The organism is Variovorax sp. PAMC26660 (assembly GCF_014302995.1).
Taxonomy (GTDB): domain Bacteria; phylum Pseudomonadota; class Gammaproteobacteria; order Burkholderiales; family Burkholderiaceae_C; genus Variovorax.
This window is the reverse complement of record NZ_CP060295.1, coordinates 2,940,306-3,054,222: the sequence shown is the minus strand read 5'-3', so window position 1 is coordinate 3,054,222 and position 113,917 is coordinate 2,940,306. Positions and strand designations below refer to the sequence as shown.

Below are 113,917 nucleotides of genomic sequence, written 5' to 3'. Positions count from 1 at the left end.
GTCGGCAATGCGCTGTACTGGCTGGAGCGCTATGGCGTGGACGGCCTGCGGGTGGATGCGGTGGCATCGATGCTGTACCGCGACTACAGCCGCAAGGCAGGCGAGTGGATACCGAATTCGATCGGCGGGCGCGAGAACCTGGAAGCGATTGAATTCCTGCGCCGCATGAACCGCGTGGTGGGCACGGAGCGACCGGGCGCGGTGACGCTGGCCGAAGAGTCGACGAGTTTTCCGGGCGTGACGCGGCCGCCGGAAGACGGCGGTCTGGGCTTTCACTACAAGTGGAACATGGGCTGGATGAACGACACGCTGGCGTATGCGGGCACCGACCCGGTGTATCGCAAGCACCATCACCAGCAGATCACGTTCGGCCTGATGTACGCGCACACCGAGAACTTCGTGCTGCCGCTGTCGCACGACGAGGTGGTGCACGGCAAGGGCTCGATGATCGGGCGCATGCCGGGCGACGAGTGGCAGAAGTTCGCGGGCCTGCGCAACCTGTATGGCTATCTCTGGGCGTATCCGGGGAAGAAGCTGTTGTTCATGGGCGGCGAGTTCGCGCAGTTTTCCGAGTGGGATGCGGACCGTGGGCTGGACTGGCATCTGCTGGAACATGCACCGCATCAAGGGGTTCGGCGGCTGGTGCGCGACCTGAACAACGTGTACCGGCACTTTCCCGCGCTGCACGAGCTGGACAACGAGGCTGCGGGGTTCGAGTGGATCGTGCATGACGATGCGGACCAGTCGGTGTTTGCCTTTGTCCGGCGGGCGCGCGACGGGTCGTTCGTGATTGCGGTGTGCAACTTCACGCCTTTGCCTCGGCATTCGTATCGGCTGGGGGTTCCTGTGGCGGGGGCTTATCGCGAGATCATCAATACGGATAACGCTGTGTATGGCGGGAGCGGTGTCGGCAACGGGATCGTCGAGAGTTCTGCTGTGCCTTGGCATGGGAAGACGGACTCTGTGTCCGTGAGCGTGCCGCCGTTGGGGACTGTGATGTGGGTGTTGGTTTGAATTCGGGCGGCCCTTTTGTTCGGTCGACGGGGGCGCGGCGACGGGTGCTGCATGCCCGGTCGACCGACGTCACCGGCCCTTCGGGCTGCCCTGCGCTGCTCACGACAGGCGGGGTCTCGCCCAAACTCGCTTCGCTCAAACAAGGGCGAGCCCTGATCCGCCTGTCGCTGCGCTGCTCGGCGGTGCCTCAACGGCCGACCAGGCATGCAGCACCCGCCGCCGTGGGCACGGTGGTGTTCTGTTCCTCCGCGTTTGGGTCATGCTGAGTATTGGGACGCCCTTTCCGCTGGGGGCGTCGCCTTCGTCGAGCGGCGTCAACTTTGCGCTGGTTGCGCCTGGTGCGGAGGCTGTTGAACTCTGCCTCTTCGATGGGACGGGGGCGCATGAACAACAACGCCTGCGGCTGCCCGCGTGCACCGATGGGGTCTGGCATGGGCTGTTGCCCAGTGGGCGGGCGGGGCTGGTCTATGGCTATCGCGTTCAGGGTCCGTGGGCACCGCATGAGGGGCAACGCTTCAACCCTGCGAAGCTGCTGCTCGATCCGTATGCGCGGGAGATCGTGGGGCGCTATGACGGGAGCGCGCTGTTTCTGGGGCATGACCCTGCCCGGCCGGATCAGCGGGATGCGCGGGACAACGGAAGCGTCGCGCTCAAGGGGCGCGTGGTGGCGGCCACGGGCACGACGACGACACCACCGGGACACGCGCGCATCGCCGCCGGCGAGCGCGTGCTTTACGAGTTGCACGTTCGCGGCCAGACGCGGTTGCATCCGGGCGTGCCGGCTGCGCTGCGCGGCACCTATGCCGGCCTCGGCGAGCCTGCGGTGCTCGACCACCTGCAGCGCCTTGGCGTCACCACGCTGAGCCTCATGCCCGTGCAGCACCGCGCCGACGAGCAGCGGCTGCTGGCGATGGGCCTGAGCAACTACTGGGGCTACAACACCATCGGCTGGTTCGCGCCCGAGGTGCGCTACTGGAGCGGGCGCCCCGGCACCACGCCCGCGAGCGAATTCCGCGCGATGGCCGATGCGATGCATGCGCGCGGCATGGAGCTGGTGATCGACGTGGTCTACAACCACAGCGCCGAGAGCGACGAGGTCGGCCCCACACTCTCAATGCGTGGCATCGACAACGCCTTGTACTACCACCTGCGCGAAGACGACCGCGCGCTCTACGAAAACTGGGCCGGCACCGGCAACTGCCTGAACCTTGGCGAGCCCCGCGTGCTGCAGCTCGTGATGGACAGCCTGCGCTACTGGGCTTGCGAGATGGGCGTCGATGGCTTTCGCTTCGACCTTGCGCCGGTGCTGGGGCGCGGCGCGGCCACCGGCTTCGATCCGCGTGCGCCGTTCTTCGCGGCGATCGCGCAAGACCCGGTGTTGTCGCGCACGCTGCTGATCGCGGAGCCGTGGGACATCGGCCCCGGTGGCTATCGCCTCGGTGAATTCCCGCCGGGCTGGCTCGAATGGAACGACCGCTTCCGCGACACGCAGCGCGGCTTCTGGCTGCGGCAGGAGCATGACGACAAGGCAGACCTTGGCGACTTCGCGCACCGCTTCACGGCTTCGAGCGCGCAGTTCGCGCACCACGGCCGCGCGCCGACTGCCAGCATCAACTTCATCACCGCGCACGATGGCTTCACGCTGCGCGACCTCGTGAGTTTTGAAGAACGCCACAACCTCGCCAACGGCGAGAACAACCGCGATGGGCATGCCCACAACCTGAGCAACAACTGCGGCGTCGAAGGCGCAAGCGACGGCCCTGCGGTGCTCGCATTGCGTCTTCGTCTGCGGCGCGCGCTGCTGGCCACGCTGATGCTCTCGCAGGGCACGCCCATGCTGCTGGCGGGCGACGAACTGGGGCACAGCCAGCAGGGCAACAACAACGCCTATTGCCAGGACAACGAGACCACCTGGCTGGCATGGGTCGGCGCATCCGACCCGTCCGGCGACGCGGCACAGATGAGCGCCTTCGTGGCCCGGCTCGCGGCCCTGCGCCGTGAAGCGCCCGCCTTGCGCAGCACGCATTGGTGGCCCGCCGAACCACCGCCGGGAACAGCGCCCGGCATCCGCTGGCTTCGCCCCGATGGCGAGCCGATGACACCGGACGACTGGCGCCTGGGCACGACCCTTGCAATCCTCTTCGGGAATGCTGCAACGAGCGAGGGCGACAACGACAAACAGGGCGCATGGCTGGTGATGCTGAATGCGGGTGCGGAGACGGTGTCCTTCAACCTGCCGGCGGGTGCGTGGCACGGCTGCCTTGCCACCGATCCCGGGCTCGATGCGGGCGGCGCGCCACAGGCGCTCGATGGCACGGCACAAGTCCCCTTTTCGAGCCTCTTGATTGCAAGAACGTAGGAGCCAGCCTCACGCCGCGGTGCTAGTCTCGATGCAGAAACTCTGACGACGGATTCCAACGAACGAACGGAGACACAGGATGGACAAGCAGCACACCACGCAGGAACCCCTGCAGGCTCATCAACTGGTCCGCCGCACCATCGCCCTGGTGCTGGCCGGCGGCAGGGGCTCCCGCCTCAAGCAGCTGACCGACCGGCGCGCCAAGCCGGCCGTGTACTTCGGCGGCAAGTTCCGCATCATCGATTTCGCGCTGTCGAACTGCCTGAACTCCGGCATCCGGCGCATGGCGGTGGTCACGCAGTACAAGTCGCATTCGCTCATGCGCCATCTGCAGCGCGGCTGGAGCTTCCTGCGGGCCGAACTGAACGAAATGGTCGACGTGCTGCCCGCGCAACAGCGCGTGGGCGACGAGCACTGGTACCGCGGCACGGCCGACGCGGTGTTCCAGAACCTGGACATCATCCAGACCCGCTCCACCAAGCACGACTACGTGGTGGTGCTGGCCGGCGACCACATCTACAAGATGGACTACTCGATCATGGTGAAAGACCATGCCGAGCGCGGCCTGGGCTGCACGGTCGGCTGCATCGAGGTGCCGCGCATGGAAGCCACGGCCTTCGGCGTGATGGCCGTCGACGACGGGCGCCAGATCACGGCCTTCCTCGAAAAGCCGGCCGACCCGCCCGCCATGCCCGGCCACCCCGACCTGGCGCTGGCGAGCATGGGCATCTACGTGTTCGACTCCGAATACCTCTACCAGCTGCTGGAGGAAGACAGCGTCAACCCCGATTCGAGCCACGACTTCGGCAAGGACATCATTCCGCGGGCCGTGGCGCAGGGGCGTGCGCTGGCCCATCCCTTCACCATGTCGTGCGTCACGCGGGCTTCCCGCGGGCCGGGCGCCAAGGCCTACTGGCGGGACGTGGGCACGATTGATGCATTCTGGGCGGCCAACCTCGACCTGGCCTCGATCACCCCGGAGCTCGACATCTATGACACCGACTGGCCCATCTGGACCTACCAGCGGCAACTGCCACCGGCCAAGTTCGTGCTCGACCGCGAGGGCAAGCACGGCATGACGGTCAACACCATCGTGTCGGGCGGCTGCATCGTCTCGGGCTCCAAGGTCAGCAGCTCGGTGCTGTTCTCGGGCGTGCGCATCCATTCCTTCTGCGAGATCAACGAAGCCGTGCTGCTGCCCGACGTGGAAGTCGGCCGAGGCGCCCGGCTCAGCAAGGTGGTGATCGACCGCGCCTGTGTCATACCGGACGACATGGTGATCGGCGAGGACGCCGCAGCCGATGCCGCGCGCTTCGAGCGCACCGAAAACGGCGTGGTGCTGGTCACGCGCGAAATGCTCAAACGATTGGCAGCCTGAGGCCGCGACGACCCACGATGCGAATCCTCCAGGTCAGCGCCGAAATCTTTCCCCTGCTCAAGACCGGCGGCCTGGCGGACATCGCCGGCGCCCTGCCCATCGCGCTCATGGCCCAAGGGCAGGACGCGCGCGTGCTGCTGCCGGGCTTTCCGGCCATCGTGGCCGGCGTGCGCGATCTGGTCCCGCTGGCCGAATTCACGGCGCCGTGGGGCGATCGCTTTGGCTTGCGCGTCGGCCACATCGCCATCGACGGCGCGCCGCCGATCCCGGCCTATGTGATCGATGCACCGGCGCTCTATGACCGCCCCGGCAACCCCTACGAGGAAACGACGCGCCAGCCCTACAACGACAACCACCGCCGCTTCGCCCTGCTCGGCTGGGCTGCGGCACAACTCGCGCAGGGCCTGGACCCCGACTGGCAGCCCGAGGTGGTGCACGCCCACGACTGGCATGCGGCGTTGGCCCCCGCGTACCTTGCCTTCGCGCGGCAGGCCGGCCGGCCGCATGTGGGCAGCGTGTTCACCGTGCACAACTTGGCCTACCAGGGCGTGTTCGCGCCCTGGCACTTCGCCGAGCTGGGCCTGCCCGGTCCCGCTTTCCACATGAACGGACTCGAGTACCACGGGCAGGTGTCGTTCATGAAGGGCGGGCTCTACTTCGCCGACCGGTTGACCACGGTGAGCCCGACGTACGCGCTGGAGATCCAGACGCCCGAACAGGGCGTCGGGCTCGACGGGCTGCTGCGCCAGCGCAGCAGCGTGCTCAGCGGCATCCTCAACGCGGTCGACGACCAGGTCTGGAACCCCGCAACCGACGCCGCGCTGGTGCAGGGCTATCACACGCCCGAAGGGCGCCACATGGCGGGCAAGGCGCGCTGCAAGTCGGTGCTGCAGCACCAGCTCGGGCTGGCCGAGCGGCCGGATGCGCCGCTGTTCATCGTCGTGAGCCGACTTACCGAGCAGAAGGGCCTGCATCTGGTGCTTGGCGGCATCGACGCGCTGCTGGCACAGGGCGGCCAGTTGGCGCTGCTTGGCAGCGGTGAAGCATGGCTCGAAGAAGCCTTTCGCCAGCGCGCGGCGGCTGCGCCGCAGTCGGTCAGCGTCACCATCGGCTACGACGAGGCTCTTGCGCATCAGCTCTTCGGTGCCGGCGACGTGACGCTGGTGCCGTCGCTCTTCGAGCCCTGCGGCCTCACGCAGATGTACGGCCTGAAGTACGGCAGCCTGCCGCTGGTGCGCCGCGTCGGCGGGCTGGCCGACACGGTGGTCGACAGCACGCTGGAAGACATGGCCAGCGGCGAGGCCACCGGCTTTGTGTTCGACCATTTCGACGATGCCGACTACGCACGCGCCCTGCGCCGCGCCTTCGCGCTGTATGACCGCGCGCCCGACTGGCGCCGCGTGCGAGGCAATGCCATGCGGCGGCCGGCCGACTGGGGCACTGCGGCGGCGCAGTACATCGACGTTTATCGGCAGGCACTGGGATGACCGGTTGCCTTTCTGTTCGTCGCATTGTGTTTGGCGTGCGCTCTTCAGGGCACTGCTGTTCAGGGCGTCGCTCACGCCGACACGGTGCTCTTTTTCGCGAATGTCCCCCGCTTCGCTCCTCCTTTATTTCGCGAAAAAGAGCCCCGTATCGACGTGAGCGTTGGACAGAGCAGTCGTTGATCAGCGGTACACCAGCAGCGTGTCCATGTGCGAATGACGCCGGGTGCTCCCCGCAGCGAAATAAAGGAGGAGCGAAGCGGGGGACATTCGCACAGGGGAGCTCCCGGTGTCATTCGCACTCGCCCCGAATGAACCCGTCTTGAACAGCAGCGCCTGAAAACCCAAGCAGCCAGCAAACACCACTCACCCCGAGAACGCCCACCATGACGATCAAAGACTTCGCCTACGACCACCCCGACCGCGACGTCGCGGCCTTCAAGCGCGCCGTGGCCAACAAGCTGATCTACGCGGTCGGCAAGGACCCCGTCGCGGCCAGCCAGGACGACTGGCTCAACGCCACCTCGCAGGCCGTGCGCGACCAGTTGGTCGAGCGCTGGATGATGACCACGCGCGCCAACTACGCGCAGGACCTCAAGCGCGTCTACTACCTCTCGATGGAGTTCCTGATCGGGCGCACCTTCACCAATGCGCTGCTGGCCGTGGACCTGTTCGACACCGTGCGCGAGGCGCTGGCCGACTTCGGCGTCGACATGGACGCGCTGGCCGAGCGTGAGCCCGACGCGGCGCTGGGCAATGGTGGCCTGGGTCGGCTCGCTGCGTGTTTTCTCGATTCGATGGCCACGCTCGGCGTGCCTGGCATGGGTTACGGCATCCGCTACGAATACGGCATGTTCCGCCAGCGCATCGTCGATGGCCAGCAGGTCGAGACACCCGACTACTGGCTCACGCGCGGCAACCCGTGGGAGTTCCAGCGGCCCGAGGTCAACTACCGCGTGCGCTTCGGCGGCCATGTGCAAAAGCGCGAAGGCATCAACGCACCGTACGGCGCGGCCGACTGGGTCGACACGCACGACGTGCTGGCCGTGGCCTACGACACCATCATTCCGGGCTACGGCACGCAGGCCACCAACACGCTGCGGCTGTGGTCGGCGCGCGCCACCGAAGAGATCGACCTGTCGGCCTTCAATCGCGGCAACTACATGGGCGCGGTGGAAAGCAAGAACCAGTCGGAGAACGTCTCGCGCGTGCTCTACCCCGACGACTCCACGCCCTCGGGTCGCGAGCTGCGGCTGCACCAAGAGTACTTTTTCTGCAGCGCGAGCGTGCAGGACCTGCTGCGGCGCTACCTGCGCAACCACAAGACCTTCGACCAGCTGTCGGAAAAGGTCAGCATTCACCTGAACGACACGCACCCGGTGCTCGCGGTGCCCGAGCTCATGCGCCTGCTGCTCGACGAGCACGGCCTCGACTGGGACATCGCGTGGGCGCACACGCAGAAGGTGTTCAGCTACACCAACCACACGCTGATGCACGAGGCGCTGGAGACCTGGCCGGTCGAGATGCTGGGGCGCATATTGCCGCGGCACTTGCAGATCATCTACGACATGAACGCGAAGTTCCTGGCCGCGGTGACGCAGAAGGTCGGCAACGACGTCGAGCTGATGCGCCGGCTGTCGCTGGTCGACGAAGCGGGCGAGCGGCGCGTGCGCATGGCCTACGTGGCGGTGCTGGCGAGCCATTCGATCAACGGCGTGTCGGGGCTGCATTCGGAGCTGATGAAGCAGTCGATCTTTGTCGACTTCGACAAGATCTTTCCCGAGCGCTTCAACAACAAGACCAACGGCGTCACCCCGCGTCGCTGGCTGGCGCAGGCCAACCCGCCGCTGGCCGCGCTGCTCGACCAGCGCATCGGCAAGGGCTGGCGACGCGACCTGTCGCAGCTCGAAGCGCTCAAGCCGATGGCCGCGCAGCCGGCCTTCGTGCGTGCGTTTCGCCATGCCAAGCGCGAGAACAAGCTGCGGCTGGCCAACTGGGTCGAGCAGCACCTGAAGATCGACATCGACACGGACGCGATGTTCGACGTGCAGGTCAAGCGCATCCACGAATACAAGCGGCAATTGCTCAACGTGCTGCATGTGGTGGCGCGGTATCACCGCATCCTCGATGCACAGGCCGCCGGCACGCCCATCGACATCGTGCCGCGCGTGGTGGTGTTCGCGGGCAAGGCGGCTTCGGCCTATGCCATGGCCAAGCTGGTGATCCGGCTCATCAATGACGTGGCGAGCACCATCAACGCCGACGCGCGGGTGGGCAAGCTGCTCAAGGTGGTGTTCTTGCCGAACTACAGCGTGAGCCTGGCCGAGATCATCATGCCGGCGGCCGACCTGTCGGAGCAGATTTCCACCGCGGGCACCGAGGCCTCGGGCACCGGCAACATGAAGTTCGCGCTCAACGGCGCGCTCACCATCGGCACGCTGGACGGGGCCAACGTGGAGATGCGCGAGAACGTGGGGCCGGAGAACATCTTCATCTTCGGCAACACGACGCCGGAGGTGGCGGACATCCGCGCACGGGGCTACCAGCCGCGCGACATCTACGAAGAGAACGCGGAACTCAAGCGTGTGCTCGATGCGATCCGCGACGGGGCGTTCTCTGCCGCCGAGCCTGCGCGCTACCAGGGCATCTACGACGCGCTGGTGAACTGGGGCGACCATTACCTGCTGCTGGCGGACTATGCGAGCTACGTCGCGAAGCAGGCCGAGGTGGATGCGCTGTACCGCGACTCGGATGCGTGGACGCGGATGGCCGTTCTGAATGTGGCGGGGATGGGGGCGTTTTCATCGGACCGCACGATTGCGCAGTACGCGCATGAGATCTGGCACACCAAGCCAGTGGTGCTGGGCTGAGTCTTTGGACTTCGGTATTTCTCCCTCCCCTCCCGGGGGAGGGCCGGGGTGGGGGCACGACGGCGTCAACGTCATTGCAGCATCAGATGCGGGGGCAGCCCCCATCCCAACCTTCCCCCGGAGGGGGAAGGGGCAAGACCAAGACAGGGTCAGCGGGGCTTTTCGGGGGCCGCTTCGGCCTCGGTCACAAAGCCGATGCGACTGAGCCCCGCCTTGTTCGCAATACCCATCAGCGTGACCACCTTGCCGTATGGCACGGTCTGGTCGGCGCGCAACTGCACCTCTGTGTCCTTGCTGTCGGTAGCGGCTTTTTCCAGGCGCGTCGCCAGTTCTTCGTCGGTCACAGCCTGGTCGTTGAGGAAAACCTTGCCCGAGGCATCGACGGAAAGGCTCACGAACTTCGGCGCGTCATTGGGCTGGCCCGCATCGGTCTGCGGCAGGTCGAGCTTGATCGAGCTGGCCATCAGCGGCGCGGTGATGATGAAGATCACCAGCAGCACCAGCATCACGTCGACCAGCGGCGTGACATTGATGTCGGACAGCGGCCGCTGCGCACCCGCGCCCATCGCACGCCCGCCGCCGCCAGCGCTACTGCCCAGTGAAGTGCGACCGAAGGCCATGGTTGGTGTGCTGCGCGTGTTGTGTGTCTTGCCGGCTCAGACCGGCATCGGCCGCGCTGGCGGCGGTGCGGCGGGCTTCGGGGCTTCGCCGAAGCTGCCGAGCAGGTCGTGCGCGAAGCCTTCGAGTTCGGCTTCGATGCGGCCGATGACGCGGCCGAACACGTTGTAGGCCAGCACGGCCGGAATGGCGACCGCCAGGCCGAAGGCCGTCATGACCAGCGCCTCGCCAACCGGCCCGGCCACCTTGTCGATGGTGAAGCCGCCGGTCTGCCCTGCGATGCCCGACAGCGCACGATAGATGCCCCAGACGGTGCCGAGCAAACCGACGAAGGGCGCGGTGGCGCCGACCGTGGCAAGAAGGATCTGCCCTGCCTGCAGGCGCCGCAGCGCGCCGTGCAAGGCGTCGCGCAGGACGCGGGTGAGTTGCTGGTTGCGGTCGCCCGTGGCGCCCAGAGTGCCGCCTGCCGAAGCGGTGGCTGCGCTCTTGATGGCAGACACGGTGGGCGAGACGAGCATCGCGCGGTCGAAGGTCTTGAGCTTCTGCTCGGCGTCGGCCAGCGTGGACGACTGCCAGAACGCGGCAATGCTGCGCAGCACGTCGCGCGTGCCGCCGCGCAGCAGCCAGGCTTTCCAGAGGATCACGACCCAGCTCGCGATCGACATCGCCAGCAGCAGCGCCGCCACCGCACGGCTGACGCCGTCGCCATGGGTCAGCAGTTCGAGCACGCTCATCGGCGGTCCTTTTTATCGGCGGATCAACGCAGGCCGAGCACGTCGAACATGTCGAACAGGCCCGCTTTCTGGCCGCCCAGGAAATGCACTGCGCGCAAGGCGCCCTGCGCATAGGTGACGCGGCTCGATGACTTGTGGGTGATCTCGATGCGCTCGCCGATGCCCGCGAACAGCACCGTGTGGTCGCCCACGATGTCGCCGCCGCGGATGGCCGAGAAGCCGATGGTCGAGGGGTCGCGCTCGCCCGTGATGCCTTCGCGGGCGTAGACGGCGCATTCCTTCAGGTCGCGGCCCAAAGCGTCGGCGATCACTTCGCCCATCTTGAGCGCGGTGCCCGAAGGCGCATCGACCTTGAAACGGTGATGCGCCTCGATGATCTCGATGTCGTAGCCGGTCGACATGGCCTTGGCCGCCATCTCGAGCAGCTTGAGGGTGACGTTGACGCCCACGCTCATGTTGGGTGCCATCATGATGGCGATGTCTTTCGCGATCTCGGCGATCTCGGCTTTTTGCGCATCGCTGAAGCCGGTGGTGCCGATCACCGCCTGCACACCCAGTTCGCGGCACACTGCGAGGTGCGCGAGCGTGCCTTCGGGGCGGGTGAAGTCGATGAGCACCTGCGCGTCTTTCAGGCCCGTGCGCAGGTCGGAGACGATGGGCACGCCGCTATCGAAACCCAGGAAGGCGCCGGCATCGGTGCCGAGGGCCGGGTTGCCAGCGATGTCGAGCGCGCCGGCGAGGCGGCAGTCCGGCGCATTGCGCACGGCTTCGATCAGCATGTGGCCCATGCGGCCCGAAGCCCCGGCGATCGCGACGCGGCGCGATGCGGGGGAAGAAGAAGAGGAAGAAATGGATTCAGTCACGCGGATTCAGTCTTCAGAATGGCCATGAGGCCACTGGCATTCATGGACACGGGACGGACGCCGCCTGACTCGGCGGGCGCCGCCCGCTGCTGGTGCGCTCAGCGCGCGGCTTCGAGCGGGGGGTAGGCTGCGGGCAACGGCGGCAGGCTGGCAGAAGCGGCGGCATCGGCCTTGTCGCTCTTGTCGTCCTTGGCGGGCGCGTATTTCTTCAGATCGTCTTCGGAGGCTTCGAGCGGCGGCACCTTGCCGGTTTTCTTGCGGGTGTCGAGCGTGGCGACGAAGTCTTCTTCGCTGGGCATTTCGTCGCCCTCGAAGCGGTCCATCAGTTCGCCGTTGAAGAACACGGTCAGGTGGCGCTCTTGCGGCTCGACGCCCTGGCGGCGGATGGTGAAGACGTAGTCCCAGCGATTGGTGTGGAACACGTCGCTCAGCAGCGAGGTGCCAAGGACTTCACGCACTTGCTGGCGGGACATGCCGGGCTTGAGCACCGCGACCTGTTCCTTCGACACGAAATTGCCCTGCACCACTTCGACTTTGTAAGGGGTGATGGACGACAGTGCGCCACGCGTGCGATCGCTGAAACTGCTGCAGGCACCCAGGAGGAGCGTCGCGGCGACGGCAGCAACCAGCAGCCAGGGACGGCGTTGGAGAATGGCAGGCATGGGAGGAAAGGGGGTAGCGATATGATCGGCCATTGTAGCGGCTGACCCTTTTCAGGGCCTTTGCCGCAGCCCAGGGCGCAGGAACCAACATGGCCAATATCGACGAACTCAAGAATACCGGCCTGAAGGCCACACTGCCACGCCTGAAGATTCTCGAAATCTTCCAGACCGGCAGCCAACGGCACATGACGGCCGAAGACGTGTTTCGCGTGCTGCTCAACGAACATTCGGACATCGGCCTGGCGACGGTGTACCGGGTGCTGACGCAGTTCGAGCAAGCCGGCATCCTGGAGCGCAGCCACTTCGAAAGCGGCAAGGCGGTCTACGAGCTGAATGAAGGCACGCACCACGACCACCTGATCTGCACCTCGTGCGGTAAGGTCGAGGAGTTCTACGACGCCGAGATCGAACGCCGCCAGCAGATGATCGCCAAAGACAAGGGCTGGATCCTGCAGGACCACGCCATGTCGCTCTATGGCCTCTGCGGCGACTGCGTCAAGAAGCGCTGAGCTGCCAGAAAGACGGCGTCAGTCGCCGTCGCGCCCGTTTTCCATCGCCTTGTGGTGGCGCGCCACAAAATCCGCATAGGTGTCGATGCCGCGCAGCTGCAGGATCGAGTTGCGCACGGCCGCCTCGACCAGCACGGCGATATTGCGCCCCGCCACCACCTGAATGATGACTTTGCGCACCGGGATGCCCAACACGTCTTGCGTGAGCGGCGCCGACGGCATGCGCTCGTAGTCGCGCTCGAAGCTGTCGCGCCGCACGAGGTGCACGATGAGCTTCAGGCGCATCTTCCGGCGCACCGCCGTCTCGCCGAAGATCGCGCGGATGTCCAGCAGGCCGATGCCTCGCACTTCCAGCAGGTTCAGCAGCAGGTCGGGGCAACGCCCTTCGATCGTGTTCTGGTTGATGCGGTAAAGATCGACCGCGTCGTCGGCCACGAGGCCGTTGCCGCGCGAGATCAGCTCCAGGCCCAGCTCGCTCTTGCCCAGGCCCGACTCGCCCGTGATCATCACGCCCATGCCCAGGATGTCCATGAACACGCCGTGCATCGAGGTGCGCTCGGCGAAGTGCTTGGACAGGTAGGCGCGCAGCAGGTCGATCACGAAGGCCGACGACTCGCGCGTGGCAAACAGCGGCAGTTGGGCGCGCTCGCAGATCGACAGCAGTTCGTCGGGCGGCGTCTGGCCGTCGGCCAGCACCAGCATCGGTGGCTCCAGCGTGACGATGCGGGCGATGCGGCGGGCGCAGTCTTCCTGGCTGCCGCGCGTCAGGTAGGCCACCTCGCGCGCGCCCAGGATCTGCACGCGGTACGGGTGGATGTAATTGAGGTAACCGACCAGATCGGCGGCCGACTGGGCACGGCTGATGACTTCGGGGTCGAACTGGCGCTCTGAAGCACCGAGCCCTGCGAGCCATTCCCAGCGGAGCGACCCGCGGAACTCCTCGAACATGGCATCGGCGCTGATGACGGTCGGCTTCATGCGTTCAGGAGACGGCACTCACGCGCCGGCATTTTCTTGTGATTGACGAAGGCAGCAGCAACGCAGCTTAGCAGCAGCTGCGTGTGCCAACGCATGCGCTCAGGCGACTTGGGTCGACTGCCAGCCGGCGATGAGGCCGTGCAGAACGGCCGCATCGGTGCTGGACTTGATCTGTTCGCGCAGGCTGGCGTCGCTCAGCAACTCGGCGATTTCAGAGAGGATTTCGAGGTGCTTCTGCGTGGCGGCTTCCGGCACCAGCAGGAAGATCAGCAGTGCCACCGGCTGTTCGTCCGGGGCATCGAAGCCGATCGGATTGGCCAGCTGGAACACCGCGGCCATCGGTGCCTTCAGGCCCTTGATGCGGCCATGCGGAATGGCAACACCATGGCCCAGACCGGTGGAGCCGAGGCGCTCGCGCGCAAACAGGCTGTCGGTGATGAGGGCACGGCCCAGGCCGTGAAGGCTTTCGAACAGCAAGCCGGCTTCTTCAAAAGCACGTTTTTTGCTGGTGGCGTCAACGCTCACGAGCACTTGAGCGGGCGGCAGGATGGACGCGAGGCGATTCATGGTGGGTGCAGAGCGGGCGCGATTATGCACCCGCTTGGTAAAAACCCCCAGTCCCCCTATCTACTTTTTGTTTACATGTTGCCTTGAGGCCTCGTACGCCTCGTAGGGACTTGCAAAGCCCCAGCACGACAGTCGGAAAACAAAAAGCCGCCCGAAGGCGGCTCGTGGCTTGAGCCCCCGGGGCTCTTACATCAGGCGCTTGGGCGCCGCGTGATGGTGATCCTGCAGGCGGTCCTTGTGACGCACCACCTGCCGGTCGAGCTTGTCGACCAGTTCATCGACCGCAGCGTAGAGATCAGCGTGGCTCGACTCCGCGAACATGTCATTGCCCTTGACGTGGATGTTGCATTCCGCCCTTTGGCGGCGTTCCTTTTCCTTCTGCTTTTCCACCGTGAGGATCACCTTCACATCGACCACCTGGTCGAAGTGCCGTGTGATCCGGTCCAGCTTGCTCGTGACGTAGGTGCGCAAGGCAGGTGTGACGTCGAGGTGATGACCGCTGATCGTCAAATTCATGAATGACCTCCTGGAATTAACGGTTGGGGAAATGACCCCGCTCCGGAATGGAGCGTGGCCGGCGAAACAGTGAATCGGGGGGAGAGGGAGAGGAAGGGAAGAAGAGGAAAGAAGGGTCGGTCGATTCACTATGCCCAAGCTGTCACGGTATTGCAATACCCGAGTTGCCCGGGGGTGCGGGGCGCGCAAAGCGCCGCATGATCCGCTATTCAATCCATAGCGGACAACGCCAGCAGGGCAGCCGCTGCGGCGCTTTGAAAGCAAGTGTTTGCGCTGGCGTGCGGCGGTGACCATGCAGCCCGAAGGGCCGGCTCGCTCAGCGCCAAGCGGCGCGCATGCGGTTGCGCAGGTCGATCACGGCGGCCGGCGGCGGCACCGCGGGAGGCAACACCGGCGCAGGCGGCCAGGCCTGCTGCTCGAAGCCCGCGAGATCGGCGTCGGGAATGAAGCGCGTGCGGTTCGCGTACAGATGCCGGTCACCGCGCGCCGCCTGCTGCGGGATGTAGAAGCGCTGCGGCACCAGCAGGTGCAGATGGTCACGCGCCCGCGTCATCGCCACGTAGAGCAGCCGGCGCTCTTCTTCGAGTTCGTGCGCGCCCTGCGCCACGTCGGCCGGCATGCAGCCGTCGACCACGTTGAGCACATGCACCGAACTCCATTCCTGCCCCTTGGCCGAATGGATGGTCGAGAGGATCAGGAAGTCCTCGTCGAGCAGCGGCGGCCCGGGGCGATCGCTGGTGGCTTCGGGCGGATCGAGCGTGAGTTCGGTGAGGAAGCTCTCGCGCGAACCATAGCCGGCGGCAAGCCGTGCAAGCTGCTCGACGTCGGCACGGCGCACGCCGGAGGTGTCCTCGTACAGCCGCTCCAGATGCGGCTGATACCAGTCCATCGCCAGTTCCACATCGGCCGGCCATGTCAGTGAAGGCGCACGCAGCGCGGCATAGGCTTTTACGAAGTCAGCCCATTGCGCGCGTGCTGCAGACGGCGGCACGAAATCGCGCACCGCTGCGACAGGATCGGCCGCCTGGTCCATCGCATCGAGCAGCCGCGTGCCGGTGACAGGCCCGATGCCCGGAATCAACTGCGTCACGCGAAAGCCCGCCATGCGCCCGCGCGGGTTCTGGGCAAAGCGCAGCACCGCGAGCAGGTCTTTCACATGCGAGGCCTCCAGGAACTTGAGGCCGCCATATTTCATGAAGGGGATGTTGCGCCGCGCCAGTTCGAGTTCGAGCCCCGCGCTGTGCGCCGAGGTGCGGAACAGCACCGCCTGCGACTTCAGCGCCAGCCCGCCCTCGCGATGCGCGAGCACCTTGTCGGCCACCCAGCGCGCCTGCCCCGCATCGTCGGGCACGAGCACCAGCAGCGGCTTGCCGGCCGAGGGCTTGTCGGTCCAGAGCGTCTTGGCGTGCCGCTCGGCCGCATGCGCGATCACACGGTTCGACACATCGAGGATCGGCTGCGTCGAACGGTAGTTGCGCTCCAGCGTGACCAAGCGCGCCGCCTGCGTGAACTGCGAGGGAAAGTCGAGGATGTTGCGCACCGTCGCGCCGCGAAACGAATAGATCGACTGCGCGTCGTCGCCCACCACCGTCACGCCACGGCCATCGGGCTTGAGCGCCAGCAGGATCGAGGCCTGCAGCAGGTTGGTGTCCTGGTATTCGTCGACCAGCACATGGTCGAAGCGCGCGCCGATCTGCGCGGCCAGCGTGGGCTCGGCGACCATCTCGGCCCAGTAGAGCAGCAGGTCGTCGTAGTCGAGCACGTTCTGCTGCTGCTTGGCCTCCACGTAGCCACCGAACAGTTTCTTGAGTTCGGCCTCCCATTCGTCGCACCAGGGAAAGGATTCCTTGAGCACCTCGGCCAGCGGCGCGCGGGTGTTGACGCAGCGCGAGTAGATCGACAGGCAGGTGCCCTTGCGCGGGAAACGATTGACGGTGGACGACAGGCCCAGCTCGTGCCGCACCAGCCCCATCAGGTCTTCGGCATCGCCCCGGTCGTGGATGGTGAAGTTCTCGTCCAGGCCGATCTGCGGTGCGTACTCGCGCAGCAGCCGCGCGCCGATGCCGTGAAAGGTGCCAGCCCATTGCAGCGCAGGCGGCACCGCCGATTGCAGGCCGAGCACCCGCCCCAGCACCTGGCCCGCACGGCGCCCCATTTCCTGCGCGGCACGGCGCGAGAAAGTCAGCAGCAGCAGTCGTTGCGGATCGACGCCACCCGCGATCAGATGCGCCACCCGATGCGCCAGCGTGCTGGTCTTGCCGGAGCCCGCGCCGGCAATCACGAGCAGCGGGCGATGGTCGCCACCCACGGCCGCGCCCACCCCATGCTCGACCGCCGCGCGCTGCGCTTCATTGAGCGTTGCCAGCGCCGCGGCAAGACGCTCGGACTGGGTCGTCGCGGTGGTGGAAAAAACGGGGAGCGCAGCAGTCTGCATGGGCGCGACTTTACTGTATGCCTGTCCAGTCCACCCTCGATGCCATCCAATGGCCAGTGACATAATCGCGCCTCGCTGCAACTGGAGACTGTCCCCATGGAAACCGCCCCGTCTCGGCAGCTTTCAACTCCCTTTCGGACGGCCTGATCGCTCACGTCGGGCCCGGGAATTGAAAGCGCCCCTCCCTCGCCCATCGTTCAGTCATCCCCGGGAGTGAGCCCATGCTCAATATCTTTACGCTCGCCAACGGCCGCCTCGTCCAGGAAGAGATCGAGGCGCTCGAAGAGCTCTCCAAGTTCCAGCCGATCTGGGTCGACCTCGAATCGCCCACGCTCGAAGAAAAGCGCTGGATCAAGCAGTACTACGGCCTCTCGATTCCCGAAGATGCGATGGACGAGGACATCGAGGAGTCCGCCCGCTTCTACGAGGAAGACAACGGCGAGCTGCACATCCGCTCCGACTTCCTGATCGACGACGACGAAGACCCGCGCACCGTGCGCGTCGCCTTCATCCTCAACCAGCACAACACCGACCTGCGCAGCCGCGGCGTGCTGTTCTCGATCCATGACGAAGACGTGCCCGTGTTCCGTCTGCTGCGCATGCGCGCACGCCGTGCACCGGGGCTGATCGAAGACGCCAAGGAAGTGATGCTCAAGCTGTTCGACGCGGACGCCGAATACTCGGCCGACACGCTGGAGAACATCTACGACGAACTCGAAGTGGCCGGCAAGAAAGTGCTCTCGGGCAACGTCACCGACGAGCTGGCCGGCGAGGTGCTCGGCCTCATCGCGCGGCAGGAAGACTTGAACGGCCGCATCCGCCGCAACGTGATGGACACGCGCCGCGCGGTCAGCTTCATGATGCGCAGCAAGATGCTCAATGCCGAGCAGTTCGAAGAAGCGCGGCAGATCCTGCGCGACATCGAGTCGCTGGACAACCACACGGCCTTCCTGTTCGACAAGATCAACTTCCTGATGGATGCGACCGTCGGTTTCATCAACATCAACCAGAACAAGACCATCAAGATCTTCTCGGTGGCCAGCGTGGCGCTGCTGCCGCCCACGCTGATCGCGAGCATCTACGGCATGAACTTCAAGTTCATGCCCGAGCTGGACTGGTCCATGGGCTATCCATACGCCCTCGTGCTGATGGCGGCGAGCGCGCTGGGGCCGATGTGGTACTTCCGCCGGCGCGGCTGGCTCAAGTAGCCGGGGTCTCGGCAGGCAGCGTGGCGAGCCACGCGCCGACCAGCGCGAGGCTGTAGCGGCTCGCCACCTCCACCACGAAGCGCGCGAAGTCGCCGTGCGCGGCATCGTCGGCACGGTCTGAAATCGTGCGCATCGCGGCGAACGGCACGCCGTAGTCGTGGCACACCTGTGCCATTGCCGCGCCTTCCATCTCGACCGCGAGCGCATCGGGCAGATCGCGCTGCAAGGCTGCGCTCTCTGCCGTGGTCGATACGAAACGGTCGCCACTCACCAGCAGGCCACGGTGCACCCTGGGCTGCCGAAGGCTGAACTCGTCGACGGCTTGCTGGCCGATCAAGGCCACCGGGTCGCGCAGCACATCGGCCGCCACGGCCGACAGCGCGTTGCCGATGGCCGCGTCGGCCACAAAGCGCGCCATGCCCATCAGCGGCACCTCGTGTTTGGGGAAAAGCGGCGAGGCGTCCATGTCGTGCTGCAGCAGCTCGGTTGCAACGACCACGTCGCCGACGTTCACACCGGGTGCCAGGCCACCCGCCACGCCGGTGAACACGATCGCGCGCACGCCGAAGCGCTCCAGCAGCACCGTGGCCGTCACCGCCGCAGCGACCTTGCCGATGCGCGACAGCACCGCGACCACGGGCTGGCCCTGCAGATGGCCCACCCAGAAGTCGCGCCCGGCCACACGAACACGCTGCTCGTCAGGCATCTGCGCGAGCAACGCTCTCAGTTCCTCGTGCATGGCCGCCACGATGGCGACGGGTGCGACACCACTCATGCGGCCACGTCCATCACTTCATGTCCACGCCGTAGAAGGTGTGACGGCCGAAGGGGCTCAGCTTGAAGTCGATCACTTCCTTGCGCACCGGCTTCAACTGCACTGCGTGAGCGATGGTGAACCACGGCGCCTGCTCCTTGAAAATGACTTGCGCCTTCTTGTAGAGCGCATCGCGGTCGGCTTGCTTGGTCGTGCTCTTGGCCTTCACCACGAGGTCTTCATACGGCTGGTAGCAGAACTTCGACACGTTGCTGCCGCTGGCCGACTTGGCCGAAGCGCAGCCCAGCAGCGTGTAGAGGAAGTTGTCCGGGTCGCCGTTGTCGCCGGTCCAGCCCATCATGCCCATCTGGTGCTCGCCGGCCTGCAGGCGCTTGCGGTACTCGCCCCACTCGAAGCTCTTGATCTCGGCCTTCACGTTGATCTTGGCCAGGTCGGCCTGCATCAGCTCGGCGATGCGCTTGGCGTTCGGGTTGTACGGACGCTGCACAGGCATGGCCCACAGGTCGGTCGTGAAACCGTCGGGGAAGCCGGCCTGCGCCAGCAGCTTCTTGGCGGCCTCGGGGTCGTACGGGTCGTCCTTCACCGCGTCGTTGTAGGACCACATGCTCGGCGGGATCGGGTTCTTCGCGGCCACGCCGGTCGTCAGGTACACGCCGTCGATGATGGCCTTCTTGTTGATCGCCATGCTGACGGCCTTGCGCACGCGCACGTCGTCGAACGGCTTCTTCGTGGTGTTGAACGACAGGTAGCCCACGTTCAGGCCGGGCTGCTCCAGCACCTGCACGTTCGGGTCCTTGCGGATCGCGTCGAGGTCGGCCGGGTTCGGGTAGGGCATCACATGGCACTCGCCCTTTTGCAGCTTGGCCCAGCGCACCGAGGCATCGGGCGTGATCGCGAACACGAGGTCGTCGATCTTGGCCTTGCCGCCCCAGTACTGCGGGAAGGCCTTGAAGCGGATGATCGCGTCCTTCTGGTACTGCACAAGATAGAAGGGGCCGGTGCCGATCGGGTCCTGGTCGACCTTCTCGGGCGTGCCGGCCTTGAGCATGGCAATGGCGTATTCCTTCGACTGGATGCCTGCGTATTGCATGGCCAGGTTCGCAAGGAACGGCGCCTCGGCCTGGTTCAGCGTGATCTTGACGGTGTAGTCATCGATGCGGTCCACCGACTTCAGCAGCTTGGGCATGCCCATGTCGTTGAAGTACGAGTGGTTCTGGCTCGTGACCTTGAAGAAGGGGTCGCTCTCCTTCCACTGCCGGTCGATCATGAAGATGAAGTCGTCGGCGTTGAAGTCGCGCGTGGGCTTGAAGCTCTTGCTGGTGGTGTGCCACTTCACGCCCTTGCGCAGGTGGAAGGTGTAGACCGTGCCGTCGGGCGAGATGTCCCATTTTTCGGCCAGGCCCGGCACGACCTTGGTGCCGCCGCGCTCGAACTCGACGATGGTGTTGTAGACCTGCGTGGTCACGTCGAACGAAGTGCCGGTGGTGTTCATGCCCGGATAGAAATTCTCCGGGCTGCCTTCTGCGCAATACACCAGCGTCTTGGCAGACACGACGCCACAGGCCAGGGTAAGGGCCGCAAGCGCTGTCGGTGCCAGAAGCGCCAGCTTTCGTGAGCGGCGCGAAACGGTGGGCTGGGTCTTCATGGGGACTCCTTGGGACACGGTTGAAAAAGCAGGTTGCTAGGGATTCGTCGCCATCGAGATGGCGGGCGAAGGGACATCGGCGCGCACCGGGGCCGCGCCGTCGAGGAACTGTTCCGAGAAGTGGCAGGCCACCAGCCGCTCGTCGAGCATGCGCGGCAACGGGCGCTCTTCGCGGCAGCGCGGCGCAACATGCGGACAGCGCGTGCTGAAGACACAGCCCGAGGGCGGATTCAGTGGCGACGGCAACTCGCCCTTGAGCACGATGCGCTGGCTGCTGAGCCCGGGCGTCGATGCCAGCAGCGCCTGCGTGTAGGGATGCAGTGGCCGCGCGAAGATGCGCGACTTGGGGCCCTGCTCCACCGCATGGCCGAGGTACATCACGAGCACGTCGTGCGCGATGTGGCGCACCACGCCGAGGTCGTGCGAGATGAAGAGGTAGGCCAGGCCCAACTCGGCCTGCAGGTCGGCCAGCAGGTTCAGCACCTGCGCCTGGATCGACACGTCGAGCGCCGACACCGGCTCGTCGGCCACCAGCAGGCGCGGCGACAGCATGAGCGCACGCGCAATTGCGATGCGCTGGCGCTGGCCGCCGGAGAACATGTGCGGATAGCGGTTGGCGTACTCGGGCCGCAGGCCCACGCGCGCGAGCATCTCGCGCGCCTTCGCGGCACGCTCCGGCTTGCTCAGCGTGGTGTTGATCGCCAGCGGGTCTTCGAGCACCGCCGAGATCTTCTTGCGCGGATTGAGCGAGCCATAGGGGTTCTGGAACACCAGTTGCACGGCCTGGCGCAGTTCGCGCTTCTGCGCCGACGCCTGGTTCACCGCATCGGCGCCGACCAGCGTGAGCTGCCCTGCCGTCGGCTTCTCGATCAGCGCCACCATGCGCGCCAGCGTCGACTTGCCGCAACCCGACTCGCCGACCACGGCCAGCGTGCGGCCGCGCTCGATGCGAAAGGAGATGTCACCCACGGCGCGCAGTTGCGAAGGCGCGCGGAACAGCCCGCGCCGGATTTCATAAGTGCGCTGGAGGTTGCTCGCCTCCACCACGACGTCATTCGGCACTGCGCTCATGGCAAGGCCTCTGCCACCGATTGCCGTGGCGGGTCTTTCTCGATGGCCGCCAGGCGCCCGGGCTCACCGAGCGGGAAGTGGCAACGCACCTCGGCCTCCTGCCATTCGCGCAACGCGGGCCGCACATGGCAGGCGCGCTCGGTGACGTAGGCACAGCGCGGCGCGAACAGGCAACCGGCGGGCCGGTCGTGCACGCCCGGCACCATGCCGCTGATGGTGGCGAGCCGCCCCTCGGGCGCGGCGCGTTCGGGCAACGCCGCGAGCAGCGCCTCGGTGTAGGGATGCTGCGGCGACGCGAAGAGGCGGTCGACGCGCTGGTGCTCCATCAGTTGCCCCGCGTACATCACGGCGATGCGCTGCGCCATTTCGCTGACCACACCCATGTTGTGCGTGATGAGCACGAGCGCCATGCCACGCTCTTTCTGCAGGTCGCGCAAGAGGTCGAGGATCTGCGCCTGGATGGTGACGTCGAGTGCGGTGGTCGGCTCGTCGGCGATCAGCAGGCGCGGGTTGCAGGCGATGGCCATGGCGATCATCACACGCTGGTTCATGCCGCCCGAGAGCTGATGCGGATAGCTGCCCAGGCGCGACGACGCAGCGGGAATGCCGACCTGCTCGAGCAGCTGGGTCGCGCGCCGCTTCGCATCGCGCCTGTCGAGCTTCAGGTGCAGCCGCAGCGTTTCCATCAACTGGAAGCCGATGGTGAAGCAGGGGTTGAGGCTGGTGGTCGGCTCCTGGAAGATCATCGCGACCTCCTTGCCGACCAGCGAGCGGCGCACCTTGTCGGAGACGCCGAGCAGCTCCTTGCCCGCGAAGCGCATGTGGTCCGCGCGCACGCGGCCGGGGTAGCCGACGAGGCCCATCAGCGCCATCATCGTGACGCTCTTGCCCGAGCCCGATTCGCCGACGATGCCGAGCACTTCGCCCTCGTCGAGCCTGAGGCTCACGCCATCGACCGCGTGCAGCACGCCGCCCTGCGTAGGGAACTCGACGTGCAGGTCTTTTATTTCAAGCAAAGGCATCTGTTCTTTCCTTTGCTTCAGCGCTTGAGCTTGGGGTCGAGCGCATCGCGCAGCCCGTCGCCCAGCAGATTGAAGGCCAGCACGGCCATGAGGATCGCGAGGCCCGGGAAGGTGACGACCCACCACGCGCGCAGCACGAACTCGCGCGCATCGGCCAGCATGGTTCCCCACTCGGGCGACGGTGGTTGCGCACCGAGGCCGAGAAAGCCGAGCGCGGCCGCATCGAGGATGGCCGTCGAGATGCCGAGCGAAGCCTGCACGATCAGCGGTGCGGCGCAGTTGGGCAGCACCTCGCGGAACATCAGGCGCAGCGTGCCGGCGCCGCTGACGCGCGCGGCGGTCACGTAGTCGCGCGAGACCTCGGCAATGACGGCGGCGCGCGTGATGCGCACATAGTGCGGCAGCACCACGATCGCCACCGCGAGCATCGCGTTGATCAGCCCCGGCCCGAGGATCGCGACGATCACGATGGCGAGCAGCAGGCTCGGCAGCGTGAGCACGATGTCCATCAGCCGCATGATCGCGATCTCGAGCATGCCGCGGAAAAAGCCTGCGATGAGCCCGAGCACCACGCCCACGATCACCGACAGCACCACCACCGCGACACCGATCGACAACGAGAGCCGCGCGCCATACATCAGGCGCGAAAGAATGTCGCGCCCGATCGCATCGGTGCCCAGCAGGTAGCTGAAGCTGCCGCCCTTCTGCCACGCCGGCGGCAGCAGGAAAACCGCGCTGTTGGTTTCGTTCGGCGCATGCGGCGCGATCCACGGCGCGAACAGCGCGACCAGCAGCAGCAAGGCGATGATGACGAGCCCGATGACCGCGCCGCGGTTGGCCGAGAAGGCCGTCCAGAACTCGCGCCAGGGGCCGGGAGGCGCAGGACTTGCGCTCGGGGAAATGGTGTGTGTCGTCGCCATGTGTTCAGCGCCGGATGCGCGGGTTGATGACGCCGTACATCACGTCGACGAGCAGGTTGACGATCATCACGATGGCCCCGAGCAGCAGCATGCCGCCCTGCAGCACCGGATAGTCGCGGCGGCCAATGGCCTCGATGAGCCACTTGCCGACACCGGGCCAGGAGAAGATGGTCTCGGTGAGGATCGCGCCGGTGAACAGCACGCCCACCTGCAGCCCGATGACAGTGACGACCGGGATCAGCGCATTGCGCAGCGCATGCAGCCCGACCACGCGAAAGCGCGACAGACCCTTGGCGCGCGCGGTGCGGATGTAGTCTTCGCCGAGCACTTCGAGCATGGCCGAGCGTGTCATGCGCGCAATGACGGCGAGCGGCACGGTGCCCAGCACGATGGCCGGAAGAATCAGGTGATGCAGCGCCGACCAGAAGGCATCGATGTCGCCCGCGCGCAGCGAATCGATCAGCAGGAAGCCGGTTTCGGGCTCGATGAAGTACTGCACCGCGATGCGCCCCGACACCGGCGTCCATCCGAGCTGCACCGAGAAGAACAGGATCAGCAGCAGCCCCCACCAGAAGATCGGCATCGAGTAGCCGGTCAGCGATGTGGCCATGACGCCGTGATCGAAGATGGAATTGCGCCGCACCGCCGCGAGGATGCCGGCCGGCAACCCGAGCAGCAGCGCGAAAAGAATGGCGCAGACCGCGAGCTCGACCGTGGCCGGGAAGAGCGCGAGGAACTCGCTCATCACCGTGTCCTGCGTGATCAGCGACTTGCCCAGGTCGCCATGCAGCACGCGGCCGATGTAGATGCCGTACTGCACGATCACCGGCTTGTCGAAGCCGTAGGCGGTGCGCAGCTCGGCATGGCGTGCGGGATCGATCCCGCGCTCGCCAGCCATGGTTTCAATGGGATCACCCGGCACGAGCCGGATGAGAAAGAAGGCGAGCAGTGTCATGCCGATGAAGGTCGGCACCAGCAAGCTCACACGGGTCAGAATGAATCGAAACATCGACCCGCGAATATGCAAGATCGATGCCGTGGCCCTACCCGGGCCGAACCCTTACTTCTTCGTGTCTCGCAGCTCGCGGCGAAGGATCTTGCCGACCGGTGTCTTCGGCATGTCGGTACGAAACTCTACGATTCGCGGCTGCTTGTAACCCGTAAGGTTTGCTCTGCAGTATTCGCGCACTTGTGCTTCGGTGAGCGAGGGATCTTTCTTGACGATCACGAGCTTCACGGCTTCGCCGGTCTTCTCGTCGGGTATGCCGACGGCCGCGCATTCGAGCACGCCCGGAATCAGTGCAACCACGTCTTCGATCTCGTTCGGGTACACGTTGAAGCCCGAGACCAGGATCATGTCCTTCTTGCGGTCGACCACCTTGAAGTAGCCGCGCTCGTCGACCACGCCGATGTCGCCGCTCTTGAAGTAGCCGTCGGGCGTCATGACCTTCGCGGTTTCGTCGGGGCGCTGCCAGTAGCCGGCCATCACCTGCGGACCCTTGATTGCGATTTCGCCGCGCTCGCCCATCGGCACTTCGTTGCCTTCGTCGTCGAGCAGCTTGAGCCAGGTGTTCGGCAGCGGCAGGCCGATGGTGCCGGTGTAGGCGGTGCTGTTGGTCGGGTTGCAGGTGGTCGACGGCGAGGTCTCCGACAGGCCATAGCCTTCGCAGATCGGGCAGCCGGTTTTCTCGAGCCAGAGCTTGGCCACCGCGGCCTGCACGGCCATGCCGCCACCCACCGAGATCTTCAGGTTCTTCCAGTTGACGGTGTTGAAGTCGGGGTGGTTCGCCAGCCCGTTGAACAGCGTGTTGACGGCCGGGAGGCTGTGGATCGTGTGCTTGGACAGCTCCTTGAGCACGCCTGCGATGTCGCGCGGATTCGGGATCAGGATCAGCTTGCCGCCCGTGCGCATGTTCAGCATCATGCCGACCGTGAACGCGAAGATGTGATACAGCGGCAGCGCGCACACGCTGGTGGGCTGTTCGTTGGCTGGCACCTTGTCCATGGCCGGGCCGTTCCAGGCTTCGGACTGCAGCACGTTAGCGATCACGTTGCGATGCAGCAGCACGGCGCCCTTCGACACGCCCGTGGTGCCGCCGGTGTACTGCAGCACGGCCACGTCGTCCGGGCCGATGACCACGGGCTGCGGCGTGCGGCTGGCGCCCTTGTCGAGCGCGTCGTTGAAGCGCACCGCGCCCGGCAGACTGAAGTGCGGCACGAGCTTCTTGACGTTGCGCACCACGTAGTTGACGAGCGCGCCCTTGAGGAAGCCGAGGCGGTCGCCCACGGAGGCCAGCACGATGTGCTTGATCGGCGTGGCCGCGATGCATTGCTGCAGCGTGGTGCCGAAGTTCTCCATGATGATGATGGCCTTGGCGCCCGAGTCCTTGAGCTGGTGCTCGAGTTCGCGCGGCGTGTACAGCGGGTTCACGTTGACCAGGATCAAACCGGCGCGCAGGATGCCCGCCACCGCGATCGGGTACTGCGGGCAGTTGGGCATCATCGCGGCGACGCGGTCGCCCTTGACCAGGCCGAGCCCCTGAAGATAGCCCGCGAAGGCCTTGCTCTGCTTGTCGGTCTCGGCGTAGCTGATGTCCTTGCCCATGAAGCTGTAGGCCGTGCGGTCGGCGTACTTCTTGAAGCTCTCTTCCATGAGCGCAACCAGCGAGGGGTACTGCGAGGCATCGATATCGGCGGGCACACCCTGCGGGTAGCTGCTGAGCCAGGGACGGTCGGTCATGGATTTGTCTCCTCCGGGAGTCGGACAGTTGAAAACGAAAACGGCGCACGAAGTGGCGCCGCCAGGAACTCGCCCGCATCGCGGGCACGCACCTTCGGCCTATTCGATGGCCTTGCCCATATCTTCTACTACTTTCTTGGCATCGCCAAAAACCATCATGGTCTTGTCCATGTAGAAGAGCTCGTTGTCCAGGCCGGCATAACCCGCGGCCATGGAGCGCTTGTTCACGATCACGGTCTTGGCCTTGTAGGCCTCCAGAATGGGCATGCCGTAGATCGGGCTGCCCTTGGTGTGGGCGGCCGGGTTCACCACGTCGTTGGCACCCAGGATGATGGCCACGTCGGCCTGGCCGAACTCGCCGTTGATGTCCTCCATCTCGAACACCTGGTCGTAGGGCACTTCGGCTTCGGCCAGCAGCACGTTCATGTGGCCAGGCATGCGGCCCGCCACCGGGTGAATCGCGTACTTGACGGTGATGCCCTTGTCGGTGAGCTTTTGCGCCAGCTCCTTCACCGCGTGCTGCGCGCGTGCCACGGCAAGGCCATAGCCCGGCACGATGATCACGGTCTCGGCATTGCCCAGCACGAAGGCCGCATCGTCGGCGCTGCCGGTCTTCACCGGGCGCTGCTCCTTGGCACCGCTGGTGGCCGTGGCCGCCTCGCCGCCGAAGCCGCCCAGGATCACATTGAAGAACGAGCGGTTCATCGCCTTGCACATGATGTAGCTCAGGATCGCACCCGAGCTGCCCACCAGCGAACCGGCCACGATCAGCATCGCATTGTTCAGGCTGAAGCCAATGCCCGCTGCCGCCCAACCCGAGTAGCTGTTGAGCATCGACACCACCACCGGCATGTCCGCGCCGCCGATCGGGATGATGATGAGCACGCCCATCACGAAGGCCAGCGCCAGCATCGCGAAGAAGGCGGTCCAGCTTTCGGTTGCAACGAACAGCAGGCCGAGTGCCACGGTCAGCAGGCCGAGCACCAGGTTCAGCATGTGCTGGCCCTTGAACTGCACCGGCGCGCCCTGGAACAAGCGGAACTTGTACTTGCCCGACAACTTGCCGAAGGCGATGACCGAGCCGCTGAAGGTGACAGCGCCAATGGCCGCGCCCAGGAACAGTTCGAGCCGGTTGCCGTAGGGAATGCCGTAGCGCACGAAGCCGTCCAGCAGGACGGCGCCATCGGGCGTGACGGCACCGATCAGCGCGGCCACCGGCTGGGCGGTGATGCCGAAGGCCCAGGGCTCGGCCACGGCGGCCACGCCGATGAACACCGCCGCCAGGCCGATCATGCTGTGCATGAAGGCGACCAGCTCGGGCATCTTGGTCATCTCGACCTTGTTGGCCATGAAGGCACCCAGGCCGCCACCGACCACCACGGCGGCCAGCACATAGGCGATGCCGGTGCCGAAGTCGACGTTGAGCGAACGCGTCAGTCCGTGGATCAGCGCGATGGTCGTCAGCACGGCGATCGCCATGCCGGTCATGCCGAAGAGGTTGCCGCGGATCGAGGTGGTGGGATGGCTCAGGCCCTTGAGGGCCTGGATGAAGCAGACGCTGGCAACGAGGTACAGCAGCGTGACGAGGTTCATGCTCACTTGGCGACTCCCTCTTCTGCCTTCGGTGCAGCCTTCTTTTCCTTCTTCTTGAACATCTCCAGCATCCGCCGGGTGACCAGGAAGCCGCCGAAGACGTTCACCGCCGCCAGCGCCACGGCCAGCACGCCCATGGTCTTGCCCAGCGGCGTGGTGGTGAGCGCGGCCGCCAGCATGGCACCCACGATGACGATGGCGGAGATCGCGTTGGTCACCGCCATCAGCGGCGTGTGCAGCGCGGGGGTGACGGTCCAGACCACGTGGTAGCCGACGTAGATGGCCAGCACGAAGATGATCAGGTTGATGACGGTATGGGAAACGGGATCCATGGCGCTTGTGCTCCTCGCGTTTTCGCTTGTTCGCTTATTTACGGGTGACCTGGCCGTCTTGCGTGACGCGGCAGGCAGCGACGATGTCGTCCTCGAGGTCGATCTTCAGCGCGCCCTCCTTGGTGACGATCAGCTTGAGGAAGTCGAGCACGTTGCGCGCATAGAGCGCCGAGGCATCGGCCGCCACGAGCGCCGCGAGATTCGTTTCGCCCACGATGGTCACACCATGCTTGACCACGGTCTTGTCGGCTTCCGACAGCGGGCAGTTGCCGCCCACGCCGTCGGGGCCCTTGCCAGCGGCAATGTCGACGATCACCGAGCCCGGCTTCATGGCCTTGACCATGTCCTCGGTGATGAGCGTCGGCGCGGCGCGGCCGGGAATGAGCGCGGTGCTGATGACGATGTCGGCCAGCGCCACGCGCTTGGCGACTTCGATCTGCTGGCGCGCGAGCCAGCTCGGAGGCATCGGCTTGGCATAGCCGCCGACGCCGACTGCGGCTTCTTTTTCCTCATCGGTGTCGTAGGACACCTCGATGAACTTGCCACCCAGCGATTCGATCTGTTCCTTGACGCTCGGGCGCACGTCGGAGGCTTCGATGACAGCGCCCAGGCGCTTGGCCGTTGCAATGGCCTGCAGGCCGGCGACACCGACGCCGAGGATGACGACGCGCGCAGCCTTCACGGTGCCGGCTGCGGTCATGAGCATCGGGAAGAAGCGCTGGTATTTGTCGGCCGCGATCATCACGGCCTTGTAGCCGGCGATGTTGGCTTGCGACGAGAGGACGTCCATGCTCTGGGCCCGCGTGGTGCGCGGCGCGGCTTCCAGAGCGAAGCCGGCGACGCCCGCGCCAGCCAGGCGTTGCAGGCCGGTGGCGTCAAAAGGATTGAGCATGCCGATGACGACGGCGCCCGATTTCAGGAGCGCAGCTTCGGCATCGGTGGGCGTGCGCACTTTGAGGACCATGTCGGCGGACAACGCCCCCGCCTGATCGGTGATCTCTGCACCCGCAGCCTGGTAAGCCGCATCGGTCACGCTGGCAGCGACGCCGGCGCCCGACTGCACACGAACGGTGTGCCCTGAGGCCAGGAGTTTTTTCACCGTTTCAGGTGTAACGGCCACTCGGGTTTCGCCAGCCAGTGTCTCGGCAGGCACGCCTATCAGCATAGAGATCTCCTCAGGGCAAGGGGGCACACGGAATGCGGGCAGAGCTTACAGCAAGATTACAGAGGCTTGCTGTCGCCGAAATGCCCACGCCCTCTGGCTCGGGAGCGCCGGTGGATGCTACGGATCTAGCTATCTAATTTGTAGCGAATTTGAAAATTTACGCCTCCTTCGGAGGAGGCCAGCGAGCCTGGGACATACCCGGCGAGACCGTGCGTGATGTCGCGTGTCCAGCACTCAATTGTTGATAACACTCCGCCAACGGCTGCCCAACAAAATCTTCATTTGTATCCAATTGACGCCAATTGTCCGCACTACTCGCGTGAAAAACTTGATTTGCGTGCATTAGTTGCAATTTACAATTCTTACGTCCGTCGCAGATAGATACACTTCACTTAGATCGCCAGCTCACTGAGGCTGGCGCGGGGAGGAAAAGGGGATGGAATGCGAATTGCCGTACTGGACGATGGCCCGGATCAGCTCCGGCTGATCAATCAAACCATGGTGGGGCTCGGGCACGAGTGCCACCTCTACACCGAAGGACGAGCGCTGTTGCAGGCGCTGCGCCGGCAGACCTTCGACCTGCTTATCCTGGACTGGAGCCTGCCCGACATGGCGGGGCCGGACGTGGTGAAGACCATCCGGCAGGAGCTCAAGAGCCGCCTTCCCATTCTTTTCGTGACGGACAGGCGCGACGAAGCCGACATGGTCGAAGGCCTCAATGCCGGCGCCGACGACTTCATGGCCAAGCCGATCCGTGCGGGCGAGCTCGAAGCGCGCGTCAGGGCCTTGCTGCGCCGGTCCTACCCCGCCCAGCACGAGTCCGAACTGGTCTTCGGCCCCTACCACTTCTATCCGCCCTCGCGCGTGCTGAAGGTCCGGGGCGCGCCGGTCGAGCTGAAGAACCGCGAGTACGAACTCGCGCTGTTCCTGTTCCAGAACCTCGGACGGCTGCTTTCGCGGGAGCATCTGCACGAGGCCGTCTGGGGGCTTGGCATCGAGGCACTGTCACGCTCGCTCGACACCCATATCTCACGCCTGAGAACCAAGCTCGATCTGCGGCCCGCCAACGGCTTCCTGCTGCTGGCCATCTATGGCCTGGGATACCGCCTGGAAACGATCGAGGCGGACGCACTCCCCAAGGCCGGCACGCGGTAGGCCTGCTGGGTGCCCCAAGCTTTGGGGAATCTCCTGCACGCTACAGTCTCCAACGGCTCTGCCGCCCGGAGACTGCTCTTCGGGCGTCCCCTGACCCTCAAAGGAATGAGACGAATGCCCCGCAAGATCAGGCTGCTGCTCGCCGTCGCGCTGCTTTGGAGTTGGTTCGGTCCGGCCGCCGCGCAGGACATCGAGGCCAGCGACATGGTCCGGGGCGGCATGCAGGCGATCCAGATGATCGACCAGGGCAAGGCTGGCGAACTCTGGGACGGCGCCACCGCCGCCGCCCGCAAGCGCGTGACGCGCGCCGACTTCACGGACAAGGTCGCCGGGAGCCGCGCACCACTCGGGGCGCCCCGGCAACGCACCTGGGTGGCCATCAATCGCCAGGTGGTGACCGACCCCGACGGCGACACGGCCGGCCAGTACGTCAGCATCGAATACGAAACCCGCTTCACCGGCAAACCCGAGCACACCCTGCGCGAACTCGTGAGCTTCCACCTCGACAGCGACCGCATCTGGCGCTTCAGCGGCTACGTGCTGCGATAGACAGGCTCCCAATCAATGGCTACTTCCAAATCCGCACGCTGGAAACCCAACGTCACCGTGGCCGCGGTGATCGAACGGGATGGACGCTTCCTGCTGGTCGAGGAGCATGCCGACGATGGCCTCAAGCTCAACACGCCTGCGGGGCACCTGGACCCCGGCGAATCCCCCGCCGAGGGCTGCGCACGCGAGACCCTGGAAGAAACCGCCCACCATTTCACGCCAACGGCACTCATCGGCGTCTATATGGCGCGCGCCCGGCCACAGGCCGAACGGGGCGAACGGGGCGAAGACATTACCTACATGCGCTTCGCCTTCACCGGCACGCTCGGCGCATTGGAAGAAGGCCGCGCGCTCGACGAAGGCATCGTGCGCACCGTGTGGATGACGCTGGCCGAGATTCGCGCCAGCGTCGCGCGGCATCGCAGCCCGCTGCTGCTGCAATGCATCGAGGATTACCTCGCCGGCAAGCGCTACCCGCTCGAACTGTTCCACATCGACGAATCGGTGCGGTCGGTCCCGCCGGTCAGACGATGACGCCGCCCCCGAGGCAGCGTTCGCCGTCGTAGAGCACCGCCGACTGCCCCGGCGTGACCGCCCATTGCGGCTCGCCGAAGCGCAGGCTGAACCCCGCGCCCGCCTCGCCGACGCCCATGTCGCAGGCCGCATCGGCCTGCCGGTAGCGCGCCTTCGATCCATAGCTGCCCGGCACGGGCGCTTCGTCCGCCACCCAGCTCGCATCGTCGGCCTTCAGCGCGGACGACAGCAGCCACGGATGGTCGTGTCCCTGCACCACCCAGAGCGTGTTTTTCTCGATGTCCTTGCGCGCCACGAACCAGGGCGAGTGGTCGCCCGAGCCGCGCTGCGCGCCCTTCTCCTTGACACCGCCGATGCCCAGCCCCTGCCGCTGGCCCAGCGTGTAGAAGCTCAGCCCCTGGTGCTCGCCCAGCTTGCGGCCCCGGTCGTCCTTGATCGGACCCGGTTCCTTGGAGATGTAGCGGTTCAGGAAATCGCGAAATGGCCGCTCGCCGATGAAGCAGATGCCGGTCGAGTCCTTCTTCTTCGCGTTGGGCAGGCCGATTTCTTCCGCGATGCGGCGTACCTCGCTCTTGTGCAGTTCGCCGACCGGGAACAGCGTCTTGGACAACTGCGCCTGGTTCAGGCGGTGCAGGAAGTAGCTCTGGTCCTTGGATGCATCGAGCCCCTTGAGCAGTTCGTGCTTGCCGGTGGCTTCGTTCAACCGAACGCGCGCGTAGTGCCCGGTGGCGATCTTCTCGGCACCCAGGCGCATCGCATGGTCGAGGAAGGCCTTGAACTTGATCTCGGCGTTGCACAGCACATCGGGGTTCGGCGTGCGGCCGGCCTTGTACTCGCGCAGGAACTCGGCGAACACGCGGTCCTTGTAGTCGGCCGCGAAGTTGACGTGCTCGATCTCGATGCCCAGCACGTCGGCCACGCTGGCGGCGTCCACGAAGTCGATGTTCGACGAGCAATATTCGCTGTCGTCGTCGTCTTCCCAGTTCTTCATGAAGATGCCGACCACCTCGTGCCCCTGCTGCTTGAGCAGGTGCGCGGTCACCGCGGAGTCCACTCCGCCGCTCAGTCCCACCACGATCCGTTGCTTTGCCATAAGCCCGCCATTGTCCCAGCCTCGGGGTAAGGGCTTCCCGCGTGTGGGAAATCGGGAAAACCCGTGTCGCCTGCATGTCAGGCAAGGGGCCACAGCGGAAAGACCCGGCGCTACAGTGCCCTCGAAGGGCGGCACAGACCCGCCCGCGCGATTTGCAACAGCACAGCGGAGACAACGCATGGCCACCTCTTCTTCCTCCGCCCCCTCTGGCGACAACACCCCCTGGACACGCGCCTACCCGCCAGGCATGCGCTGGGATGCCGAACTGCCCGTCAAGCCGGTGCAGCAGATGCTCGACGAAGCCGTCGCGCGCTGGCCCGATCACTCCGCCGTCGAGTTCATGGGCCAGGTCATCACCTACGCGCAGCTGGGCGCGGCGGTCGAGCGCGCCGCCAAGGCGCTGCAGGACCTGGGCGTGAAGCACGGTGTGCACGTCGGCCTGTACCTGCCGAACACGCCCCATTACCCGATCGCCTTCTTCGCCGTGCTCAAGGCCGGCGGCACGGTGGTGAACTATTCGCCGCTCGACGCCGAGCGCGTGCTGGCCCACAAGATCGAGGACAGCCGCACCGACATCCTGATCACGCTGGACCTCGTCAATCTCTACCCGCTGATGGCGCGGCTGCTGGACAACTCGCGCCTGCAGAAGCTGGTGGTCGGCAGCCTGGGCGACTACGGCGCAGCTGGCGACAAGGTGCAAGCCCAGTTGCAGGGCGCAGGCCAGATTGCCACGGTGCCAACGGACGACCGGCATGTGCGCTTCAGCGATCTGCTCAAGAGCGAAGGTCCGCATCGAACCTATCCCCTGGGCGATCTCGCGGAAGAAATCGTGGTGCTGCAGTACACCGGCGGCACCACCGGCCTGCCCAAAGGCGCAATGCTCACGCACGCCAACCTGAGCTCGGCTTCTGCGCAGTACTACGAGTCGACACGCGGCGAGCCGCCGATCCTCGCCGAAGGCGCCGAACGCTTCCTGGTCGTGCTGCCGCTGTTCCACATCTTCGCGCTGAGCGCCGCCATGCTGCTCGGCGTGCGCCTGGGCGCCGCGCTGGTGCTGCACACGCGCTTCGATGTCGATGCCGTGATGAACGAACTGGCCGCCAGCAAGATCAGCGTGTTCCCCGGCGTGCCGACGATGTACACGGCCATCCTGTCGCACCCCAAGGCCAAGGAAATGGATTTGCGCTCGCTCAAGTTCTGCGGCTCGGGCGGTGCGCCGTTGCCGGTGGAAGTGGAGCAGCGTTTCTTCGCGCTCACCGGCTGCCACCTCAACGAAGGCTGGGGCATGACCGAGACCTCGCCGGTGGGCACCTTCACGCCCGCGCGCGGCGTGCGCAAGGCGGGCTCGTGCGGCATGCCGCTGCCGCAGGTGCGCATCAAGCTCGTGAGCCTGGACGACCCGTCGAAGGACGTGGCGGCGTTCGGCGAAGCGGGCGAGCTGTGCATCAAGGGCCCGAATGTGATGAAGGGCTACTGGAACAACCCCAAGGCCACGGCCGAGTCGATGACGCCCGACGGCTACTTTCGCAGCGGCGACGTCGCGAAGATGGACGCCGACGGCTACCTCTACATCGTCGACCGCACCAAGGACATGCTGCTGTGCGGCGGCTACAACGTGTACCCGCGCGTGCTGGAAGAAGCCGTGTACGAGCACCCGGCAGTGGCCGAGGTCTGCGTGATCGGCGTGCCTGACGACTACCGCGGCCAGTCGCCCAAAGCCTTCGTCAAGCTGAAGGAAGGCGCGCCCGAACTGACGCTCGATGCGCTCAAGCTGTTTTTGAAAGACCGCCTGGGCAAGCACGAGATGATCGGCGCGCTGGAATTGCGCGCCGAGTTGCCGAAGACGGCGGTCGGCAAGCTGTCGAAGAAGGACCTCGTGGACGAGGAAGCCCGCAAGCGGGCTTAGCTCCTGCTTATGACTTGAACGCCCCGGCCAGCAGCTCGTAGGAGCGCAGCCGGGCCGCGTGGTCGAACACCTGCGAGGTGATCATGAGTTCGTCGGCGCCGGTGCGCTCAACGAACGCTTCCACGCCCTTCTTCACCGTCTCCACCGAACCCACCGCAGAGCACGACAGCACCGAGTCGAGTAGCGCGTTCTCTGCCGGACCCACCTTCTGGCGGTAGTTCTCGACCGGCGGCGGCAGGCGACCGGGCCGGCCGCTGCGCAGGTTCACGAAGGCCTGCTGCCACGAGGTGGCGCGAAACTCGGCCTCTTCGTCGGTGTCGGCCGCGAACACGTTGAAGCCCAGCATCACGTACGGCTTTTTCAGTTGCGCCGAGGGCTTGAAGGTCTCGCGGTAGATCTGGATGGCCTGCATGATCTGCTGCGGCGCGAAGTGCGAGGCAAAGGCGTAGGGCAGCCCCAGGTGCGCCGCCAGTTGCGCGCCGAAGGTGCTGGAGCCGAGGATCCACACCGGCACTTCCAGCCCCTCGCCGGGCACGGCCCGCACGGGTTGTTGCGGCGCCTTCGACATGAAGTCCATCAGCTCGATCACGTCCTGCGGGAACTGGTCGGAATCCGATTCGAGGTTGCGGCGCAGCGCACGCGCGGTGCGCTGGTCGGAGCCGGGCGCACGCCCCAGGCCCAGGTCGATGCGCCCCGGGTACAGCGACTCCAGCGTGCCGAACTGCTCGGCGATCACCAGCGGCGAATGGTTCGGCAGCATCACGCCGCCGGCGCCGATGCGGATGGTCGAAGTGCCCGCTCCCACGTACGACAGCAACACCGCCGTGGCCGCGCTCGCGATGCCCGGCATGCCGTGGTGCTCCGCCAGCCAGTAGCGCGTGTAGCCGAGCTTCTCGCCATGCTGCGCGAGCGAGAGCGAGTTGCGGAACGACTGTGCGGCATTGCTGCCCTCAATGATCGGGGAAAGGTCGAGGATCGATAACGGAATCATGGGCGCGATCATGGCGCGAACCGCCCAACGCCGTTGCCCGAGGGGCTATTCGGTTTGGTATAGCGTCGTCACGCTGGCCAAGTCGCGGCCGTTCTGCTCCACGTCCACCTGGAAGGGCACGCTCTCGCCGGGTGCGATGGCCGGCAGGTTCTCGACCAGCTTGAAGCCGGTGAGCTGCCCGCTGCGGTCGCGCAGGCTGACCCACAACCGCACCTTGCCGACGATGTTCGTGCCCGGATTCTTCACGCTGCCCTTGACCTCCACGCTCTTGTAGGTAAAGCGCTGGCTGAAGTTGAGCAGCACGCTGCCGGTCTCGGCCTTGGTGCCCGTCACCTTCACTTCCAGCGGCATGCGCGGCCCCGGCATGGCGGCGCGGCGCATCGGCTTCCACTCGATGCGGGTATCGGTGATGCGCTCCATGTCTTCCGGCTCCAGGAAGATCGGGAAGCGCTCGCCCGGATACAGGTACGCCAGCCCCGAGATATTGGTGGTGCCGTCGGCCTTGCTGCCGCTGAAGCGCGAGATCACGCCGCCCGGCGCGATGGCCACCGCGTCAGGGCTGCGGTTCACGAGTTCGGTCAAAAACAGCCGCTGCTGGATGTTGTTGCGCCCGTCGATCAACGGCAGCAATTCGAGTTGTTTGGCATCGAAGCGCTCGCTGTCGTCGGCCAGCAGGTCTTCGGTGCCCAGGCGCAGTTCGGGGTTGAAGCGCTCCGGCGCGCCGGTGGTGCGGATCACGCGGTCGGTGCTCAGCACCGCCGTGCGCGCGCCCGAGGTCTCGATGGTGCTGTAGCCGATGCGGTAGTCCCACGCCGCGATCGCCGCCGCGCGGCCGAAGCGGGCGATGCTCAGGTCTACCGAGGTGTGCGCGCCGGGCTTGAGTTCGTTCGATTGCCCGTAGCCGTGGCCGAAGCCGATCACCTGGCCGGCATCGTCGTACAGCGTGGCCAGCACCTCGATGCCGCCGATCATGGCCGCGTCCTTGCGCGTGTTGGCAACGCGGCCCACCAGTCGCACGCGATCGCCCTGCTGCACCAGCCGCACGCGCGCGAAGGTCATGCGCGGTCCCTCGACCGCGTTGTAGGGCTCGGACAGCTTCTGCACCCGCAGGTCCTGCCGCGTGATGTTCTTGCCGCTGGGCATGTCGATCAACGCCGGTGTGCTCTCGCCGGGTTCGAGCACGGCGATCGGCACCATCTCGCTGCGCTCGTCGAGCCGGGTTTCGCCGTCGTAATAAGTGGCGCGGATGCCTGCGCGTGAGAGCGGCTTGCCGGTCTCGTTGCGCGCCACCACCAGCAGCTTGGGCACCGCCGAGCTGCCGCTGCCCACCAGCACCTGCTTCGGTTCGCCGAGCTTCAGGCCGTCCGCCGGAATGGTGCGATCGACGACGGCGGCAACCACCGGCTGCGCACCGGGCGGATTGCGCGATTCGAGGAACACTTCGATGACCCGCCCCACCAGCACAACGCCCAGCACGACGATCACGCCGATGCCGACTTTGCGCAACATCAGCTTCTGCCTGAGCGCTTCCTCGGCCGCCAGGCGCCGGCCTGCTTCGTTCTTGACCTGGTCGAGCACACGCTCGAGACGGTCGGACACGTTGTCCTCGACCAGCGTGACGGAGCCGCAGTGGTCGCAGGTGTATTCATTGAGGCCGGTGCGCTTGAGCACGCTGCTGCCGCATTCGCCGCACTTGAGCGTCTGGAGATCGATGGTCATGAAGCGCTTCCGGTTTCTTGTTTTGCCTGCGATTCTCCCTGCACCCCGTTTCCTGCCGCGGCGGCCCGCGCTACCAGCCGAAATCGTCCAGGATGGCTTCGGCCGTGGCGGTATCGCCGAGCAGCGGAGCGAGCCGCTTCACCAGGCGCGCGCGCTGCGCCGGATCGACGCTGTCGTCGTCCAGCAAAAGCTCGTCGCCGGCCTCGTCCACGAACTGGCCGATGGTGCCCAGGCAGGCGGCCATCTGGAAGATGTCGGCAAAGATCGGCTCGTCGTCCTGCCATGTGCCCGCGCCATGTCGCGCGAACTGGATCGCGCCCGTGCGCAAGTCGAAGATGAACGGGTCCGCCCCCTGGTCGGCCACCACCAGCCAATGGTCGGGCCAGTCGGCGATGCGCTCGCCGGTGATGCCGTGCCAGCGGTAGCCGGCCTGCAACTGCCACAGGCGCGCGAGCGGCGGAATGCTGAAGGGGTTGCCGACGTTCGGGACCTCGAGGCCCGCATGGCCCACACGCTCGTTGATCCACTCGCCGAGCGGGCCGATCTGTTCGTAGAACGTTGCGATGACGGGCGGCAATGGAATGTCACCGCGCCAATGCTCTGCGGCCGTTTGTGACGCCAACGCGCCGTGGGGAGCCAGGGCCGCGCGGGCCTGTTCGATCGATGCCATTTTTTCTCCCGTCAGGTGTTGCAGGCAGCCCGCAGCGCGGTGCGCATGGCTTCCACATCGCCGGCCGCGACTTCACGCACGCCTGGCAATGCGGCGAGGCCGCAGGCGGTCGAGGCCACCACGGGCAGGCCGGCCGCCACGGCACGCAGGAGCGCGCGCGGCGCATGCTCGATGTGCGCGGGCAGCACGACGACGCTGGCGCCGGCCAATCCATCGCCCTGCCAGTCCATGTGCTCGACAGGGTCGATGCCTTGCCACAATTGCGTGTCGTCGGACGGCGAGCCCAGCACGCGCAGCCGGCACGGCCAGCCTTGCAGCGCAGCGGCCAGTTCGCGCGCGCCCTTGCGTGCCAATGCACTCGCGGCGAAGACGATGAGCGGTGGGTCTTCGCGTTCGACCCCGATGGGTTTGACGCGGGGCAGCCCCCAGTCGAGCCGTGACAACGTGGCTTGCGGCGCCGACTCGGCGAGTTGCTGTGCGACCTCCGCGTGAGGCGTGACAACAGCCGCTGCACGGGCCAGCGCGATTGCCTCGGCCCGCACGAGCGCGGGATCGGCGCGAAAGTCGCTCAGCGTGGCATCGCCGGGCCAGCGTTGGGACGCGGCATCGAGCCTGCGTTCGATCACGGCGATGGGCAATGCGCTGGCCAGCACGGTGACATGACGACCGTCGAGCGCACCAGCCCGCTGCAGATGCGGCAACAGCGCCTGCTCGACCACCAGTTGCGTGTGTTCGGGCTTCAGGCGCGCGGCGAAAGCCAGCGCCAGCCAGCGCTGCCCATCGATCAGGCTGGCCTGTCGCCGGCCCGCGTGCCGCGCCCAGAGTCGTTGCCACAGCGCGCGGCGCAGGCTCGCAGCCCATGGCGATTGCGCGGGCGCTGCGCCTTCGGGCACGGGCTCCCGGTGCCATCCGACAGTGGATGCGCGCCAGAACGCCAGCCGCAACGGCACCGGCTGCATGCGGTCCGCGCCGGGGTGATTCGCCCCCAGGTAGCGCGCGAACTCCGGTGTCCATGCATCGAGCAGCACGGCAGTGCGGCCTTGCGGCGCCACATCGACCGGTGGGCGGTGGCGAAAGCAGGCTGTCTGGTCACAGCTCAGACAGCCGCGCGCCAGCGGCAACGCGGCACTCCCTTCGCCGGATCTCCGCAACATGACTGCTGCACCCGGCATCGCCAGCGGCGAACGTGCGCGGATGCGCAGCACCAGTTCGGTGGCGGTCAGCTCCACTTCGAGCCGCCATGCGTGTTTGGCGCGCAGCTTGAGGTCGACGTAGTTCCAGAACACCGTCGCATCGATGGCATCGTCGGTGACGGGTCCGGCCTGCTCGATGCGCGCCGTGTGCCCATGCCGCTCGACCAGCTCGAAGCCGGCACGCACCGCCACCGTGGCGAGTGCATTCGACAACTGGCACAGGCCACCGGCCAGCGTCGGCACCACGCAGCCACCGCGCAACTCGCGGCCCACGACGAAACCGCGCCATGCGCTCGGCCGCCCCAACTGGCGCCAGAAGCTCAGCAGTTCGCCGGCCGGCACCTCGATGGCGTCGAAGGCGCGGCGGGCCACGCGCAGGTTGTGCACCTTGCCGGCCACCAATGGGAATTCGTCCGCGCGCCCGTCCGACCACAAGGGTGTGCGGTATTGCGCGAGCACCGGCGCATCGGCCAGTGCGTGATCGCCGCCATGCCAGCGCCGGGCCGAGGGCCGCAGCGTCTCGCGCAGTGCGTGGGCCGTGGCCAGCAGCCGCGAGCGCAGCCAGAAATCGATGGCGTCGATGCGGCGCGGCGGCTGCCAGGCCTGCACGCTCACGCGGAGGGGCCTCGCTTGCGCCATTGGCCGAGATCGGCTTCGATGCGCTCGTTGATGTTGCCGCTCCACGTCGCGTCGAAGCCGGCTGCGCGCAGCAGCTCGACGATGCGGTGCCCGACCACGATGGTGTTGGCTTCGCGTTGCTCGATTTCGGGAATCATGCCGCCGCTGAATGCAAGGTGCAGGCGGCCGGTGCGCACCGCCGTGTCGAGGTCTTGCGAGTGATAGAAGCAGCAGCCGCGAATGCCCGAGGCCAGACGGCCCGCGGCGCGCCAGTGCTCGCGCACGTCGTCATGGCCATCGGACAGCGTGTTGCCCGCGCGGTGCAGCGCAATGATCTTTTCGCCGCGCAACTGCACGAAGACGGCATCGAGCCGGTCGTACTCGGTCTGTGCGGGCCAGTCGCGCTCAGCGGTGTGCTTGGCGGCGCAGGCGCGCTCGGCCTCTGCCTTGACCCAGGCACGGTCTTCGGCCGTGAGCTCGTCGGGATCGAGGTACTCGTCGGTGATCATCCATTCGACATCGGCGTCGGGATAGAAGCCGCTCCACACGAGATCGTGGATGCGTCCGCGCGTGTCTTCGGGGTCGAGAGTGAGGGCCATGCGTATGGGGTTGCCGCGTCAACGGCGACGGATCATGCTTTCTTTTCTACGGCGGGAGCGCCTTCGTATTTTCGCCCGACTGCACCACATTGGCGCAGTAATGCGAAAGCATGAGGTCTTGCGGCCATCCCTTCCGCGTCGCCATCATGAAGGATGCCCGATGGCAAGGCAATGCGCCTTTTGGCGAAGGCGGCCTCTGCCGCACGGCCGGTTGGCGCGGGTTTGGGCCGACAAGCTGCACCGGCATGGTGCCGCTTCGCGAATGGCTATGCTCGGCGCCTTCCATGCCTTCCCGCCATTCATCCTTCGACCTGATCGCGCCTGCAAGCGGGGAGCCCACCGAGTGGACTTCCAATGCGCCGCAGGCCACCGAACGCACGCCGCAGTCGGCCTCCGACTGGGTGGCGTGGCTGATCGCGCTCGCGGTGCTGACGTTCTTCGCGGTGTTCGGCTTCCAGGCGATGACCTGGGCGCTGGCCGGCGGCTGGCAATGGCTCTGGATGGTGATCGGACTGCCGGTGTTCGCCACCTTCTCGGTGTTGACGGTGATGTTCGTCGTGAAGCGTCTGCGCGAGGGGCGCCGCGTGCGCGTGGCGCTGGAGAACATGTCGCTGGAGCGGGGCGAAGGCTTTCGCATCGGCGAGCCGCTCGAGCTGCGCCTGCGCGCGACGGTGCCGCTGGCGCGGGCCGGCGAACGCACGGTGGCGCCCGAGCGCATCGTCATGCGGCTGATACGGCGCGCTGCTGCCAGCGGCGGGCCGGGTGGCGAAGGGGTGCGGTCGGACGAGTGCTGCGACGAGGCTGTTGCCCATCGCGACGACGCGCGGGCCGACCGGCTGGTCTATGCCTGCGAGCTTTGCGCGAGCCCCGCGCACAGCGGTGGCGCAGCACAATGGTCCGTCGAGCTGCACGACCCGGCCGCCGACGACGACTTGCCCTTTTTCGTTGCCGGCCTGCGGCTGCTGCCTGCCCGCTGAATCAGCGAGAGCCGATGGCCGCCACGAGCGCGTCCGTCGAACGCACGCGGCCCATGCGCGGGAACAGCTCCTTGTTCGCGAAGTGGTGCAGCTCGGCCGCCAGCGAGCTCATCGCGTCTTCCACGAACACCAGTTCGTAGCCCCGGTCGAAGGCAGCGCGCGCCGTCGAGTCGACGCCGAAGTTGGTTGCGATGCCGCTCATCACCAGCGTCTTGATGCCGCGACGGCGCAGTTGCTGGTCGAGGTCCGTGCCGTAGAACGCGCCCCACTGGCGCTTGGTGATCAGCACATCGCCGTCCTGCACCTGCAGCTCGGGCACCAGTTGCGAGAACTCGGGCGGCGGCACGGGCGATCCCGGTGGCCGGCTGATGGATGCATCCGCCGGCAGGCTCAGCAGCGCCGTGACATCGACGCGCACCCAGACGACGGTGCCACCCGCCGCGCGCAGTGCATCCGCGATGCGCTTGCTCCGTTGCACCACGTCGGCGGCGGCATGCGGCGCAAGCTGGCGACCCACATTGCTGTGTTGCAGGTCGATAGAAATAAGGGCGGTCTGGCGGGGATTGAGGGCTAGAGGTTCCATGCCGAACCATGATACGGAGGCAATGTGAGCCCGTCATGAGCGGGACGGCGCACGAAAAAAAACCGGGCCATGCGTTGGCATGGCCCGGCTTTTCAGAGCGGCGCTCGCCGAAGCGAGGCGTTGCTTGCGAGGATTACAGCGGCAGTGCGTCGCCGCGAGCAGCAGCGCGGGCTGCGGCACGCACCGTGGCACGGTCCACCGTGCTGGCAACGACCGGGGCCACGCCCGACGATGCGCCTTCGGCGTACGGATCGGCGCTGTGTGCGGCGGCAACGGCTTCAGAGCGGACAGCCGCACGGCTGGTCGACGACACGAACACTTGGGCCGGGCCGGAATTGGCACCGGTGGCGTAGGGGTTGGCGCTGTGCGCTGCAACCACGGCCTGGCTGGAGACATCGGCGCGGCTGGCGGCCGAGGTCAGTTGATGCACGCCGTCATAGGTTTCGGCGTGGGCAGAACCAGCAACAGCCAGCAGGGCAACGGCAACAGCGGAGAGGAGCTTCGAGGCGGTCATTTGGATTTCCTTCAGTTCAGTTCAATTGTTTTTGCACTTGGATGATTTCGAACCGGTCTTGGGTGGGTTGCCGTCCCTCGGGGGGCGGCCACCGCGCTCGGGGCCCTGTTCATCCAGATCGGCTTGGGGGCCGGTCTGTGGATGAATTGTGCGCCTCCATCTAAGTAAAAACCCTTAGCAAACAGAACCGCGGTGTTCACGCCTTGGAAACAATCATGTGTCAAAGAGGGAGATGAGGGCTTGTCGTAGAGTGCCGGCATGAACGCGCCAGCCCCTTCATTCGCCCCCTTTGCGCCCTGGGGCACCCCGGACACCGTCTTCGACGGCCTGGAAGGCGCCTGGGACCTGGACCGGACCATCGAAGGCCAGGCCGCCATGACCGGCACCGCCACGTTCACGCGGCTCGAAACAGGCGCGTTGAAGTACCGCGAGGAAGGCCGGATCCGTCTGGCCGACGGCAAGGAGTTCGACGGCCACCGCGAATACCTCTTCGAGCGCGCCCCGGGCGGTTTCGCCGTCTCCTTCGCCGAGCAGCCACCGCGTCTCTTTCACGGCATCGTGATCGTGCGCGACGGCGACGCGCTCGCCGGATCGGCCACGCACCTGTGCACGCCCGACACCTACGACAGCAGCTATCGCTTTCTGGGCGACGGCTCCTTCGTGATCCGGCACACGGTGCACGGCCCACGCAAAGACTATCTGTCGGCCACCACCTTCAAGCGGCGCAACGCGTAGCCCAAGGGCGAGTCAATCGCGGTCGAGCCGCCAGCCGGGCATGCCGCGCATCACCGTCTGCACGAGCATCGCGCAGATGCCGCACTTGATCAGGTCGCCGGGAATGAAGACCAGCATGGCCAGCGCCGCCTGCGACAGCGACATGTGGGCGATCCACGAGAGCCCGACGATGCCGAAGGCATAGACCACCACGATCCCGCCGACCAGCGACGCGACGAAGGCCGCCGCCAGCAGCCCGGTGCCCGTCGCGCCGGCCATGCGGCGCATCAGCAGGCCGCAGGTGAAGGCGCCGAACATCCAGCCGAACAGGAAGCCCGAAGCCGGCGCCACGAACACGCTCAGCCCGCCGCGCCCACCCGGCAGCAGGGGCAGGCCCAACGCCACCGCAAGCAGGAACAGCGCGATGGCCAGGAACCCGCGTCGCGGCCCCAGCAGGCAGCCGGCGAGCATCACGCCCAGCGACTGCAGCGTGATCGGCACGCCGAACGGCAGGTCGATCTTGGGGATCAGTCCGAACACCGCCATCAGCGCCGCGAACAGCGCGATGTACGACAGGGAACGGGACGAAGTGAGAGAGCCGGTGGTGGTCATGGGAGTCTCGTTCCAGGAAGGAAAGAAGAAAGAAAGAGGGTTCGGAATCAGCGGCCCAGCCGCGCGGCCAGCGCATCGGCCACGCGCTCCGCAGTCTGCAGCGTGCGGATGGTCAACGGCGCCAACAGCCGCAGGCCACCGCCATGCCCCGCACGGGCGCGGTAGGCATCGTCCAGGCGCTGCCACTGCACATAGAAATTTTCGGCGAAACGCAGCATCAGGCCAAGGCCGAGCGCGATCCGCTCGGTCGGCACGCCGAAGCGCTGCAGTGGATGCATCAGGGTTTCGAGCACCGCCAGCAGGTCTTCGAAGCGCGTGGTCAGCGTCAGCATCAGCGCGAGCGTGGCCGCGCTGGCAAGGCGCAAGGCACTGGCCACGCCCAGCGGCGTCGTGCCCAGCGCCCAGTGAAAGCCGACGATCAACCCGCCTGCAATGGCCACGCCGACCAGCATGCGCACGCGGCGCCATGCGGGACGCCCGAGCGACGCGAAGATCAGCAGCACCACCGCGCAGGCAATGGCCAGGTGAACGGGCCTCTCGACCAGTACCAGCAGCGTGCCGCACACCGACAGGACTGCGAGCTTGATCCACGCCGCGATCGCGTGCATCCAGGTTTGCTGTTCCGAATAGAGGCTACGCATGCGCGCCCCGCTGCGCACTGGCGCGCTCGCGCACGTTCGCGGCATAGGCCTCGCAGACCTCGCGACCGGGCCCGTCGGCGCGCACCTTGCCCTGCTCCAGCCACAGCACGCGCTCGAAGTCGTGCACATGGTCGAGCAGGTGCGTCGACAAGACGATCTGCTGGTCGGTGGCGTCGAGTTGCGCCGCCAATCGCGCCTGGCTCAGCAGGTCGAGGCTGGCAAAGGGCTCGTCCAGCAGCAGCGTGGCCGGCTGGCTGATCTGCAGCGCGAGAAGGCACACCTGCTGGCGCTGCCCCTGGCTCAGCTCGCCGATGGCGCGCCCGGCCCACGCGTCGAGCCCGCGCTCCGCGAGGAACTCGCGCGCCCGCTGCCGCGCCGCCTGCCGCGTTTCACCGCGCGCCGTGAGACTGAAAGCCAGCTCTTCGGCCACGGTCGGAAAAATGATCTGGTCGTCGGGGTTCTGGAACATCAGCCCCACGTGCTGCGACAACTGCCGCCGGTCGGTCTGCGTGTCGCAGCCATGCACCACGACGCGCCCCTGCTGCGGCTGGTCGAGCCCGCTGATGAGGCGGAACAGGCTGCTCTTGCCCGCCCCGTTGTCGCCGACCAGCCCAATGCGCGCCTCCTGCAGATGGAGCGTCAGCCCCTCGAAGACGTGCTGGTTGCCGCGCACCAGCGTGACCGCCTCGAGGCGAATGCTGTGCGGGGAAAGGGGGGCGGTGGATGTCGGCTGCGGCAAGGGGCCGCCACTGTACCCGAACCCACCGCGGCGGCTTGCGCCCTCCCGACAGAGAGATCAGGCGGTGGCGGGAAAGAGTGCGTTGATTTCGCCAGCCGGAAGCATCTCGCCGCTCATCGTGCGAAAGCCGGCGTTGTGCGTCTTGTCGTCGAGTGCTTCCGTGGCGATGCGTCCAAGCACGCCGAGCACCGCCTGCAAAGGACCGCAACCGAGGCTGATGCGCCGTGCACCCGCATTGGCGAGCACATCGACCGCCGGCGCCTTGGTATGGCCCGCATAAACGTTCACAGGCAGCGCCACCGCGTCCGCAAGGCCCGCGATTTCTTCGAGGCTGGTCATGCCCGGCACGAAGATGCCGTCGGCGCCCGCCGATGCATAGAGCCGTGCGCGGCGCAGCGTGTCCTGGTAGCGCGCGGCGGGGTCGTCGTTGGCGACGAAGTGGGTGTCGGTGCGCGCGTTGATGAAAAAGCGCGCGTCCAGTTGGCGCAGCGCGCCGATGCGCTCGCACAGGATCTCCGGCGGCGCCAGTTGGCGCGTGCCCGGCAGCACACCGTCTTCGATGTTGATGCCGGCCGCGCCCATGTCGATCAGCGCGCACACAAGGTCGCACACCGCCTGCGTGCTGTCGCCGAAGCCGCGTTCGATGTCGACCGTCACCGGCACGCTCGCCACGCGGCAGATGCGCGCGCAGGCCGCGAGCAGTTCGCCGACCGGCATGCGCTCACCGTCCGCGTAGCCCAGCGACCACGCCATGCCCGCGCTGGTCGTGCCGATGGCCCGTGCGCCGGCACGCTCGACGATGCGCGCGCTGGCCGCGTCCCACGCATTCACCAGCACCAGCGGCTCAGGGCCGCTGTGCAAGCGATGGAAGATGTCTGTCTGCTGCTGCCGTGCGTCATGGGTCTGCATGGTGGTCATTCGATTCCGGGGGGTGGGGGAATGACCGGAGCATAGGCGGGCCGTGCTCACAGGACTTGGAAAAAACTGCGGTCTGTTGGCGCCGCGCCATCACTTGACGCCGTAGCGTCGCGCCGCGCGCAACGCCACCAGGCTCACCACCACGCCGAAGGCCACGTAGAACGCCGGCGCGATCTTGCTGCCCGTGGCCGTGATCAGCCATGCGCTGATGAAGGGCGCGAAGCCGCCGAAGATCGCCACGCCGAAGCTGTAGCTCACCGACAGCCCGGTGCCGCGCGTGGCGGCCGGAAACAGCTCGGACATCGCGGCCGAGATCGGCCCCCAGTAAGCGGAAGCCACCGCCCCCATGGCCGTGAGCGCCAGCATCAGCGCAGGCACCGACGGGTGGTTCACCAGCAGGTAGAACAGCGGCACGATCATCACCAGCATCACGAGTGCCGCACTGCGCATGATGACGATGCGCCCCACCCTGTCCGACAGGCTTCCGAAGACCGGCACCAGCAGGAACTGCAGCACCCCGAACCAGAAGGTGCCCGCAAAGGCCATCGACGCCGGCAACCCCAGTTGCCGCACCGCGAAGGTGGGCATGAACAAGCCCGTGTACGCCACGATGGTCGCCAGGATGATGAGCCCCATGGCTGCGAGCGTGCGGCCGCGCTGGTCGACCAGCGTGGTGCGCACCGGCGTGGCCTCTTGCGCCGCGCGCTTGAACTCCAGCCCTTCGTCGAGATGGCGCCGGATGTACAGCCCGGCCGGGCCGATCAGCAGGCCGAAGAAGAACGGAATGCGCCAGCCCCACGACAGCAGCTGCTCGGGCGTGAGCAGCGCGTTCAGCCCCATGCCGAAGCCCGCCGCCAGGAAGGTGGTGATGCCCTGGCTGGCGAACTGCCAGCTGGAAAAGAAACCGCGCCGCTGCGGGTCCTGTTCGGCCAACAGTGCGGTGGCGCTGCCGAACTCGCCGCCGGCCGCAAAGCCCTGCAGCAGGCGCGCGGCAATGATGAGCGCCGGCGCCCAGAGCCCGACCTGCGCGAAGGTCGGCGACACCGCGATCAGCAGCGTGCCGCACAGCATGATCGCCATCGACAGCGTCAGCGCTTTCTTGCGCCCCGCCGCGTCGGCATACGCGCCGAGCACCAGCGAGCCGACCGGCCGCATCACGAAGGTCACGCCGAAGGTGCCCAGCGTGATGAGCAGCGACACCGAGTCGTTCTCCGCGGGGAAGAACAGCTTGGAGATCGTCACGGCAAGAAAGCCGTAGATCACGATCTCGAACCACTCCAGCGCATTGCCGATGGAGATGGCCGTGATCACCCGCACCGTGCTTTGCCGGGCAACGGGGTCGGGAACGGCGGAAGCGGTGTGGGGTGCCAGGGTGCTCATGGTGCTGCGTGCTCCAGGGGTGGATGAACCGGTTGGCCCGCGACGGGCGAGACACCGAAGTGATGCAGCACATTGCGCAGCACCCCTTCGAAACAGGGATCGACGCCGAGCACCCAGCTCGCGCCGACGGCGCCGGCGTTGAACACGCGACCGCCCTGCGGGCGCTCCCAATAGATCATCTCGGCCGACAGGCCGTCGAGCGATTCGGTCACGTTCGAGAAGTAGTCGAGGTAGGCATCAAGGCGGCCCGGCTTCGGCCGGCGCCCCTGCGCGATCACCTCGATGCCGCGCTGCGCTTCGGGCAGGCACTGGCCGGACGGCAGCGCGTGCGTCATGCGGCGCAGCGTCGCCACGCTCAGGTCCCATTCGTGGCCGATGGCACGCGGCAGGCCGCCGCCCGGCGCATGGCCGAAGGTCGAGCCTTCGCGCAGGTTCAGCGCATGCGGCTGCGAGAACAGGAAGTGCCGCGGCAGCGTGGCGTGATACACGCCGAAGTCGTCCCCGTCGGCAAAAGCCCAGCCCGCGGACTCCAGCCCGATGAGTTCGGCGCACGAGCGGCCGGCCTGCCTGAACTGCCCGCCGCGCGCCCAGTCCTGGCTGTGGTACTGCTCGCCGAACGGGCCGGCGGGCGGGCGGACCTTGGCGGCCTCCTCGCTGTCCTTGTCGTTCGGGCCGAGCACCTTGCGCTGCTCCATCACGGTGCCGTCTTCGTTGTAGCTCACGCGCAGGTACATGGTGTTGCCCGAGAGCACGATGGCCGTGCCGCCGCCCGACAGGTAGTGGTCGAGCCCGTCGCAGGCCGGCAGCGACCAGTACTCGCTGTGGCCGTTGATGACGACGGTCTTGTAGGCCTTCAGCAGCCCCGGATCGCGGTGCAGGTCGAGGTCGCTCACCACGTCGAAGGCGTAGCCGGCCTGGTCGAGCCACACGTGCAGGCGGCGCTCCAGCCGCGTCCACTGGCAAAAGCCCGCATCGGCCGGGTCGTACAGCGCATTGGGGCTGGCGTTGGGCCAGGGCATGCGCAGGCCGACCTGGTAGGTGGGCTGGCCGCCGCGGTGGTAGGTGTAGCTGCTGTAGGCCGGCGCGTCGGGGTGGCTGTTCTCCAGGCCGGCCGAGCGGCGCGGCCACACCGGATCGGCCACCCCGTTCCGGGCGAAGGGCGTGCTCGCATAGGCCAGCCAGCTGTTGGTGGCGCACAGCACCAGCACCGGCGCGGGGGCCTGATGCGCGGCGCGGCGCACGATGAAGCTGATGTCGTAGTCGGCCGCCTGCCCGTCCAGCATGAAGCGCACGCGGCCCACGTAGACACCGGACTTCGCGCTGGCGGGAATACGGAAGGCATGGCTCTCCGGCCAGCGGCAGTCATACAGATCGTCGCTGGCCAGGCGCAGCCCATGGCCGCGCGTGGGGTCGGCCAGCGGGTCGTAGCCGTTGTCGGAAAACTCGTCCACCCGATGCGGCTCGAAGGCCGGGCCGACGATCATCCAGGTGCCGTGGTTGACGATGCGGCCGGTGCGCTGGTGGCCGCTGGCGTCGGCCACCACGTCGCCGCGCTCCTCGCGCAGGGGCCAGCAGGCGAGCACGCCACGGCCGCGGGCGGTGTGCAGGCCACGGTCGGCAAAGCGCTCGCGCACCTCGCCGGCCTGCAGCGCATGCGCGTAGATCGCGGGCATGACGAGATCGCCTTCGAGGAATGCATCCGCAAGGCCGTCGACACCGCTGCTGCCCAGGCGCAGCGGTGCGCAGCCCGGTTGCAGCGGACCGGTCCACGTGCCACGCGCCACCACCACGCCATCGAGCCACAGCACCGTGGCACGCCCATCCCAGGTGGCAACGATGTGGTGCCAGCGCCGGGGCACGAGCGCGCCACCGGCAAGCTCGCCGTCGGCACGGAAGGCGCCGCCGTCGCCGAGATAGAAGACCGCGCGCCCGGCCTCGTCGATGAAGAGGCCGTAGCCGCAGGCCCCGGGCAAGTCGTACTGACCCATCACGCTCTGGCGCGTTCCCACGCTCCACGGCTGGACCCAGCACTCCAGCGTGACCGACCGCAGCGGCTGGTCGAGCCCGCGCTCCACGCGCACATAGGAGCCGGGGTGGATCGGCTGCACGCGCGGCGCCGAGGGCGCGAAGGCATGCAGCACGGTGTCGGCCGAACGCTCCTCGACATCGGGGCCGAGCTGGCACACAGAGAGTGTGTACGGCACGTCGCTGCTGACGTGAAAACGCACCACCTCGCCGGCGGCCACGCTCTTGCGGTCGGTGTAGCCGTGCACGCCCGGCACGTGCAGGCTGCGGTGAGGCGGGAGCGGTTGTTGTTGCTGCTGCATCGACACGGCTTTCGTCACGCGGCCGAAGCCACTGCCAGCCCCTTGGCCGCAACTTCGTCGGCCAGGTCGCGCAGCGAGCGTTCCAGCAGGTCGACGAGTTCGTCGATCTCCTGCGCGGTGATGGTCAGCGGCGGCGTGATCATCTGGAAATCGCCGAAGGCGCCCAGGTTGGCGCGCCGGTTGTAGAGCGCGATGCCGTGCTTCAGGCCGTGCTCGGTCAGCCGCGCCGGCGCATTGAAGCTCGCCGGCAACTGGCGCCGCGTCGCCTTGTCGGCCACCAGCTCGATGGCGGTGAAAAAGCCCTTGCCGCGCACGTCGCCGACGATGGGCGAGCGTTCGGCCACCTCGCGCAGGCGGGCCATCAGCAGCTCGCCCATGTCGTGCGCACGGGCCACGAGCTTGTGTTCGATCACCTCGCCGACGACCGCATTCGCCACCGCGCACGACAGCGGGTTGGTGAAGTAGGTGTGGCCGTGCACGAAGCCGCCGCTGTTGGCGATCGCATCGACGATGCGGTTGGGCGCAAGCAACGCGCCCAGCGGCGTGTAGCCCGCCGCCAGGCCCTTGGCCAGCGTCACGAGGTCGGGGCGCGCACCGGCCCAGTGATGCGCCGCGAGAAAGGCGCCGGTTCGGCCCGCGCCGCTCATGATCTCGTCGTAGATCAGCAGCACGCCGTGCCGGTCGCAGATCTGGCGGATGCGCTCGAAGTAGGCGGCGGACGAGACCACCGCGCCGGTGGACAAACCACCGATCGGTTCGAGGATGAAGGCCAGCACGGTGTCCGGCCCTTCGCGCAGGATGGTGGCCTCCAGCGCATCGGCGCAGGCCATCGCGTGCGACTCGACGGTGTGCCCCGTGGGCACGCGGTAGGACAGCGGCGCCGGCACCTTCGGCATCTCGCGCACCATCGCGCCATAGAGCGATTGCGTGTGGGCGTCGCCGGTCACGGCCAGCGCGCCGAGCGTCGAGCCGTGATAGCTGGGGTCGCGCGAAATGACCTTGGCGCGGCGCGGCTGGCCGGTCACCACCGCGTACTGGCGCGCCAGCTTGATCGCCGACTCGTTGGCCTCCGAGCCGCCCGACACGAAAAAGGCGCGGTCGAAACCCTCGCCCGCCAACGCGCACACGCGGTCCGCCAGCTCGATGCTGTGCTCGCTCTCGAAAAAGCGTGGATAGGCGAAGGTCACCTTCGCGGCCTGTGCCTGCATCGCGGCCAGCACCCGTGGATTGCCGTGCCCGATGTTGGCGACCACCGCGCCGGCCGTGGCGTCGAGATAGCGCCGGCCGTTGGCGTCCCACAGGTAGATGCCCTCGCCGCGCGCGATGCGCGGCGGCCGGGGCGTGCCCTTCGTGGCATAGAAGCCGAGCACGGTGCCGCCCTTGGGCGTGTCGCCAACGGTGCGGGCGGTGTCTGTGGTGGTGGCGCTCATCGGGGGATTTCCATTCACGTGTCTTGAACGGCCCGACGATAGGCAGACCTCGCCATGATGGGTAGACGTATGAGACGATGAAGTGCTATACGTATCACGCATGAAGAACACCCACGACCGGCTCGACCTGCTCGACACCTTCATCAGGATCGGCGAGAGCGGATCGCTCAGCAAGGCGGCGCGCCTGCTCGGCACCACCCAGCCCACGGTGAGCCGGCGCCTGCTGGAGCTGGAGCGCCTGCTGGGCTGCAAGCTGGCGATCCGCACCACCGCCAACTTCTCGCTCACCGACGAAGGCCGCTCGCTGCTGGCCGAGGCCCACGACCTGACCGACCGCTGGTCGGGCCTGTCGCAACGGCTCTCGGGCGGCCAGAGCCGGCCCGAAGGCACGCTGCGCGTGATCGGCCCGTCGGGCTACGGCACCGGCTTTCTCACCGATGCGGTGACCGACCTGCGCGCCGCCCATCCGCAATTGCGCGTGGAACTCACGCTGACCGATCGCGTGGTCGACCTTGCCGCGTCCGGCGCGGAATGCTGGGTGTGCGTGGGCGAAGTGCGCGACCCCGGCCTGGTCTGCCGCCCGCTGGGCCGCATGGAGCGCGTGCTGATCGCCACGCCCGCCCTGCTCAAGCGCCTCGGACCGGTCACGCTGGCCCGGCTGCCGCAAATGCCCTGCGTGGGCCTCATGCCGTACGTGATGGGCAATGTGCGCCTCATCGACCGCGGCGGCCGTTCACGCATCGTGCCGCTGGACACGCCAATCCGCACCGACAGCCTGCTCGCGAGCTACCGCGCGATCCTCAACGGCGCGGGCATCGGCGCCGCCGCGCCGTGGATGTGCCATGAAGACATGCAGGCCGGCCGCCTGAAGCGCGTGCTGCCGAACTGGTGGCTGGAGCCCATCGGCGTGCACGTGGCGCTGGCGCCGGGGCTGTATCGTCCGGCTCGCGTCACGGCCTTCATCGAGGCGCTGCGGCAGCGCATGCATGCGCTGCCGGGATTCAGGCCCGCGTCATGACTGCAAGGAACATCCCCGTGGAAACTGCCATCCAGTCGACCTCTCCGGACGGCCGGTACATCGTTCGCATCGCGCCCTGGGAGGCGCGCAACACACACTGGGTCTGCCTGCCCGAGATCGTGGACACCCACACGGACCGCACCTTCTTCAAATTCGCGAGCGAGAGCTGGTCCGCCGAGCGCTCGGCATGGGAGAGCGATTCGCTGGTGCGGCTGGATCTGCGCAAGTACCCCGGCGATCAGCCGCGAAGCACCCTTGTCGTCAGGATCGATTGCATTCGCGGCATGGGCAACATCGAGGGCGGCGCGCGCGTGGCCCTGGAAGCGCTGGAAGCGGCGTTGGAGAAGGCCCTGTACGCCGCCTGACACCCACTCACCGTCTAGGGACGCCCCAGTACGTTCAACGTGCGGAAGGTCTTGTGGCTGCTCGACACGCCGGAGTTTCTGGCGATAAACCCGCACGGCCACGCCCCGGTCATCCCCGATGCGGACGGCACCGTCGTGTGGGAGTCGCACAGCATCCTGCGCTACCTTGCCGCGCGGCATGGCGGCGCAACGCGCAAGCCGATGCGCGCGAACAACGTTCAGGGCACGATCAACGCCGCCAGTGCATGCGCCGCAGGCGACGTTTCGCGTTCGAGTTGCGCGATCACGCTGCGCCGGTCGGCTTCGGTGCGCTGCTGCGACAAGAAGCGCTTGCCGGTCAGCGACTGGAGTTCGATCTCGAAACCCACCAGCCGCTGCGACGCGCTCTCGGCGAACTCCGGTGACGCGTCACTCAGGGACCAGGGTTCGGCACGCCCCGCCTCTTGCGATGCGGTCAGCGAAGCCAGATGCGACAGCACCCAGGCCGGGTCGTCGATGAAGCGCAACGGCCCCTGGGCCTGCACCGCGACATAGTTCCAGCTTGGCGCCAGCCGGCCGCTGCGTTGCCCGTTGACGTACCAGCGCGGCGAAATGTAGGCGTTCGGCCCCTGGAAAACGACGGTCACGCTGCTGCCGTCCACGACGCTTTGCCACAGCGAATGGCTTCTGGCGACATGCCCCCGGAGCGTTCCGTGCGGGCCGAGGTCGCACACCTCCAGCGGCAACAGGTTCGCGTCCATCACACCGCCGTCCGCGACGGTGAACAGTGTGGCCAGAGGATAGGCACACATCAGCTGCAGAAGCTCATGGCGCGGCTCGACCGAGAACAGGGGCTGTGTGTGCATGTGCCAAGTATCGACAGCCATCTGGCCGATCACTGTCGCGCGGGGGTCGCGCGGGGTCACGGCAGAATCCGCCTACCGCAGCCATCGCGACGGACCGCCTTCATGCCCGACGACACACCGCACCCCGCCCACGAAGTCCTCGCCGGCCACCTGCTGCCGCTCTGGTACGCCCATATCGCCTGGGCGAATCAGCTTCTGGTGCATGCGTTCAAGCTCGAACATGCGCAGGACATCCTTCGCCGCGAGAACCGGGGCACGCGCCAAGTGCCGGGCACCGCATGGTTCATCAAGACACACGGCGTGGGCGTGGACATCTTCAAGACGCCGGACGTCGGCGGCATCGATTTCGACTTCGACAAGCCCGATCCGGACCCGTGGCGCCTCCTCGCGTTCCTGCACAAACAGGTCAACGACGGCCAGCTTTCGTACGCGCTCTACCAGCCGCTGGTGGAAGACGAGGAACTGGCCATCGAGGCCATCAAGGCCGTGCTGGCGCGCTGAGCGCGCGCCCGGTTTCCCTCCGGGTCGCGCTCCAGCTACAGTAGTCGCCCCAAACCGGTCATCCAGCCCTTCTGCCGAGAGCCAGACAAGGCCGCAACACACACCTCAAGGAATCAGACATGGGCGCGCAATGGAAAGCAAAACACAAGGATCTGGCGGCCAATGCCAAGGGCCGGCTGTTCGGCAAACTCGCCAAGGAAATCATGATCGCCGCGCGCAACGGCGCCGACCCGGCCTCCAACTCGCGCCTGCGGCTGGTGGTGGAGCAGGCACGCAAGGTGTCGATGCCCAAGGAGACGCTGGACCGGGCCATCAAGAAGGGCGCGGGCCTCACGGGCGAAGCGGTGCATTTCGAGCACGTGATCTACGAAGGCTTCGCGCCGCACCGCGTGCCGGTGATGGTCGAGTGCCTGACCGACAACGTGAACCGCACCGCGCCTGAAATGCGCGTGCTGTTCCGCAAGGGCCAGTTGGGCACTTCGGGATCGGTGTCGTGGGACTTCGACCACGTCGGCATGATCGAAGCCGAGCCCACCGGCGCCGGTGCCGACCCCGAAGTGGCAGCCATCGAAGCGGGCGCGCAAGACTTCGAGCCGGCCGGCGAAGGCAACGCCACCGTCTTCCTGACCGACCCGACCGACCTGGACCTGGTGAGCCGCGCGTTGCCGACCCATGGTTTCACCGTGTTGGCGGCCAAGCTGGGCTACAAGCCCAAGAACCCGGTCGATCCGGCAAGCCTGAGCGCCGAAGACCTGGAAGAAGTCGAAGTGTTCCTGGCCGCCATCGATGCGAACGACGACGTGCAGAACGTGTTCGTGGGCCTGGCGGGCTGAGGTTGCTTCGTGCAGTGCCCCGTCTGCAACCATCTCAATTCGGCGACGGACGTGCGCTGCTTCCAATGCCGCACCACGCTGATCCAGGAAGCCGTGGGCCATTCGGACAGCTACCGGAAGACAACCGGCGCGCTGGACGCCCGCATGTACAGCGGTGTCGGCGCATTCTTCGGCTTCTTTCTCGTGGCCGCGCTCCTGAAGTTCATCCTGCCCGGTGTGAACCTTGGAGACGGAGAGATCTACACCATCTCGGCTGTGGGAGCGGGGATCGGCGGACTCATCGGCCGTGCGCTGCTGCGCGCGAGGATGAAATAGGCGCTCAGCTCAATCGGTCCGAGCGCAGCCGCTGGCGCTCGTCGGTCATCGACCGCGCGGCCATGTAGACCGCGCCGGCTGCCGCCAGGCCGCCCGCGCCGGTCAGCAAGAACAGCAGCAGGATCTGGTACTTCGCAGCCTCGATCGGGTCCATGCCCGCCAGCAACTGGCCGGTCATGATGCCCGGCAGCGTGATGACGCCGGCCGCCGACATCTGGTTGATGATCGGGATCATCCCCCGGCGAATCGACGAGCGGATCAGCTCCGCGAGCGACTGGTGGATGGTCGAGCCCAGCGCCAGCTGCGCCTCGATGCCGGCGCGGCCCTTGGTCACGCCCTCGAAGAAACTGTCGAGCCCGAGGCTGGCCGAATTGAGCACGCTGCCCAGCACGATGCCCATCAATGGAATGGCGTAGCGCGGGTCGTACCAGGGCTGCGGGCGGATCGCCGTCATCAGCGCCAGCACCACGGTCGCCACGCTCGACACGCCGACCGCCGCCGCGCCGATGCGGAAGTTGCCCCCGCCCTTCAGGCGCCACGCAGGCCGCACCGCCACCTCGCGCGCAGCGGCCAGGATCATCAGGATGACGATGGTGAGCGTCGCCACCGGCGATGCCGCGCTGAAGACGAAACGCAGCACCAGCCCCACCAGCAGAAGCTGCACCACCATGCGCGTTGCAGCCCACAGCACCTGGCGATGCAGTTGCAGGTGCAGCATGAGCGAAGCGCCGGCGTTCAGCAGCACCAACAGCGTGGCAAGCACGAGGTCGGTGGCGTCGAGGTGAATGGTGGTCATGCCGTGGGCCCCAACTGGCCTTGCGCCATCTCGAAGCGCCTGTGGCCCATGCGCACCGCCTGCTCCTGCGAGTGGGTCACCATCAGGATCGCAAGGCCCGCCGCGAGCTGGCGCGACAGCAGCGCCTCGACGGCGAGCGTGGTCGTGGCGTCGAGCGAGGCTGTCGGCTCGTCGAGCAGCAGCACGGCCGGTTGCCGCGCCAGCGAACGCAGGAGCGCCAGGCGCTGGCGCTCGCCCGTGGACAGGCGCGCGATGTCGGTGGCGAGCAGGTCGTGCGACAGGCCCAGGTCCGCCAGCCAGCCCGCCAACTGCTCATTGATGCCGTCAGGAAAGTGCCCGGCCGCCGTGGGCGCCCACCATGCGGGCTCCGCCGCCTGGTAGATCACGCGGCGCCGCCATTCGGGGCCCGAGCCGGCATTGCGGTCGATGCCATCGAGCGCGACGGCGCCCTCCCCCGGGTCCATGTCCGCGATCAATCGCAGGAAGACGCTCTTGCCCGAGCCGGACTTGCCGAGGATGCAGATGCATTCGCCCGCTGCCACGTCCAGGTCGATGAGCCCACCGCTTCGGGTACGCAGTTGCCTGATCCGCAGACGGGGGAGTGGATCGGTCATGCGGCGGAGCCTGCGAAGAACAAGACGGCGAAGGTGAGGGGCATGACCATCGCCGGATGCTAGGCGATGCAGCGCCCGCGCGGGAATTTCGCGCGGATGCCATACCGCGCCGCTGCGGATATCGGCCGATGCCCGATTCAGTACACGTCGCGGCGGTAACGGCCTTCGGCGATGAGATCGTCGAGCGCGGCACGCCCCAGCACCTCTTCGAGCACCGCATCGACACCCGCGGCCATGCCGGCCAGGCTGCCGCAGACATAGAGCACCGCGCCGTCGCCGATCCAGTGCCGCAGAACCTCGGCCGCCTCGCGCAGCCGGTCCTGCACATAGATGCGGGCGGGCTGGTCGCGCGAAAAGGCCAGGTCGATGCGTTCGATCAACCCTTGCGTGCGCCATTGCGCCACTTCGTCCATGAAGAAGGCATCGTGCGCCCGTTGCCGTTCACCGAACAGCAGCCAGTTGCGCCGATGCCCGCGCGCGATGCGCTCGCCCAGGTGCCCGCGCAAGCCGGCATAGCCCGAGCCATTGCCGATGAAGATGCAGGGCACGTCGCCTTCGACAAGCTCGAAACCCGGATTGCGCAGCAGGCGAAGCTCGATGTCCGCGCCCTGCAGCGCATGCGCGGTGAGCCAGCCGGAGGCGATGCCAAGCCCCGACGCATGGCGCGCCTGACGCACCAGCAGGCGCACGCGCCCTTCCCTGGGCATCGATGCAATGGAGTAACGGCGAGGCGCCAATGGCGCCGGCTTGTCGGCACGCGACTGGGCGTCGTGCAGGCGCGGCAGCAGTTCGACCAATGCACCCGGCTGCCATGAAGGCAGCTCGCCATGCGCCGGCGTGAGTTCGATGTCATACAGCGGTGTGCCGATGCTGTCCGGATTGAGCAGGCGGCGTGCCGACAGCGTCCAGTTGGCAAAGGGTGCCTCGTCGTCCTCTGGCACCGGCAGATCGGCGATACGGTCACCGCCTGCACCAGCCAGTACGCCGAGCTTGTGCCGCCACGCCGCGAGCGCGCCCGCATCGCCGTTGTCCACTTCGATCATCGGGAACATCGCCCGCGCACCGGCCGCGACCAACGACTGGTCGAGCGTGTGGCCGAAGCCGCAAAAGCACAGGTAGTGCCGGTCGCCCAGCGCCAGCAGGCCGTAGTGCAGATGCGAAAGCACCGCATCGCCAAGTTGCGAGAGCTGCTGCGCAAAGCGCCGCGCCATGTCGGGCGGGCCGCCTTCGCCGAAGCTGCTCGCGACGATCAGCACACGCTGGTGGTCGCGCAACTGCTGCGCATCGAGCCGCGCCAGCGATGCCAGCGTGACGGCAACGCCGGCGGCCTGCAGCGCGGCGGCACTGCGCAACGCGATGCCTTCGGCCGTGCCCGACTGGCTGGCGAAGGCCAGCAGCACGCGCTCGGGCGCTGCGCCGTCGTCGGACCGGAGCCCCGCGCCAAGCGCCGCACGCTCGGCGCGCACCACGCGCTTCTTGCGCCGCCGGTCGAGGTACAGCATCCAGCCCGTGACCGCGAACACCGGCAGCATCAGCGACGCCAACATCATCGCGATGCGTCCGGGCAGGCCGAAGTAGGTGCCCATGTGAAGCGGGTAGATCGTCGCCAGGAAGCGCCCGCCCTGCGATTGGACGCGTAGCGCTCGTCCTGTGTGACCTTGCCATCGGGCAACTGAACCGTCGTGCGGTTGCGCGCGCGGTCGTGCGGCGGATCGGCGTCGAGCCAGGTGAAGAGCACCGACGGCGTGGCGCCGGAAGGCACGCGCAGGATCGCCTGGCTCCATCCACCGCTCTCCTTGGCAAGTTGCTCGAAGGCGGTCCATGCCGGCGCGATGTCGACCGCGCCAGCGTCCGCGCGCGCCATATTGCGCACGCGCGGTGCCGCCGCATCGGCCGCCGGACGCGCGGCCGTTCGCGCGCCGCCCACCATCATGTCGACGGTATCGCGCAATGCATCGAAGGCCCAGTACATGCCGGTGGTGGTGAGCACCAGGTACATCAGCAGCGCGCAGGTACCGAGCACCGAATGCAGGCCCCACAAGAAGGAACGGCCCTTGAGGGCTGTGTCGAAGGTAAACCATGCGCGCCAGTCGAGCGGCCGGCGCGGCCATCGCAGGTACAGGCCCGAGAGCGACAGCAGCAACAGGCCACCGGCCAGCACGCCGGCCGTCGTCTTGCCCTGCTCGCGCGGCAGCAGCAGCCACCGATGCAGTTCCTCGACCCACTCGAAAAAATCCGCGCCCACGAGTGGCGGGAGTGCGGCGCCCGAATACGGATCGAGGTAGACGGTCTCGCCGCGCCGCTCGCCCTTGGGTGGCGCGAAGATGACGCGGGCCGCGGCGCCCGGTGCCGCGAACACGGTGAGCGTGCCGACCTGCCGTTCGCCGAAGACTTGCCGCACGGCGCCGAGCAGTTGCGGCGGCGTGAGCATGCGCGCGGCCTGCACGGGCACTTCGCGCCCGCCCGGATTCATCGCATCGAGCAGCTCTTCATGAAACGAAAGGACCGCGCCGCTCAGGCCGATCACGACCAGCACCGTGCCGGCCGTGATGCCGATCAGCCAATGCAACTGGAACCAGATCTGGCGCAGTCCCGGGAATTTCATTTATCGCGCACCCACGGCCCAATCGATCGCCGCGTCGAACAGTTGCCGCCCCGAGGGCGCGAGGTTGGCGAAGGTGTCGTTGTCCAGGAAGAACATCACCCGGCGCGCCGGGGCGAGCGACTCGTAGTCCATCGTCGCGCCTTTCTCGTAGCCGAAGATCGCCGCCTTCTCGGGCTGGCCGTAGAGCGTGGCGATGGTGGTGGCGCCAAGGCCGGGCTTGCCCCAGCTCATGGCCGCCTGCTTGACGTAGACGTTGTTCACGCCGGCGGCGAGCCCCGCGGCCATCGGATGCGGGGCGTTCACGATCCAGAGGTAGCGCTCCTTGGGGGCTTCGCCGAAGTCGATGTCGTGCCGCTTGCCGGTCATCGCGAGGTCGTCCAGCAGGTCGTTCTCCCAGGTGAGCAAGGGCACGGGCAACTGGCGCCACGCGCCGCTCACGTCCTTGGCTGCGACGGTGGACGAGATGACGACGAGGTCCGAGCCGGTCGCCACTGCGGGGTTGGCCGACTGGTCCTGCAGCGTGACGACGTAGCCGCGCGATTCGAGGTGCTGCCGGATCTTTTCATCGACCGGCAGGTTCGGTCCGTCGCGCTGCACCAGCAGCACGACCTTGCGCCCTTTGCCTGCGGTGGCCGCAGCGGGTTCGGCCGCCTGTGCGGCATGCAGGCCGGCCAGCAGGCCGCATGCGATGAGGAAGGAGGCGGTTCGGCGTGAGATATGCATGATTGATCGTGGTGCTTTTGTTAGGGACGCTGCTGTTCAGGGCGAGTGCGAATGACACCGGGTGCTCCCCTGTGCGAATGTCCCCCGCTTCGCTCCTCCTTTATTTCGCTGCGGGGAGCACCCGGTGCCATTCGCACCTGGGCACGCTGCTGGTGATCGCCGATCAACAACCGCTCTGAGCGCTCACGTCGATACGGGGCTCTTTTTCGCGAAATAAAGGAGGAGCGAAGCGGGGGACATTCGCGAAAAAGAGCACCGTGTCGGCGTGAGCGTCGCCCTGAACAACAGCAGCGCTCAAAACGCACAACGAGACGAACGGAAAAGCAGGTTTCCATGTCAGAACTCGAAGGTGGTCAACAGCGACACCTGGCGCGCATCGCCCACCGAGATGAAGTAGGTATTGACCGCCGACGGGTAGTAGGTCTTGTCGAACAGGTTCTTCACATTGAGCTGGAACTTCACCTTGCGCCCGTACATGCGCGTGTCGTACGTGGCGAAAGCATCGACCGTGGTGTAGGCCGGCAGCTCGAAGCTGTTGGCGGAGTCGCCCGCGCGCTTGCCGACGTAGCGCGCACCCGCACCCAGGCGCAGCCGACCTTCGCCGCCGAACACCTGGCCGGCGTCGTACACGGCCGAGATCGAGGCGGTCTGGCGTGCCACGTTCCAGAGCCGGTTGCCCGCGTACAGCGGGTCCTGGGTGGTCTTCGCATCGACAAAGGCATAGCTGCCGATGGCGCTCCAGCGCTTGCCGAGCTGGCCCGCGAAGTCGATTTCGAGGCCACGCGAGCGCGCGGCGCCCGAGGTGCGCCAGTCGGTCAGCTTGGTCACGTCGTTGAACTGCGACACGAGCACGTTCTTCTTGTGGATGTCGAACAGCGCCACAGTGCCGGTGACGCCGCCCGGCATGTCGAGCTTGGCGCCGAACTCCCACGACTTGGCGGTTTCCGGCTGCACCGCCGAGTCGAGGACGAAGCCGCTCGACAGCGGCGCGATGGTCGATGCCGGCTTGAGCGACTGCGTGTAGCTGCCGTACAGCGACACGGTGTCGCTCCACTTGTAGACCAGCCCGACGCGCGGCAGCACCTTGGAACCATCGGTGTCGGTGTTGACCTTGAACGGCCGGCCGCGCCCCGCTGTCTGCGTCCACGCCTGGTAGCGCAAGGCGGCGACGGCGATCCACTTGTCGCTCAGGTGGATCGAGTCCTGGAAGAACAGCGACTGGTTGTGGAGCTTGTCGGTCTGGTCGCTGTCGCTGGCCGACACGGTGCTCGAAGGCAGCTCGAGGCCGTACATCGGGAACAGGTAGCTGAAGGTGCGCGTGGTGGCCTGGCGCAGCAGGTCGGCGCGGTAGATCTTGCGGTACTCGGCGTCCACGCCGAACTGCAGGTCGTGCCGCATGCCCGCCAGCTGGACGCTGCCGTCGACATAGGCGGTGCCGTAGCTGTCGGTGCTCAGGGCGCCGTGCGTCGCGTCGTTGCTGCGGGTGAGCGTGCCGCGCGTGGCGTTCAGGCCGTTCACGCGCAGCTGGTTGGCGTCGTAGGTCTCGCGGTTGTAGCTGAGGTTCAGGTGGCCGGCCCAGCCGCCGCCGAACTGGTGGTCGACCGAGAGCTGGCCCAGGTGGGTTTCGCCGCGCATCTCGTTGAACGGCTCATCGAGCCGCTGCGTCTTCGGAAGATTCAGCGGGCGCTGGGTGCGCGGGTCGAGCGCGGTGCCACGGTCGAAGGGCGTGACGTACTTGCGGTACTCATACCAGAGCACGGCCTGCGTGTCGTCGCCATACCAGGCGAGCGACGGCGCGACGAGGGTCTCGCGGTGCGTGCCGAAGTTGCGCCAGTAGTCTTCGTCGACGTGATCGACGATCAGCCGGTAGGCCAGCCCGTTCTCGCCGATGGGGCCGGTGGTGTCGAGCGTGGCGCCGGTGCCGGTTCGGCCGTTCGCATAGCCCGAGCCGAGCAGCGACACCGCCGTGCGCTGGCGCAGTTGCGGCTTCTTGCTGACCACGTTGATCACGCCGCCCGGGTCCATGATCCCGTACAGCAGCGACGACGGCCCCTTGAGTACTTCGACGCTCTCGGCCGCCGCGTTCATGCCGCGGCCCTGCACCAGCGGCATGCCGTTGTGCATGATCGATCCGTCGCGGTTGCCACCGAAACCGCGCTTCATGATGGTGTCCTGCGTGCTGGCCAGGGTGTTGCCCTGGTTGATGCCGCTGACGTTCGCCAGTGCATCGTCGATGTTGCGCGGACGCTGGTCGCGGATCACCTGGGCCGGCACCACATTGACCACCTGCGGAATGTCGAGCGCCGGCGCGGTGGTGCGCAGGGTCGATGCATCGGGCGTCGGCTGGTAGCGGTCGTCCGCATCGGAAGGCGCGGGCGCGGCGCGAGCCACCACGCGCACGGCGGGCAGGGTGCCGTCTGCTTCGGTATCGGCCTCGCTGTTGGATGCGGCCGCTTGCGGCGCCGGCACGGCCTTGCGCAAGGTGAACTCGCCCACACCGCCTTCCACGGCTTCGAGCCCGGTGCCGGCCAACAGGGCGGCAAAGCCCGCCTGCACCGTGTAGCTGCCCTGGATGCCACCGGAATTCAGCGTGCGGGTGCTGGCAGGGTCGAACGACAGTGCCACGCCGGCGGCGGCCGCGAAGCGCCCCAACACCGACGACAGCGGGCCCGCATCGATGCGGTAGGTCTTGGCGGGCTGGTTCTGCGCACGCGTTGCCGCAGGGCCGGCAGCGGGCTCGGCAGCCCATGCCGCGGCGGGCAGGGCCACGGCGGCGAACAGGCACAGCAGGGCCTTGTGCACGGCATGCGCAGTGGGCAAGAGAGCAAAGGGTTCACGCGCGCGATCGCGGCGTGACGGGTTCTCGGACATTCAGGTTCTCCTTCGGCACAGGGTTCGGTGTATGGCGTCTTCTCTGGTAGGCCGAACGAGATCGAAAAAGATGAAAGCCGGAACGAAAAGAATTTGGAAGAAAGCGAACGGATGCGATGCGCCCGCAAGCTCAGAGCGGGCCCAGCGTGACCCAGTAGCGCGTCATGGCGGACACACGCACCGGGAACGAGCGGGCGATCACCGCCAGCGCCTTGTCGGTGTCCTGGACCGGGAATGCGCCCGATACCCGGATGTCCTCCACCGCGGGGTCGCAGGCGAGCCGGCCGCGGCGGTAGCGCGACAGCTCGGCCACCACGTCGCCCAGCCGCCAGTCGTTCACCACGAGGCTGCCCTGCGCCCATTCGGCGGAAGCGGGATCGGCCGGCCGGGGCGCGTCGATGCGGCCACGAACGAAGTCGACCTGCTGGCCGGCGCGCAGCACGATGGCCTGACCGGACGCTTCGAAGGCGCGGATCTCGACGGCGTCTTCCAGCACGGTCACGGCCGTCCGGTCGCCATCGCGCCGAACCGTGAAGCGGGTGCCGAGCGCGACGATGCGGCCGCCTTCGGTCTCGACCACGAAAGGCCGCGTGTCCGCCTGCGCAGCGGTGCGCAGCCCTCGGTGCTTCGCGGTCTCGACCAGGATCTCGCCCTCCCGCAGCCGGACGAGCCGGCTCGAAGCGCTCATTGCCACATCGACGGATGTGCGCGTGTTCAGCAGCAGCTTCGAGCCGTCTGCCAACTCGACGGACTGCTGCTCGCCGGTGCCCGTGCGATGGTCGGCCAGCCACGAACGCCAGCCGCCTTGCACGTCGGTCGCTTGCCACGAGAGGTACGCCAGCGCACCGCCCGATGCCACGACGCCGATGCCGCGCAACACATTGCGCCGGTCGGGCCGGGCCGCGCGCAGCGTGGATGCGGCGATGGGCCCGGGTACGCGCCGCAGGGTGGCCTGGATCGATTCGAGCCGTTGCCAGGCCCGCTGGTGATCGGGGTGCTGTTGGTGCCAGCGTTGCCACGCGGCCTCGTCTGCCTCCAGTGCATCGCCCGAGCACAGGCGCGCGTACCAGGCAACCGCCTCCTTGCGCACTTCGAGTTCGGTGCGGGCTGGCGGGCGGATGTCGCGCGCGTTGGCCGCCAATTCGGGCTGCTGCGTTCTCACGGCGCCAGCAGGTAGCAGTGCTCGATCGCCTTGAGCATGTAGTTGTTGACCGTGCGCACCGTCACGCCCAGGCGCCTGGCGATCTCGGCGTAGGTGAGTCCGTCGAGCTGCGAAAGGATGAAGGCCTGCCGCACGGCCGGCTTCATGCCATCGAGCATGGCGTCGATGGCCGTGAGGGCTTCGAGCACGATGGCGCGTGCTTCGAGCGAGGGCATCTGCGGTTCGGGCAGCGCGGCCAGCGTGTCGAGGTAGGCCCGCTCGAGCGCGCGACGCCGGTGGAAGTCGACCACCAGCCCGTGGGCGATGGTCGCCAGGTACGCGCGGGGCTCGGCGGGCGCCACGGGCTCCTGCTTGCTCAGCACGCGCACGAAGGTGTCGTGTGCAAGGTCGGCGGCGTTGTGCGAGCAGCCCAGCTTCCGGCGCAGCCACGCATGCAGCCACCCGTGATGGTCGCTGTACAACGCCTTCACTTGATGCTGCAACGCGAACTCGGCGGCCGACATGGCATTCCCAGGCAGCCGGTCAAGCCGCAGTCAGAAGTTAATAAGAACCGTTCTCAATTATACAAAAGACCTCATGGCTGCGGATGGATGCCTGTTGTCTTCCCTTCAGTCCGCAGGGCGATCGCCGCGGCCTCACCTGCGCGCCGGCCCCTTCGCGGAGACAACGATCTCGGCGCTTTCGACAAAGCCCTGGATCAACCGCAGGCGCGGCGACGCACGCTGCCACAGGATGCCGAAGCGCCGCGGTTCCGACGGCAGCGGCAACTGGATCTTCGTCACGCGCTGGCCTTCCAGGAGCGGCGATGCGATGTCGGGCACCAGCGAGACGCCCAGGCCCCGGTCGACCATCATCGCGATGGCCAGCAGCGAACTGAGTTCGAAGCGCTCCTGCGGCACGATGCCCGCGGCGCGCAGATAACGGTCGGCCTGCTTGCCACCGCCGAGGTTGCGGTCGTAGCGGATGAGCGGCGACGTTCTCAGCAGCTCATGCGGATCGCGCCGCGCAAGACGGCTCGGCACCAGCAGCACCAGCGGCTCTTCGCGCAGCAACGACCAGTCGAAGGTCTTGGCGAGCACATAGGGCGGGTAGAGGCACACGGCCGCGTCGAGCTCGCCCTGCTGTACCGCCTTGTAGAGCGTGGCCGTCGTGCCCGATTGCAGGAAGACCTTGGCGCCCGGGTGCGTCTTCACGAAGCGCGCGAGGATGTCCGGCAACAGGCTGTGGATGGCCGTGTTGATGGTGCCGATGAGCAGTTCACCACCCGCCGCGTCGCTGCCCAGCAGCGCCTTGATGTCGCCCACCTCCCGCAGCAGATTGCGCGCACGCTGCACCAGCTGATGCCCCGCCTCGGTGGGTTGCACCGTGCGGCCGGCGCGCGCCAGCAACGGCGCATTGAGTTCGCGCTCCAGCGTGCGGATCTGCTGGGCCACCGCCGCCGGCGTCAGGTCGAGTCGGCGAGCGGCCTCCGACATCGAGCCCGATTCCACCACCAGGAGAAAGCTGTGCAGGTAGGTCGTTTCCATGAAGATATATTTCCTATCATCTGATCATAGAGAGCATATGTTTTTCTAATCTCATGAACTGCACACACTGCGGTGCATGAGAAGCAAACTGTTCGTTCCCGGAACGCGCCCCGAGTTGTTCGCCAAGGCATTGGGCAGCGCGGCCGATGGCATCTGCCTCGACCTGGAAGACGCGGTCTCCGAGCCGCGCAAGGACGAGGCACGCAACACCGTGCGACAACTGCTGCAAGGCAGTGAGGCCGTCGCATCGGGCAAGACGCTGATCGTTCGCGTCAACGCCATGGACACACCGCACTTCGAGCGCGACGTGGCAGCGGCGGTCCAGCCCGGCGTGCACCTGATCAACCTGCCGAAGCCGGCAAGCCCCGCGCATGTGCGCGCCGCGGTCGAAGCGATCGAGCGCGCCGAACACGCCAACGGCGTGCACGCGCCCGTCGGCCTGCTGCTGAACATCGAGACGCCCGCTGCCTTGCGCACGGCGTCGCAGCTCGCAATGGCCCATTCGCGCGTGGCAGGTTTGCAACTGGGCCTGGGCGACCTGTTCGAGCCGCTGGGCATTGCACGACGCGAGCCGGCTGCCATCCAGCAGGCGATGTTCGCGATGCGCATCGCCGCCGGCGAAGCAGGCATCTACGCCTACGACGGCGCCTTCGCCGACATCCGCGACGCCGAAGGATTCCGCGCCGAGGCCATGCTGTCGCGCAACCTCGGCTTTCTGGGAAAGACCTGCATCCATCCGAGCCAGATCGCGATCGCCAACGAGGTGTTCCGCCCGACCGACGAAGAAATCGCGCACGCATGCAAGGTGGTCGAGGCCGCCCGCGACGCCGACGCGAAAGGCGTGGGCGCCTATGTCGTGGACGGAAAAATGATCGACATCCCGTTCGTGATCCGCGCGCGCGCCATCGTCGCGAGCGCGCGCAGCCTCGGCCTGCTGCCGGGCTGAGCCTCTCGCTTCAAGAAAAAAACCAGGAGACAAGACACATGCACATTCCCTCATCCCATCGACTGCGCGCGCTCGGGCTCGCGGTGGCCACGCTCACCGCCGGCTGCCTGCCAGGCGGCAACGCCTTCGCGCAGGCCGCCTACCCCGCCAAGGCCATCACCATCGTCGTGCCCTACCCGGCGGGCGGCTCGAACGACACCTTCGCGCGCCAGGTGGCCAAGGAACTGGGAGACGAACTCAAGCAGCCGGTGATCATCGACAACCGCCCCGGCGCGAGCGGCAACACCGGCACCGCGCAGGTCGCCAAGGCCACGCCCGATGGCTACCTGCTGGTGGCGGTGTCTTCGAGCATGACGACCAACGCGGCCGTGCAGTCGAAATTGCCGTTCGATCCGGTCAAGGGATTCGCACCCGTGGCCATGTTCGCCAAGGGTCCGTTCATCGTCGCGGTCAACAACGACTTTCCGGCGAAGACGCCGGCCGAGCTGATCGCCGCCATCAAGGCCAAGCCGGGTCAATACAACTACGCGTCGTCGGGCTCCGGCAGCGTCAACCAGTTCGGCACCGAGCTGCTCAAGGCCAAGGTGGGCGACCTGCAGATCGCGCACATCCCCTACAAGGGCATGGGCCCGGCCGTGACCGACCTGATCGGCAACCAGACGCAGTTGCTGGTCTCCAGCGGCCCATCGCTGCTGCCGATGGTGCGTGCAGGCAAGCTGCGCGCCGTCGGCATCACGAGCCTGAAGGCCAGCCCGATCGCACCCGAACTCACGCCGATGTCCACTGCGGTGCCGGGCTACGAATTCGAACTCTGGTGGGGCCTGCTGGCGCCTGCCGGCACGCCGCCCGATGTGGTCGCCAAACTCAACAGCGCCGTCAACCGCATCCTGGCCAAGCCCGCCATCACTGCCAACTTCCTGCGCGAAGGCGCCATTGCCACGCCGCTCACGCCGGCGCAGTTCGGCACCGTCATCGCCGATGACGTGGCGCGATGGAAGACGCTGGCCCGGCAACAGAACATCACCGCCGACTGAAGATAGATAGAAAGAACGATCCATGAGCCTCGACGCCCCCGACGACCACACACGCCTGCCTGCGCGCAGCGGCCCGGCCGGGCCGTTGAGCGGCCTGCGCGTGCTCGATCTGAGCGCCTACATCGCGGGCCCGTACGGCTGCTCGCTGCTGGCCGACCAGGGTGCGGAAGTCATCAAGATCGAGCCACCCACCGGCGACAACCTGCGCAAGTACCCGTCGACGCTGGAAGCCGAGAGCCGCGCGTTCATCGGCGTCAACCGCAGCAAGCTCGGCGCGGTGCTCGACCTGAAGAATGCGGACGACCTCGCCGCACTGATGGCGCTGGTGCGCACGGCCGACGTGCTGGTGCACAACTTCCGGCCCAGCGTGCCGCCCCGGTTGGGCATCGCATACGACCAATTGAAGACCGTCAACCCGCGCCTGATCTATTGCAGCGTCACCGGCTACGGCGAGACCGGGCCGCTGCGCGAGAAGGCGGGCTACGACCAGGTGCTGCAGACCATGACCGGCATGTGCGTGCTGCAAGGCAAGCGCGGCGAAGCGCCCGAGATTCTCTACGGCTCGGTGGTCGACTACTACGCGGCCGCGCTGGTGGCTGCCGGCGTGGCCTCCGCGCTGTACGAGCGCGAGAAGAGCGGCCAGGGCCAGTACGTCGGCGTGTCACTGCTGCGCTCCGCACTCACGATGCAGTCGGCCCGCATGGTGTGGGCCGAGGGCGAGCCGAAGGACGTGGGGCGCGACATGCGCTCGGGCGGCATCACCGGCCTGCACCCCACCCGCGAGGGCTACCTCTACATCTCGGCCAACACGCCGCATTTCTGGCAGGCGCTGTGCGCCAAGGTCGGCTTGCCCGAACTCGCGGCCGACGAGCGCTACGACTCGGTGCGCAAGCGCGCGCAGCATTTCGCCGAGATCGTGCCGAGGCTGCGCGCCGCGCTGGCCACGCGCACCGCGCTCGAATGGGAGGCGCTGTTCGGCGAAGACGTGCCCTGCTCGGCCGCGCGCACGGTTGAGGACATGTTCGACAACGAGCAGGTGCTGGCCGAAGACATGGTGGCGACTTTCGCGCACCCCACGCTCGGCACCTACCGCGGCTTCACCCGCCCGGTGCAGTTCGGCCGCACGCCCGGCCCCGAGCCCTTTGCCGCTCCGACGTTGGGGCAGCACACCGATGCGGTGCTGGCGACGCGCAAGGCCCCATGAACATGAGCGCCGCGTATCCGCACAGCAGCGGCACGCACAAGCCCGTCAGCGTGGCGCCGGCGGGTGCCTGCGACGCGCACATGCATGTCTACGACCGCCGCTTCGCGCAGTTCGGCTCACCGGATGCCATGGTCGACGGCGCCACCGTCGACGACTACCGCCTGCTGCAGCAGCGCATCGGCACACAGCGCACGGTCGTCGTGCAGCCGCGCGTCCACGGCACCGACAACAGCGTGACACTGGCGGCCATCCAATCGCTCGGCCCGACGCAAGCGCGAGGCATCGCGGTCGTCCGGCCCGAAGTGACCGATGCCGAACTCGAACGCCTGCACGCGGGCGGCATTCGCGGCATCCGCTTCACGCTCTACACGCCCACGCATGCGGCGACCGATTTCGCCATGGTCGAGCCCCTGGCGCAACGCGTGCACGCGCTGGGCTGGCATGTGCAACTGCACTGGAGCGCCGACCAGATCGCGGCGCACGCGGCCTTGCTGTCGCGCCTGCCCTGCACCGTCGTCTTCGACCATCTCGCGCGGCTGCCGTTGCCCGATGCGCCATCGCATCCCGCGTTCGGCGTCGTCAGCCGGCTGCGCGACAACGGCCACGCGTGGATCAAGCTGTCGGGCGCCTACCTCGACTCGAAGACTGGCGCCGCAGGCGGCTATGCCGACACGACCGCTATCGCGCAGGCCTGGGTACGACAGGCACCCGAGCGCGTGGTGTGGGGCAGCGACTGGCCACACCCGACGGAGCCCGTGACCAAGCCCGACGACGCGGTGCTGTTCGACCTGCTGAGCCAGTGGGTGCCCGATGCGGCCACGCGCCACCGCGTGCTGGTCGACAACCCGGCGCGGCTCTACGACTTTTCCTGAAACCACAAAGAACGAACGAGACATCCGAATGAAGAGAAGAAGACGCGTCCTGGCATCGATCGCGGCGCTGGCCGCCTGCATGCCGCTGCTGGGCTGGGCCGCATGGCCCGACAAGCCGATCCGCATGGTGGTGCCGTACGCCGCGGGCGGCGGTGCCGACAACACCGCGCGCATCGTCGCGCAGCAGATGAGCATGGCGCTGGGCCAGCAGATCATCATCGACAACAAACCCGGCGCGGGCGGCGTGATCGGTGCCGACAATGTGGCCAAGGCGCCGGGCGATGGCTACACGGTGCTCTACGACGCGTCGGCGTTCTCGGTCAATCCGTCGCTGCGCAAGCTGCCCTTCGACGCGGCGAAGGACTTCATTCCGGTGTCGCTGGTGGCCACCGCGCCGCAGATCCTCGTGGTGCCCGCCACCGCGCCGTACAGGACGGTGGCGCAGTTCCTGGACTTCGCGCGCAAGAACCCCGGCAAGCTGAGCTTTGCCTCGGCGGGCGGCGGCACCGGCTCGCACCTTGCCGGTGAAGCGCTGAACGAGCAGGCGAAGATCAACCTGATGCATGTGCCCTACAAGGGCGGCGCGCCCGCGCTGACCGACGTGATGGGCGAGCAGGTGTCGGCCTACTTCGGCAACGCGGCATCGACCCTCGGCTACGTGCAGTCGGGCAAGCTGCGTGCGCTGGCCGTGAGTTCGGCCCGGCGCGTGCCCGCCTTGCCGGACACACCGACGCTCGCCGAGTCGGGCCTGCCGGGCTACAACGTCGTCGAATGGAACGGCGTGTTTCTTCCCAAGGGCACGCCGCCCGACATCGTGCAGAAGCTCGGCAAGGCGGTGCAGGCGGCGGTCGACGAACCCAAGGTGCGGCAGAAGCTGCTTCAGCTCGGTCTGGAACCCGCCGGCACGACGCCCGAGGCGTTCTCGAAATTCGTGCGGGAGGAAACCGGCCGGGTCAGCGCGCTGGTGCGTGCGCGCAATATCCGGGTCGATTGATTCGACGGGCCATCAGGCAGCAGCCTTGATGGCATCGGTCAGGAACTGCACGAACGCCTTCCCCGCATCCGGCAGCGACCGGCCAGCCAGCGTCTCGACCTCCAGGTGGCGCTCGTTCATCTCCCGGTCCTTCAGTGGAATGGCGACCAGCGCCTTGGTCTGAAGGCGCGTGCGCAGCGACAGCGCACCATAGAAGGCGATGCTGCCGCCACCCGCGGCCGCAAAGCTCACCAGCGCATTCGCGTGGTTGCTGGACATGGCCTGGACGTACTGCAGCCCCTGCCTGCTGCAGCTGATGTCGAACAACTGCCTGAGCGAGCTGTCTTGCAACGGCAGTCCCAGCGGATAGGCCACCACCTGCCGCAGAGACAGTTGTCGTTGCGCCGCCAGCGGATGGTTCTTCGCCATCACCGCCAGGATGGGGCTGGGATGGCGCAGCTCGATCTTGATGCCGGGCTCGGACACCGCGCTCAAGGTGATCCCCACATCCGCTTCGCCGTCACGAATCCGCCGGGATATCTCGCCGGGCGAGCAGACCTCCAGGTGAAAACGGATTCCCTGGTGCTTGTCGCGAAAGCGGGCAATCAGCGTCGGCAGGAAGTCGAAGGCAAAGCCCTCGGTGCTCGCCACGCGCACATGCCCGCTGCGCAGGCCGCGCAAGCCTGCGATGTCGCTCGCGACCCGCTCGATGTCTTGTTGCGTTCGCCTGGCATGCGCCGCCAGCAGTTCGCCAGCCGCATTGGGCACCATGCCGCGCGCGTGGCGCTCGAACAGCAGCGTGTCGAGTTCGCGCTCCAGTCGTGCCACCTGCCGGCTCACGGCCGAGGGCGCGACATTGAGCTTGAGCGCCGCGTCCTTCACCGAGCCGGCTTTCACCACCTCGAGAAAGTAGCGGACCGCGGTCTCTTGCAGGGCATGAAGTCGCATGAAATTTCTGTTGGCGGCACCGCAGGCAACGCGCCGTGTGGATTGCCATTTTGGCAATCCACAATTCTAAACATTGCGCTTGTGGCAGCCGAGTCCCGCTCCTAGGATGAGTTTTCTCAGGAGCACCCCGCATGAAGAAACTCCCCCCGTTGCTCGGCTTGGCGCTGACGTTCTGCCTTGGGCTCTCGCCGGTTTTTGCCGCTGCCTCGGAGTCCGGTTTTCCATCGCGGCCGGTCACGCTCGTGATCCCCTTTCCGCCGGGCGGCGCGACCGATGTGAACGGACGAATCATTGCCCAGCGGCTGGGCAAGGAGCTTGGCCAGCCCGTCGTCATCGAGAACCGTGCCGGCGCCGGAACGATCATCGGCGCCAGCTACGTTTCGAAGGCGACGCCGGACGGCTACACGCTGCTCGTGAGTTCGGGCACCACCTTCACCGTCAACCCCGCGATCCGCGCCAGTCTTCCGTACGACCCGGTCAAGGGCTTCGAGCCGATCGGCATTGCCGGCCGCACGGGGCTCGTCCTGCTTGCGAACAGCGCGGTGCCGGTGCAGACCGTCAGGCAGTTCGTGGACTACGTGAAGGCATCGCCCGGAAAATATTCCTACGCCTCGTTCGGCACCGGCACCACCGCGCAGTTCGCGGGCGAGACCATCCTGCACGCGGCGGGCCTGAAGATGACGCACGTTCCCTACAAGGGCAGCGCGCCGGCCATGACCGACCTGATGGGCGGGCAGGTTGCCTTCAGCATCGACACCGTGAGCGCCGCCATCCCGCAGCTCAAGAGCGGCAAGATCAAGGCCATTGCCCTCACCACGGCCAGGCGCTCCAGCCTGCTGCCCGACGTGCCCACCATGGCCGAGAGCGGCTATGCCGACATCGACATGGACACCTGGCTGATGCTGGCCGCGCCGAAGGGCCTGCCCGCCGACACCAAGGCCCGGCTCGAAAAGGCACTGGCCGCCACCATGGCCGACCCCGACACGCGGGCCAAGCTGAACGCCCAGGGCCTGGAGCCGGCCTACAGCAATGCCGCCGCGGCGAGCGAACTGATCAACAGGGAATTGCCGCTGATGCGTGCCGTCGCGGCCCGCGCCGGCATCACCGCCGACTGAACCGCGAACACGCAGACAAGACACGCATGCCCAACACCACAGAACTCGTCGAACAATCCGCCGTCGAACTGCGCCGCCTGATCGGCAGCAAGGCGATCTCGCCGGTCGAGCTGCTGCAAGCCTGCATCGCGCGCATCGAGCAGGTGAACCCCTTCGTCAACGCCGTGACCGCGACCTGCTTCGACCGCGCCAGGACCGAGGCCGAGGCTGCGGAAGCTGCCGTCATGCAGGGCGACCCGCTGGGGCTGCTGCACGGGCTGCCCCTCGGCGTGAAGGACCTCGAACCCACAGAGGGTTTGCTCACCACCTGGGGTTCGTCGATCTACCGCGACCACGTGCCGCAGGAAGACATCGAACTGGTGGCCCGACTTCGCAAGGCCGGCGCCATCGTGGCGGGCAAGACCAACGTGCCCGAGATGGGCGCGGGTGCCAACTCGCGCAACGACGTGTGGGGCGCCACCGGCAACCCTTTCGATCCGAACCTGAATGCCGGCGGCTCCTCCGGTGGTTCAGCGGCCGCCCTCGCCTGCGACATGCTGCCGGTGTGCACCGGCTCCGACACCGGCGGCTCCTTGCGCATTCCAGCGGCCATGTGCGGCGTGGTCGGCTTCCGGCCTTCGCCGGGCATCGTGCCGAGCGTGCGAAAACTGCTGGGCTGGACACCGATCTCCGTCGTCGGTCCGATGGGTCGCACCGTGGAAGACGCCTGCCTGCAGATGGCGGCATCGGCCGGCATGCATGCGGGCGATCCGTTGAGCTACCCGCTGGACCCGCTGTCGTTCCTCAAGCCGCTCGACGTCGACCTCAGCCGGCTGCGCGTGGCATGGACCGACGACTTCGGCATCTGCGCGGTGGACGACTGCATCCGCGCCACGATGCGCCGCAAGATGGATGCGATGCAGCACCTGTTCCGGCGCTGCGATGAAATCAGTCTCGACCTTGGCGAAGCACACCGCTGCTTCGACGTGCTGCGTGCCGAAGCCTTCGTGGCGGGCATGCATGCTGCCTACGAGCGCGACCCGAACAGCCTGGGGCCCAACTCTCGCGCCAACTACGAAATGGGCGCGCGGATGAGCCTGCTCGACAGCGCCTGGGCGCAGGCCGAGCAGACGCGCCTCATCAAGCGATTCCAGTCGACCTTTGCCGACTACGACCTCGTGCTCTCGCCCACCACGCCGGTGACGCCCTTTCCGTGGACGCAGCTCTATGCCGACACCATCAACGGCGAGAAGCAGGCGAACTACTACCGCTGGCTGGCACTGACCTACGTGGTCACGCTGACGACGCATCCGGCGATCTCGCTGCCGTGCGGTGTGGACCACGCGGGCATGCCCTTCGGCCTGCAGATCGTGGGCGGCTTCAGGACCGACCACCAGGTGCTGGGTGCGGCACATGCGATGGAAAAGGCGTTCGCCGGCGATGCGCAACTGCGCCGGCCGCGCCCCGACCTGTCGACCCTGCGCCCGGCCGAGCCTTCGCTCACGTCGATCGTGAAGACGCCGCCGGTCTGGTCTGGCGGCGTGTCGGGTGCCGCCGCCGTCTCGGCGGTCTGACGATCAGGGCAGCAGTTCGAACTTGAGGTCGGCCAGCGGCGTGACCTTCTCTTCGCGCACCATCTTGTATTCGGTGTTCGGGCCGAGCCACTTCGCCCAGAGCCTGTCGAGCTCGCCCGATTTCTCCAGCGCATAGAGCGCCGTGTTCACCTTTGCCAGCAGCACCGGCTCGTCCTTCTTCATGCCGATGCCGACGGGCTGCAGCACCATCGGCTCCTTGATCATCTTCAGCGCCACGCCATCGGTCTTCGACTGATTGACCAGCTTGGTGATGGTCATGGTGTTGGCCACCATGCCGACCGACTTGTTCTGCTGCACCGCCATGAAGGCCGAGCCCGTGTCCTGGAAGGTCACCGGCTCCGAGCCGTTCATCTTGATCGACATTTCCGACGTCGAGCCCTTGGTCGAGCTCAGGCGCTTGCCCTTGAAGTCGGCCTTGGCGGTGCCGGGGTCGGACGCCTTCACCGCCAGCATTTCCTTGGCCACGTAGTACGGGTCGCTGAACTGGATCTGCTCGCCGCGGCTCTTGGTGTAGGCCAGGTTGGCAATGGTCACGTCGACGCGGCCGAGCTTCACTTCGGGCACGCGCGCCTCCACCGACAGCGGCGTGACCTTGGCAGTCAGGCCCAGTTCCTTGGCCAACGCATGGCACAGGTCGACGTCGTGACCCACCATCTCGCGCGTCTTCGGATCGGGTGCCGCGAACGGCGGCACATCCGCGAAGGTCCCGCAGCGCAGTTCCTTGCGCTGGCTGATGTCGCTCCACTGGTCGGCATGCGCCACGAAAGACATGGCGCAAAGACAGGCGCCGATGGCGCCGAGACGGAAAGCGGTTCTGTTCGACATGGGGAACTCCTGGAGGAATGCGAGGAAGAAAAAACGAAGACTCAGTGCGCGCGCAAGTCCGACAGGAAGCGCTGCGCGCGCGGATGCTGCGGGCTGCTGAAAAAGGTCTCGGGGTCGGCCTTTTCGAGAATGCGGCCCGCGTCCATGAACCAGACGCGGTCGGCCACCTCGCGGGCGAAGTTCATTTCGTGCGTGACGCACATCATGGTCATGCCGTCGTTGGCCAGGCTGCGCATCACCGACAGCACCTCGCCCACCATCTCGGGGTCGAGCGCGCTGGTGGGCTCGTCGAACAGCATTGCCGGCGGCTCCATGGCGAGCGCGCGGGCAATTGCCACGCGCTGCTGCTGGCCGCCCGACAACTGGGCCGGGTACGCGCCGGCCTTGTTCGACAGGCCCACACGCTCGAGCAGCTGCGCCGCCCTTGCCTTTGCCTCGGCCCGCTTCACGCCCAGCACGCGCATGGGCGACAGCATGATGTTCTCCAGCACCGACAGATGCGGAAACAGGTTGAAGCTCTGGAACACGAAGCCGATGCGGCTGCGCAGCTTGTTGAGCGCCACGCTGCTCATGCGCGCGTGGATGTCGTGGCCGTCGAACAGCAGTTGCCCCGACTTCACTTCCTCCAGCCGGTTGACGGTGCGGATCAGCGTGGACTTGCCGGAGCCCGAAGGCCCGCAGACCACCACGACCTCGCCCTTCTTCACTTCGGCGTTGACGTCGGCAAGCGCCTGGTAATCGCCGTACCACTTGTTGATGTTGGAGAACAGGATCATGGTGTCATCCCCTGCGGGGTGTGGAACGGGGTTCATGGATCTGTCTCCTGGTCTTGTTGTCGATGGCCGTCTGGCGCGGCCTCACCGGTTCACCACCACCGGAGGCGGCGGCAGCGAAACGCCGGCTTCGGGCGTCTTCACGGAAGTCGCGCCGAGCCGCTTGTGGGCGATGCGCCGCTCCAGCCACTGCGCGAGCTGCGTCAGGCTGAAGCAGACGACGTAGTAGGTCATCGCCAGGATGAAGAACACCTGGAACGGCTTGGTCAGCAGCTGGTTGTTGATCTGGTTGGCCGCGAAGGTGAGTTCCTGCACGTTGATGACGTAGCCCAGCGTGGTCTCCTTGATGGTGGAGATGAACTGGCTCAGCATGCTGGGCAGCATGTTGTAGAGCGCCTGCGGCAGGATCACGAACCACATCGTGCCCAGGTGGCTGTGGCCGAGCGCGCGTGCCGCCTCGGTCTGGCCCTTGGGCAGTGCCTGGATGCCGGCCCGCACCACTTCCGACAGGTAGGCGCCTTCGTAGATCACCAGCGTGCACAGCATGGTGGTGAAGCCCGACACGTCGCGCCCGATGAGGATGGGCACCAGGAAGTAGACCCACAGGATCACCATCAGCAGCGGCACGCCGCGCACCACGTACACCAGCACGGTGGCCGGCCAGCGCAGCAGGCGCCAGGGCGACAGCCGCGCGAGCGCCAGCAGCACCGACAGCGGAAACGCCAGCACGATGCCCAGTACCGACAGGATCAGCGTGGCGACGATGCCGCCGAGCGGCCCGCTGGGGTACTGGCCGACGAGCAGCAGCAGCCAGTTGTCGCGAAGGATTTCGTAGATGCTGTACATGGCTGGCTTACCTCGCCCCGACGATGCGATAGCGCCGCGACAGCCAGCCGCCCACGGCCATGATGAGCAGCGAGCACACGAGATACAGCACCGTTGCCACGCTGTAGGCCTCGAAGGTGCGAAAGCTCTGGCTCTCGATCTCCTTCACCGCATGCGTCAGCTCCGCCACGCCAATGGCCATGGCCAGGCTGCTGTTCTTGAAGAGCGACACGCTGTGGTTGACCAGCGCGGGCACCGCGTTGCGAATCGCCTGCGGCAGCATCACGTGGCGCATCGAGCCGATGTAGCCATGGCCCAGGGCGCGCGCGGCCTCGGCCTGCCCGGCCGGAATCGAGCGCAGGCCCGAGCGCATGTCTTCGCTGAAGTAGGCGGCCTGGCAAAGGCCGAGCGCGACGATCGAAAGGAGGGTCTCGGCGTTGTGCACCGACAGCCAGCCCTGCAGCGCATCGGGCAGCAGGCTGAAGATGCCGAAGTACCAGAGCATGAGTTGCACCAGCGTCGGCACGTTGCGGTGGTAAGAGACATAGCCAGCCACCACCCGGCCGGCCACGCGGTTGGGCGTGAGCCGCACGACCAGCAGCACGACGGCCATGGCCATCGCCAGCAGCCAGGAACCGGCCGCGATCTTCAGCGTTTCCAGCAGGCCGTGCAGCAGCATCGCACCGAACTCCGGCTTCAGCAGGATCGCCAGCAGGTCGAAGTCCTTCATGCGCTGTTCCTTGGCGTGGCGTGGGGAGCCGTCAGGCCTGCGGCGCTTCGGGGCGTGCGGTCGAGAGGCCGCCGGGCACCTGCAGCGTGGGCGTGATTTCCATGTGGCCCACGTTGACCGCGATGGGCGCCGCGATGGCAAAGGCAATCGCGTTCGCGATGTCCTCGGCCCGCGGCAGCTCGTAGCCTTCGACGAAGCGCTTGTGGGTCTCTTCGGAGTCGCCGTGCACGTGCGCAAAGATGTCGGTGGCCACGCGGCCGGGGCAGATTTCGGTGACGCGCACGCGCTTGCCGAAGACGTCGATGCGCAGCTGGCGCGACAGCATGCTCACGGCCGCCTTGGTCGCGTGGTAGGTGCTGTTGCCGCCGAAGTTGTACGCCGCGGCAATGGAACTGATGTTGACCACATGGCCCCGGTCGCGCGCGGCCATGCCGGGCACCACGAGCCGGCACAGGTGCAGCACGGCGCGCAGGTTCACGTCCACCAGCAGGTCGATGCCCTCGGCATCGGCCTTGAGGATGGAGCCAGGCCGGTCCACGCCGGCGTTGTTGACCAGCACGTCGAATTCGATCTCTTGCGTGAGGCGGGTGATGCCCGCGAGGTCGCTCACGTCGATGGCGTGCGGAATGCAGCCGGTGCGCGCGGCCAGTTCGGCCAGCTTGTCGGCGCTGCGCGCCAATGCATGGACCTTCAGGCCTTCCTTGCACAGGCGCTCGACAACGGCGGCGCCGATGCCCGAGGAGGCCCCCGTCACCAGCGCGGTCTTGTAGTCGGAAAACGGCATGTTGATTTCTTTCGTTGAAACGGCAGATCGACTGCCTGGAATTCACTGTATCGAGCGCCTGTTCGCGGCGCCAAGACCGTTTGACTGTGGAGCGATAAGCCGCCCTTATGTCGCCCGGGATCGGTGCATATGACCAAGGGTAAGCACCATGTTCATGCCCGGTATGGCGAGCCTCGGACCCGTCAGCCCGACTGCCTGGAAATGGGCACCACCCGCCCCACCTTCTCGACCACGCCACGCACGGCGCGGGCCAGGTCCACGGCGCCGGGCGTGTCGCCGTGCAGCAAGATCGAATGCACGCGCATCGGAATCTTCCTGCCGGTGTAGCTCGTGACCGTGCCCTCTTGCAGCAACTGGTGCACGCGCGCCAGCACCGTATCGCGGTCGTGGATCACCGAATCGGGCAGCTTGCGCGGCACGAGCAGGCCGTCGTCGTCGCAGGCGCGGTCGGCCAGGAAGGTAGTGCGCACGCGCAGGCCGCAGCGCGCGGCCGCATCCTCGATGGCGCGGCTGGCGGAAGAACTGACGATGAGCGAGGGATCGAAGTCCGCCACGGCGCGCACCAGTGGCTCGGCGAGCGCGGCGTCGGCCGCGGCCATGTTGCCGAGCGCGCCATGAAAACTCATGTGCGTCATGCGATGGCCGGCGGTGCGCGCCATGCCTTCCAGCGCGCTCAGCTGATAGAGCACATAGGCCACCAGCTCCTTCGGCTCGATCTGCATCGGCCGGCGGCCGAACCCGAGAAGGTCGGGAAAGCCCACATGCGCGCCCACGTCGACGCCACGGGCGCGTGCCATGCGCACGGTGCGGTCCATGATGACCGGATCGCCCGCATGGAAACCGCAGGCCACGTTGGCGGAAGAAACGATGTCCAGCAACGCCTCGTCCTCGCCCATGCGCCAGGGGCCGAAGCCTTCGCCCAGGTCCGCGTTGAGATCGATGTCCATGGGATGTCCTTGCGTGTCAGAGGGGATGCTGTTCGATCAGCGGCGTGCCGTAGCCGACAGGAAGGCCGTGGGCCACGCACATCGCGGCGATCTCGCCGGCATCGGCCGTGGTCACCGGCAGCAGCAGCGGGCCGATCTGCAGCAGGCCGACGGTTTGCCCGGTGAGCACGTTCTCCCCGATGCGAACCAGCGGCGCGCCTGCCAAGGGATGGCTGTGCAGGAATACGCCGATCGAGGGGGCGCGTACCGACACCGTCTCGGCCTCGGTCACCTCGACGGGCAGTTCCACGATGTCGTTGCCTCGCCGCCCGAGGCGCAGCGTGCCTTGCGGCGTGTGCAGTTCGAGCAGGCCGATGTCGGTATCGGCCAGCCACGCGGCGAATTGGCTGGCTTGCAGCGCAACGCTCTGCATGTCAGCGCCTTGCCACGGGCGCGCCGCGGTGCAGTTCCACCATGCGCGCTGCCTTGTCGAGCCAGGCGCGCACTTCGTCGAGCGCGGCCAATGCTGCGTCCCACGTGGTTTCGATGAAGCGCATGCGGCTGCCGATGGGTGCCTGGCCGAGCCGCCACATGTCGGCCTCGATCACGGTGCCGAACTTGGGATAGCCGCCCGAGGGCTGGGCATCGCGCATCTGGATGATCGGCTGCCCGCTGTGCGGCACCTGGATCACGCCCGGCACGATGCCGTGCGAACGCAGTTCCATCGGCGCGATGGGGCGCAGCGCTTCGCCTTCGAGGCGGTAGCCGTAGCGGTCGCTCTGCGCGGTGATCTTCCATTCGCTCGACCAGAAGGCAGCACGCGATGCGGGCTCGAACCCCATGTACTCCGCCGCCGGCAGCACGCGCACAGCGGCCACGCCATCTCGCTGCAACGGCAACACAAGCGCGGGCGGCACGAGGCCGAAGCCGGTCTTGCACGCCGTGCCCGCGCCAGCGGCGCGCAGCAGGTCGCCGCGGCGCAACGCGCGACCTTCATGACCGCCGAAGGCGCCGCGCAACTGGGTGCTGCGCGAGCCCAGCACTTCGGGCACATCGACACCGCCGGCCAGGCACAGCATGGCGCGGCTGCCGCGCTGCGCGCCGCCTTGCGGCAAGCCCAGTGTGAGCACCTGCCCGGCCCGCGCCTGGTGCACCCACCAGGGCAGCAGCGGCTGGTCGTCCAGCCGGGCCGCGCAATCGGCGCCGGTCAGCGCGAAGGCGCAGTCTTCGTCGAAACGCACCTTGAAGGGAAACACCGGCACTTCGATGGCGGCCGCGCCGAGCGCGTTGCCCAGCAGCAGGTTGCCGGCCGCGAGCGACAGGTTGTCCATGGCACCCGAGGTGCCGACACCCCAGCGCAGGCTGCCGGTGCGCCCCAGGTCCTGCACGGTGGCCAGCGCGGCCGAAGAAAGCACTTCGATCATCGGACGATGCCCTCCACGCGAAAACGGATCATGTCGCCCGGCTGCAGCATCGCGGGCGGGTCCTGCGCCGGATCGAAGAAGGACATCGCGGTGCTGCCGATGGTGTTCCAGCCGCTGGGCCCGGCCGAGGCCGACACGCCGGTCTGCGCGCCGCCGATGGACACCGCGCCGCCCGGAATGCTCAGCACCGGCACCTTGCGGCGCGGCGTGGCGATGCGCGCGTCCATGCCGCCCAGGTAGCAATAGCCGGGGTGGCTGCCGAGCGCATACACCGGGTAGAGCGGTGCGCTGTGCAACTCGACGATCTGTTCGACGCTCAGGCCGGTGTGCGCCACCACGTCGGCCATGTGCGGGCCGCCCTCGCCGCCGTAGACCACGGGGAGCTCGACCACGCGGCCTTCGCGCGGCACAGCGACGGCCGCGTCCCATGCATCTCGCAGGCGCTCCTGCAGGGCCTCGAGCGCGTCGAGGCCGCGCGGCGGGTGCAGGAAGGTCAGCATCAGGTTGTTCATGCCCGGCACGGCTTCGCGCATCTCGGGCCAGGCCTGGGTCTCGCGCGCCAGCGCCCAGATGCGCTGCTGCGAGACGAGGTTCATCTCGCCGGGTGCCTCGAAGAGCAGCGCGGTCGTGCCCAGGAGGCTGATCGATGGTCGGGATGCAATCACGCAGCGCTCCTTTGCTGCAGCCAGCGTTCGAGGTGATGGATGTCCACGCCGCCGACGGCAAAGCCTTCGTCACGCAGCAGTTCGCGGTGCAGGGGCACGTTGGTCGCGATGCCTTCGACGCGCATCTCGGCGAGCGCCAGGCGCATGCGGTCGAGCGCATCGGTGCGGGTGCTGCCGTGCACGATCAGCTTGGCGATCATGGAGTCGTAGTAAGGCGGCACGCGATAGCCGGCATTGGCATGTGAATCGACGCGCACGCCGAAGCCGCCCGGCACTTGCCAGCCGGTGATGCGTCCGGGCGCGGGCGCGAAGGTGTCCGGGTTCTCGGCGTTGATGCGGCACTCGATCGCATGTCCCTGGCAGCGCACCTCGCGCTGCGTCAGCGCAAGACGTTCGCCGCGCGCCATGCGCAACTGCTGCTGCACGATGTCGATGCCGGTGGTCATCTCGGTCACCGGATGCTCGACCTGCAGGCGGGTGTTCATCTCGATGAAATAGAAGGCGCCCTTCTCATAGAGGAACTCGAAGGTGCCGACACCGCAGTAGCCGATCTGCCGACAGGCGGCCGCGCAACGCTCGCCCACTTCGGCCATCAGTGCGTCGTCGATGCCGGGCGCGGGTGCTTCCTCGATCACCTTCTGGTGGCGGCGCTGCAGCGAACAATCGCGGCTGCCCAGCCACACCGCGTTGCCGTGGCTGTCGGCCAGCACCTGGATCTCGACATGGCGCGGATGCAGCAAGAATTTCTCGATGTATACCTCGGGGTTGCCGAAGGCCTGGCGCGCTTCCTCGCGCGTCAGCGCCATCGCGTCCAGCAATGCCGCTTCGTCGCGCACCACGCGCATGCCGCGCCCGCCGCCGCCGCCGGCGGCCTTGACGATCACGGGGTAGCCGATCTCGCGCGCAATGGCCTGGATGGCGGCCGGGTCTTGCGGCAGCCCTTCGTCAGGCCCCGGCACGCAGGGCACGCCGGCCTTGCGCATCGCGCGCTTGGCCGAGACCTTGTCGCCCATGGTGCGGATGCAGGCGGCGCTGGGGCCGATGAAGACAAGGCCGGCCTGTTCGACGCGCGCGGCAAAGCCCGCGTTCTCCGACAGGAAGCCGTAGCCCGGATGAATGGCCTGCGCGCCGCTGACTTCGGCAGCGAACAGGATCGCAGACTGGTTCAGGTAGCTCTGCCCCGGCGCCGACGGCCCGATGCACAGCGACTGGTCGGCCTGCGCGACGTAGCTCGCCTCGCGGTCGGCCTCGGAATGCACGGCCACGGTCTTGAGGCCCAGGCCGCGGCAGGCCCGCAGGATGCGCAGCGCGATTTCGCCGCGGTTGGCAATGAGGACGGTATCGAACATTGCGCCGCGCCCTCAGCCGAAGCGGAACAGGGGCTGCCCTGCATCCACTTCCTGGCCCGAATGCACCAGCACGGCCTGCACGGTGGCAGCGGCTTCGGCGCGGACTTCGTTGAACATCTTCATGGCCTCGATCACGCAGAGCAGCTGGCCGGCTTCGACCCCCTGCCCCGGCTGCACGAAGGGCGGCTCGCCGGGTGCGGGCTGCAGGTGCACCACGCCGTAGAGCGGCGCGAGGCATTCGGCCGCAGCGGTCGGCGTCGGTTGCGAGGACACCGCAGCAGGCGCCCTTCGCACGACCGCCGGGCTGCGCACCACGGGCGCGGCCGTCAACGCCGATTGCTTCACCAGCCGCAGCGTGCTGCCGTCTTCGCTGTATTCCAGCTCCGCGAGGTCCGAAGCGGCGAGTGCGTCGATGAGCGTCTTGATCTGTTCCTGCTTCATGCCGGGCCTGTCTGTGGCGACAGAACATCCTTGGTGACCGACGCGTTCCGCGAACGCATAACGGCAGACATGAAAGGTAACGGGCCAGGGGCACAAAGCCCAAGACGGAATGACTGTGCCGGGATAAGGCCGGCTTATGACAGCGCGTTACGACAGCGCGGCCAGCTCCGGTTCGGGCGTGGCCGCGAAGGTGCCGGCCAGGTCGACCACCAGCTCCAGCAGGATGCTTTTCACCGCCTGCGCCGGCTCCGACAGCGGCAGGTGGTCGGACTGGCACAGCGCCAGCGGTGCCTCGATGATCGGATCGACGATCTGGAACTGCCAGGCACCGCAGGACGCCACCACTTCGCGCGCCATCGACGCCGGCAGGATGGTGGCGCCCAGCCCGTCGGCAATGGCCGCGGTCAGCGTGAAGGCCGACTCGATCTCGGCCACCACGCGCGGCACCATGCCCGCGCGCACGAAGGCCGCGTCGACCAGCTTGCGCACCACGTTGTAGGGGCGCGGCAGGAAGAGCTCGATGTCGCGCAGGTCGGCCAGCTTCACCGGCTGCGAGGGTGCCGGCATCGATGCCGGCCCGACCAGGAACAGCGGCTCCTTGAGCAGCGGCAGGAAGCTCAGGCCGTGGATGGCCTTGTCGCCGTAGAGCACGGCCAGGTCCATGCGGCCGTTCATGATGAGTTCGCTCAGCGTGGTGCCGTAGTTCTCGTTCAGGTAGAGCAGGATGCCAGGGTGGCGCGCACGCACGGTGCGCAGCAGCGGCAGCGAAAGCGCGGAGGCGGCAGTGCCGGGCGCAAGCCCCACCGACACCTGGCCCGACAGCCCTTCGCCGGCCGCTTCCATGTCGACGCGGGCCTGCTCGCATTGGCGCAGGATGATCTGCGCGTGGCGGTACAGCACCTTGCCGGCCTCGGTGGGCGTCACGCCGCGCTTGGTGCGCACGAGCAATTGCTGGCGCACCTCGCCCTCGAGCGTGGCCAGTTGCTGGCTCAGCGCGGGCTGGGCGATGAAAAGAACCTCGGCCGCCTGCGTCAGGCTGCCGATGTCCACGATCTTCACGAAATATTTGAGGCGTCGCAGGTTCACGCCTTGTCCCCAAGCAAAAGCCGAGCCTAGCATCGCTCCCCTGGGGCGGCTATCGGGGCTCACCATAAGTTGCGCCTATCCAGCCAGAGCAATCTTGTCTTGGCCTCGCGGGAGCGATGTGCGTACCGTTCGGTTCGTGCAATCCCCAACCCAGGAAGACAAGTGACGCTCTCCCGCATTGCCGCCCGCGTGCGGCGCATCAAGCCCTCGCCCAGCACCTCTGCCGCCGACCGCGCCAACGAGCTGCGCAGGCAGGGCAAGTCGATCGTCAACCTCGTGGTGGGCGAACCCGACTTCGACACGCCGCCCCACATCCGACAGGCCGCAGCCACCGCCATCGAGAAGGGCGCAACGCGCTACACCCTGATGGCCGGCACGGTGGAGCTGCGCCAGGCGATTGCCGCCAAGCTCGAGCGCGAGAACGGCCTGCACTACGCGATGAACGAGATCATTGCCACCAGCGGCGCCAAGAGCGCGATCTACAACGCCTTCGCGGTCACGCTGGAGCCGGGCGACGAAGTGATCATTCCCGCGCCCTACTGGGTGTCGTACCCCGACATGGTGCTGGCCTGCGAAGGCACGCCGGTCACCGTGGCATGCCCCGAAGCGCATGGCTTCAAGTTGACGCCCGCGCAACTCGAAGCCGCCATCACGCCGCGCACGCGCTGGTTGCTGATCAACTCGCCGAGCAACCCGACCGGCGCCAGCTACACGGGTGCCGAGTACCGCGCGCTGGCCGAGGTGCTGGAACGCCATCCGCACGTGATGGTGATGACCGACGAGATCTACGAGCACATCCGTTTCGACGGCGAGGCGACGCCGCACCTGCTCGTGGAGGCGCCCGCACTGCGCGAGCGCACGCTGATCGTGAACGGCGTCTCCAAGACCTATGCGATGACGGGCTGGCGCATCGGCTATGCGGCCGGGCCGGCCGATTTGATCAAGGCGCTGGACACGCTGTTGTCGCAGTCCACCGGCAACTGCTGCTCGGTGAGCCAGGCGGCCGCGGCGGCCGCGCTCAATGGCGACCAGCGCTTCGTGGCCGAGAGCGTGGCCGTGTACAAGCAACGGCGCGACCGCACGCTGGCGCTCATCAACGACATCCCCGGCCTGAGCTGCGCCACGCCGCCCGGCGCCTTCTATCTGTACATCGACTGCGGCGGCCTCATCGGCAAGACCACACCACAAGGCAAGCGGCTGGACGAAGACGGCGACGTGGTGATGTACCTGCTCGAAAGCGAAGGCGTGGCCGTGGTCGCGGGCACAGCGTACGGCTTGTCGCCCTACTTCCGCCTTTCCATTGCCACGTCGATCGAGACGCTGGAAGAAGGCTGCACGCGCATTGCGCGTGCCGTGGTCGCACTGCGCTGACGCACCCACCCGAACACCCGAGGACAACTCCCATGCCCTACAAAGCCATCCGCAAGAACCCGTCGGCCCCGCAAGTCGCGCCGGCCATCGTCGCCGCGCTGCACGACATTCCGGTCGCCGCGCTCAGCGACAACATGCACCGCAACATCGGCAGCGTGGGCCTGCAGCCCTACCACCGCCCCGGGCACAAGACCATGGCCGGCACGGCGGTCACCGTGAAGACGCGCGGGGGCGACAACTTCACGATGATGCGGGCCTTCGAGTTCTGCCGACCCGGCGACGTGCTCGTGATCGATGCGGGCGGCGATGTGACGAACGCGGTGATCGGCGGCATCCTGTCGTTCTATGCCGCGACCATCGGCACCGTGGGCGTGGTGCTCGACGGCGCGATCCGCGACGTGGCCGAGATCCGCGAGCGCGCCTTCCCGGTGTATGCGCGTGGCGTGAACCACCGCGGCCCGTACAAGGACGGCCCCGGCGAGATCAACGTGCCCGTGTCGGTGGGCGGCATGGTGGTGAACCCCGGCGACATCGTGGTCGGCGACCAGGACGGCCTGATGGCCTTCGCGCCCGGCGATGCCGAATGGCTGATCGAGAAGGCCCGCGCGCACCTGGAGACGGAGGCGCGCACGATACAGGCCATGAAGGAAGGATGCTGGGACCGGTCTTTTCTCGATGCGCTCGAAGCGCGCTGCGCCAACTGAGCCTGTCTGTTTCTCTCAGTCGCGTGACGCGCCGCCGCCACTGACCAACTGCCACAGCGCCTCGGCCACCGGCGCCATGTGCGCGGCCTGTCGGTACAGCCGGATGTCCACCGGCACTCGCCACGCGCCCGCGCCGGCATCCACCAGCGTGCCGTGGCGCAGGTCCTCCGCCACCAGGCTCATCGGCAGCCACGCCAGGCCGCGCCCTTCGAGCGCCATCGTGCGGAGCAGCGCTGCGTGGTGCGCGGTGAAGACCACCGACAGCGAAGGCGCGAAGTCCTTGCCGAACTCGCTGTCCTGGATCGACCGCATGATCCGCCCCAGCCCCGATGCTTCGCTGTACGCCAGCACCGACGGTGCCTGACCGGTGCCGAGCGCGTGCAGCGGCGCTCTGTTCGCATCGGGCGCCGCGACCGGCACCAGCACGTCGTCGCTCAGGCGTTGCATCGGGTACTGCGCATCGTCCAGCCGGCCCGGCGCGTCGGCGTGGCCGTGGCACAGCACGAACTGCACGCGACGCTGCAGCATCAGGTCTTCGCAGGCCAGGGAGCTGTCTGAAATGGTCTGGATCGGGCCCAGGGTCAGCCGGGCTTCGATGCGTCCCAGCCAGCGCGGAAAGAAGGTGAGCGACAGCACGTGCGTGGCCGCGAAGCTCAGGCTCGCGGCAGCCAGGTCATGCGCGGCCTTTGCCTTGATGCGGGCAGCTTCAAGGCCGGCCAGCACCTCCTGCAGCAGCGGCTGAAAGCGCTTGCCCGCCGCCGTCAATGCGGTCGGGTGCGCGCTGCGGTCGAACAGGTCGACGCCCACCCATTCCTCCAGCGCACGGATATGACGGCTGAACGCAGGCTGGGCGATGGAGCGTGCCTGTGCCGCGCGAGAGAAATTGCCGGTCTCGGCCAGGGCCAGGAAATCTTCCAGCCATTCGATGTCCAGAGGTCGGTTGCCGGGGCCCATGCGCAGCGCGGTTGGTGGTTTGAATAGTTGTATGCGATTCGAGTATTGGACGGTTCGCACCCCGCCAGCAAAAGATGCACGCATTCCTGCACCTCGAACCACAACGGAGACACAGCATGCCTTCCATCGCGAATTATCGCGGGATCATTCCCGCCATTTCCTGCCCCTTCACCGCCGACCACCGCATCGACGAGCCGGCCCTGCGCAAGCTGGCTTCGTGGCTGGCGGGCCATGACGGCGTGGTGGCGATCATGACCAACGGCCACACCGGCGAAGTGTTTTCGCTGACCCCGGCCGAGCGCGCCGAAGTGACCCGCATCGTTGCGGACGAGTTGCGCGGCCGCATGCCGGTGATCTCGTCGATCGTGTGCGAAGGCCTGGCCGAAGCCGCCGAGCATGCGCGTGCCGCGCAGGCCGCCGGCGCTGTGGCGCTCGACGTGATGCCGCCCCACCACTGGCTGCGCTTCGGCTTCACGCCGGGGCATGCGCTGCAGTACTTCGACGCCATCCACCGTGCCGCGCCCGAACTGGACCTGGTCTGCCACGTGTACCCGGCATGGACGCGCGCCTCGTACTCTTCGCAGCTCCTGGCCGACCTGGCCCGCCTGCCCTACCTGCAGGCCTTCAAGGTCGGGCAGCGCGACATGAACAAGTACGCCCGCGACATCCAGGCGATCCGCGAGGCCGATGCGTCCAAAGCGATCCTCACCTGCCACGACGAATATCTGCTGGCTTCGATGGTGCAAGGCGTCGACGGTGCGCTGGTCGGCTTCGCGACCTTCATCCCGCAACTCATCATCGACCTGTGGAATGCGGTGAAGGCCGGTGACCTGAAAAAGGCGATGGCGGTGCAGGCACTCATCACGCCGCTCAAGGATGCCGTCTACGGCGGCGGCGAACCGACCGGCGAAGCGCATGCGCGCATGAAGGGCGGCATGTACCTGGCCGGCGTGCTCGACAACGCCACGGTGCGCCCGCCGACCGAGGCGCCCAACGCGCGCGAGATGCAAGCGCTGCACGCGGCCGTGCAGCAGGCCGGCCTGTCCAGGCGCTGAGCGCCCGCCCGGCAGCACCGCCGGGCCTTTCCCATAACCACAAGGAGACAAGAGACATGCAACGCCACCATTTCCTGCGCGCCGCGCAGGCCACGCTGATGGCCCTCGCACTGGCCGCTGCGTCCCCGGGCTTTGCCCAGCAGACCTGGCCGAGCCGGCCGGTGCGCATGGTGATCCCGTTTCCGCCGGGCGGCACGCTGGACACCATCGGCCGCCTGCTGGCACAGAAGCTCGGCGAGCAGACGGGCCAGACCTTCATCGTCGAGAACCGGGCCGGTGGCAACGGCATCATCGGCGCCGACGTGGTGTCGAAGGCCCCGGCGGATGGCTACACGCTGCTGTTCAACGCCTCGACCTTCACGACCGCGCCGATGACGATGAAGTCCGTGCCCTACGACGTGGTGAAGGACTTCGCGCCGGTGGCGCTGGTCGCAAAAGCGCCGCTGTCGGTGGCCATCAACAAGAACCTGCCGGTGACCGACGTGAAGTCGCTCATTGCCTATGCGAAGGCGCATCCGGGCAAGATGACTTTCGCGGTGGGCTCGATCGGCTCGGCGGGCCACCTGTCGACCGAACTGCTCAAGCGCGCGGGCGGCGGGCTCGACTACCTGATCGTGCCGTACAAGGGCACCGCGCCAGCCTTCCAGGATTTGATCGGCGGGCAGATCGACGGCTTCATCGACCCCATCCTCGGCTCGCTGCAGTACCAAAAGAGCGGCATGGTGAAGGTGATTGCCGTCACCTCGGCCACGCGCGCCACGAGCCTGCCGAACGTGCCCACGGTGGCCGAAAGCATTCCGGGCTACGAGTTCTATAGCTGGTACGGACTGTGGGGCCCGGCGAAGCTGCCGCCCGCCATCACGCAACGGCTGAATGCCGAGGTCAACAAGGCGTTGGGCACCGACATGCGCGAGACGCTCAACGCGCAAGGCCTGCTGCTCACGCCGGGCAGCGTCGACGACTTCGTGAAGTTCCAGGCGGCCGACATGGCGCGCTCGAAGAAGATCATTGTGGAAGGCGGCATTCATGTCGAATGACGACACCGCACCGCATGCCGTCGTGACGGGCAGCAGCGGCGGCATCGGCCGCGCCATCGCGTCGCACCTGCTGGCGCAGGGCTGGCGCGTGAGCGGGCTCGATCTCGCGGCGCCGACGCTGCTGTCGCAGGCAGGCTTCGCGCATGCAACGGTGGACCTGTCGCAGGCCGAGGACATCGCGCGCGCCACGACCGCGCCTGGGAACGTCGACGCGCTGGTGCATGCGGCCGGCGTGCTGCGCGTGGGGCCGCTGGGCCGGCTCGACCATGCGGGCGGCGAACTGATGTGGCGCCTGCACGTCGATGCCGCCACCCGGCTGGCCGATGCCCTCGTGCCCGCGATGGCCGCACGCGGCACCGGTGGTCGCGTGGTGTTCGTCGGCAGCCGCGTCGCGCAAGGCATGCCCGGGCGCGGACAATACGCCGCGACCAAAGCCGCGTTGATCGCGCTCGCGCGAAGCTGGGCGGCGGAAGTTGCCGACCGGGGCGTGACGATCAACGTGGTGTCGCCCGGCGCGACGCAGACCTCGATGCTGCAAGACCCCGCGCGCGCGGGCAGCGCACCGCGCCTGCCGCCCATCGGCCGGCTGATCCAGCCGGAGGAAATCGCCGCGCTCGTCGGCTTCCTGCTTTCCACATCCGCTGCCGCCATCACCGGGCAGGACATCGCCATCTGCGGCGGTGCGTCGCTGCACCGCTGAATTTCTTCTTTTTTCTCTTTTTTCCCACCACAGACAGACCATGAAAATCGTCGACATCCGCGAGTCCACGCGCCCCATCAAGTCGGACATCCGCAACGCCTACATCGACTTCTCGAAGATGACCCTGAGCCTGGTGGCGGTTGTCACCGATGTGGTCCGCGACGGCCGGCCGGTGATCGGCTACGGCTTCAACTCCAACGGCCGCTACGGCCAGGGCGGACTGATCCGCGAGCGCTTCCTGCCGCGCCTGCTGGAAGCCGATCCGGCCTCGCTCGTCGACGAGACGGGCGACAACCTCGATGCGCACAAGATCTGGGCCCGCATGATGATCAACGAGAAGCCCGGCGGCCACGGCGAGCGCTCGGTGGCCGTGGGCACCATCGACATGGCCGTGTGGGACGCGGTCGCCAAGATCGCAGGCAAGCCGCTCTACCAGTTGCTGGCCGAGCGCTACGGCAACGGCACGCCCAACCCGCGCGTGTTCGTTTATGCGGCCGGCGGCTACTACCACCCGGGCAAGGGGCTGGAAGGGCTGCAACGCGAGATGACCAGCTACCTGGAGCGCGGCTACTCGGTGGTGAAGATGAAGATCGGTGGCGCCTCGCTCGCGGAAGATTGCGAACGCATCGAGTCGGTGCTCAAGCTCCTGGGCCCCGGCCAGCAACTGGCGGTGGACGCCAATGGCCGCTTCGACCTGCCCACCGCCATCGACTACGGCCGCGCGCTGTCGCAGTACCCGTTGTTCTGGTACGAGGAGGCCGGCGATCCGCTCGACTACGAACTGCAGGCGAAATTGGGCGAGGTGTATGCGGGCCCGATGGCCACGGGCGAGAACCTGTTCTCGATGCAGGACGCACGCAACCTGATTCGCCACGGCGGCATGCGGCCCGACCGCGACTGGCTGCAGTTCGACTGCGCACTCAGCTACGGGCTGGTCGAGTACCTGCGCACGCTCGACATGCTCAAGGCGCACGGCTGGTCGCCCTCGCGCTGCATTCCGCACGGCGGCCACCAGATGTCGCTGGCAATTGCGGCCGGCCTCGGGCTCGGCGGCAACGAGAGCTACCCCGACCTGTTCCAGCCCTACGGCGGCTTCCCCGATGGCGTGAAGGTGGACAACGGCTACGTCACGCTGCCGCCGCTGCCGGGCATCGGCTTCGAGGGCAAGGCCGATCTCATTGCGCAGATGCGGGCGCTTGCGAGCTGAACGACTGGAGGCTCAGGGTCAGGGTTGAAAGCCCGAGCGGCGCACCACCGGCTCCCATTGCTGGCGATAGGCCTTGAGCATCTGCGCGGTCTCCGCAGCGGTACTGACCACGGGCGTGATGTAGAGCGCGTCGGCCGCCTTCTGCAGCCCCGGGTCTTTCATCACATCGTGGATCGCGTTGGCCAGCAGTTGCACCTTCGCGGGCGCCATCGCACTGGGTGCGAAGAAGGTGTTCCAGCCATCGGCATCGATCTTCATGCCGGCTTCGCGGAAGGTCGGAATACCGGGCGCGAAGCTCGCGCGCTTCTTGCCCGACACAGCCAGGATGCGGATCTTGCCGGCCACGTGCTGGGCATAGACCGAGTCGAGCGTGTCGATGGCAATCGGCAGGCTGCCGCCGATCAGATCGGCCGACAATGGCGCCGATCCGCCATAGCCCTTGATCTGCGGCTGCACGCTCAAGGCATCGCCCACCATCAGGCCGAAGAAGTGAGGCAGGCTGCCGGTGGCAGGCACGCCGAAGACCGCTTCTTCCGGATGCGCCCAGAGCCGCCCGACCAGGAACATCGCGCGGTCGAGCTGCAGCTTGTTGCCCACCGCCAGCGCGAAGTCGTAGCTGCTGACCTGCGACACGGGCACGAAGTCCTTGTCGGGGTCGTAGCCCGCGTCCTTGAACACGAGCGGCGCGACCACCATCACCGCGGGGTTGCCGAGCATCAGCACGTTCTGCCCGGCAGGCGCGCGCTTGACCTCCTTGGCCGCGAGCCGGCCACCTTCGCCGGGACGGTTCTCGACGGTCACAGCCACGCCGAGCTTCGGCGTCAGCCGCTCCGCGATCAGGCGCGCGATGCGGTCGGTGCTGCCGCCGGGGGCGTAGCCGACCACGAGGCTCAGCGGGCCGTCCAGCGCGGGTGCCTGGGCATGGGCCACGGGTGCGCAAGCGGCAAGGGCCATGCCCCATGCCATGAGCTTGCGCCGGGAAAGGAATGCAACCATCGGATCTCCTGCGGGCGGTGTGGTGGTGGTGAACAGGCAGGCGCGCTTCCTGCACGGCGAAAATCGCCTGCCGAACCTGTTGCTGCTTGTGGAAACTTGTTACTGAGTTATACGTACGCCACAAACAGTTGATCTAATCCATCACCTGTGCGCCGAGGCGAGCGAACCACATTCCCGGCCCTTCTGAACCCATCCGTATGCAATCCTTTCCCGATGCAGCAGCGTTGCGCGCGCCCCGTTCCCTGGACGACTTGCTGATGTACCGGCTGTCACGTGCCGCGCGCGCCGGCAGCGGCATGGCGACCCGGCTGGTCGAAGGAGGCTTCGGCATCACGCGCCGCGAGTGGGGAATGATCGGCACCCTCGCGCAAGAGGGCGAGGTGACGTCATCGACGCTCGCCGCGCATCTGCAACTGGACCGGGTGCGCACCTCGCGCGGACTGCGCAGCCTGGTCGACAAGAAGCTGGTGGAACGGCGGCAGGATGCGCAGGACCGGCGCGAGGTCCACGTGCGTTTGAGCCCTTCGGGTCAGCAGCTCTTCGGCAAGCTGTTTCCCCGGATCGCGGCGCTCAACACCGATCTGCTGGCGGGCATCGACCCTGCGGAGCTGGAGATCTTTCTGCGGTGCCTGCGGCATCTCGAGCAGCGTGGGAGCGAGCTGATCGCACAGGGTGCCGTCGTGGAGAAGGCGGACCGGCGCTCGGGGGGCACGCGGCATCGGTGGCCCGAGCGCGAAGGCTGAGCGGTAAAGAAAAAGGCCCCCAGCACAGGTGCTGGAGGCCTTTGATCACAGACGAATCAACCGTTTTTCAGTACGGTTATGACGACCTTTTTCGTAAACAAATGAGAAGCCTTCGAATGGATTTCGACTTGTTTCCTGCGAACTTCCCGTTCTATTTGCAAACATCTTCCTATTTTTCGGAAGACTTGTTTACTTTTTTGAAGGGGGTTACGGGAAGCGACCTGAAGCCCGACCGGCTCTCGGCAACCGTCGATCCCTAGAGTTATCGCCTCGCCTCGCCTCGCCTCGCCTCGCCTCGCCTCGACACGACACGACACGACACGACACGACACGACACGAGCAAAGAATTTTCACCACAGCGTTTATAGCCCCTGGCTTTCAGACTCTGTCCACCTAGCCGCGACCCTCTTCACGCGGGCAGGATCAAGAAAATCGAATTGGGGATCTACGAATGAACCGGCATTGGTTTCGAATAACCAAGCGATTCGACCTTCGTCTTCGCTCACCTCACATTCCCACAAAGCGGTGCACCTCGTCATTGCGATAGAGCCTGTGCGAGTCATGTACTGCGGTAAGACGACGTGGAGTTTCGCTTGCTCCCATTTCTGGCCGAGCAAGACACCCAATGCGTCGCACGCACGAGCGGCCAAGTAACAACTCCATCGCTGGAAATCGTCCTCCGCTCCCTTTCTGGGAAGAACCTGAATGTGCCAGAGTGGAACGTTGAAGCACTGCTCAACCAGTTGGAACTGCCGAGCGCCAGCCTCGTCGTCCTCAAGGAACGGTGGCACATACACCTCAAAACGATCATCAGTGCGAAACATAAGCAATTTTATGTGGAAGATCATCCGTGGTGTGATCGTATGCATTCGGAGACGATTTTGTCCATGCCGATGCCTTCGCCCAAACACGCGCTGGATCCTGCGCTTGTTGCGTTGGGCATGGCCATTCGCGCCACCCGGAAAGCTCGTGGGATATCACAAGAGGAGTTGGCGCACCTCAGCCAAGTGGATCGCTCTTACATGAGTAGCATCGAGCGCGGAACTCAAAACCCCGGCCTTATGGTCGTGGTTCGTATCGCTTCTGGCATTGGAATATCAGTCGCCGAACTGGCCACTGAAGCCGGCATATAGAACCCTGCCCCGGGCAGCGCATAACTCCTAGCGGCTGAACCGCCCACCGATCTCGAAGGTCCATCGGGGACGCGTGCGACCAGAAATCGACAGGTTTAGTGAACTCGGCTCAACGAAGCGCCAAACATAGTCAGCGAGTTGCTGTCGCTTCGCTGGCAGCCCACGACATCCACTGCCTGACGTTCGTCACGTCAAGACTGTGTTGCCCGTACGCTTACGACGCAATGCGTTCGTGCTGAGGCGCAGCAATTCATCGGCTGAGGTGCTGGTCTTCGCAGGTCCATATGGATAGGTGTCGGCATGCTCAAATCCATTGAACATCCGTTCACCGCGCCGGGGGCGCAGCTACGACATACTCGCCGCCGACAGACAGGCGGTCGCATAGAAGGCAGGCACGATGATTACGCACAAGATTTCTGCTCCCCCTCCCGTCGCCCACCCAGCCGCAGGGCCCACACCGAGCGCGTCCGCCGCACCACCCACCGCAACAGCCGCACTTCCCTGCGCTTCACCAATTCAGCTCGCCTGTGTCGAGGTCAGCAACTTCCGACGCCTCGGTAGGACCCGCCTTGAGCTCGACGAGTCCACCACGATCCTGGTTGGCGCCAACAACAGCGGCAAAACTTCTCTACTCACCGTCCTTCGAAACTTCCTGAGCGAGGCGCCCGGATTTCGCTCTTTCGACATCAGTCTTTCGCAGTGGGCGAAGTTGCGTAAGTTGGGTGAATTCTGGGAAGCGCTCGACGAGGATCCCACGACCGAATCCAAGGATGTCGAAAAGTGGGAGAACCAGTATCACGAGCTCATGGCTTGCATGCCATTTATCGACCTTTGGTTCGATGCAAAGGAAGGGGCGTACAACCATGTCGCTCCGTTCATTACGTCGTTGAAGTGGTCGGGAGGTGCAGTTGGGGTGCGGGTTCGGTTGGAGCCCGTGGCAGCTGCGGACGAACTTCGCAAGCTGGCTTGGCGATACCGTGAAGCGCGCGCTCCCGTGCGGAAGCTTGCGAAAGATGGCCATGCATGGCCGATGGACCTGCTTGATTACTGGCTCCGGAACTCTGCCGACCTGCGCCGCATCGCTGCATACCGCCTTGATCCTGCGAAGGGGCCCCTGGCGGACAAGAAGCGTCGTGACCTGCAGCATCTGCCACTCGGTTCGCAGCCGGTCGAGCTGTCTTTCCTACGCAAGCTCATCCGGGTGGATTTTGTTCCGGCTCAGCGCGGACTCGGCGCCGAGGAAGACGAGTCGCGGTCTGAGTCGGCCAACACTCGACCCGGAATGTTCTCGAGCCAGCTCCTGAAATTTGCTCGGCAACACTTGAATGTCGCGCCGACCGGCCACGGTCATCGGGAGGACTTGGTCGAGGCCATCGCTAAAGCTCAAGCCGAACTCGACGACTCGATTTATAAGGCGCTCCAACCGGCGATGGAGGACGTGGAGGTTTTGGGATATCCGGGCATGCATGACCCTCAACAGATCTACTTCCGCACCCGTATCCAGACCGCTGATCTTCTGGCGCACAGTACTGCGGTTCAGTATCGTCTAGACAAGAGTGAGGTAGACGAATCGTTGCCTGAACACTCCATCGGGCTGGGTTATCAGAATCTTCAGTCCCTGAGCTTCATGCTTGTGTCGTTCCGTGCTGCACGTCTCAATCCACCGCAGGGCACTCCAGCCGCAGTTCACCTCGTGATGGTTGAGGAGCCTGAAGCGCACCTTCACGTGCAAGTACAGCGCAGCTTCTCGGCGAACGCCCACGGGCTCATTCGCCCCAAAGAGCCGGTGCATAGCTACCTTCGTAGCCAGTTGCTCATCAGCACTCATTCAAGCCATCTGGCCCATGGCGACAGCTTCACGAGGCTGCGATATGTAAAGCGGGTGGCAAGTACCGGCGCGGGAGTCAAGCCCAGCACGGAGGTCATCAATCTTGGCGACGCCTTCGGTGACGACATCCAGACCAGGACGTTCGCCGAGCGCTACTTTCAGGTCCAACACACGGACCTGCTCTTTGCTGATGCGGCCGTCTTCGTGGAGGGCACCGCGGAGCGGATGCTCGTGCCGCTATTCATCGAGCGGGACTTCCCCAAGCTCGCCAAGAAGTACGTGTCGTTTCTCGACATCGGAGGCAGCCATGCGCACCGGCTCAGGCCGCTGGTGGAGCGGCTGGGAATTCCAACGGCCGTCATCACCGATTTGGACCCTGTGCTGCCGACCAAGAATGCGAGAGGGCGCATCGTGCGGGCGGCGGTGCACATTGCAGGCCAAGCGGGTCTGGAATGCGGGAACGACACGTTGACCGCATGGCATCCAAAGTTGCCGGACTTCCAAGCCTATGCAAAGCCATTGACCGCTCAACTGGAGTGGACCTCTGACTCCGGTGTCAAGGTCCGCTTCGCATGGCAGCTACCCATTGCGGCCGCCAGTGACCAATGGCCCAGCTCGTTCGAGGACGCTCTCGTGCTCTCCAACATCGACTGGTTCAAGGCGTTGGATGACGAAAAGGACCCCACCACCGGCAAGAAAAAAGACCATCGTGGCACCCTTGGGAAGGTAATAGGCCTCGTGCTCGATCACCCTGAGCACGCTGAATTGCTGATGGAACTCCACGCAATGCTGCGCGGGAACTTCAGTAAGGGCGACTTCGCCGCCACCCTTTTCGAGCGACTGAACAATGGCCAAGCCTTGACATGTCCCACGTACATCGCTGACGCGCTTGCTTGGTTGGGCGACCAGCTCAACGCTACAGCGGGAGAAACCCCGTGAACGCCGCAGTGCAGCCGCTGGACAACGACCGCGACGCACACGTTGTCGAGGATATCTGCGGCTACATCACCGCGGTTCCGCCGCGCAGCTTCTTCCTTTTCGCCGGAGCTGGGTCCGGGAAGACTCGCACGTTGGTCGAGGTCCTGCGACGACTCACCGGAGTGGTGGAGCACGAAGCAGGTGGACAGTATGCCGAGCGGCTCCGGTCTCGTGGTCAGTCGGTTCGCGTCATCACCTACACCAAGAACGCGACCGCCGTCGTCACCGGTCGGCTTGGCGAGAACTACCTGACCGCTGTATCGACGATCCACGCCTTCTGCTGGGAATTCATCAAGGGCTTTGACGAGGACATCCGAGACGCGCTGCTTGCTCGCAATGCCAAGAAACTTGCAGAAGCCAAGGCCTATGCAATGGGCAAGAAGAAGGGGGAGTCGGATAGAGACCGGGAGAAGTACGCTGAGCTTGAGACAGAGGCCGACGAAATCCACAAGACGGAGGCGTTCATCTATCACCCGGACCGGAACACCTACGGACAAGGTGCGCTGTCACACGCTGAAGTCCTGGAAGTAGCGGCATGGCTCATTCGTGAGCGACCTACTCTGCAGCGCATTCTGGAGGACCGACACCCGCTCATCCTCATCGACGAGTCGCAGGACACGATGAAGGGTGTTCTCGACGCGCTGTTCGAACTTTCGAAAAGCCGCCCGGGTCACATCGCGCTCGGTCTCCTAGGCGATCATCGGCAACGTATCTACCCGGACGGCCACGACGATCTGCCTTCGCACGTGCCCGAGGATTGGGAGCGCCCTGCGCTGCAGATGAACCATCGCAGCCAGCAACGCATCGTCGAGCTAATCAACAAGATCTGGGATTCGGACATCGAGGGCCGTACCCAGCCCAAGACTGGCGTGCCTCAGCATTCGCGGACGGAGAAGAATGCCGGCACGGTCCGCATCTTTGTCGGAGATACCAAGACGGATACGGCCAAAAAGATCGAGAAGGAGGTGAGCTGCGCCCAGGCCATGGCGGCCGCGACTGCCAGCGCAGCTTGGCAGGGGGATGTGCGAAGCTACAAGACGCTCGCGCTTGAGCACAAGCTGGCTGCCAAGCGGGGCAACTTCTTCGAGGCATACAACGCGATGGAGCTGCTGGACAAAGATGCCGCGATGCCCAAAAGCAATGGGGAGCGAACTGGTCCTGCCATGGTTCGGCCGGTCCTCGGCCCAATGCTGGAGCTTGCCGAGTGTTTGCAGCCGGATGGCTCGCTGAACGAGTTTGCCGCCATGGACGTGCTGCGCCGCCATGGCGCTCTTGCGAAGCTGCCCCAGACCAGCGCCGAGCGCCAAGTGGCCTTGGACAACATTCACGCCGCAGTCATGGGATTCACCGCCGCCACGTTCAAAGACGGCGCTACGGTGCGGGAAGTCTTGTCGCCTGTCCTTGAGGGGGGACTGTTCGATGCGGACTCGCGTTTAGTCCAGGCATATGGAAACGCCTCGCCTCCGCCACCCGAGCCGAAGATCAAAGGCAAGGAAGCAAAGGAAGACCGGCTAAAGCGCGGATGGCACGCTCTCTTCAACGCGCCCTGGCAAGAGATTGCTAGGTATCGCGCCTACCTTGCCGGAGAAGCCGAGCTCGCCACGCATCAAGTTGTCAAAGGCTCAGAGTTCAAGCACGTCATGGTCGTCATGGACGATGAGGAAGCTGGCGGCAACCAGTTCTCCTACGACAAGCTCTTCGGAGCCGAGGCGCTGAGCCCAACCGACCAAGAGAACGTCGAGGAGGGCAATGAGACGACCATCGATAGAACGCTGCGACTTCTCTACGTCACATGCAGCCGAGCTGAAGAAAGCCTCGCTCTGGTCCTCTGGGCCAAGAACCCTGCAGCAGCGCTTGCCGCAATCAAGCAATCTGAATGGTTTGCCGAGGACGAAATAAGCGCTTTGTAGCGCTGGTCGATGCCCATGCATTGATGACCGCAGTTCATCGCGGAAATTTCCGCTGGATAATTTCATAGTGACGTGCCCCTCCCATCTTCAAACTGCAAACACCGGATGCAATGGTCAAGGTAAAAAAATGGCATAAGTACCAAGAGGAAGCGGCCCAGCTCTTCCGCTCGATGGGCTTGGAGGCCGAGACGAATGTCACGATGCATGGCGCCCGCACCAAACACGATATCGACGTCGTCGTGAAATCACGCCATGTTGGCTTCGACATCACTTGGCTCGTGGAATGCAAGTACTGGAAAAATCCCGTGAACAAGCTCCATGTGCTTGGGCTTCGGACAATCGTTCACGACCTTGGAGCAGACCGCGGAATTCTTTTGTGCGAGGTTGGATTTCAGAGCGGTGCGCTGGAGGCCGCCAACCTCACTAACGTACAGCTCACTACATTGAAGGATGTCGGACTAACTGCCGGTGGAGACATCTCCGCGATGCGACTGCGTGACTTGTACGACCGGACCGAGAGCTTGCACGAACGCTACTGGAAGATTTTCAAAGATCTTCGGATTCGGTATGGACTCCGCTGTGATGTCCATGAATATGGGTACTCAGGCGATCTGGAATTACGCTTCTGTCTGAAACTGTTTACGCCAGCGCTTCGCGGTGTCTATCCATTCATTGCCGATGGATTGGAGATCTACACTGCTTACGGCGATGCCAAGCAGTTCAATACGCCAGCAGATGTCATTGCCACAGTCGAGCCGAGGATTAAGGAGCTGGAACAGAAATTTCTCAATGCCGAGCAGCGGGTGGCGGCTGATGGCAGACCAAGAAGTATTTAGCTAACGCGTTCAACAAAAACGGCTCGGCACGGACATTGCCGCTGAACACATGTCTATCCGGCGGAAACTGGATGGCGGCAATTTCACTGCTTTCCCACAGTGTTAACCAGGTCCGGCGCGAGAAGCCGTGCTTATCATCAGCTGTTACAACGATCGAAAGCACCGCAATGGCAAGATGCACCGCACCAGTACGTGGACATAGCTCGTCGGCTGCAGCCGCCGCCTGTCCGGCATGCAGTTCCCGTGGTTACGGCTACGGCGGCGGTTACCGCAGCAGCTATGGCTATGGTGGCGGCGCGTCGTATTCGTCAGGTGGGAGCAGCTACAGCAGCGGCGGTAGCAGGTCCAGCGGGAGCGGAGGTTCAAGGGCGAAGTGGTCGCGGCCAGGATCGTCGGTTTCGTACACGCCAGCTCAGGTGGCATCGCTCACGCCGGTTCGTGCAGAGGTAGAAGCACGGGCGGCGGTGCCTGACCTTCGCGATTGCTTCCTGTGCCACGCATGGGACGACCGGCAAGGGCCTGCCAAGGAGTTGCACGATTTGCTCGAAGCGGCTGGCGTCAAGGTCTGGTTCAGCGAGAAAGATCTAGGCCTGGGCGTGCCCATGATGCGTGCAATCGACAAGGGCTTGGCTGCCTCGAAAATTGGGCTCGTTCTGGTCACCCCAGCGCTTCTGAAGCGGCTCCCTGCTGAGGGCGTCGCAGACAAGGAGCTCTCCACCCTCCTTTCGGGTAACCGGCTCGTGCCCATCGTGCATGGCACGACATACACCGCGCTCCGCGATGTCAGCCCGATGCTCGCTTCCCGCAGCGGTCTGGACACGGCGGAGGACTCGATGCCGGTGGTCGCGAAGAAGATTGCCGAGCTGGTCGAAATTTGGAGCTAGCACCTTCGAGGCGGACGTGGGTTGGGCTAACTGTGCTCGATGCTGTTGTCGAGGTGTTCAACCGTCGCTGTTGAGATCGGTCGAGGACTCCAATGAGAGTTCAAGAGCGTATTTCGCTGCTCACTGGGATAGTGGTGTCGTCCGGTGGCAGCTTTCCATCTGTTATCCAGTAGCTGTTGAAGACCATTTTGAAGATGAGCCACCAAGCGTAGATGCTCTCGGCACTCTGCACCGCGTCGAGATCGAGTAGGCCGTGGGCCATGTCGTTTCGAAGGTTCGGCCCCGATTGTTCGCAGAACAGCGCCTGAATCTCGAAGGTGAGGTCTGGTCCGAACACGCTCTCCATCTCATCTATGGCTACCAGCGTACTGAGGCCGAGCTCCATCAGAACACCGTCGGTTTCCAGCCTCGCGGTTTTGGCGCCTCTGCGGCTCAGATGAACTCGAACGAAGTTCTCGAGCTGTGGTATCAGCAGGTGCAGCGCCGCCGCAAAATCTCCGTCGAAGCCTGCCTTCAACTCCTTTGCCACCAGCGAGGCGCGGCCTCTGGGAACAATGCGCGACTGAAGGCAGATGTTGAAGAGATCTTCTTCATCGACTAGATGGTCAACTATCACCTGTTCGCGTGCCGGCGCGATGCTTGAAGCAGTCAGATATCGAATCCGAATTCGATGGTCTTGGACCATGCGCGCAAGCAAGGCAGCCTCGGCTTCATGGCCGTCCGAACCGTCCGCCGCAGGCGTGCGCTGGATGATGCGTCCATCGCTCGCGCGGTGGCTGGTGGAAAAGACTCGGCCGAAGAATTCCCGCTCCATCAGCGTCTTCACGCTCTGCTTGGAGGACGCTCGGGAAGTGTAGGGGGCGATGCTCGCAAACACTCGAAGTGCCTCGATGAACGCCTTATCTCCAACATCGCGATAAGCGCACTCGACTTCCTCCTTGATGTTGATTCGCTCGCCTTGAAAAGAAACAAACTCGTCCATCGATCGTGCGCCGGCCTCTCTCAAAAGACCATAGAGGCGACGCAGCTCCGAATCGATGTCGCGCGCGGGCCGAAGCATTTTGGGGATGCTGTAGAGCTCGTGAAGTGCATCGGTATAAAACTCCGTTGCGGCCGCGTAGCTAGGGTGCAGCCCGGTGGTTCTCGCTGCCGCCTCGCCCGCGTAGGTCCGTGCGGCAATCACTGCCATGTCCGCCTGGCGCTCCTCATCCTGGACCGCAGCGAAGAACTGTTTGGCGGCAGAAATATGGAAGCGAGCCTGAAAGAATTCGCCCTCCGACATCAACTTCTCGCCGCGCCGGACAAGCAGTTCGGCCAAGTGACGGTAGTCTGGGCTCGCCAGTCCGAGCTCCAACAGCATGCGCGACATCGAGATGACGGTATTGCTGCGGCTGTCTGGTGCGAGGTCACTTTCAACCTTCGACCTTAGGGCTTCGCCCATCTCCGTCCATTGCGTTTCCCCCTGACCCTTCAGTTGCGCAGCCAATGTGATGCCGCGGCGCCAGCAGCTCTCGCTGTCGCGCATGAACCAGTCTTCTTCGTGCAAGGGAGCGCGCCGGTATGCAGCGATGGCTTCAAGGGCGTCGGACGGTACTCGCTTCGGACGCCGGGCAAGCCAGGCGACATCTGCCAGCCGTGCCATCAGAAGCGGCTCGTCCATCAGCGGGTAGATCTCAGAAAGAAGCTGCGCGTACGGTTCGAAGCTCGAGATGCCGCGGGGCTGTTGGAAGTCGTCGACCTGCGTCGCCCTCAACGGCTCGTTGGTGTTTGCCGGCGTGAGCCGCAGCGAGCAAGCATCCGCAAGCAACCACAGCATCCTCGACTTCGAGAAAGCTCCCGCCTGATTCGCCTCCGATGCCTTTGAGGCCAAGAAATTCCACCAATCGAAGTATCCCGCGGTTGCAGACTTGCCAGCTTCCCACCCGCAATCTTGGAAATCGTTGAGGGTGGGCTGAACCGAATTGGGTGGACGGAAATTGCTAGTCACGGGGTCGAGTCGACGTGTTGGGTGAGTGAGCGGCATGCTTCGCGAACAGTTGAACACAACGCTGTGGCGTTGCCGATGCATAGTGGAACATGGCTCTCGGGAAGTTACCTTGTCGCCGACTGACTGGACTGGCCTACCGGCTCAGCTGCGCCCAGCAGCGGCGCGGCGATCCGACCGATTGCCGTAGGTCGTAACAGCTGGCTGCTCGCCGGAAGCCTTCGTACCGGTCAACGCGCCGCAGCCGTCAAGAGCTTGATCCAGTCGGCCTAGCTCAACGAACTCGACCCGTACGCTTTTCTCAAGGACTTGTTCCTGCGCTTGCCCACGCAGCCGCCTATGCAACAACGCCTGCGGCTGCGATAACGCTGTCGTAAATTGGCGTGATCGCCCACACGCCGCGACTGCGGGTGACTAAAGTGGAGCGAGCGACACATTGCTTGGCATGGCATCGCTCTGAGCTAGTGGTACCCTGCCTCGGTGTAGTCCCAGTCTCGGATGCGATGTGCCCACGCCCGCATTTGAGACGGACCTTCTGCATCAACTTCCAACACACATGACCACACGTTCTTCGCTGGTGAGGCGAGCCTGCCAAGACTACAGGCAATACCTGCGAGTCATCCTAGAGCCGGCCATGCGCGACCTGCTGATAGAGGCCAAGGCTCGGCGTGCCACCCTGCACCACGTCTTCGGGGCGAACCTCTTTATCGCGCACGCGGTCGACTACGTCTACGCCATCCGTAACGCCTACGGCATTACCGAGAACCGGCGCGATTTTGTCCGAGAGTTCGATGGGTTGTTCTCTGTGGGTGGTTCGCGTCTGGGGGATCGAAAGTTCGAGCTCATCGATGCCATCAACAATGCCCTCAAGCACATCCGCTTGGATCCCAAGCGATACCGTGACGTGGAAGGCCGCTATGGCCCGATCTCATTCCAGAGTCTGTTCGAGCAGGACGGCCGCGTTCTGTGTCTACTGGATGGCTATCGGTTCGACTATGTGAGTGCCGTACTCGCCCCGGCTGGCAGGGCATTGACAGATTGGGATTTCGAGGATGACGCGCAAATCCGCAGATTCGCGCGCGGCGACGGTGATTTCGTGGTCGATTACTACGGCGCCGAGGATGCGCTGATGGAATCGAATGAACCGGCGGATGCCATTGACCAGATGATCGCTGCCTGCAATCCGCGCTGCTCGCATTGCGGCGAAGGTGAGGAGGACTGCGTCTGCGCCGAGTATGTTTTTGCGGGCGAACAAGGCGAGTTCGAGCCGCGTTTCCGCGCCGATTTCGACTTTGATGCCGTCATGAGCCGGATTTCCGGCGCCTACTCCCCGCGAAACTGACTCCTGCCGTCTCTACAGCGCTGCCAATCTGGCCGTTCGCAAGCGCAAGAAGGTCAAGCGCCCCGTCAGCGAACGGGTGCCACTGCAACTGGCCAAGACGGTCAATGAGGTGTGGAGCATGGACTTCGTCAGTGACAGCCTGAGCACGGGACGGCGCATCAAGTGCTTGACCGTGGCCGATGACTTCAGTCACGAGTGCGTGAATATCTCGGTGGACTGGGGAATCTCGGGCCAGTACGTCACGCGGCTGCTCGACCAGGCGGCGGTCTTCAGGGGCTACGTCGACGACGGTGATCTGCCGGCGGACAACAATTGGGTGCAAAACAAGATCAGGCCGATCGCCATCGGAAGATCCAACTGGTTGTTCGCGGTATCGCTACGGGCAGCCGGCCCACCATGTTGGTTTCGACCGTGCCGCAGAACTTGCGCGCATATCCGTCCTGGTGTCGCCGACGAAGATACGGACGGTGCCGGCGTTCCTCTCCGTCCGCGAATGCAGAGGTACACCTGTCTTGGGCTGAGTACGGCCTTCGATGTCCGCATCCCAAATCTTTTTTAAAGAAGCTGCTTTCGCGGCGCTACGAGCTTTCCGAGCATCACAGGTGCTGAGGATCATTAAGGCGCCTTCGAAGTGACCGCGCTCCGCTGTCGAACCCGGGCCTATGAAGTGAGGTAAGTTCGCCTGTCTCTCAAAACAAAGGCTACGATCCAAGGCCGCGATTCCTACGGCTAAAAGTAGGGCGCCGGATGGAGGAATCACTGTTGTATGGCATACGTATTCGAACTGAAGCAGGCCTGCGGCGGCTACGCATACTTCGCGACGTTCACACATTTTGAAGCCAGCAAATCAACTTATGAAGTACGAGTTCCATCGCTCGTCGATGAGAAAAGATTTGAACACGCCCTCGCGGATATGGGGCTCAAGACGTCCTACATCGACTCTGATGCGTCGTATCGACAATGGCTGCACTTCCACGGCTGGGGGATGGTCAGCGTCGAGTTTGCCCGAGAAGCGATGCCACAGTGGCTTAGAAAGCACCAATGCTTGAGATCGGCACTTGGGTCTTTCATCGACGTATCGATTGCCTCTCCTGGCACACTGAAACGAACACTCCGCGGTAAGCAAAAACAGAGAATTCACGAGCGCGATGGCAATCGATGCCTGAGATGCAGTTCGTGTGAGAACCTGACCCTTCAACATGTTCAACCGTTTTCTCGTGGTGGGGAAACGAATTCGAGCAATCTGGTCACGCTCTGTGAAGGATGCAACCAAGATCTGAGGGACGAGATCGACATTGAGCTTTATGAGTTGGCGGGCCTGCGCAGCGGGGTCGACTTATCGTTGTTGAAGTTGTCGGACTGGAGCGACTTAGCACTCATGCGAGCCAGAAACTTCTCTCACAATCTCATGCACACCCGATGTGACATGTGGTGAGTTCCAACTAGCGGCCCAGCCTATTGAATGAGCTTCTTGCGGTTGAAGTGACACATCGCGCCTTGTTGATATCGGCCTCCCGCTTCGATAGTCCGGTCAACACCGACCAAAGGCCCGACCGTGGCTATCGACACATCCAACACCGAACCCGCCTCCAGCATTCCCGGCGATACCGTCAAGGGCACGGCGACTCGCCGACTATCCGGCCTCGGCCGGGTGGGCGTTGAGCTATGAACTGCTCAGCGCGATGCGTCGCTTCGAGATTCCCGCGAGCGCGGACGGCGATGCGTTTCGCGTCGTTGTCTCCGCGCAGACCACGCAGGCCTACGCGCCTAGCTCTTACGACTGGAGAGCCCGTGTCACCAACGCGGATGAGGTCTACACAGTCACAACAGGGCGGCTGCCGTCCGTGCCAGTCATCGTCAAGATGTGTTCGCCGCGTGCTTACGGATACGGTCCGCTACTCAAGTTCACGAACCCGATGCAGCGGCCTTTTGCAAGGCCTTCAGTTCCATTCGCGCGGACTCACGAATGTCTGCGCGGTCCAGTTCGACTCCAGTGTCATCGACCCAGGTTTCAAAAAGACTTTGGAGCCAGGGCTCTCGGGTGTCAAAGCGCTCAACCGCGTAGTGGAGCCAACTTTCGTAGCCGTCGGGAGCTGGCAATGGTTTTGGAATGGTGAAGATAGATCTCCTTAGTGAGGGGAAACGCCGGAATCATCCAAGATGCAACGTTAACGAACAAGTCGAACTAGGGCAACCGGTTGGTGGGTGTGGATGGTTTCCCGCACCTTGGATTACTTCAACTTAGCCAGTGAACATTCTGAGTCCACCTGTGAGCGAATGGGAGCCGGTGCTCAGCCGCCTTCGCGCCGCGGCAAAACCGTAAGTCGCTTTTGCCGCGTTTGGTCACGGTTCACTGCAGGCAAGGAACGGTTCAAAATATCTTTGCCGAGTCCGCGAGTGCGCGCGTTATAGGCCCAGCGAGCAAATTGCTCCAGAAGCTGCTGATTCTCGGCCTTCAAGCGAGCGATCTCACCTTCTAGGCGCGCCGTCCGCTGGAATGCAGCTTCAAGCTCAGGAGAACTCGCTTCGGCTTTTCCCGAATGCGCTGTTCCAGCCAGACTTCTCTTGCGGAGCGAGAACGCATGTCTGACGCGTTCATGCTTGTGCAATGCTTGACGTGTGTACAGGGCGAACTTTTTTCGCTCAATCGCCTGAACGAACAATTCCCAACTGAGCTTTCCAGACCAACCATCGAGAATTCCCACGATTTCGGCAACGTCCGTATCGCTTAAATTCTTGGACCTCTTTTGCACCATGTCACCCCGCTTTCCCCTTCGGTTTGAACGAAAAAGGCCATGGAAGATCAAAGATCTTCCTCTCGAGTTTGCGAGAATCAGGCAATGCCCTGCGGTTTCGAGCGGCCTGCTCAAGTTTCGAGGCAGGGATGGAGTGACCCCCTGCGGCTGGACCACCGGGCAACTCTGAACTGATACGCTGACTGGGCCTTCAACCAGGAGAAGGTCATGTCATCAAGAGGTCCATACCGGCGCCACGCGCCGGAGTTCAAGATTCAGCTGTGCCAGGACATTCGCAGCGGCGCCATCGGCCGGCGCGATGCGGCGAAGAAGTACACACTGTCGACCAACCTGATTCAGCTCTGGCTGACGCAGTACGACCGGGGAGAGCTGAGCGCTGAAGAGGCCGAGGCATCGGTCATCACGGAATACGAGGCCAAGATCGCGGCCCTCGAACGCAAGGTCGGCCAGCTCACCATGGAGCTCGACCTTGTCAAAAAAACTCCACGCCTTCGCCTCGTGAGCGACAACGAGAACTTATCAATCGTCACTGGCCCGAAGCCTGCTCCATTCGACGGGGGTGCCAAGTGATCGATCTTCCGCGCAGCACGTTCTACTACCGGTCGACGGCAGTGGGCGAAGATCTGGGAGACGCCCGGCTCGCCGAGTTGATTGGGTCCATCCAGGACGAGGTGCCAGGGTACGGCTACCGGCGCGTGACACACGAATTGCGCCGCCGCGGCCACGTGGTCAATCACAAGCGGGTCGCACGCGTGATGAGGGCACAAGGCCTGGGCATCAAGCTTCGCAGGCGATTCGTTCGAACGACCGGCAGCAAGCACGACTCGCCGATCTTCCCGAACCTGTATCGCAACGTCATCCCGACGCGGCCGAACGTGGTCTGGGTCGCCGACTTCACCTACATCCGCATCGCATCGGGGTTTTGCTATCTGGCGGCGATTCTGGATGCTTGTAGCCGCAAGGTGGTGGGCTACGCGATCTCGCGCAGCATCGACACAACGCTGGCCCTGGCCGCATTGCGATCTGCAGTGCAGGACCGACAGCCTCCGGCTGGCTGCATCTTTCACACGGACAGGGGATCGCAATATGCAAGTGAAACCTATCGCAGGGCCCTGCAGGAAGCGGGGCTGCGCGGGTCGATGAGCTCGCCCGGCAACCCGTACCACAATGCGCAGGCCGAGAGCTTCATGAAGACGCTCAAGGTCGAGGACGTCTACATCGGCGGCTACGAGAGCATGGCGAAATCATGGATGCAGTATCCGAACTCGGTCGTGTGAGCAGTGGGCACCTTCAGCTGCGCAAACTGACCTCTAGAAATCGGAGCAGCCCTGGGCAATCTCGACAAAGGGCCAAATATGCGTCGCTCATCGCCGACCGCATCGCGCACCAGCGCGAGCACATCGCGGTCCGATTGATGGTCATAGACCTTGTTCTGACTTACGTCCGCGCGGCCGGACCACTTGGCGATGTCGAGTTGGCTTAGTCCTCCCATTTACGCAATCGTGTTCAGATAGTGGCGAAACTGGTGTGTTGTAACGCGCACTGCGCTCCCGTCATCTTCCGTCAATCCCAGTTTGTCGAAGATGGACGCAATACCAGATGTCCTGCGTGCGCCTAAACGACTGTTGATATCGCCGTGGTCAAGCAACTCCACTACACCACGGTAAGTTGCGCGTTGCGGATGCAGGGTGTTACGCAGAACCAGGCAGAGCGCGTCGCTGTATTTCAGTCCTCGTCCCCTACTCGCAATCGGGAACCCCCGAGGTTGCAACGACCAGACGGCGGCTTCGACATCAGCGAAGGCAACCAACGACCGACCATCAACCTTCATTGTGCGAATGCCGCGGCTGCGGCACCAGGTATGCGCCGAACTTTTATTCACGGGTTCACGGAACAAAATGTCGGCCAGTTCGGCCATCGTCAAGTGCTTGCGACTGCGTAGGTGCTCGAATTCATGGGACAAGTACAACTGGCCCGGGTGGTCCTCGCACCACCGCGCAACCGCCCGAGCTTGATCAGTCTGCTTACGAATTTTCTCTATCGCCTCGCGCAGAACGTCCGTCATGGAAGCTACAACCCACTTCACCATTGGCTCGGCGCCTTTGGAGGGATGCCACCGAAGTCCGTGTGCCATTTCTCCCGTCGATGGAATTTTTTGCTCGATCTCGCAATCGGCTTTGAGGTGTAGCACCTCATTAATTCGATCAGGCATACAGCACAAGATCGCCGCCACGGAAGAAACGAGAATGTCCACGGGCTCGGTAGCCAATCTGAATGCGGCGGCCAATGCCTTCAGAGCAGCTGGCGACAACAACTTGGCACGTCGTTGTTCGTCGAACTCTTTGCCCACGCGAGCCGTGTCACTCGGTCTGCGGATCGGGTTTTTCCATGAGATCGATACAGCAAGCAGCTGATTCTTCAGCAGGAATCGGGCAATCATCTCAAGCTGTACGGCTGACTTATAGGCGGCCCCCTTGGAGAGTTTCGCTTGCATCAGTTGGGCTGCGCGATCGAATTTCTCCGGAGATGCGAGCGTCGGATTGGCTGGGCTGCCGTTCTCCGACAGCGCCTCATGCAGGGCACGCAAAGCGGCCATCCGAGCACCTATCGAAATGGTGGGCCGCATCGCGTGCTGGTAGCGCATGTAGGCTTTAGCAAACGACAGAAACGGTTCGTCGAATGGGATCGGCACTTTGTTTTTCGCGTTTCTCCAACTGCTGAAGACAATACGGACCGCCCCACTTTTTGCTTTGACATCGAGAGTAGCCGTCACGTCCCAAATGTCGTCGTCAAAACAGAGCGAAGGGCCAAAAACCGTCAATCGATCTCGGCAGACGCGTATGAAGTTCACCAGATTTTCTTGGGCCTCAAGCTCCGCACGCGCGACGAAATGAGCGACTTGAGCCATCGATCAATCTCTCGACCTCTTCGCTCGTTCGCACAGCTGAATTACTTCCCCAACGGCCAAGATCGTGCGGTCGTTGATGCTCGCGACCCTGATATCTGTCGTATTGAGCAACTGTGCGCGTTTCGCAAGTAGATGATCCAACACGGCCGCGTGCGGGCCGTCAAGCCAAGGTTCAAAGCTCTGACATGTGTAGCAAGCGACGGGGGCAGCGAAGCCACAAAACGAATGCTGACCGCAGGACCCCATCGGACTGGCGCTGCGATCGATGCGCAGATCGATGACGTGGCTGCTTGGGTCGTTGCAGCGCGATGCTTCGGATCCATCCTTAATGACACGGCCCTTGAAAGCTTGAGCAAGTGGTGCCATCGTCAGAGCTATCGCGCGGTCGATACGCGCCGCAATTTCGGGGATCGCCGCGACATACACACCTACGCTTTGGGTATCGGAATGATCCAGCAATTCAGCGATGACCAGTTCGCCGTGCCCCTCTTGTGCGGCTCTCGTGCCGAAGGTGCGACGAAAGCGAACAGCAGCGACATGGATTCGCTTTCCCGTGCGCTCTGATTTCACATTCAAAAGATCCAATCCTTGCCGTAGCATTTCGGCCAACGACGATGAGGTGTGATGGTACTCAAAACCGCAGCTCAACTCGGAAATCTGCTTTCGAGGGAACAGCGGTGCTTGAGTTGAATCCTTCAGAATCCCGGCAAAGCGGCGACTGATCTTTTGAGCGTAAGCATGCAGCGGTAGCCCGAGTTGAGACACGAGGGATCGTGTTTTCAACTCAACACGCGGATGCGCGTTCCTCTGCTTAGCCCTTGGCACATTTACCATGCATGAGATATCGCCACCAGGTACGGACGAAATCATCACGTCGCAGACCTTCATCGCTGCATATTGCGAAGGGCGCTGGCCCAATGCCATGAATAGCCAGACAAGCAAGTAAATATCCTCTGCAATTCGACTGGCACGGTAAGACTCATCGAGAGCGGACTGGATCGATTCCAGTTCGATATTGGTGTACGGCCCCCTAAAAGCATCCATGGTCAGCACGGCGACCCCCTTGGGGTTACCTTTGATGCGTAGTCCGATCAAGAAGGACATCGCGACTTCAGTCACACCAGGCAAGCCAAGTGCGTGCCATTTTTTTGCCATCACCGACAAAGGCGCTAGATACCAAGCTATGTCCGGTGTGAGGGAGGCCTTGTAATTCAGAAGATCAATATCAGTCATCTGATCAACCGTCGGCTTCCCTTCAGTGACCATGTACCGGACAAAGTGCAGAAACCGCGAACTAAGGTTTTGAACATAGCTAGGCGACCTGTTTTCCGCGTACCAGATCAAGAGCACCTTTAAAGACATCAACATTTGTGCCGATAGGGCGGCAAAAGCACCGAAGTCGATGCTGACTGTCCTTACGGTGTCTCTGTAAAGCCACCGGTCTTGCGACGGATCAAAGCTCGCGCCCCCACGCGTGGTGACCGCCAACGGAAGCCGCAATACGTGTGGCTCAATCACGCGAGGAGGATGAGTCTTCCTGCGGCCCATGCGCCTCTCCGGTTCGCAACGCTTTCTGCATCTCGAGCAGAACGACATCCGCTCTGCGTCGTACATGTCGGCGCGTATAGGTCTCCGCTGTCGTCGATGTGGGCGCCCATCCCATGAGCCGTGAGCGCATCCGCTTTTCTGTTTCCTCAGGAACTTTCTGTTTGTCCATGAGAGCGGAAAAAAGGTCATTCCAAGTGTGCCGCAGCATATGCGGCGTGAGGTTCGATGGCAGATCGAGACATTTTTTGCGCAAACCGACGAACACCTTATTTAGTGCATCCAGCGTCAGTGGCGCACCCGAACCATTCGCGACAAATAGGTACTCGTGTTGACGAGCACCCCTGGCTGCGCGCCTCGGACCTATGATGTATTGGCGAGTTTGGTAAGCCAGATCATCGTCAAGTGAAAGCAATCTGTCATTGGTTTTGGTATTGGGTTGGAATTTTCTGGGATCGTCTGGGGTATCGGCCCTTCGAGCGATAAGCACTTCATGAGACTGGAAGTTAATATCGGAAATACGCACTCCCAGAAGTTCTCCACGCCGAACTCCGAGGCTCAGGAACCATCTAAGCATCAACGCGTTGCGCTCCCGAGCGTGCAAACCGGTCCAAGGGTTGGCAGGCGATGTCGGGTCGATTACCGCAATCAGGCGTGCCAAAGGCTCTGCCGACATGCCCTCCCGTTGCCTCAGCGCATTGCGCCCACGAGGAGACAAAGTGCGCTCCCCGATTGCATTCGACACAAGCTTACTGACGTTAAGTAGGCCGGCATGCGAAACATGCGTCGGACCCCATTTCAACAGCTGATCGGTTGCACGCCAAATCAAGTAGCTGCGTATATAGCTCATGCGGATGGCAGCCGTAGCAGGATCAACGGCAGCCTCTTGGCTCATTGGCCCAGCGCGCATGCGCAGGCCTTCTAGCGTGCCGACTCGTTCCCGAGATACCTCGCTCCTGACATTAGCCGGACGAAGCGAATCTAGCGACGATCGGCAGGAAAGAGCAACTTCCTCAATCTCTCCGAGGTCGAGGATTCGACCTTGGCTCAACCGCTCATCCAGATCGACGCCCAAATGATCGAGTGTCATGTACAACAACATCACACTTCGAAGCGCCTGTTCGATCGTCGAACTCGATCGATTCCTCGCACGCAGTTCGGTCAAGGCGTACAAAGTCGGCTCGAACAGAGGCATGCCCGAGTCACGCAGGCAAAGCATAGGTAATCGCTCCCCCGACTCAAGGAGGATCAAGCGGACGGCGTACCGTGTATTTTGTTGACGCATCTCAGAGTTACTCTGGAAACGTCAATTTAGAGAGTATCGAGTTTTTTGTAAACAAACAGAAAAGGCCCCCAACACTGGTGTTGAGGGCCTTTGTTCACAAACGAATAAAACTATTCTCTAGAACGGAATATCGTCGTCCATGTCATCGAAGCCCGACGACGATTTGGCCGGTGCCTGACGTGGAGCCGGCGCCGGAGCGCGCGGTGCCGCTGCAGCAGGTGCACGGGGCGCGTATCCGCCACCACCACCACCGCCGTTGCCGCCACCACCGCCACCCTGCGAGTAGCCGCCACCGCCGCCACCTTGCGACGAGTAACCGCCGTCGTCTTCAGGACCGCCCGATGGGCCGCCCTGGCCTTGACGGCTGCCGAGCATCTGCATCTGGTCGGCGCGGATCTCGGTGGTGTATTTTTCGATGCCGTCCTTGTCGGTCCACTTGCGCGTGCGCAGGCTTCCTTCGACGTAGACCTGCGAGCCCTTGCGCAGGTATTGACCGGCGATTTCGGCCAGGCGGCCGTTGAAAACGATGCGGTGCCATTCGGTGGCTTCGCGCATTTCGCCGCTTTGCTTGTCTTTCCAGCGATCGGTGGTGGCCACTGTGACGTTTGCGACCTGATCGCCGCTCGGGAAGGTCCGCATTTCGGGGTCGCGCCCCAGGTTGCCGACGACGATGACTTTATTGACCGATGCCATATGCACTGCCCCTGATAAGTAGATGGAGGAAGAGGAAGAGAACCCTCGATTGTGCCCGATGCCGAATGGGCGCACCCCCTGCGGGTGCCAGAATGGGCCTTGACGATGAACCGCGAACCCGACTTTTTCGAGCACCTGCGCAACGAGCTGTCGAGCGGCCGCGTCTGGCTCGACCGCGCCATCGTGCTGGGCTACGCCATCGCGGCCGGGCTTTTCGTGGTGGGGTTCACGCTGGCGAGCGACTGGATCTTCGCCGGCTTCCATCGTTTCTACCGCGCGTGGCCCTGGGCCGTGCTGCTGACCACGCCGCTCATCACCGCCGGCATCGTGTGGTTCACGCTGCGCTTTTTCCCCGGCGCCAGCGGCTCGGGCATCCCGCAGATCAAGGCGGCGCTGCATCCTGCGCTGCCCGAAGAGCGGCGCTTCATGTTCGCCTCGCTGCGGCTCACGGTGGCCAAGATCGGGCTCGGCGTGGCGGGGTTCGCGGCCGGGCTGTCGATCGGGCGCGAGGGCCCTTCGGTCCAGGTGGCGGCCGGCGTGATGCAGCATGCGCGGCGCTGGCTGTCGCCCAACACCGCCATCGACGGGCGCGCGCTGCTGGTAGCGGGCGGCGCGGCCGGCATCGCGGCGGCCTTCAATGCGCCGCTGGCGGGCGTGGTGTTCGCCATCGAGGAGCTGTCGGGCCGGCTGGAGGCGCGCTCCAGCGGGCTGATCATCACGGCCATCGTGCTGGCGGGCCTGGTGGCGGTCTCGGCTTTCGGCAACACCAGCTATTTCGGCGTGATCCGCGTGCCCCGGCTGGGCTGGGATGCGCTCGGGCCCGGCCTGCTGGTCACGCTGCTCAGCGGCGCGGCAGGCGGGCTGTTCGCGCGGCTGCTGATCGCCTCGCTGACGGGCGCCCCCGGGCTCTTCAATCGCTGGCGGGCACGCTTTCCGGTGCGCTTCGCGGCGGTCGGCGGGCTGGCGGTGGCGGTGATCGGGCTGGTCACGGGCGGCGTCACCTTCGGTGCCGGCTCGGAGGCGGTCAAGCAGATGCTGCAGGGCCACGACCAGCTGACGCCGCTTTACACCGTGCTGAAGT

105 protein-coding genes and 4 pseudogenes (2 of these 109 only partly in view) are annotated in these 113,917 nt (G+C 65.5%); 45 read left to right on the top strand and 64 right to left on the bottom strand.

The genetic code is table 11. The features are described from left to right. The 5 genes from glgB to H7F35_RS14655 form a co-directional block, all read left to right on the top strand. A protein-coding gene (gene glgB / locus H7F35_RS14675; protein WP_187113555.1) for a 1,4-alpha-glucan branching protein GlgB crosses the window boundary here: on the top strand, nt 1-1,014 show its end. Its footprint begins 1,161 nt before the window's first position; only the last 1,014 of its 2,175 coding nucleotides appear in the window; its start codon lies off the left edge, out of view; the stop codon is at nt 1,012-1,014. A 259-nt stretch (nt 1,015-1,273) separates the two neighbouring features. Beyond that, entirely contained in the window at nt 1,274-3,373 is a 2,100-nt protein-coding gene (gene glgX, locus H7F35_RS14670) for a glycogen debranching protein GlgX (RefSeq protein ID WP_187113554.1), read from the top strand. A gap of 79 nt (nt 3,374-3,452) precedes the next feature. Further along, complete coding sequence (gene glgC / locus H7F35_RS14665) at nt 3,453-4,751, top strand: glucose-1-phosphate adenylyltransferase (protein ID WP_187113553.1); 1,299 nt, start codon at nt 3,453-3,455, stop codon at nt 4,749-4,751. 17 nt (nt 4,752-4,768) lie between these two features. Further along, nucleotides 4,769-6,238 (top strand): glycogen synthase GlgA, encoded by a 1,470-nt coding sequence (glgA, locus tag H7F35_RS14660; protein WP_187113552.1) that lies wholly within the window; start codon nt 4,769-4,771, stop codon nt 6,236-6,238. A gap of 383 nt (nt 6,239-6,621) precedes the next feature. Then, nucleotides 6,622-9,105 carry a glycogen/starch/alpha-glucan phosphorylase gene (locus tag H7F35_RS14655; protein ID WP_187113551.1) on the top strand — a complete coding sequence of 828 codons (2,484 nt, stop codon included), beginning with the start codon at nt 6,622-6,624 and terminating at the stop codon, nt 9,103-9,105. A 149-nt stretch (nt 9,106-9,254) separates the two neighbouring features. Here the strand turns inward: H7F35_RS14655 and H7F35_RS14650 are convergent, their stop codons facing one another. From H7F35_RS14650 to H7F35_RS14635, 4 genes are all read right to left on the bottom strand, one after another. After that, a complete protein-coding gene (locus H7F35_RS14650) occupies nt 9,255-9,725 on the bottom strand; it encodes an ExbD/TolR family protein (protein WP_187113550.1) in 471 nt (156 codons plus the stop codon). A gap of 36 nt (nt 9,726-9,761) precedes the next feature. After that, nucleotides 9,762-10,457: a MotA/TolQ/ExbB proton channel family protein gene (locus H7F35_RS14645; protein ID WP_187113549.1), complete on the bottom strand. Its 696-nt coding sequence runs from the start codon at nt 10,455-10,457 to the stop codon at nt 9,762-9,764. A 23-nt stretch (nt 10,458-10,480) separates the two neighbouring features. Beyond that, complete coding sequence (gene dapB / locus H7F35_RS14640; RefSeq protein ID WP_261803685.1) at nt 10,481-11,245, bottom strand: 4-hydroxy-tetrahydrodipicolinate reductase; 765 nt, start codon at nt 11,243-11,245, stop codon at nt 10,481-10,483. Between the two features lie 173 nt (nt 11,246-11,418). Next, nucleotides 11,419-11,982, bottom strand: coding sequence for an outer membrane protein assembly factor BamE (locus tag H7F35_RS14635; RefSeq protein WP_187113547.1), 564 nt, complete (start codon nt 11,980-11,982; stop codon nt 11,419-11,421). A gap of 89 nt (nt 11,983-12,071) precedes the next feature. Between H7F35_RS14635 and fur the strand changes: the two genes are divergently transcribed. Continuing rightward, nucleotides 12,072-12,491, top strand: a complete 420-nt coding sequence (fur, locus tag H7F35_RS14630) for a ferric iron uptake transcriptional regulator (RefSeq protein WP_056584276.1) — start codon at nt 12,072-12,074, stop codon at nt 12,489-12,491. A gap of 18 nt (nt 12,492-12,509) precedes the next feature. Here the strand turns inward: fur and hprK are convergent, their stop codons facing one another. The 4 genes from hprK to H7F35_RS14610 form a co-directional block, all read right to left on the bottom strand. Continuing rightward, complete coding sequence (hprK, locus tag H7F35_RS14625; protein WP_187113546.1) at nt 12,510-13,469, bottom strand: HPr(Ser) kinase/phosphatase; 960 nt, start codon at nt 13,467-13,469, stop codon at nt 12,510-12,512. Nucleotides 13,470-13,568: 99 nt separating this feature from the next. Beyond that, nucleotides 13,569-14,036 carry a PTS sugar transporter subunit IIA gene (locus H7F35_RS14620; protein ID WP_124458504.1) on the bottom strand — a complete coding sequence of 156 codons (468 nt, stop codon included), beginning with the start codon at nt 14,034-14,036 and terminating at the stop codon, nt 13,569-13,571. A gap of 186 nt (nt 14,037-14,222) precedes the next feature. Continuing rightward, nucleotides 14,223-14,552, bottom strand: a complete 330-nt coding sequence (gene hpf, locus H7F35_RS14615; protein ID WP_081270768.1) for a ribosome hibernation-promoting factor, HPF/YfiA family — start codon at nt 14,550-14,552, stop codon at nt 14,223-14,225. A gap of 316 nt (nt 14,553-14,868) precedes the next feature. Further along, nucleotides 14,869-16,986 carry an ATP-dependent helicase gene (locus H7F35_RS14610; protein ID WP_261803629.1) on the bottom strand — a complete coding sequence of 706 codons (2,118 nt, stop codon included), beginning with the start codon at nt 16,984-16,986 and terminating at the stop codon, nt 14,869-14,871. Nucleotides 16,987-17,207: 221 nt separating this feature from the next. On the opposite strand from H7F35_RS14610, the gene corA reads away from it, so the two are divergent. Next, nucleotides 17,208-18,194 (top strand): magnesium/cobalt transporter CorA, encoded by a 987-nt coding sequence (gene corA, locus H7F35_RS14605; RefSeq protein WP_187113545.1) that lies wholly within the window; start codon nt 17,208-17,210, stop codon nt 18,192-18,194. Here corA and H7F35_RS14600 read toward each other — a convergent pair. The 10 genes from H7F35_RS14600 to H7F35_RS14555 form a co-directional block, all read right to left on the bottom strand. Beyond that, nucleotides 18,187-18,969, bottom strand: coding sequence for a 5'-methylthioadenosine/adenosylhomocysteine nucleosidase (locus H7F35_RS14600; RefSeq protein ID WP_187113544.1), 783 nt, complete (start codon nt 18,967-18,969; stop codon nt 18,187-18,189). The genes corA and H7F35_RS14600 overlap by 8 nt on opposite strands. A 13-nt stretch (nt 18,970-18,982) precedes the next feature. Next, the gene (locus H7F35_RS14595) at nt 18,983-20,614 is read right to left on the bottom strand and encodes an ABC transporter substrate-binding protein (protein ID WP_187113543.1); all 1,632 of its coding nucleotides are present in this window, start codon (nt 20,612-20,614) and stop codon (nt 18,983-18,985) included. A 36-nt stretch (nt 20,615-20,650) separates the two neighbouring features. Next, entirely contained in the window at nt 20,651-21,685 is a 1,035-nt protein-coding gene (locus H7F35_RS14590) for a dipeptide ABC transporter ATP-binding protein (protein WP_187113542.1), read from the bottom strand. Further along, nucleotides 21,682-22,707, bottom strand: coding sequence for an ABC transporter ATP-binding protein (locus H7F35_RS14585; protein ID WP_187113541.1), 1,026 nt, complete (start codon nt 22,705-22,707; stop codon nt 21,682-21,684). The genes H7F35_RS14590 and H7F35_RS14585 overlap by 4 nt, the downstream gene beginning before the upstream one ends. 17 nt (nt 22,708-22,724) lie before the next feature. Then, nucleotides 22,725-23,627: an ABC transporter permease subunit gene (locus H7F35_RS14580; RefSeq protein WP_187113540.1), complete on the bottom strand. Its 903-nt coding sequence runs from the start codon at nt 23,625-23,627 to the stop codon at nt 22,725-22,727. Nucleotides 23,628-23,631: 4 nt separating this feature from the next. After that, a complete protein-coding gene (locus tag H7F35_RS14575) occupies nt 23,632-24,636 on the bottom strand; it encodes an ABC transporter permease subunit (RefSeq protein WP_187113539.1) in 1,005 nt (334 codons plus the stop codon). 51 nt (nt 24,637-24,687) lie between these two features. After that, nucleotides 24,688-26,367, bottom strand: coding sequence for a long-chain-fatty-acid--CoA ligase (locus H7F35_RS14570; protein ID WP_187113538.1), 1,680 nt, complete (start codon nt 26,365-26,367; stop codon nt 24,688-24,690). Nucleotides 26,368-26,466: 99 nt separating this feature from the next. Next, nucleotides 26,467-27,966 (bottom strand): NAD(P)(+) transhydrogenase (Re/Si-specific) subunit beta, encoded by a 1,500-nt coding sequence (locus H7F35_RS14565; RefSeq protein WP_187113537.1) that lies wholly within the window; start codon nt 27,964-27,966, stop codon nt 26,467-26,469. Continuing rightward, the gene (locus H7F35_RS14560) at nt 27,963-28,292 is read right to left on the bottom strand and encodes an NAD(P) transhydrogenase subunit alpha (protein ID WP_187113536.1); all 330 of its coding nucleotides are present in this window, start codon (nt 28,290-28,292) and stop codon (nt 27,963-27,965) included. Before H7F35_RS14560 ends, H7F35_RS14565 begins: the two co-directional genes overlap by 4 nt. A gap of 34 nt (nt 28,293-28,326) precedes the next feature. Continuing rightward, entirely contained in the window at nt 28,327-29,457 is a 1,131-nt protein-coding gene (locus H7F35_RS14555) for a Re/Si-specific NAD(P)(+) transhydrogenase subunit alpha (RefSeq protein WP_187113535.1), read from the bottom strand. A gap of 441 nt (nt 29,458-29,898) precedes the next feature. On the opposite strand from H7F35_RS14555, the gene H7F35_RS14550 reads away from it, so the two are divergent. From H7F35_RS14550 to H7F35_RS14540, 3 genes are all read left to right on the top strand, one after another. Then, on the top strand, nt 29,899-30,612 hold the full coding sequence (locus H7F35_RS14550) for a response regulator transcription factor (protein WP_187113534.1): 714 nt from the start codon (nt 29,899-29,901) through the stop codon (nt 30,610-30,612). Between the two features lie 114 nt (nt 30,613-30,726). Next, nucleotides 30,727-31,161 (top strand): DUF4019 domain-containing protein, encoded by a 435-nt coding sequence (locus H7F35_RS14545; RefSeq protein ID WP_187113533.1) that lies wholly within the window; start codon nt 30,727-30,729, stop codon nt 31,159-31,161. A gap of 15 nt (nt 31,162-31,176) precedes the next feature. Then, a complete protein-coding gene (locus H7F35_RS14540; RefSeq protein WP_187113532.1) occupies nt 31,177-31,695 on the top strand; it encodes an NUDIX hydrolase in 519 nt (172 codons plus the stop codon). On the opposite strand, the gene mnmA is transcribed toward H7F35_RS14540, so the two are convergent. Further along, nucleotides 31,685-32,788, bottom strand: a complete 1,104-nt coding sequence (gene mnmA, locus H7F35_RS14535; RefSeq protein WP_187113531.1) for a tRNA 2-thiouridine(34) synthase MnmA — start codon at nt 32,786-32,788, stop codon at nt 31,685-31,687. The two genes, H7F35_RS14540 and mnmA, sit on opposite strands and share 11 nt — an antisense overlap. A 178-nt stretch (nt 32,789-32,966) precedes the next feature. Between mnmA and H7F35_RS14530 the strand changes: the two genes are divergently transcribed. Further along, nucleotides 32,967-34,694, top strand: coding sequence for a long-chain-fatty-acid--CoA ligase (locus tag H7F35_RS14530; RefSeq protein ID WP_187113530.1), 1,728 nt, complete (start codon nt 32,967-32,969; stop codon nt 34,692-34,694). Between the two features lie 7 nt (nt 34,695-34,701). Here H7F35_RS14530 and H7F35_RS14525 read toward each other — a convergent pair whose 3' ends face one another. The 5 genes from H7F35_RS14525 to H7F35_RS14505 form a co-directional block, all read right to left on the bottom strand. After that, a complete protein-coding gene (locus tag H7F35_RS14525) occupies nt 34,702-35,685 on the bottom strand; it encodes an LLM class flavin-dependent oxidoreductase (protein WP_187113529.1) in 984 nt (327 codons plus the stop codon). A gap of 45 nt (nt 35,686-35,730) precedes the next feature. After that, nucleotides 35,731-37,404 carry an FxLYD domain-containing protein gene (locus H7F35_RS14520; RefSeq protein ID WP_187113528.1) on the bottom strand — a complete coding sequence of 558 codons (1,674 nt, stop codon included), beginning with the start codon at nt 37,402-37,404 and terminating at the stop codon, nt 35,731-35,733. A gap of 70 nt (nt 37,405-37,474) precedes the next feature. Next, the gene (locus H7F35_RS14515; RefSeq protein WP_187113527.1) at nt 37,475-38,074 is read right to left on the bottom strand and encodes a hypothetical protein; all 600 of its coding nucleotides are present in this window, start codon (nt 38,072-38,074) and stop codon (nt 37,475-37,477) included. Nucleotides 38,075-38,085: 11 nt separating this feature from the next. Beyond that, a complete protein-coding gene (locus tag H7F35_RS14510; protein ID WP_261803628.1) occupies nt 38,086-39,882 on the bottom strand; it encodes a VanW family protein in 1,797 nt (598 codons plus the stop codon). Further along, nucleotides 39,879-40,484: a DUF6891 domain-containing protein gene (locus tag H7F35_RS14505; protein ID WP_187113525.1), complete on the bottom strand. Its 606-nt coding sequence runs from the start codon at nt 40,482-40,484 to the stop codon at nt 39,879-39,881. The genes H7F35_RS14510 and H7F35_RS14505 overlap by 4 nt, the downstream gene beginning before the upstream one ends. Before the next feature lie 284 nt (nt 40,485-40,768). Between H7F35_RS14505 and H7F35_RS14500 the strand changes: the two genes are divergently transcribed. Further along, nucleotides 40,769-41,461 (top strand): hypothetical protein, encoded by a 693-nt coding sequence (locus tag H7F35_RS14500; protein ID WP_187113524.1) that lies wholly within the window; start codon nt 40,769-40,771, stop codon nt 41,459-41,461. Between the two features lies 1 nt (nt 41,462). Here H7F35_RS14500 and H7F35_RS14495 read toward each other — a convergent pair whose 3' ends face one another. Together H7F35_RS14495 and H7F35_RS14490 are read right to left on the bottom strand one after the other, a co-directional pair. After that, nucleotides 41,463-42,044 (bottom strand): isochorismatase family protein, encoded by a 582-nt coding sequence (locus H7F35_RS14495; RefSeq protein WP_187113523.1) that lies wholly within the window; start codon nt 42,042-42,044, stop codon nt 41,463-41,465. Between the two features lie 133 nt (nt 42,045-42,177). Then, nucleotides 42,178-42,558, bottom strand: coding sequence for a helicase SNF2 (locus H7F35_RS14490; protein ID WP_187113522.1), 381 nt, complete (start codon nt 42,556-42,558; stop codon nt 42,178-42,180). 258 nt (nt 42,559-42,816) lie between these two features. Between H7F35_RS14490 and H7F35_RS14485 the strand changes: the two genes are divergently transcribed. After that, nucleotides 42,817-43,293, top strand: coding sequence for a DUF6314 family protein (locus H7F35_RS14485; protein WP_187113521.1), 477 nt, complete (start codon nt 42,817-42,819; stop codon nt 43,291-43,293). A gap of 12 nt (nt 43,294-43,305) precedes the next feature. Here H7F35_RS14485 and H7F35_RS14480 read toward each other — a convergent pair whose 3' ends face one another. The 7 genes from H7F35_RS14480 to H7F35_RS14450 all read right to left on the bottom strand — a co-directional run bounded on the left by H7F35_RS14480 (nt 43,306) and on the right by H7F35_RS14450 (nt 51,319). Then, a complete protein-coding gene (locus H7F35_RS14480) occupies nt 43,306-43,884 on the bottom strand; it encodes a biotin transporter BioY (RefSeq protein WP_187113520.1) in 579 nt (192 codons plus the stop codon). A gap of 47 nt (nt 43,885-43,931) precedes the next feature. After that, on the bottom strand, nt 43,932-44,525 hold the full coding sequence (locus H7F35_RS14475) for an energy-coupling factor transporter transmembrane component T family protein (RefSeq protein ID WP_187113519.1): 594 nt from the start codon (nt 44,523-44,525) through the stop codon (nt 43,932-43,934). Beyond that, the gene (locus H7F35_RS14470) at nt 44,518-45,264 is read right to left on the bottom strand and encodes an energy-coupling factor ABC transporter ATP-binding protein (RefSeq protein ID WP_187113518.1); all 747 of its coding nucleotides are present in this window, start codon (nt 45,262-45,264) and stop codon (nt 44,518-44,520) included. Before H7F35_RS14470 ends, H7F35_RS14475 begins: the two co-directional genes overlap by 8 nt. 57 nt (nt 45,265-45,321) lie before the next feature. After that, nucleotides 45,322-46,173, bottom strand: coding sequence for an isocitrate lyase/phosphoenolpyruvate mutase family protein (locus H7F35_RS14465; RefSeq protein WP_187113517.1), 852 nt, complete (start codon nt 46,171-46,173; stop codon nt 45,322-45,324). Nucleotides 46,174-46,272: 99 nt separating this feature from the next. Then, complete coding sequence (locus H7F35_RS14460) at nt 46,273-47,562, bottom strand: MFS transporter (protein WP_187113516.1); 1,290 nt, start codon at nt 47,560-47,562, stop codon at nt 46,273-46,275. Then, the gene (locus H7F35_RS14455; protein WP_261803627.1) at nt 47,559-49,907 is read right to left on the bottom strand and encodes a LamG domain-containing protein; all 2,349 of its coding nucleotides are present in this window, start codon (nt 49,905-49,907) and stop codon (nt 47,559-47,561) included. Before H7F35_RS14455 ends, H7F35_RS14460 begins: the two co-directional genes overlap by 4 nt. Continuing rightward, nucleotides 49,904-51,319, bottom strand: coding sequence for an aspartate aminotransferase family protein (locus H7F35_RS14450; protein ID WP_187113515.1), 1,416 nt, complete (start codon nt 51,317-51,319; stop codon nt 49,904-49,906). The genes H7F35_RS14455 and H7F35_RS14450 overlap by 4 nt, the downstream gene beginning before the upstream one ends. A 100-nt stretch (nt 51,320-51,419) precedes the next feature. On the opposite strand from H7F35_RS14450, the gene H7F35_RS14445 reads away from it, so the two are divergent. The 3 genes and pseudogenes from H7F35_RS14445 to H7F35_RS14435 form a co-directional block, all read left to right on the top strand. Further along, nucleotides 51,420-52,337, top strand: a complete 918-nt coding sequence (locus tag H7F35_RS14445) for a LysR family transcriptional regulator (protein ID WP_187113514.1) — start codon at nt 51,420-51,422, stop codon at nt 52,335-52,337. A gap of 17 nt (nt 52,338-52,354) precedes the next feature. Continuing rightward, the gene (locus tag H7F35_RS14440; protein ID WP_187113513.1) at nt 52,355-52,702 is read left to right on the top strand and encodes a hypothetical protein; all 348 of its coding nucleotides are present in this window, start codon (nt 52,355-52,357) and stop codon (nt 52,700-52,702) included. Between the two features lie 39 nt (nt 52,703-52,741). Further along, nucleotides 52,742-52,885, top strand: a pseudogene (locus tag H7F35_RS14435) (glutathione S-transferase N-terminal domain-containing protein); the annotation flags it as partial. 35 nt (nt 52,886-52,920) lie between these two features. On the opposite strand, the gene H7F35_RS14430 reads toward H7F35_RS14435, so the two are convergent. Next, entirely contained in the window at nt 52,921-53,547 is a 627-nt protein-coding gene (locus tag H7F35_RS14430) for an FMN-binding negative transcriptional regulator (protein WP_187113512.1), read from the bottom strand. Nucleotides 53,548-53,649: 102 nt separating this feature from the next. Here H7F35_RS14430 and H7F35_RS14425 point away from each other — a divergent pair, with 102 nt between their 5' ends. The 3 genes from H7F35_RS14425 to H7F35_RS14415 all read left to right on the top strand — a co-directional run bounded on the left by H7F35_RS14425 (nt 53,650) and on the right by H7F35_RS14415 (nt 55,196). Next, entirely contained in the window at nt 53,650-54,048 is a 399-nt protein-coding gene (locus H7F35_RS14425; protein ID WP_187113511.1) for a DUF6896 domain-containing protein, read from the top strand. A 119-nt stretch (nt 54,049-54,167) separates the two neighbouring features. Next, the gene (locus H7F35_RS14420; protein WP_187113510.1) at nt 54,168-54,881 is read left to right on the top strand and encodes a YebC/PmpR family DNA-binding transcriptional regulator; all 714 of its coding nucleotides are present in this window, start codon (nt 54,168-54,170) and stop codon (nt 54,879-54,881) included. Nucleotides 54,882-54,890: 9 nt separating this feature from the next. After that, nucleotides 54,891-55,196, top strand: coding sequence for a hypothetical protein (locus H7F35_RS14415; RefSeq protein WP_187113509.1), 306 nt, complete (start codon nt 54,891-54,893; stop codon nt 55,194-55,196). A gap of 4 nt (nt 55,197-55,200) precedes the next feature. On the opposite strand, the gene H7F35_RS14410 is transcribed toward H7F35_RS14415, so the two are convergent. The 9 genes and pseudogenes from H7F35_RS14410 to H7F35_RS14375 form a co-directional block, all read right to left on the bottom strand. Further along, nucleotides 55,201-55,992 carry an ABC transporter permease gene (locus tag H7F35_RS14410; protein WP_187113508.1) on the bottom strand — a complete coding sequence of 264 codons (792 nt, stop codon included), beginning with the start codon at nt 55,990-55,992 and terminating at the stop codon, nt 55,201-55,203. After that, complete coding sequence (locus tag H7F35_RS14405; RefSeq protein WP_187113507.1) at nt 55,989-56,606, bottom strand: ATP-binding cassette domain-containing protein; 618 nt, start codon at nt 56,604-56,606, stop codon at nt 55,989-55,991. The genes H7F35_RS14410 and H7F35_RS14405 overlap by 4 nt, the downstream gene beginning before the upstream one ends. A 137-nt stretch (nt 56,607-56,743) precedes the next feature. Continuing rightward, the gene (locus H7F35_RS34775; RefSeq protein ID WP_410010779.1) at nt 56,744-58,390 is read right to left on the bottom strand and encodes a flavodoxin domain-containing protein; all 1,647 of its coding nucleotides are present in this window, start codon (nt 58,388-58,390) and stop codon (nt 56,744-56,746) included. A gap of 71 nt (nt 58,391-58,461) precedes the next feature. Then, nucleotides 58,462-59,211: pseudogene (locus tag H7F35_RS34770) on the bottom strand (PepSY-associated TM helix domain-containing protein); the annotation flags it as partial. Then, nucleotides 59,212-59,934 (bottom strand): hypothetical protein, encoded by a 723-nt coding sequence (locus H7F35_RS14395; protein ID WP_187113506.1) that lies wholly within the window; start codon nt 59,932-59,934, stop codon nt 59,212-59,214. It abuts the pseudogene before it with no gap. 336 nt (nt 59,935-60,270) lie between these two features. Next, nucleotides 60,271-62,805, bottom strand: a complete 2,535-nt coding sequence (locus tag H7F35_RS14390; protein WP_187113505.1) for a TonB-dependent siderophore receptor — start codon at nt 62,803-62,805, stop codon at nt 60,271-60,273. Nucleotides 62,806-62,935: 130 nt separating this feature from the next. Beyond that, nucleotides 62,936-63,967 (bottom strand): FecR domain-containing protein, encoded by a 1,032-nt coding sequence (locus H7F35_RS14385; protein WP_222622026.1) that lies wholly within the window; start codon nt 63,965-63,967, stop codon nt 62,936-62,938. Next, on the bottom strand, nt 63,964-64,470 hold the full coding sequence (locus tag H7F35_RS14380) for a sigma-70 family RNA polymerase sigma factor (RefSeq protein WP_187113504.1): 507 nt from the start codon (nt 64,468-64,470) through the stop codon (nt 63,964-63,966). The genes H7F35_RS14385 and H7F35_RS14380 overlap by 4 nt, the downstream gene beginning before the upstream one ends. A gap of 132 nt (nt 64,471-64,602) precedes the next feature. After that, nucleotides 64,603-65,493, bottom strand: a complete 891-nt coding sequence (locus H7F35_RS14375; RefSeq protein WP_187113503.1) for a LysR family transcriptional regulator — start codon at nt 65,491-65,493, stop codon at nt 64,603-64,605. A gap of 76 nt (nt 65,494-65,569) precedes the next feature. On the opposite strand from H7F35_RS14375, the gene H7F35_RS14370 reads away from it, so the two are divergent. The 5 genes from H7F35_RS14370 to H7F35_RS14350 are packed head-to-tail and all read left to right on the top strand — an operon-like array spanning nt 65,570 to nt 70,543. Continuing rightward, nucleotides 65,570-66,439, top strand: coding sequence for an HpcH/HpaI aldolase/citrate lyase family protein (locus tag H7F35_RS14370; protein ID WP_187113502.1), 870 nt, complete (start codon nt 65,570-65,572; stop codon nt 66,437-66,439). A 38-nt stretch (nt 66,440-66,477) separates the two neighbouring features. After that, nucleotides 66,478-67,473 (top strand): tripartite tricarboxylate transporter substrate binding protein, encoded by a 996-nt coding sequence (locus tag H7F35_RS14365; RefSeq protein WP_187113501.1) that lies wholly within the window; start codon nt 66,478-66,480, stop codon nt 67,471-67,473. Between the two features lie 22 nt (nt 67,474-67,495). Then, a complete protein-coding gene (locus H7F35_RS14360; RefSeq protein WP_187113500.1) occupies nt 67,496-68,677 on the top strand; it encodes a CaiB/BaiF CoA transferase family protein in 1,182 nt (393 codons plus the stop codon). Continuing rightward, on the top strand, nt 68,674-69,549 hold the full coding sequence (locus H7F35_RS14355; protein ID WP_410010778.1) for an amidohydrolase family protein: 876 nt from the start codon (nt 68,674-68,676) through the stop codon (nt 69,547-69,549). The genes H7F35_RS14360 and H7F35_RS14355 overlap by 4 nt, the downstream gene beginning before the upstream one ends. A gap of 28 nt (nt 69,550-69,577) precedes the next feature. Continuing rightward, nucleotides 69,578-70,543 carry a Bug family tripartite tricarboxylate transporter substrate binding protein gene (locus H7F35_RS14350; RefSeq protein WP_187113499.1) on the top strand — a complete coding sequence of 322 codons (966 nt, stop codon included), beginning with the start codon at nt 69,578-69,580 and terminating at the stop codon, nt 70,541-70,543. Between the two features lie 12 nt (nt 70,544-70,555). Here H7F35_RS14350 and H7F35_RS14345 read toward each other — a convergent pair whose 3' ends face one another. Further along, a complete protein-coding gene (locus H7F35_RS14345; RefSeq protein WP_187113498.1) occupies nt 70,556-71,470 on the bottom strand; it encodes a LysR family transcriptional regulator in 915 nt (304 codons plus the stop codon). Between the two features lie 131 nt (nt 71,471-71,601). On the opposite strand from H7F35_RS14345, the gene H7F35_RS14340 reads away from it, so the two are divergent. Both H7F35_RS14340 and H7F35_RS14335 read left to right on the top strand, forming a co-directional pair. Further along, nucleotides 71,602-72,585 carry a Bug family tripartite tricarboxylate transporter substrate binding protein gene (locus tag H7F35_RS14340; RefSeq protein WP_187113497.1) on the top strand — a complete coding sequence of 328 codons (984 nt, stop codon included), beginning with the start codon at nt 71,602-71,604 and terminating at the stop codon, nt 72,583-72,585. A 26-nt stretch (nt 72,586-72,611) separates the two neighbouring features. After that, nucleotides 72,612-74,138 (top strand): amidase, encoded by a 1,527-nt coding sequence (locus tag H7F35_RS14335; protein WP_187113496.1) that lies wholly within the window; start codon nt 72,612-72,614, stop codon nt 74,136-74,138. 3 nt (nt 74,139-74,141) lie between these two features. Here H7F35_RS14335 and H7F35_RS14330 read toward each other — a convergent pair whose 3' ends face one another. The 12 genes from H7F35_RS14330 to nac all read right to left on the bottom strand — a co-directional run bounded on the left by H7F35_RS14330 (nt 74,142) and on the right by nac (nt 83,987). Continuing rightward, on the bottom strand, nt 74,142-74,984 hold the full coding sequence (locus tag H7F35_RS14330) for an ABC transporter substrate-binding protein (protein ID WP_222622025.1): 843 nt from the start codon (nt 74,982-74,984) through the stop codon (nt 74,142-74,144). 41 nt (nt 74,985-75,025) lie between these two features. After that, the gene (locus H7F35_RS14325; protein ID WP_187114273.1) at nt 75,026-75,760 is read right to left on the bottom strand and encodes an amino acid ABC transporter ATP-binding protein; all 735 of its coding nucleotides are present in this window, start codon (nt 75,758-75,760) and stop codon (nt 75,026-75,028) included. 81 nt (nt 75,761-75,841) lie between these two features. Further along, the gene (locus tag H7F35_RS14320; RefSeq protein WP_187113495.1) at nt 75,842-76,603 is read right to left on the bottom strand and encodes an amino acid ABC transporter permease; all 762 of its coding nucleotides are present in this window, start codon (nt 76,601-76,603) and stop codon (nt 75,842-75,844) included. Between the two features lie 7 nt (nt 76,604-76,610). After that, complete coding sequence (locus H7F35_RS14315; RefSeq protein WP_187113494.1) at nt 76,611-77,312, bottom strand: amino acid ABC transporter permease; 702 nt, start codon at nt 77,310-77,312, stop codon at nt 76,611-76,613. A gap of 31 nt (nt 77,313-77,343) precedes the next feature. Then, a complete protein-coding gene (locus H7F35_RS14310; protein ID WP_187113493.1) occupies nt 77,344-78,096 on the bottom strand; it encodes an SDR family oxidoreductase in 753 nt (250 codons plus the stop codon). 182 nt (nt 78,097-78,278) lie between these two features. Beyond that, nucleotides 78,279-79,043: a LamB/YcsF family protein gene (locus H7F35_RS14305; protein ID WP_187113492.1), complete on the bottom strand. Its 765-nt coding sequence runs from the start codon at nt 79,041-79,043 to the stop codon at nt 78,279-78,281. Between the two features lie 16 nt (nt 79,044-79,059). Beyond that, nucleotides 79,060-79,455, bottom strand: coding sequence for an acetyl-CoA carboxylase biotin carboxyl carrier protein (locus H7F35_RS14300; protein ID WP_187113491.1), 396 nt, complete (start codon nt 79,453-79,455; stop codon nt 79,060-79,062). 1 nt (nt 79,456) lies between these two features. Then, nucleotides 79,457-80,446 (bottom strand): biotin-dependent carboxyltransferase family protein, encoded by a 990-nt coding sequence (locus H7F35_RS14295; RefSeq protein ID WP_187113490.1) that lies wholly within the window; start codon nt 80,444-80,446, stop codon nt 79,457-79,459. Beyond that, nucleotides 80,443-81,111, bottom strand: a complete 669-nt coding sequence (gene pxpB / locus H7F35_RS14290; RefSeq protein WP_187113489.1) for a 5-oxoprolinase subunit PxpB — start codon at nt 81,109-81,111, stop codon at nt 80,443-80,445. Before pxpB ends, H7F35_RS14295 begins: the two co-directional genes overlap by 4 nt. Then, complete coding sequence (accC, locus tag H7F35_RS14285; RefSeq protein WP_187113488.1) at nt 81,108-82,460, bottom strand: acetyl-CoA carboxylase biotin carboxylase subunit; 1,353 nt, start codon at nt 82,458-82,460, stop codon at nt 81,108-81,110. The genes pxpB and accC overlap by 4 nt, the downstream gene beginning before the upstream one ends. 12 nt (nt 82,461-82,472) lie before the next feature. After that, nucleotides 82,473-82,901, bottom strand: a complete 429-nt coding sequence (locus H7F35_RS14280; protein ID WP_187113487.1) for an acetyl-CoA carboxylase biotin carboxyl carrier protein — start codon at nt 82,899-82,901, stop codon at nt 82,473-82,475. A gap of 147 nt (nt 82,902-83,048) precedes the next feature. Continuing rightward, nucleotides 83,049-83,987 (bottom strand): nitrogen assimilation transcriptional regulator NAC, encoded by a 939-nt coding sequence (nac, locus tag H7F35_RS14275; protein WP_261803626.1) that lies wholly within the window; start codon nt 83,985-83,987, stop codon nt 83,049-83,051. A 162-nt stretch (nt 83,988-84,149) separates the two neighbouring features. On the opposite strand from nac, the gene H7F35_RS14270 reads away from it, so the two are divergent. After that, nucleotides 84,150-85,358: an aspartate transaminase gene (locus H7F35_RS14270; protein WP_187113486.1), complete on the top strand. Its 1,209-nt coding sequence runs from the start codon at nt 84,150-84,152 to the stop codon at nt 85,356-85,358. Between the two features lie 32 nt (nt 85,359-85,390). Further along, nucleotides 85,391-86,062, top strand: a complete 672-nt coding sequence (locus H7F35_RS14265) for an RraA family protein (RefSeq protein ID WP_187113485.1) — start codon at nt 85,391-85,393, stop codon at nt 86,060-86,062. A 15-nt stretch (nt 86,063-86,077) separates the two neighbouring features. Here H7F35_RS14265 and H7F35_RS14260 read toward each other — a convergent pair whose 3' ends face one another. Further along, entirely contained in the window at nt 86,078-87,016 is a 939-nt protein-coding gene (locus H7F35_RS14260) for a LysR family transcriptional regulator (RefSeq protein WP_187113484.1), read from the bottom strand. Between the two features lie 116 nt (nt 87,017-87,132). Between H7F35_RS14260 and H7F35_RS14255 the strand changes: the two genes are divergently transcribed. Genes H7F35_RS14255 through H7F35_RS14240 form a run of 4 tightly spaced genes read left to right on the top strand, consistent with a single transcriptional unit; the run spans nt 87,133 to nt 91,015 of the window. Further along, nucleotides 87,133-88,071 carry a dihydrodipicolinate synthase family protein gene (locus tag H7F35_RS14255; RefSeq protein WP_187113483.1) on the top strand — a complete coding sequence of 313 codons (939 nt, stop codon included), beginning with the start codon at nt 87,133-87,135 and terminating at the stop codon, nt 88,069-88,071. 56 nt (nt 88,072-88,127) lie between these two features. Next, a complete protein-coding gene (locus H7F35_RS14250) occupies nt 88,128-89,108 on the top strand; it encodes a Bug family tripartite tricarboxylate transporter substrate binding protein (protein WP_187113482.1) in 981 nt (326 codons plus the stop codon). Beyond that, nucleotides 89,098-89,808: an SDR family NAD(P)-dependent oxidoreductase gene (locus H7F35_RS14245; RefSeq protein ID WP_187113481.1), complete on the top strand. Its 711-nt coding sequence runs from the start codon at nt 89,098-89,100 to the stop codon at nt 89,806-89,808. Before H7F35_RS14250 ends, H7F35_RS14245 begins: the two co-directional genes overlap by 11 nt. A gap of 40 nt (nt 89,809-89,848) precedes the next feature. Further along, nucleotides 89,849-91,015, top strand: a complete 1,167-nt coding sequence (locus H7F35_RS14240; RefSeq protein ID WP_187113480.1) for a mandelate racemase/muconate lactonizing enzyme family protein — start codon at nt 89,849-89,851, stop codon at nt 91,013-91,015. A gap of 18 nt (nt 91,016-91,033) precedes the next feature. Here H7F35_RS14240 and H7F35_RS14235 read toward each other — a convergent pair whose 3' ends face one another. Then, the gene (locus H7F35_RS14235) at nt 91,034-92,011 is read right to left on the bottom strand and encodes a tripartite tricarboxylate transporter substrate-binding protein (RefSeq protein WP_187113479.1); all 978 of its coding nucleotides are present in this window, start codon (nt 92,009-92,011) and stop codon (nt 91,034-91,036) included. A 197-nt stretch (nt 92,012-92,208) separates the two neighbouring features. Here H7F35_RS14235 and H7F35_RS14230 point away from each other — a divergent pair, with 197 nt between their 5' ends. The 6 genes from H7F35_RS14230 to H7F35_RS14205 all read left to right on the top strand — a co-directional run bounded on the left by H7F35_RS14230 (nt 92,209) and on the right by H7F35_RS14205 (nt 100,323). After that, nucleotides 92,209-92,754 carry a MarR family winged helix-turn-helix transcriptional regulator gene (locus H7F35_RS14230; protein WP_187113478.1) on the top strand — a complete coding sequence of 182 codons (546 nt, stop codon included), beginning with the start codon at nt 92,209-92,211 and terminating at the stop codon, nt 92,752-92,754. A gap of 593 nt (nt 92,755-93,347) precedes the next feature. After that, nucleotides 93,348-93,887 carry a helix-turn-helix transcriptional regulator gene (locus H7F35_RS35040; RefSeq protein WP_315970477.1) on the top strand — a complete coding sequence of 180 codons (540 nt, stop codon included), beginning with the start codon at nt 93,348-93,350 and terminating at the stop codon, nt 93,885-93,887. A 397-nt stretch (nt 93,888-94,284) separates the two neighbouring features. Further along, on the top strand, nt 94,285-96,654 hold the full coding sequence (locus H7F35_RS14220) for an AAA family ATPase (protein ID WP_187113477.1): 2,370 nt from the start codon (nt 94,285-94,287) through the stop codon (nt 96,652-96,654). Then, nucleotides 96,651-98,603, top strand: a complete 1,953-nt coding sequence (locus tag H7F35_RS14215; protein WP_187113476.1) for a UvrD-helicase domain-containing protein — start codon at nt 96,651-96,653, stop codon at nt 98,601-98,603. Before H7F35_RS14220 ends, H7F35_RS14215 begins: the two co-directional genes overlap by 4 nt. 110 nt (nt 98,604-98,713) lie before the next feature. Then, complete coding sequence (locus H7F35_RS14210) at nt 98,714-99,439, top strand: restriction endonuclease (RefSeq protein ID WP_187113475.1); 726 nt, start codon at nt 98,714-98,716, stop codon at nt 99,437-99,439. Between the two features lie 416 nt (nt 99,440-99,855). After that, a complete protein-coding gene (locus H7F35_RS14205) occupies nt 99,856-100,323 on the top strand; it encodes a toll/interleukin-1 receptor domain-containing protein (RefSeq protein WP_261803625.1) in 468 nt (155 codons plus the stop codon). Between the two features lie 100 nt (nt 100,324-100,423). On the opposite strand, the gene H7F35_RS14200 is transcribed toward H7F35_RS14205, so the two are convergent. Then, nucleotides 100,424-102,310, bottom strand: a complete 1,887-nt coding sequence (locus H7F35_RS14200) for a DUF4209 domain-containing protein (protein ID WP_187113474.1) — start codon at nt 102,308-102,310, stop codon at nt 100,424-100,426. A 168-nt stretch (nt 102,311-102,478) separates the two neighbouring features. On the opposite strand from H7F35_RS14200, the pseudogene H7F35_RS14195 reads away from it, so the two are divergent. From H7F35_RS14195 to H7F35_RS14180, 4 genes and pseudogenes are all read left to right on the top strand, one after another. Beyond that, nucleotides 102,479-102,673: pseudogene (locus tag H7F35_RS14195) on the top strand (transposase domain-containing protein); the annotation flags it as partial. A 268-nt stretch (nt 102,674-102,941) separates the two neighbouring features. Then, the gene (locus H7F35_RS14190; protein WP_222622024.1) at nt 102,942-103,649 is read left to right on the top strand and encodes a hypothetical protein; all 708 of its coding nucleotides are present in this window, start codon (nt 102,942-102,944) and stop codon (nt 103,647-103,649) included. A gap of 7 nt (nt 103,650-103,656) precedes the next feature. Beyond that, nucleotides 103,657-104,034: pseudogene (locus H7F35_RS34765) on the top strand (DDE-type integrase/transposase/recombinase); the annotation flags it as partial. Nucleotides 104,035-104,415: 381 nt separating this feature from the next. Then, nucleotides 104,416-105,084, top strand: a complete 669-nt coding sequence (locus H7F35_RS14180; RefSeq protein WP_187113472.1) for an HNH endonuclease — start codon at nt 104,416-104,418, stop codon at nt 105,082-105,084. Between the two features lie 856 nt (nt 105,085-105,940). Here the strand turns inward: H7F35_RS14180 and H7F35_RS14175 are convergent. Continuing rightward, nucleotides 105,941-106,456: a hypothetical protein gene (locus H7F35_RS14175; RefSeq protein ID WP_261803624.1), complete on the bottom strand. Its 516-nt coding sequence runs from the start codon at nt 106,454-106,456 to the stop codon at nt 105,941-105,943. Between the two features lie 156 nt (nt 106,457-106,612). On the opposite strand from H7F35_RS14175, the gene H7F35_RS34755 reads away from it, so the two are divergent. Continuing rightward, nucleotides 106,613-106,975, top strand: a complete 363-nt coding sequence (locus H7F35_RS34755; RefSeq protein ID WP_261803623.1) for a transposase — start codon at nt 106,613-106,615, stop codon at nt 106,973-106,975. Beyond that, nucleotides 106,924-107,682, top strand: coding sequence for an IS3 family transposase (locus H7F35_RS14170; RefSeq protein WP_315970481.1), 759 nt, complete (start codon nt 106,924-106,926; stop codon nt 107,680-107,682). Before H7F35_RS34755 ends, H7F35_RS14170 begins: the two co-directional genes overlap by 52 nt. Before the next feature lie 215 nt (nt 107,683-107,897). On the opposite strand, the gene H7F35_RS14165 is transcribed toward H7F35_RS14170, so the two are convergent. The 4 genes from H7F35_RS14165 to ssb form a co-directional block, all read right to left on the bottom strand. Further along, entirely contained in the window at nt 107,898-109,313 is a 1,416-nt protein-coding gene (locus H7F35_RS14165) for a hypothetical protein (RefSeq protein WP_187113471.1), read from the bottom strand. 3 nt (nt 109,314-109,316) lie between these two features. Then, entirely contained in the window at nt 109,317-110,861 is a 1,545-nt protein-coding gene (locus H7F35_RS14160; RefSeq protein WP_187113470.1) for a site-specific integrase, read from the bottom strand. Further along, nucleotides 110,824-112,023, bottom strand: coding sequence for a tyrosine-type recombinase/integrase (locus H7F35_RS14155; RefSeq protein WP_187113469.1), 1,200 nt, complete (start codon nt 112,021-112,023; stop codon nt 110,824-110,826). The genes H7F35_RS14160 and H7F35_RS14155 overlap by 38 nt, the downstream gene beginning before the upstream one ends. Before the next feature lie 237 nt (nt 112,024-112,260). Beyond that, complete coding sequence (gene ssb, locus H7F35_RS14150) at nt 112,261-112,836, bottom strand: single-stranded DNA-binding protein (RefSeq protein WP_187113468.1); 576 nt, start codon at nt 112,834-112,836, stop codon at nt 112,261-112,263. 105 nt (nt 112,837-112,941) lie between these two features. On the opposite strand from ssb, the gene H7F35_RS14145 reads away from it, so the two are divergent. Next, a protein-coding gene (locus H7F35_RS14145) for a chloride channel protein (protein ID WP_187113467.1) crosses the window boundary here: on the top strand, nt 112,942-113,917 show its 5' portion. It continues 407 nt past the right edge of the window; the window shows 976 of its 1,383 coding nt (coding positions 1-976); it begins with the start codon at nt 112,942-112,944; the stop codon falls past the right edge of the window.

Coding starts and splice junctions, on each gene's coding strand:
- glgX (WP_187113554.1), top strand. CDS start 1,274: ATGCTGAGTATTGGGACGCCCTTTCCGCTGGGGGCGTCGCCTTCGTCG.
- glgC (WP_187113553.1), top strand. CDS start 3,453: ATGGACAAGCAGCACACCACGCAGGAACCCCTGCAGGCTCATCAACTG.
- glgA (WP_187113552.1), top strand. CDS start 4,769: ATGCGAATCCTCCAGGTCAGCGCCGAAATCTTTCCCCTGCTCAAGACC.
- H7F35_RS14655 (WP_187113551.1), top strand. CDS start 6,622: ATGACGATCAAAGACTTCGCCTACGACCACCCCGACCGCGACGTCGCG.
- H7F35_RS14650 (WP_187113550.1), bottom strand. CDS start 9,725: ATGGCCTTCGGTCGCACTTCACTGGGCAGTAGCGCTGGCGGCGGCGGG.
- H7F35_RS14645 (WP_187113549.1), bottom strand. CDS start 10,457: ATGAGCGTGCTCGAACTGCTGACCCATGGCGACGGCGTCAGCCGTGCG.
- dapB (WP_261803685.1), bottom strand. CDS start 11,245: ATGGGCCACATGCTGATCGAAGCCGTGCGCAATGCGCCGGACTGCCGC.
- H7F35_RS14635 (WP_187113547.1), bottom strand. CDS start 11,982: ATGCCTGCCATTCTCCAACGCCGTCCCTGGCTGCTGGTTGCTGCCGTC.
- fur (WP_056584276.1), top strand. CDS start 12,072: ATGGCCAATATCGACGAACTCAAGAATACCGGCCTGAAGGCCACACTG.
- hprK (WP_187113546.1), bottom strand. CDS start 13,469: ATGAAGCCGACCGTCATCAGCGCCGATGCCATGTTCGAGGAGTTCCGC.
- H7F35_RS14620 (WP_124458504.1), bottom strand. CDS start 14,036: ATGAATCGCCTCGCGTCCATCCTGCCGCCCGCTCAAGTGCTCGTGAGC.
- hpf (WP_081270768.1), bottom strand. CDS start 14,552: ATGAATTTGACGATCAGCGGTCATCACCTCGACGTCACACCTGCCTTG.
- H7F35_RS14610 (WP_261803629.1), bottom strand. CDS start 16,986: ATGCAGACTGCTGCGCTCCCCGTTTTTTCCACCACCGCGACGACCCAG.
- corA (WP_187113545.1), top strand. CDS start 17,208: ATGCTCAATATCTTTACGCTCGCCAACGGCCGCCTCGTCCAGGAAGAG.
- H7F35_RS14600 (WP_187113544.1), bottom strand. CDS start 18,969: ATGAGTGGTGTCGCACCCGTCGCCATCGTGGCGGCCATGCACGAGGAA.
- H7F35_RS14595 (WP_187113543.1), bottom strand. CDS start 20,614: ATGAAGACCCAGCCCACCGTTTCGCGCCGCTCACGAAAGCTGGCGCTT.
- H7F35_RS14590 (WP_187113542.1), bottom strand. CDS start 21,685: ATGAGCGCAGTGCCGAATGACGTCGTGGTGGAGGCGAGCAACCTCCAG.
- H7F35_RS14585 (WP_187113541.1), bottom strand. CDS start 22,707: ATGCCTTTGCTTGAAATAAAAGACCTGCACGTCGAGTTCCCTACGCAG.
- H7F35_RS14580 (WP_187113540.1), bottom strand. CDS start 23,627: ATGGCGACGACACACACCATTTCCCCGAGCGCAAGTCCTGCGCCTCCC.
- H7F35_RS14575 (WP_187113539.1), bottom strand. CDS start 24,636: ATGTTTCGATTCATTCTGACCCGTGTGAGCTTGCTGGTGCCGACCTTC.
- H7F35_RS14570 (WP_187113538.1), bottom strand. CDS start 26,367: ATGACCGACCGTCCCTGGCTCAGCAGCTACCCGCAGGGTGTGCCCGCC.
- H7F35_RS14560 (WP_187113536.1), bottom strand. CDS start 28,292: ATGGATCCCGTTTCCCATACCGTCATCAACCTGATCATCTTCGTGCTG.
- H7F35_RS14555 (WP_187113535.1), bottom strand. CDS start 29,457: ATGCTGATAGGCGTGCCTGCCGAGACACTGGCTGGCGAAACCCGAGTG.
- H7F35_RS14550 (WP_187113534.1), top strand. CDS start 29,899: ATGCGAATTGCCGTACTGGACGATGGCCCGGATCAGCTCCGGCTGATC.
- H7F35_RS14545 (WP_187113533.1), top strand. CDS start 30,727: ATGCCCCGCAAGATCAGGCTGCTGCTCGCCGTCGCGCTGCTTTGGAGT.
- H7F35_RS14540 (WP_187113532.1), top strand. CDS start 31,177: ATGGCTACTTCCAAATCCGCACGCTGGAAACCCAACGTCACCGTGGCC.
- mnmA (WP_187113531.1), bottom strand. CDS start 32,788: ATGGCAAAGCAACGGATCGTGGTGGGACTGAGCGGCGGAGTGGACTCC.
- H7F35_RS14530 (WP_187113530.1), top strand. CDS start 32,967: ATGGCCACCTCTTCTTCCTCCGCCCCCTCTGGCGACAACACCCCCTGG.
- H7F35_RS14525 (WP_187113529.1), bottom strand. CDS start 35,685: ATGATTCCGTTATCGATCCTCGACCTTTCCCCGATCATTGAGGGCAGC.
- H7F35_RS14520 (WP_187113528.1), bottom strand. CDS start 37,404: ATGACCATCGATCTCCAGACGCTCAAGTGCGGCGAATGCGGCAGCAGC.
- H7F35_RS14515 (WP_187113527.1), bottom strand. CDS start 38,074: ATGGCATCGATCGAACAGGCCCGCGCGGCCCTGGCTCCCCACGGCGCG.
- H7F35_RS14505 (WP_187113525.1), bottom strand. CDS start 40,484: ATGGCCCTCACTCTCGACCCCGAAGACACGCGCGGACGCATCCACGAT.
- H7F35_RS14500 (WP_187113524.1), top strand. CDS start 40,769: ATGCCTTCCCGCCATTCATCCTTCGACCTGATCGCGCCTGCAAGCGGG.
- H7F35_RS14495 (WP_187113523.1), bottom strand. CDS start 42,044: ATGGAACCTCTAGCCCTCAATCCCCGCCAGACCGCCCTTATTTCTATC.
- H7F35_RS14490 (WP_187113522.1), bottom strand. CDS start 42,558: ATGACCGCCTCGAAGCTCCTCTCCGCTGTTGCCGTTGCCCTGCTGGCT.
- H7F35_RS14485 (WP_187113521.1), top strand. CDS start 42,817: ATGAACGCGCCAGCCCCTTCATTCGCCCCCTTTGCGCCCTGGGGCACC.
- H7F35_RS14480 (WP_187113520.1), bottom strand. CDS start 43,884: ATGACCACCACCGGCTCTCTCACTTCGTCCCGTTCCCTGTCGTACATC.
- H7F35_RS14475 (WP_187113519.1), bottom strand. CDS start 44,525: ATGCGTAGCCTCTATTCGGAACAGCAAACCTGGATGCACGCGATCGCG.
- H7F35_RS14465 (WP_187113517.1), bottom strand. CDS start 46,173: ATGCAGACCCATGACGCACGGCAGCAGCAGACAGACATCTTCCATCGC.
- H7F35_RS14460 (WP_187113516.1), bottom strand. CDS start 47,562: ATGAGCACCCTGGCACCCCACACCGCTTCCGCCGTTCCCGACCCCGTT.
- H7F35_RS14450 (WP_187113515.1), bottom strand. CDS start 51,319: ATGAGCGCCACCACCACAGACACCGCCCGCACCGTTGGCGACACGCCC.
- H7F35_RS14445 (WP_187113514.1), top strand. CDS start 51,420: ATGAAGAACACCCACGACCGGCTCGACCTGCTCGACACCTTCATCAGG.
- H7F35_RS14430 (WP_187113512.1), bottom strand. CDS start 53,547: ATGCACACACAGCCCCTGTTCTCGGTCGAGCCGCGCCATGAGCTTCTG.
- H7F35_RS14425 (WP_187113511.1), top strand. CDS start 53,650: ATGCCCGACGACACACCGCACCCCGCCCACGAAGTCCTCGCCGGCCAC.
- H7F35_RS14420 (WP_187113510.1), top strand. CDS start 54,168: ATGGGCGCGCAATGGAAAGCAAAACACAAGGATCTGGCGGCCAATGCC.
- H7F35_RS14410 (WP_187113508.1), bottom strand. CDS start 55,992: ATGACCACCATTCACCTCGACGCCACCGACCTCGTGCTTGCCACGCTG.
- H7F35_RS14405 (WP_187113507.1), bottom strand. CDS start 56,606: ATGACCGATCCACTCCCCCGTCTGCGGATCAGGCAACTGCGTACCCGA.
- H7F35_RS34775 (WP_410010779.1), bottom strand. CDS start 58,390: ATGGAGCCAGGCGATCCTGCGCGTGCCTTCCGGCGCCACGCCGTCGGT.
- H7F35_RS14395 (WP_187113506.1), bottom strand. CDS start 59,934: ATGCATATCTCACGCCGAACCGCCTCCTTCCTCATCGCATGCGGCCTG.
- H7F35_RS14390 (WP_187113505.1), bottom strand. CDS start 62,805: ATGTCCGAGAACCCGTCACGCCGCGATCGCGCGCGTGAACCCTTTGCT.
- H7F35_RS14380 (WP_187113504.1), bottom strand. CDS start 64,470: ATGTCGGCCGCCGAGTTCGCGTTGCAGCATCAAGTGAAGGCGTTGTAC.
- H7F35_RS14375 (WP_187113503.1), bottom strand. CDS start 65,493: ATGGAAACGACCTACCTGCACAGCTTTCTCCTGGTGGTGGAATCGGGC.
- H7F35_RS14370 (WP_187113502.1), top strand. CDS start 65,570: ATGAGAAGCAAACTGTTCGTTCCCGGAACGCGCCCCGAGTTGTTCGCC.
- H7F35_RS14365 (WP_187113501.1), top strand. CDS start 66,478: ATGCACATTCCCTCATCCCATCGACTGCGCGCGCTCGGGCTCGCGGTG.
- H7F35_RS14360 (WP_187113500.1), top strand. CDS start 67,496: ATGAGCCTCGACGCCCCCGACGACCACACACGCCTGCCTGCGCGCAGC.
- H7F35_RS14355 (WP_410010778.1), top strand. CDS start 68,674: ATGAACATGAGCGCCGCGTATCCGCACAGCAGCGGCACGCACAAGCCC.
- H7F35_RS14350 (WP_187113499.1), top strand. CDS start 69,578: ATGAAGAGAAGAAGACGCGTCCTGGCATCGATCGCGGCGCTGGCCGCC.
- H7F35_RS14345 (WP_187113498.1), bottom strand. CDS start 71,470: ATGCGACTTCATGCCCTGCAAGAGACCGCGGTCCGCTACTTTCTCGAG.
- H7F35_RS14340 (WP_187113497.1), top strand. CDS start 71,602: ATGAAGAAACTCCCCCCGTTGCTCGGCTTGGCGCTGACGTTCTGCCTT.
- H7F35_RS14335 (WP_187113496.1), top strand. CDS start 72,612: ATGCCCAACACCACAGAACTCGTCGAACAATCCGCCGTCGAACTGCGC.
- H7F35_RS14330 (WP_222622025.1), bottom strand. CDS start 74,984: ATGTCGAACAGAACCGCTTTCCGTCTCGGCGCCATCGGCGCCTGTCTT.
- H7F35_RS14325 (WP_187114273.1), bottom strand. CDS start 75,760: ATGATCCTGTTCTCCAACATCAACAAGTGGTACGGCGATTACCAGGCG.
- H7F35_RS14320 (WP_187113495.1), bottom strand. CDS start 76,603: ATGTACAGCATCTACGAAATCCTTCGCGACAACTGGCTGCTGCTGCTC.
- H7F35_RS14315 (WP_187113494.1), bottom strand. CDS start 77,312: ATGAAGGACTTCGACCTGCTGGCGATCCTGCTGAAGCCGGAGTTCGGT.
- H7F35_RS14310 (WP_187113493.1), bottom strand. CDS start 78,096: ATGCCGTTTTCCGACTACAAGACCGCGCTGGTGACGGGGGCCTCCTCG.
- H7F35_RS14305 (WP_187113492.1), bottom strand. CDS start 79,043: ATGGACATCGATCTCAACGCGGACCTGGGCGAAGGCTTCGGCCCCTGG.
- H7F35_RS14300 (WP_187113491.1), bottom strand. CDS start 79,455: ATGCAGAGCGTTGCGCTGCAAGCCAGCCAATTCGCCGCGTGGCTGGCC.
- H7F35_RS14295 (WP_187113490.1), bottom strand. CDS start 80,446: ATGATCGAAGTGCTTTCTTCGGCCGCGCTGGCCACCGTGCAGGACCTG.
- accC (WP_187113488.1), bottom strand. CDS start 82,460: ATGTTCGATACCGTCCTCATTGCCAACCGCGGCGAAATCGCGCTGCGC.
- H7F35_RS14280 (WP_187113487.1), bottom strand. CDS start 82,901: ATGAAGCAGGAACAGATCAAGACGCTCATCGACGCACTCGCCGCTTCG.
- H7F35_RS14265 (WP_187113485.1), top strand. CDS start 85,391: ATGCCCTACAAAGCCATCCGCAAGAACCCGTCGGCCCCGCAAGTCGCG.
- H7F35_RS14260 (WP_187113484.1), bottom strand. CDS start 87,016: ATGGGCCCCGGCAACCGACCTCTGGACATCGAATGGCTGGAAGATTTC.
- H7F35_RS14255 (WP_187113483.1), top strand. CDS start 87,133: ATGCCTTCCATCGCGAATTATCGCGGGATCATTCCCGCCATTTCCTGC.
- H7F35_RS14250 (WP_187113482.1), top strand. CDS start 88,128: ATGCAACGCCACCATTTCCTGCGCGCCGCGCAGGCCACGCTGATGGCC.
- H7F35_RS14245 (WP_187113481.1), top strand. CDS start 89,098: ATGTCGAATGACGACACCGCACCGCATGCCGTCGTGACGGGCAGCAGC.
- H7F35_RS14240 (WP_187113480.1), top strand. CDS start 89,849: ATGAAAATCGTCGACATCCGCGAGTCCACGCGCCCCATCAAGTCGGAC.
- H7F35_RS14235 (WP_187113479.1), bottom strand. CDS start 92,011: ATGGTTGCATTCCTTTCCCGGCGCAAGCTCATGGCATGGGGCATGGCC.
- H7F35_RS14230 (WP_187113478.1), top strand. CDS start 92,209: ATGCAATCCTTTCCCGATGCAGCAGCGTTGCGCGCGCCCCGTTCCCTG.
- H7F35_RS14220 (WP_187113477.1), top strand. CDS start 94,285: ATGATTACGCACAAGATTTCTGCTCCCCCTCCCGTCGCCCACCCAGCC.
- H7F35_RS14210 (WP_187113475.1), top strand. CDS start 98,714: ATGGTCAAGGTAAAAAAATGGCATAAGTACCAAGAGGAAGCGGCCCAG.
- H7F35_RS14190 (WP_222622024.1), top strand. CDS start 102,942: ATGCGCGACCTGCTGATAGAGGCCAAGGCTCGGCGTGCCACCCTGCAC.
- H7F35_RS14180 (WP_187113472.1), top strand. CDS start 104,416: ATGGCATACGTATTCGAACTGAAGCAGGCCTGCGGCGGCTACGCATAC.
- H7F35_RS34755 (WP_261803623.1), top strand. CDS start 106,613: ATGTCATCAAGAGGTCCATACCGGCGCCACGCGCCGGAGTTCAAGATT.
- H7F35_RS14165 (WP_187113471.1), bottom strand. CDS start 109,313: ATGGCTCAAGTCGCTCATTTCGTCGCGCGTGCGGAGCTTGAGGCCCAA.
- H7F35_RS14160 (WP_187113470.1), bottom strand. CDS start 110,861: ATGGGCCGCAGGAAGACTCATCCTCCTCGCGTGATTGAGCCACACGTA.
- ssb (WP_187113468.1), bottom strand. CDS start 112,836: ATGGCATCGGTCAATAAAGTCATCGTCGTCGGCAACCTGGGGCGCGAC.